Annotated in this window: 107 protein-coding genes, 1 tRNA gene, 1 other RNA gene and 2 pseudogenes (2 of these 111 running past the window's edge); 58 read left to right on the plus strand and 53 right to left on the minus strand. The window is 64.1% G+C overall.

What is annotated here, in order from left to right:
• The 9 genes from ON44_RS25185 to ON44_RS25220 form a co-directional block, all read right to left on the minus strand.
• Positions 1-760, minus strand: the 5' portion of a protein-coding gene (locus ON44_RS25185; protein ID WP_051182424.1) for a class I tRNA ligase family protein. 419 nt of this gene lie to the left of the window's left edge; only the first 760 of its 1,179 coding nucleotides appear in the window; its start codon is at positions 758-760; its stop codon lies off the left edge, out of view.
• A gap of 914 nt (positions 761-1,674) precedes the next feature.
• Positions 1,675-2,619, minus strand: coding sequence for a hypothetical protein (locus ON44_RS50465; protein ID WP_157187313.1), 945 nt, complete (start codon positions 2,617-2,619; stop codon positions 1,675-1,677).
• Positions 2,620-2,646: 27 nt separating this feature from the next.
• Positions 2,647-3,930 (minus strand): hypothetical protein, encoded by a 1,284-nt coding sequence (locus tag ON44_RS25195; protein ID WP_040694390.1) that lies wholly within the window; start codon positions 3,928-3,930, stop codon positions 2,647-2,649.
• 20 nt (positions 3,931-3,950) lie between these two features.
• Positions 3,951-4,949, minus strand: a complete 999-nt coding sequence (locus ON44_RS25200; protein ID WP_040694393.1) for a hypothetical protein — start codon at positions 4,947-4,949, stop codon at positions 3,951-3,953.
• Positions 4,946-5,809, minus strand: coding sequence for a hypothetical protein (locus ON44_RS25205; protein ID WP_040694395.1), 864 nt, complete (start codon positions 5,807-5,809; stop codon positions 4,946-4,948). The genes ON44_RS25200 and ON44_RS25205 overlap by 4 nt, the downstream gene beginning before the upstream one ends.
• Positions 5,793-7,112, minus strand: coding sequence for a hypothetical protein (locus ON44_RS50470; RefSeq protein ID WP_157187314.1), 1,320 nt, complete (start codon positions 7,110-7,112; stop codon positions 5,793-5,795). Before ON44_RS50470 ends, ON44_RS25205 begins: the two co-directional genes overlap by 17 nt.
• Positions 7,113-7,114: 2 nt before the next feature.
• Entirely contained in the window at positions 7,115-7,939 is an 825-nt protein-coding gene (locus tag ON44_RS25210) for a hypothetical protein (RefSeq protein ID WP_040694398.1), read from the minus strand.
• Between the two features lie 7 nt (positions 7,940-7,946).
• Positions 7,947-8,642 (minus strand): hypothetical protein, encoded by a 696-nt coding sequence (locus ON44_RS25215; protein ID WP_040694400.1) that lies wholly within the window; start codon positions 8,640-8,642, stop codon positions 7,947-7,949.
• Between the two features lie 136 nt (positions 8,643-8,778).
• Positions 8,779-9,813 carry a hypothetical protein gene (locus ON44_RS25220; RefSeq protein WP_157187315.1) on the minus strand — a complete coding sequence of 345 codons (1,035 nt, stop codon included), beginning with the start codon at positions 9,811-9,813 and terminating at the stop codon, positions 8,779-8,781.
• A gap of 360 nt (positions 9,814-10,173) precedes the next feature.
• Here ON44_RS25220 and ON44_RS50475 point away from each other — a divergent pair, with 360 nt between their 5' ends.
• The 17 genes and pseudogenes from ON44_RS50475 to ON44_RS54105 form a co-directional block, all read left to right on the plus strand.
• Positions 10,174-10,314 (plus strand): hypothetical protein, encoded by a 141-nt coding sequence (locus ON44_RS50475; protein WP_157187316.1) that lies wholly within the window; start codon positions 10,174-10,176, stop codon positions 10,312-10,314.
• 91 nt (positions 10,315-10,405) lie between these two features.
• Positions 10,406-11,611 (plus strand): OmpA family protein, encoded by a 1,206-nt coding sequence (locus tag ON44_RS47080; RefSeq protein WP_051182425.1) that lies wholly within the window; start codon positions 10,406-10,408, stop codon positions 11,609-11,611.
• A 62-nt stretch (positions 11,612-11,673) separates the two neighbouring features.
• Positions 11,674-13,143 (plus strand): hypothetical protein, encoded by a 1,470-nt coding sequence (locus ON44_RS25230; protein ID WP_157187317.1) that lies wholly within the window; start codon positions 11,674-11,676, stop codon positions 13,141-13,143.
• 2 nt (positions 13,144-13,145) lie between these two features.
• Positions 13,146-13,394 carry a hypothetical protein gene (locus ON44_RS25235; protein ID WP_040694406.1) on the plus strand — a complete coding sequence of 83 codons (249 nt, stop codon included), beginning with the start codon at positions 13,146-13,148 and terminating at the stop codon, positions 13,392-13,394.
• Positions 13,391-13,597, plus strand: coding sequence for a hypothetical protein (locus tag ON44_RS25240; RefSeq protein WP_040694654.1), 207 nt, complete (start codon positions 13,391-13,393; stop codon positions 13,595-13,597). The genes ON44_RS25235 and ON44_RS25240 overlap by 4 nt, the downstream gene beginning before the upstream one ends.
• A gap of 206 nt (positions 13,598-13,803) precedes the next feature.
• The gene (locus ON44_RS50480) at positions 13,804-14,049 is read left to right on the plus strand and encodes a hypothetical protein (RefSeq protein WP_040694410.1); all 246 of its coding nucleotides are present in this window, start codon (positions 13,804-13,806) and stop codon (positions 14,047-14,049) included.
• Positions 14,039-16,225: a type IV secretory system conjugative DNA transfer family protein gene (locus ON44_RS25250; protein ID WP_040694411.1), complete on the plus strand. Its 2,187-nt coding sequence runs from the start codon at positions 14,039-14,041 to the stop codon at positions 16,223-16,225. The genes ON44_RS50480 and ON44_RS25250 overlap by 11 nt, the downstream gene beginning before the upstream one ends.
• Positions 16,222-17,223, plus strand: coding sequence for a replication-relaxation family protein (locus ON44_RS25255; protein ID WP_245567323.1), 1,002 nt, complete (start codon positions 16,222-16,224; stop codon positions 17,221-17,223). Before ON44_RS25250 ends, ON44_RS25255 begins: the two co-directional genes overlap by 4 nt.
• On the plus strand, positions 17,220-17,852 hold the full coding sequence (locus tag ON44_RS25260) for an MT-A70 family methyltransferase (protein ID WP_051182427.1): 633 nt from the start codon (positions 17,220-17,222) through the stop codon (positions 17,850-17,852). The genes ON44_RS25255 and ON44_RS25260 overlap by 4 nt, the downstream gene beginning before the upstream one ends.
• An 86-nt stretch (positions 17,853-17,938) precedes the next feature.
• Positions 17,939-18,370, plus strand: a complete 432-nt coding sequence (locus ON44_RS51685; RefSeq protein ID WP_051182428.1) for a hypothetical protein — start codon at positions 17,939-17,941, stop codon at positions 18,368-18,370.
• Positions 18,371-18,477: 107 nt separating this feature from the next.
• Positions 18,478-19,137 (plus strand): antirestriction protein ArdA, encoded by a 660-nt coding sequence (locus ON44_RS47090; RefSeq protein WP_157187318.1) that lies wholly within the window; start codon positions 18,478-18,480, stop codon positions 19,135-19,137.
• Between the two features lie 104 nt (positions 19,138-19,241).
• Positions 19,242-19,649 (plus strand): helix-turn-helix domain-containing protein, encoded by a 408-nt coding sequence (locus ON44_RS25275; RefSeq protein ID WP_040694414.1) that lies wholly within the window; start codon positions 19,242-19,244, stop codon positions 19,647-19,649.
• Positions 19,650-19,908: 259 nt separating this feature from the next.
• Positions 19,909-20,460, plus strand: a complete 552-nt coding sequence (locus ON44_RS25280) for an ImmA/IrrE family metallo-endopeptidase (protein WP_040694416.1) — start codon at positions 19,909-19,911, stop codon at positions 20,458-20,460.
• Complete coding sequence (locus ON44_RS25285; RefSeq protein ID WP_040694417.1) at positions 20,457-20,882, plus strand: recombinase family protein; 426 nt, start codon at positions 20,457-20,459, stop codon at positions 20,880-20,882. Before ON44_RS25280 ends, ON44_RS25285 begins: the two co-directional genes overlap by 4 nt.
• 155 nt (positions 20,883-21,037) lie before the next feature.
• Positions 21,038-21,319 (plus strand): helix-turn-helix domain-containing protein, encoded by a 282-nt coding sequence (locus ON44_RS48600; RefSeq protein ID WP_040694421.1) that lies wholly within the window; start codon positions 21,038-21,040, stop codon positions 21,317-21,319.
• Complete coding sequence (locus tag ON44_RS25295; RefSeq protein WP_051182430.1) at positions 21,316-22,881, plus strand: site-specific integrase; 1,566 nt, start codon at positions 21,316-21,318, stop codon at positions 22,879-22,881. Before ON44_RS48600 ends, ON44_RS25295 begins: the two co-directional genes overlap by 4 nt.
• Positions 22,841-23,884, plus strand: a pseudogene (locus tag ON44_RS54105) (recombinase family protein); the annotation flags it as partial. The gene ON44_RS25295 and the pseudogene ON44_RS54105, both read left to right, overlap by 41 nt.
• Before the next feature lie 183 nt (positions 23,885-24,067).
• On the opposite strand, the gene ON44_RS47810 reads toward ON44_RS54105, so the two are convergent.
• The 13 genes from ON44_RS47810 to ON44_RS25350 all read right to left on the minus strand — a co-directional run bounded on the left by ON44_RS47810 (position 24,068) and on the right by ON44_RS25350 (position 34,692).
• Entirely contained in the window at positions 24,068-24,418 is a 351-nt protein-coding gene (locus ON44_RS47810; protein ID WP_157187319.1) for a hypothetical protein, read from the minus strand.
• Positions 24,419-24,524: 106 nt separating this feature from the next.
• Positions 24,525-24,896: a transfer-messenger RNA gene (ssrA, locus tag ON44_RS47815) on the minus strand.
• A gap of 260 nt (positions 24,897-25,156) precedes the next feature.
• Positions 25,157-26,020: an EamA family transporter gene (locus tag ON44_RS25305; protein WP_174415134.1), complete on the minus strand. Its 864-nt coding sequence runs from the start codon at positions 26,018-26,020 to the stop codon at positions 25,157-25,159.
• Positions 26,017-26,490 carry an SsrA-binding protein SmpB gene (gene smpB, locus ON44_RS25310; protein ID WP_040694424.1) on the minus strand — a complete coding sequence of 158 codons (474 nt, stop codon included), beginning with the start codon at positions 26,488-26,490 and terminating at the stop codon, positions 26,017-26,019. The genes ON44_RS25305 and smpB overlap by 4 nt, the downstream gene beginning before the upstream one ends.
• A 51-nt stretch (positions 26,491-26,541) precedes the next feature.
• Positions 26,542-26,787 carry a WLR motif membrane protein gene (locus ON44_RS25315; RefSeq protein ID WP_040694427.1) on the minus strand — a complete coding sequence of 82 codons (246 nt, stop codon included), beginning with the start codon at positions 26,785-26,787 and terminating at the stop codon, positions 26,542-26,544.
• A 53-nt stretch (positions 26,788-26,840) separates the two neighbouring features.
• Positions 26,841-27,908 carry a metallophosphoesterase gene (locus ON44_RS25320; protein ID WP_040694432.1) on the minus strand — a complete coding sequence of 356 codons (1,068 nt, stop codon included), beginning with the start codon at positions 27,906-27,908 and terminating at the stop codon, positions 26,841-26,843.
• Positions 27,905-29,827, minus strand: coding sequence for a DNA helicase RecQ (gene recQ, locus ON44_RS25325; protein ID WP_373283204.1), 1,923 nt, complete (start codon positions 29,825-29,827; stop codon positions 27,905-27,907). The genes ON44_RS25320 and recQ overlap by 4 nt, the downstream gene beginning before the upstream one ends.
• Positions 29,828-30,007: 180 nt before the next feature.
• A complete protein-coding gene (ftsX, locus tag ON44_RS25330) occupies positions 30,008-30,913 on the minus strand; it encodes a permease-like cell division protein FtsX (protein WP_040694436.1) in 906 nt (301 codons plus the stop codon).
• Entirely contained in the window at positions 30,913-31,593 is a 681-nt protein-coding gene (ftsE, locus tag ON44_RS25335; protein ID WP_373283207.1) for a cell division ATP-binding protein FtsE, read from the minus strand. Before ftsE ends, ftsX begins: the two co-directional genes overlap by 1 nt.
• 60 nt (positions 31,594-31,653) lie before the next feature.
• On the minus strand, positions 31,654-31,779 hold the full coding sequence (locus tag ON44_RS54470) for a hypothetical protein (RefSeq protein ID WP_433525331.1): 126 nt from the start codon (positions 31,777-31,779) through the stop codon (positions 31,654-31,656).
• A gap of 16 nt (positions 31,780-31,795) precedes the next feature.
• On the minus strand, positions 31,796-32,560 hold the full coding sequence (locus ON44_RS25340) for a mechanosensitive ion channel family protein (protein ID WP_373283208.1): 765 nt from the start codon (positions 32,558-32,560) through the stop codon (positions 31,796-31,798).
• A 93-nt stretch (positions 32,561-32,653) separates the two neighbouring features.
• Positions 32,654-33,769, minus strand: coding sequence for a peptide chain release factor 2 (gene prfB, locus ON44_RS25345; RefSeq protein ID WP_040694674.1), 1,116 nt, complete (start codon positions 33,767-33,769; stop codon positions 32,654-32,656).
• 65 nt (positions 33,770-33,834) lie between these two features.
• Complete coding sequence (locus tag ON44_RS25350) at positions 33,835-34,692, minus strand: helix-turn-helix transcriptional regulator (protein ID WP_040694441.1); 858 nt, start codon at positions 34,690-34,692, stop codon at positions 33,835-33,837.
• Between the two features lie 129 nt (positions 34,693-34,821).
• On the opposite strand from ON44_RS25350, the gene ON44_RS25355 reads away from it, so the two are divergent.
• Positions 34,822-35,409, plus strand: a complete 588-nt coding sequence (locus ON44_RS25355) for an NADPH-dependent FMN reductase (protein WP_040694443.1) — start codon at positions 34,822-34,824, stop codon at positions 35,407-35,409.
• Between the two features lie 112 nt (positions 35,410-35,521).
• Positions 35,522-36,304, plus strand: a complete 783-nt coding sequence (gene hisN, locus ON44_RS25360; protein WP_040694446.1) for a histidinol-phosphatase — start codon at positions 35,522-35,524, stop codon at positions 36,302-36,304.
• A gap of 15 nt (positions 36,305-36,319) precedes the next feature.
• Here the strand turns inward: hisN and ON44_RS25365 are convergent, their stop codons facing one another.
• Both ON44_RS25365 and ON44_RS25370 read right to left on the minus strand, forming a co-directional pair.
• The gene (locus ON44_RS25365; protein ID WP_040694448.1) at positions 36,320-37,285 is read right to left on the minus strand and encodes an SMP-30/gluconolactonase/LRE family protein; all 966 of its coding nucleotides are present in this window, start codon (positions 37,283-37,285) and stop codon (positions 36,320-36,322) included.
• Positions 37,286-37,560: 275 nt separating this feature from the next.
• Complete coding sequence (locus ON44_RS25370; RefSeq protein WP_245567326.1) at positions 37,561-39,045, minus strand: glycosyltransferase family 39 protein; 1,485 nt, start codon at positions 39,043-39,045, stop codon at positions 37,561-37,563.
• Between the two features lie 107 nt (positions 39,046-39,152).
• Here ON44_RS25370 and ON44_RS25375 point away from each other — a divergent pair, with 107 nt between their 5' ends.
• From ON44_RS25375 to ON44_RS25415, 9 genes are all read left to right on the plus strand, one after another.
• Positions 39,153-40,547, plus strand: a complete 1,395-nt coding sequence (locus tag ON44_RS25375; protein ID WP_373283205.1) for an acyl-CoA dehydrogenase family protein — start codon at positions 39,153-39,155, stop codon at positions 40,545-40,547.
• 33 nt (positions 40,548-40,580) lie between these two features.
• Positions 40,581-41,801, plus strand: a complete 1,221-nt coding sequence (locus tag ON44_RS25380; protein WP_040694453.1) for an acyl-CoA dehydrogenase family protein — start codon at positions 40,581-40,583, stop codon at positions 41,799-41,801.
• A 181-nt stretch (positions 41,802-41,982) separates the two neighbouring features.
• On the plus strand, positions 41,983-42,609 hold the full coding sequence (locus ON44_RS25385) for a hypothetical protein (RefSeq protein ID WP_040694455.1): 627 nt from the start codon (positions 41,983-41,985) through the stop codon (positions 42,607-42,609).
• 100 nt (positions 42,610-42,709) lie between these two features.
• The gene (locus ON44_RS25390) at positions 42,710-43,219 is read left to right on the plus strand and encodes an ArsR/SmtB family transcription factor (protein WP_083898135.1); all 510 of its coding nucleotides are present in this window, start codon (positions 42,710-42,712) and stop codon (positions 43,217-43,219) included.
• 181 nt (positions 43,220-43,400) lie between these two features.
• Positions 43,401-45,026: an acyl-CoA synthetase gene (locus ON44_RS25395; protein ID WP_040694458.1), complete on the plus strand. Its 1,626-nt coding sequence runs from the start codon at positions 43,401-43,403 to the stop codon at positions 45,024-45,026.
• A gap of 141 nt (positions 45,027-45,167) precedes the next feature.
• The gene (locus ON44_RS25400) at positions 45,168-46,826 is read left to right on the plus strand and encodes an acyl-CoA synthetase (RefSeq protein ID WP_040694461.1); all 1,659 of its coding nucleotides are present in this window, start codon (positions 45,168-45,170) and stop codon (positions 46,824-46,826) included.
• Positions 46,827-46,959: 133 nt separating this feature from the next.
• The gene (locus ON44_RS25405; RefSeq protein ID WP_051182432.1) at positions 46,960-47,523 is read left to right on the plus strand and encodes a hypothetical protein; all 564 of its coding nucleotides are present in this window, start codon (positions 46,960-46,962) and stop codon (positions 47,521-47,523) included.
• A 293-nt stretch (positions 47,524-47,816) separates the two neighbouring features.
• A complete protein-coding gene (locus ON44_RS25410) occupies positions 47,817-49,268 on the plus strand; it encodes a PepSY-associated TM helix domain-containing protein (protein WP_040694680.1) in 1,452 nt (483 codons plus the stop codon).
• A 216-nt stretch (positions 49,269-49,484) separates the two neighbouring features.
• The gene (locus ON44_RS25415) at positions 49,485-50,186 is read left to right on the plus strand and encodes a DUF8020 domain-containing protein (protein ID WP_040694464.1); all 702 of its coding nucleotides are present in this window, start codon (positions 49,485-49,487) and stop codon (positions 50,184-50,186) included.
• A gap of 111 nt (positions 50,187-50,297) precedes the next feature.
• On the opposite strand, the pseudogene ON44_RS25420 reads toward ON44_RS25415, so the two are convergent.
• Positions 50,298-51,401 (minus strand): annotated as a pseudogene (locus tag ON44_RS25420) (PucR family transcriptional regulator); the annotation flags it as partial.
• Positions 51,402-51,603: 202 nt separating this feature from the next.
• On the opposite strand from ON44_RS25420, the gene ON44_RS25425 reads away from it, so the two are divergent.
• Positions 51,604-52,452, plus strand: a complete 849-nt coding sequence (locus tag ON44_RS25425; protein WP_040694467.1) for an alpha/beta fold hydrolase — start codon at positions 51,604-51,606, stop codon at positions 52,450-52,452.
• A 390-nt stretch (positions 52,453-52,842) separates the two neighbouring features.
• Complete coding sequence (locus tag ON44_RS25430) at positions 52,843-53,517, plus strand: DUF6319 family protein (protein WP_245567336.1); 675 nt, start codon at positions 52,843-52,845, stop codon at positions 53,515-53,517.
• Here ON44_RS25430 and ON44_RS25435 read toward each other — a convergent pair.
• Genes ON44_RS25435 through ON44_RS25445 form a run of 3 tightly spaced genes read right to left on the minus strand, consistent with a single transcriptional unit; the run spans position 53,514 to position 56,298 of the window.
• The gene (locus ON44_RS25435) at positions 53,514-55,085 is read right to left on the minus strand and encodes a GGDEF domain-containing protein (protein WP_083898136.1); all 1,572 of its coding nucleotides are present in this window, start codon (positions 55,083-55,085) and stop codon (positions 53,514-53,516) included. The two genes, ON44_RS25430 and ON44_RS25435, sit on opposite strands and share 4 nt — an antisense overlap.
• A complete protein-coding gene (locus ON44_RS25440) occupies positions 55,085-55,648 on the minus strand; it encodes a polysaccharide deacetylase family protein (RefSeq protein ID WP_245567327.1) in 564 nt (187 codons plus the stop codon). The genes ON44_RS25435 and ON44_RS25440 overlap by 1 nt, the downstream gene beginning before the upstream one ends.
• A 59-nt stretch (positions 55,649-55,707) precedes the next feature.
• A complete protein-coding gene (locus ON44_RS25445; protein WP_245567328.1) occupies positions 55,708-56,298 on the minus strand; it encodes a pyruvoyl-dependent arginine decarboxylase in 591 nt (196 codons plus the stop codon).
• Between the two features lie 194 nt (positions 56,299-56,492).
• Between ON44_RS25445 and galK the strand changes: the two genes are divergently transcribed.
• The 4 genes from galK (at position 56,493) to ON44_RS25465 (ending at position 61,018) form a co-directional block, all read left to right on the plus strand.
• A complete protein-coding gene (galK, locus tag ON44_RS25450; RefSeq protein ID WP_083898138.1) occupies positions 56,493-57,608 on the plus strand; it encodes a galactokinase in 1,116 nt (371 codons plus the stop codon).
• A gap of 139 nt (positions 57,609-57,747) precedes the next feature.
• Complete coding sequence (locus tag ON44_RS25455; RefSeq protein WP_040694699.1) at positions 57,748-59,454, plus strand: sodium:solute symporter family protein; 1,707 nt, start codon at positions 57,748-57,750, stop codon at positions 59,452-59,454.
• Between the two features lie 12 nt (positions 59,455-59,466).
• Positions 59,467-59,718: a hypothetical protein gene (locus ON44_RS25460; RefSeq protein ID WP_040694470.1), complete on the plus strand. Its 252-nt coding sequence runs from the start codon at positions 59,467-59,469 to the stop codon at positions 59,716-59,718.
• Positions 59,719-59,788: 70 nt separating this feature from the next.
• The gene (locus ON44_RS25465) at positions 59,789-61,018 is read left to right on the plus strand and encodes an epoxide hydrolase family protein (protein WP_040694472.1); all 1,230 of its coding nucleotides are present in this window, start codon (positions 59,789-59,791) and stop codon (positions 61,016-61,018) included.
• On the opposite strand, the gene ON44_RS25470 is transcribed toward ON44_RS25465, so the two are convergent.
• Positions 61,015-61,635 carry a TetR/AcrR family transcriptional regulator gene (locus tag ON44_RS25470; RefSeq protein ID WP_040694478.1) on the minus strand — a complete coding sequence of 207 codons (621 nt, stop codon included), beginning with the start codon at positions 61,633-61,635 and terminating at the stop codon, positions 61,015-61,017. The two genes, ON44_RS25465 and ON44_RS25470, sit on opposite strands and share 4 nt — an antisense overlap.
• A gap of 154 nt (positions 61,636-61,789) precedes the next feature.
• On the opposite strand from ON44_RS25470, the gene ON44_RS25475 reads away from it, so the two are divergent.
• From ON44_RS25475 to ON44_RS25505, 7 genes are all read left to right on the plus strand, one after another.
• Positions 61,790-63,157, plus strand: coding sequence for a flavin-containing monooxygenase (locus ON44_RS25475; protein ID WP_245567329.1), 1,368 nt, complete (start codon positions 61,790-61,792; stop codon positions 63,155-63,157).
• Between the two features lie 10 nt (positions 63,158-63,167).
• Entirely contained in the window at positions 63,168-64,307 is a 1,140-nt protein-coding gene (locus tag ON44_RS25480; RefSeq protein WP_040694481.1) for an EstA family serine hydrolase, read from the plus strand.
• Positions 64,307-65,347 carry an NAD(P)-dependent alcohol dehydrogenase gene (locus ON44_RS25485; RefSeq protein ID WP_040694484.1) on the plus strand — a complete coding sequence of 347 codons (1,041 nt, stop codon included), beginning with the start codon at positions 64,307-64,309 and terminating at the stop codon, positions 65,345-65,347. Before ON44_RS25480 ends, ON44_RS25485 begins: the two co-directional genes overlap by 1 nt.
• Before the next feature lie 19 nt (positions 65,348-65,366).
• The gene (casG, locus tag ON44_RS25490; protein WP_040694486.1) at positions 65,367-67,046 is read left to right on the plus strand and encodes a steroid-24-oyl-CoA synthetase; all 1,680 of its coding nucleotides are present in this window, start codon (positions 65,367-65,369) and stop codon (positions 67,044-67,046) included.
• 4 nt (positions 67,047-67,050) lie between these two features.
• Entirely contained in the window at positions 67,051-68,793 is a 1,743-nt protein-coding gene (locus ON44_RS25495; RefSeq protein WP_040694491.1) for an N-acyl-D-amino-acid deacylase family protein, read from the plus strand.
• A gap of 111 nt (positions 68,794-68,904) precedes the next feature.
• Positions 68,905-69,768: an alpha/beta fold hydrolase gene (locus ON44_RS25500; protein ID WP_040694493.1), complete on the plus strand. Its 864-nt coding sequence runs from the start codon at positions 68,905-68,907 to the stop codon at positions 69,766-69,768.
• Positions 69,769-69,844: 76 nt separating this feature from the next.
• The gene (locus ON44_RS25505) at positions 69,845-71,131 is read left to right on the plus strand and encodes a DoxX family protein (protein WP_040694496.1); all 1,287 of its coding nucleotides are present in this window, start codon (positions 69,845-69,847) and stop codon (positions 71,129-71,131) included.
• 12 nt (positions 71,132-71,143) lie between these two features.
• Here the strand turns inward: ON44_RS25505 and ON44_RS25510 are convergent, their stop codons facing one another.
• Entirely contained in the window at positions 71,144-71,605 is a 462-nt protein-coding gene (locus ON44_RS25510) for an STAS domain-containing protein (protein ID WP_083898141.1), read from the minus strand.
• 145 nt (positions 71,606-71,750) lie between these two features.
• Here ON44_RS25510 and ON44_RS25515 point away from each other — a divergent pair, with 145 nt between their 5' ends.
• From ON44_RS25515 to ON44_RS25525, 3 genes are read left to right on the plus strand one after another with little or no spacing between them, the layout of a single operon-like run.
• Positions 71,751-72,854 (plus strand): ABC transporter substrate-binding protein, encoded by a 1,104-nt coding sequence (locus ON44_RS25515; protein ID WP_245567330.1) that lies wholly within the window; start codon positions 71,751-71,753, stop codon positions 72,852-72,854.
• Complete coding sequence (locus tag ON44_RS25520; RefSeq protein ID WP_083898142.1) at positions 72,851-73,900, plus strand: FecCD family ABC transporter permease; 1,050 nt, start codon at positions 72,851-72,853, stop codon at positions 73,898-73,900. Before ON44_RS25515 ends, ON44_RS25520 begins: the two co-directional genes overlap by 4 nt.
• Entirely contained in the window at positions 73,897-74,778 is an 882-nt protein-coding gene (locus ON44_RS25525) for an ABC transporter ATP-binding protein (protein ID WP_083898143.1), read from the plus strand. The genes ON44_RS25520 and ON44_RS25525 overlap by 4 nt, the downstream gene beginning before the upstream one ends.
• Before the next feature lie 229 nt (positions 74,779-75,007).
• On the opposite strand, the gene sigC is transcribed toward ON44_RS25525, so the two are convergent.
• The gene (gene sigC / locus ON44_RS25530) at positions 75,008-75,574 is read right to left on the minus strand and encodes an RNA polymerase sigma factor SigC (protein ID WP_040694502.1); all 567 of its coding nucleotides are present in this window, start codon (positions 75,572-75,574) and stop codon (positions 75,008-75,010) included.
• Between the two features lie 41 nt (positions 75,575-75,615).
• On the opposite strand from sigC, the gene ON44_RS25535 reads away from it, so the two are divergent.
• The gene (locus ON44_RS25535) at positions 75,616-76,383 is read left to right on the plus strand and encodes a zf-HC2 domain-containing protein (RefSeq protein ID WP_157187320.1); all 768 of its coding nucleotides are present in this window, start codon (positions 75,616-75,618) and stop codon (positions 76,381-76,383) included.
• A 16-nt stretch (positions 76,384-76,399) separates the two neighbouring features.
• Positions 76,400-78,709, plus strand: coding sequence for a heavy metal translocating P-type ATPase (locus ON44_RS25540; RefSeq protein WP_245567331.1), 2,310 nt, complete (start codon positions 76,400-76,402; stop codon positions 78,707-78,709).
• 1 nt (position 78,710) lies between these two features.
• Here ON44_RS25540 and ON44_RS25545 read toward each other — a convergent pair whose 3' ends face one another.
• The 3 genes from ON44_RS25545 to ON44_RS25555 all read right to left on the minus strand — a co-directional run bounded on the left by ON44_RS25545 (position 78,711) and on the right by ON44_RS25555 (position 82,074).
• Positions 78,711-80,666, minus strand: coding sequence for a cytochrome c oxidase assembly protein (locus ON44_RS25545; protein WP_245567332.1), 1,956 nt, complete (start codon positions 80,664-80,666; stop codon positions 78,711-78,713).
• A gap of 132 nt (positions 80,667-80,798) precedes the next feature.
• Entirely contained in the window at positions 80,799-81,083 is a 285-nt protein-coding gene (locus ON44_RS25550; protein WP_040694505.1) for a hypothetical protein, read from the minus strand.
• 124 nt (positions 81,084-81,207) lie between these two features.
• Positions 81,208-82,074 carry a cytochrome P450 gene (locus tag ON44_RS25555; RefSeq protein WP_051182435.1) on the minus strand — a complete coding sequence of 289 codons (867 nt, stop codon included), beginning with the start codon at positions 82,072-82,074 and terminating at the stop codon, positions 81,208-81,210.
• A gap of 274 nt (positions 82,075-82,348) precedes the next feature.
• Here ON44_RS25555 and ctaD point away from each other — a divergent pair, with 274 nt between their 5' ends.
• On the plus strand, positions 82,349-84,094 hold the full coding sequence (gene ctaD / locus ON44_RS25560; protein WP_083898145.1) for an aa3-type cytochrome oxidase subunit I: 1,746 nt from the start codon (positions 82,349-82,351) through the stop codon (positions 84,092-84,094).
• A gap of 6 nt (positions 84,095-84,100) precedes the next feature.
• Here the strand turns inward: ctaD and ON44_RS25565 are convergent, their stop codons facing one another.
• The gene (locus tag ON44_RS25565; RefSeq protein ID WP_051182436.1) at positions 84,101-85,384 is read right to left on the minus strand and encodes a glycosyltransferase 87 family protein; all 1,284 of its coding nucleotides are present in this window, start codon (positions 85,382-85,384) and stop codon (positions 84,101-84,103) included.
• Between the two features lie 92 nt (positions 85,385-85,476).
• Here ON44_RS25565 and ON44_RS25570 point away from each other — a divergent pair, with 92 nt between their 5' ends.
• Positions 85,477-86,109, plus strand: a complete 633-nt coding sequence (locus ON44_RS25570; RefSeq protein ID WP_040694510.1) for a TetR/AcrR family transcriptional regulator — start codon at positions 85,477-85,479, stop codon at positions 86,107-86,109.
• 1 nt (position 86,110) lies between these two features.
• On the opposite strand, the gene ON44_RS25575 is transcribed toward ON44_RS25570, so the two are convergent.
• Positions 86,111-87,259, minus strand: coding sequence for an alpha-hydroxy-acid oxidizing protein (locus tag ON44_RS25575; RefSeq protein WP_040694512.1), 1,149 nt, complete (start codon positions 87,257-87,259; stop codon positions 86,111-86,113).
• A gap of 258 nt (positions 87,260-87,517) precedes the next feature.
• Here ON44_RS25575 and ON44_RS25580 point away from each other — a divergent pair, with 258 nt between their 5' ends.
• Together ON44_RS25580 and ON44_RS25585 are read left to right on the plus strand one after the other, a co-directional pair.
• Complete coding sequence (locus ON44_RS25580) at positions 87,518-87,718, plus strand: hypothetical protein (RefSeq protein WP_040694513.1); 201 nt, start codon at positions 87,518-87,520, stop codon at positions 87,716-87,718.
• 64 nt (positions 87,719-87,782) lie between these two features.
• A complete protein-coding gene (locus ON44_RS25585) occupies positions 87,783-88,490 on the plus strand; it encodes an endonuclease/exonuclease/phosphatase family protein (RefSeq protein WP_040694515.1) in 708 nt (235 codons plus the stop codon).
• Between the two features lie 4 nt (positions 88,491-88,494).
• On the opposite strand, the gene ON44_RS25590 is transcribed toward ON44_RS25585, so the two are convergent.
• From ON44_RS25590 to ON44_RS25600, 3 genes are all read right to left on the minus strand, one after another.
• A complete protein-coding gene (locus ON44_RS25590; RefSeq protein WP_040694519.1) occupies positions 88,495-88,869 on the minus strand; it encodes a hypothetical protein in 375 nt (124 codons plus the stop codon).
• Positions 88,870-89,045: 176 nt separating this feature from the next.
• The gene (locus ON44_RS25595) at positions 89,046-89,708 is read right to left on the minus strand and encodes a response regulator (protein ID WP_083898146.1); all 663 of its coding nucleotides are present in this window, start codon (positions 89,706-89,708) and stop codon (positions 89,046-89,048) included.
• Positions 89,705-90,868, minus strand: a complete 1,164-nt coding sequence (locus ON44_RS25600; RefSeq protein WP_245567337.1) for a sensor histidine kinase — start codon at positions 90,866-90,868, stop codon at positions 89,705-89,707. Before ON44_RS25600 ends, ON44_RS25595 begins: the two co-directional genes overlap by 4 nt.
• Positions 90,869-91,083: 215 nt before the next feature.
• Between ON44_RS25600 and ON44_RS25605 the strand changes: the two genes are divergently transcribed.
• A complete protein-coding gene (locus ON44_RS25605) occupies positions 91,084-91,983 on the plus strand; it encodes a sterol desaturase family protein (protein ID WP_040694727.1) in 900 nt (299 codons plus the stop codon).
• Between the two features lie 46 nt (positions 91,984-92,029).
• Here the strand turns inward: ON44_RS25605 and ON44_RS25610 are convergent, their stop codons facing one another.
• Positions 92,030-92,836: a nuclear transport factor 2 family protein gene (locus ON44_RS25610; RefSeq protein ID WP_040694523.1), complete on the minus strand. Its 807-nt coding sequence runs from the start codon at positions 92,834-92,836 to the stop codon at positions 92,030-92,032.
• Between the two features lie 102 nt (positions 92,837-92,938).
• Here ON44_RS25610 and ON44_RS25615 point away from each other — a divergent pair, with 102 nt between their 5' ends.
• On the plus strand, positions 92,939-93,730 hold the full coding sequence (locus ON44_RS25615; RefSeq protein WP_040694526.1) for a phosphatidylethanolamine N-methyltransferase family domain-containing protein: 792 nt from the start codon (positions 92,939-92,941) through the stop codon (positions 93,728-93,730).
• 19 nt (positions 93,731-93,749) lie between these two features.
• Positions 93,750-94,574, plus strand: a complete 825-nt coding sequence (locus tag ON44_RS25620; RefSeq protein WP_040694528.1) for an amidohydrolase family protein — start codon at positions 93,750-93,752, stop codon at positions 94,572-94,574.
• On the opposite strand, the gene ON44_RS25625 is transcribed toward ON44_RS25620, so the two are convergent.
• Positions 94,557-95,075: a DUF2231 domain-containing protein gene (locus ON44_RS25625; RefSeq protein ID WP_051182437.1), complete on the minus strand. Its 519-nt coding sequence runs from the start codon at positions 95,073-95,075 to the stop codon at positions 94,557-94,559. The genes ON44_RS25620 and ON44_RS25625 overlap by 18 nt on opposite strands.
• An 83-nt stretch (positions 95,076-95,158) precedes the next feature.
• Positions 95,159-96,403, minus strand: coding sequence for a PucR family transcriptional regulator (locus ON44_RS25630; RefSeq protein WP_040694530.1), 1,245 nt, complete (start codon positions 96,401-96,403; stop codon positions 95,159-95,161).
• A gap of 325 nt (positions 96,404-96,728) precedes the next feature.
• Between ON44_RS25630 and ON44_RS25635 the strand changes: the two genes are divergently transcribed.
• Together ON44_RS25635 and ON44_RS25640 are read left to right on the plus strand one after the other, a co-directional pair.
• Complete coding sequence (locus ON44_RS25635) at positions 96,729-98,051, plus strand: lipase family protein (RefSeq protein ID WP_040694532.1); 1,323 nt, start codon at positions 96,729-96,731, stop codon at positions 98,049-98,051.
• 121 nt (positions 98,052-98,172) lie between these two features.
• The gene (locus ON44_RS25640) at positions 98,173-98,829 is read left to right on the plus strand and encodes a VC0807 family protein (protein ID WP_051182438.1); all 657 of its coding nucleotides are present in this window, start codon (positions 98,173-98,175) and stop codon (positions 98,827-98,829) included.
• Positions 98,830-98,835: 6 nt separating this feature from the next.
• On the opposite strand, the gene ON44_RS25645 is transcribed toward ON44_RS25640, so the two are convergent.
• Positions 98,836-99,390 (minus strand): PadR family transcriptional regulator, encoded by a 555-nt coding sequence (locus ON44_RS25645; protein ID WP_063721633.1) that lies wholly within the window; start codon positions 99,388-99,390, stop codon positions 98,836-98,838.
• Between the two features lie 87 nt (positions 99,391-99,477).
• On the opposite strand from ON44_RS25645, the gene ON44_RS25650 reads away from it, so the two are divergent.
• A complete protein-coding gene (locus ON44_RS25650) occupies positions 99,478-99,879 on the plus strand; it encodes a nuclear transport factor 2 family protein (RefSeq protein ID WP_040694535.1) in 402 nt (133 codons plus the stop codon).
• On the opposite strand, the gene ON44_RS25655 is transcribed toward ON44_RS25650, so the two are convergent.
• The 8 genes from ON44_RS25655 to ON44_RS25690 all read right to left on the minus strand — a co-directional run bounded on the left by ON44_RS25655 (position 99,873) and on the right by ON44_RS25690 (position 112,170).
• Positions 99,873-101,300 (minus strand): lipase maturation factor family protein, encoded by a 1,428-nt coding sequence (locus ON44_RS25655; protein ID WP_040694538.1) that lies wholly within the window; start codon positions 101,298-101,300, stop codon positions 99,873-99,875. The genes ON44_RS25650 and ON44_RS25655 overlap by 7 nt on opposite strands.
• Before the next feature lie 18 nt (positions 101,301-101,318).
• Positions 101,319-103,664: a glycoside hydrolase family 65 protein gene (locus tag ON44_RS25660; RefSeq protein ID WP_040694540.1), complete on the minus strand. Its 2,346-nt coding sequence runs from the start codon at positions 103,662-103,664 to the stop codon at positions 101,319-101,321.
• Positions 103,661-104,425, minus strand: a complete 765-nt coding sequence (locus tag ON44_RS25665) for an HAD family hydrolase (protein WP_040694542.1) — start codon at positions 104,423-104,425, stop codon at positions 103,661-103,663. The genes ON44_RS25660 and ON44_RS25665 overlap by 4 nt, the downstream gene beginning before the upstream one ends.
• Positions 104,426-104,466: 41 nt before the next feature.
• Positions 104,467-105,336, minus strand: coding sequence for a MurR/RpiR family transcriptional regulator (locus tag ON44_RS25670; RefSeq protein ID WP_040694544.1), 870 nt, complete (start codon positions 105,334-105,336; stop codon positions 104,467-104,469).
• Between the two features lie 224 nt (positions 105,337-105,560).
• The gene (locus ON44_RS25675) at positions 105,561-107,753 is read right to left on the minus strand and encodes a hypothetical protein (protein ID WP_157187321.1); all 2,193 of its coding nucleotides are present in this window, start codon (positions 107,751-107,753) and stop codon (positions 105,561-105,563) included.
• Between the two features lie 615 nt (positions 107,754-108,368).
• Entirely contained in the window at positions 108,369-109,943 is a 1,575-nt protein-coding gene (locus ON44_RS25680) for an FAD-dependent monooxygenase (RefSeq protein ID WP_245567334.1), read from the minus strand.
• A 113-nt stretch (positions 109,944-110,056) separates the two neighbouring features.
• A complete protein-coding gene (locus tag ON44_RS25685) occupies positions 110,057-111,157 on the minus strand; it encodes an NAD(P)H-dependent amine dehydrogenase family protein (protein WP_040694551.1) in 1,101 nt (366 codons plus the stop codon).
• The gene (locus tag ON44_RS25690; protein ID WP_051182439.1) at positions 111,154-112,170 is read right to left on the minus strand and encodes a 3-ketosteroid-9-alpha-monooxygenase, oxygenase component; all 1,017 of its coding nucleotides are present in this window, start codon (positions 112,168-112,170) and stop codon (positions 111,154-111,156) included. The genes ON44_RS25685 and ON44_RS25690 overlap by 4 nt, the downstream gene beginning before the upstream one ends.
• Before the next feature lie 204 nt (positions 112,171-112,374).
• Between ON44_RS25690 and ON44_RS25695 the strand changes: the two genes are divergently transcribed.
• Positions 112,375-112,947 (plus strand): TetR/AcrR family transcriptional regulator, encoded by a 573-nt coding sequence (locus tag ON44_RS25695; protein ID WP_051182452.1) that lies wholly within the window; start codon positions 112,375-112,377, stop codon positions 112,945-112,947.
• A 105-nt stretch (positions 112,948-113,052) separates the two neighbouring features.
• Here ON44_RS25695 and ON44_RS25700 read toward each other — a convergent pair.
• A tRNA-Met gene (locus ON44_RS25700) sits at positions 113,053-113,126 on the minus strand.
• 567 nt (positions 113,127-113,693) lie between these two features.
• Here ON44_RS25700 and ON44_RS25705 point away from each other — a divergent pair.
• On the plus strand, positions 113,694-114,245 hold the full coding sequence (locus ON44_RS25705) for a transglycosylase family protein (protein WP_040694557.1): 552 nt from the start codon (positions 113,694-113,696) through the stop codon (positions 114,243-114,245).
• 110 nt (positions 114,246-114,355) lie between these two features.
• On the opposite strand, the gene ON44_RS25710 is transcribed toward ON44_RS25705, so the two are convergent.
• Positions 114,356-115,343, minus strand: partial view of a UPF0182 family protein gene (locus tag ON44_RS25710; protein WP_040694559.1) — the 3' end only. It continues 2,015 nt past the right edge of the window; only the last 988 of its 3,003 coding nucleotides appear in the window; the start codon falls outside the window, past its right edge; its stop codon occupies positions 114,356-114,358.

Below are 115,343 nucleotides of genomic sequence, written 5' to 3' on the forward strand. Positions count from 1 at the left end.
TGACAAAGGGATCGTGCCCGAGTGCAGTGCTCTGCGCATTTTCGCATTCATGATGAGGAAAGATGAGGTCGGTTCCGCCACCGTGAATGTCGATATCTGCCCCAAGGTATTGGTTTGACATGACAGAACACTCAATATGCCAGCCGGGGCGTCCATAGCCGACTTCCGTGCTCCAAGCGGCGACGTCCGTTTCGTCGACTATGGCTCGCCACAAGAGAAAGTCAAGTGGATTACGCTTCCCCTTGCGTTCGGGGTCTCCGCCACGACTGGACGAGAATGTGTTCTTCAATTTATCAGAGTAACCACTGATGGCACCGAAAGACGTACTCTGCGTGATATCGAAATATATATCGCCTTCGAGTTCGTACGCCACGCCTCTATTCAATAGCTTCTTTACCGCTTCGGCGATTTCGAGGATGTGATCGCTCGGCTTGGGCTCAACAGCCGGGTCTAACAGGTTCAAAGCACGCATCATTGTGGAGAACTCCGCAGCCTGCTGCTTTGCTAGATCAAGATAGTTCATACCCAACTCCCGCGCCTTAACGTACATCGGCTCGTCCACATCAGTGATATTTCTGACGAGATGTACATTTGCGCCAGCCGCCTCTGCGTGCCGTCTCACGAGGTCGTAGGTCAGGAATGTAAAAGCGTGGCCGATGTGCGCTGAATCATAGGGGGTTATTCCACATACGTATATGCGCAAATCTTTTGTGTGGTCAACTTCGGTAAACCCTTTAGCAGCGGTGTCGAAGACTCGCAATTCGATGCCCCTATCCCATCCGGACCATTATTAAACTAGGCACTTCGCCTAAATATACCTGATTACACACCTGACAGTACGAATCCCGGTGTTTCAACCACGCTGATTGGTTTCCTGGTGCCCAGCACGCTTCTCCTCTACCGTCTGTCGGCGACTGTACCCGTCAAACCTCCGATCGACCTGTTGCCCCTGGCGGCTTGCCATGCCTATCCCAGCACGATGGCTAGCGTGAGGATTGCGCGCGAGTAGTCACCATGCGACAGTCCGGATGATCTGCTCGTTCGCGCCATTGCTGGCCGTCTCCCTGCCGAGCCAGAAGTGACAAGGCGACAAGCCGATCGGGTGACAGCGCGAGCACGCTGGCCGGACTAATCGCCGTGTCAGCGATGTGAGCGGCGATGTCGATGGACAGGGTCATTGCAGCTGGCTGCAGCCGGGACGATTGAGGGAAGGCGTCGTCGCGGCAGGATAGCGCTCTCCGGCGCAAAGCCCGCACCATCGGGTACGGCAGAGTGGCGACAGGGCCCCCGCGGACGGCATGTCGTGCGCTACGGTCCGGTCCGCTACCCGCTGGCAGATGCCTATCCACCCTCATTCGACCAGGACGCGGGCGAACGGCCGGTAGCCGGGATGCGATCCGACGCGATGTCCGGGCTGCGGAACGTCACATGACATGCCCTCGAAGTTTGGTAGATATGCCTTGCCACGCGACGCTGTCCGCCTTGGCAGTCCAGCCGATGGCGGGCCAGTCGACCAGCGTGACCGTGGTGATGCCCGAGGGCACAACGCGCAGGTTGCCGGGGACCGCACTGGCGTGATCAAGCGGACCGACGAGATCGAGGCCGGCCCGGTCGGCACGCGCACCGTCCGCATCGTGGCTGGTGACGAACTCGGCGAAGCAGCGAGTACGCTTTTTAGTTTCGCGAGCATTTCATTTCCGAATCGGTCCGGTGTTGCGTATCTATGGGGCAGATCGAAAAATCTCCGCGGAACATGTACGCACCCTGGTAAGGCAGTACATCAGGATTCGAGTCCTGTCTCCTCGCTGTCACCTGGAAGTGCTTGCTTCCGTTGTCTACGGTTACCGACTCCCTTTGTGTGCCCACTATGTAGTCGACTACGATATCGAACTGCACATTATACTTCGTCACCTGCAGTGGCATGACAACACTTTCATGGTCATCATTGTGGACGGTGATGTTGGCTTTGTCGAAATACGGGTCACCTGATATCCAGGTTTGGTTCGGGCCGTGATCAGTAACTTTCCGCGCAATAGGATTAGGGGCGTCTAGGTCGACAATCATCTCAAGAGTGTCGGGATTCCCCTGCCCGCCAAGCAAGAAAATAGTACCTTGCAGGGGATCAGACCGCTTGATATTCACTGGGCGAATATCGAGAACCCGAACCTCCTGATTGCGCTGTCCGGTGAGAATCACTCCGAGTTTGACCGGCGGAACACGTATGCCACCAGCACCATAGAGGTCCCTCGCAAACCCGTCGTCCGCCGCCGCTCCCTGCATGGACAGATATTTCGAAGGTACTTGATACTGGCCCGGCACCACCATGGAAAATCCATCACCATCGCGTTCGTATAGCTTTGCGTCGACCACCAAATCAGGGCCGGTCGGACTGGTGGTGCCGTGACCGCCTGCGACCTTCACAAGCGTCACGACAACAACGAGCACAGCAACTACCGCGAACGCCGCGAATCCACCTATCCATTGCCTTTTTGGACGCTTTTGTTTGGGTCGCTTTGGCCAGTTATGGATTATCTGTTGCCCGTGGGGGCCAACGATCACATTATCGGTCCATCGCACGTCCACGTTAGGCGGTTGCGGTTCTGGCCGTTCATTAGTCATTCGAATCAGTCTCGTTAGTCCTGGTGATTATTGTCGCGTCTGCGGCTCAGTTAAGATCGCAAGTACATTGTCTGCAACTTTTGACTTGGTGCTGTTGTGGACGAGATACAGGGTGCCTACGTCGCAGTAATGCTTATCCGTCCGTTCCTCAATGCTGGGCTTCCCTATGCATGTCGGCGTGTCCAGAGACACGTACGAGTGATCGCCAGTGAACCGGATCATGGTCGCGGCAGGGGCGGTGTCGTGGTGCCACTCCATGGTCGCCGGATCGAGCGTCCACCACGTGTTGATGTCGGCTGACACCTTCTGAGACCGCTGGCGCTCGGTTTCGGTAGCCAGGGTTTTGTCCTCGGCCACGCAGCGCCACGTTGTGACCGGAACGTGGAAGTTGCCGTCGAGGCCCCACCAGGGGATGCCCAGATTGACACCGAAGTCGCTATCGCTTGCCGAGCCGGACGGCTTAACGGGCGGTGGTTCGACCGGGCGCGTGTGCCCGTCCATGGTCAGCAGCGATGCGGTGCCGCGCTGAGCACATGAACCAATGCCCGTTCGCTTGTTGGTCACGAGCAGTACCCGCTGGTGCCCGAGCGGAGCGGTGTCGACATCACCGGAGGTACTGGGCTGATCCACGCGGTAGCCGACATCCCCCGCCGCAGACGCCAGCACCTCCCCGCCGGTCAGACCACCCTTGATCGTCTCTCCTACCAAAAAGGTGGCCCTGACAAGGAAATGAGACCGCGTGCCGAGCTCCAGCTGCTGGGCGTAGAACTTCATCGGATCGCCAACAGGGCTGGGCTGCGATGTACCGAGATCGAAGCGCAGCAGCTGCGTGTTCGGCTCCGGCACAACCTTATTGACGGGAGCGAAAGCCGTATTTGCCGTCGACGACTGCATTCCCTTGCGTAACACCGCGATCTGATTGCCGTCCAGCGCAACAAGATCCTTGCAGCTCTCACAGCGGGTGCTTGATTGTTCGCCGGTCCTCGTGTTGATCGCGATCAGGTCGGCATTAGTGGGCGTCTTGGGATCTGGGAGCGACAGCAGCGCAACGTAATCGCCGGTGCTCGTCCAGACAACTCTGTTCATCTGGGCGAAGGCGGAGTAAGAGAAGATCCGAGGCAGCCTGGCTACGATCCGATCACCGCGCAGCACCACCAGTTCCTCGGGCGTGTAGTAGGCATAGGCGAGCGCCGGACCAGCCGGCGCCGCAAAGGAGTCGTCATCCGACGCCCGGTAGATGATCACTGCCACCGCGGTAACGGTCAGAAGGACGACAGCACCGACGATCGACAGCAGTTTCCACAGCTTCATTGATCCCTCCCGGCCTTCGGTTACTGGTTGGCCTGAGGATCGGCTGGTGACCATGTCCAGTCGGCGTTTTGGGAGTAGAGCACTTCGTAGCCCGAGTAGCGGTAGCCACTCCTTGTTTCGGGTGCCGCTGCCGTCACGTGGAATGGCTCGCCCGCAGGTGCAACGTCGGTATAGACGGTGCCTCGGCTGGTGGTCACGTAGACACGCAGCTGGAACGTGCAGCTGTAGTGCTGGGTGAAGGCGCCGATGGTGAAGGTCTCGGTGTCGCCGGGGCCGAGCTTCACCGTCTGCTTGTCGAAATACCCTGGCCCGGCAAGCCGGTACTTATCCTCGCCATCGTTGAACATCTCCTGCACCACCGGATCGGCAACGTCGAGATTCACGCCAATCTGAGCATTGAGTTCGGTGTTTCCCTGGCTCCAGCCTTGAAAGACTGTCCCGTTGATGGGTGTGCTGCATTGTTTCTGAACAGCCATCCGGGTGATGCTGACTGGCTCGTTGATGATGTTGCGCAGCGTGAAGGTGGTGATGCCGATGCCGACTGGTATCCCGTGGTAGTTCTGGTAGAGGTCGGAGACGTCGGCCTTCTGAAAAGCAGCAGGGTCTTTCTTGTCCTTGTCGGCGAGAACGAAATGCTTGTCCCCGGGAATCGGGTGGAGTTGTGTCACCTGGTCTAGGTGCAGGGGCGACCATTTGTCCGAGGCTGCGATGGCGGCGATCGGTGACAGCGTCGGTGACGGTACAAGCGGTGCCGCGGACGTGCCGGTGGTCGAGCGGCCCGTCGCCGTCACGACGGCAATGGCAATGGTCGCGACAGCGAGCGTCACCACAGTGCCGAGGGCGGCCACAACGGTCTTCTTGGGTAGTGTTTGGTGCCAATGGATCTGGCCGTTGTGGCCGACGATAATATTCTGCGACTTGTCTATCTCGATGGCCGATGGAGTAGGTTGCTTCTGCGTTGGGCTCGTAGGATCGGGGTCGGTGCCACCGGGCGACGGTTCGTCCGTTCGTTTACTCATTTTGCCGCCGGGTAGTCATGGTGGAGCTGCTCGATCTCGGCTGACCTCGTTGCCGGGATCTGATATAGCCGGTCGAGCACGGAGGCGTTCTTCTGTTGGCATGGCAGCTGGCTGGAGTTCGGTGGGCTGCCGATGCTGAAGCGTTCTGCGCCGGTGCCCGACGTGGTCAGCAGGGCCACGTTGCCGACGTCGAAGCGTGAGTCGTCATCGAAAACGAGCGTGATATGCGCGCCGATCACCAGCGAGGTGACTTCGGGCTGCTTGTCTGGACCAAGGGTCAGGGTGAGGCGATCAACCTTGCCGGCTTCGATGATGAACCGCATGCCGTGGCTTTTGGAAAAGGGCCGAGCAGGCGTGTCCGGCGGTGACGGGAACGTGATGTCGTAGTTGGCTGTTACGAGTCCCGGGCCGGAGCCAGTGCAATTGAAGAGCGTTTCCACGTACGTGAACTCAACGTCCGCGCGGACGATGACGGCTGGTGCGTTGCCGGTGTTCTTCAACGTGATATCCACGGGCGTGACGTCAATGGACGTCGCCTGCTGCGGATACCCCAGCAGCTTCCGGTCGGCATCGAGTAAAGCTGGATCCGCGACAGCTAGCCCGGACAGCTCGACTTTCGGACGTGGATCCGGGAGTGCGGGCGCGGCAACCTGAACTGTCTGATGGTCAGGGTCTGGGAACAGCACATACGTTGAGATGCCCACCGCCAACACGGTGACGACCGTGCCGATCACGATCCACGCCAACGTTCGATGATCCCGGAAGAGATTGTTGATGGTGCCATGTTCGCCGACGATGAAGTTGTTGGAGTGCTGAACCTCAACTGTCGACGGCTTGGGCTGGTCAGTTTCCTCGTTCAACGACGAGCCCTCCGTTGTTCGATACGGCATCGGGATCAGTGGCCGTCGACCCGCTGCCTGTGTGTTCGACGTGTGCCGACAACGTCAGTGGATGGAAGGCAAAATAGGAGTAGATTCCGGCCAGTCTGATGGACAGTCTCGTGTTGTCATTGAGCTGGGCGACGGCAGTCCTGCTAATTGATCCCCTGGTGTCAAACTTTCCGCCGACGTCGGTGATCGGTGTGCTTGTGCATTCCCACGCAGGCACGGGTGAGGTTGTCGTGCTGCTGCGCAACGTCGCGGTGATGCGAAAACGTGCCTTCGGGTCCTCAGCGGCAGTTTCGATCACAACCATGGATTGATCTGCGACTGGTCGCTCAGACAGGTTCAATTGAACCTGTAGTTCGTTCCTAGTGTAGATTGCGCACATTCGCTGTATGGAAGGATCACCACCACCGTCGCGGCAGGTTTCTTTTGCTGGTGCTGCGTCTGGCGTCAGGATGGCAGCGTACCGCTCGTGCAGAGCCTCAAGAATTGCCGGGCGCTTGGCTTGTATCCGGTATAGGTCGTCCAAGAGTTTCGAGTTCTGTTCAACGCATCTTTGATCACGCGCTTCGTCTATCTGACGCTGGAACGCCTGAATATTAGTGACGACTGCAACATTGCCCAGGTCAAGGACGTTAGCCGAACCATCATGAATAAGGGCCAAATGCCCAACCAAAACATATGGCTTAGCGAAGGAAATTGTCTGCACGCTAGGCCCGAACGAATAAGTCATCCGATCGGTCGAACCAGCCTTTACCTCGAACCGAATATCCGAAGTGATATTGTACGGCAGAGGCGGAATCGGTGTGGGTACCTTTGCCATGTAGTTGGCTGTCACTCGTACTGGTCCCCCACCCGCCGTGGCGCAATCGTCCAGTTGCGCGGCGTAAAGAATTTCGGCTTTGCCTGCGGTGATCAGAGCTGGAGCGTTACCGTTGTTTTTCAATGTGATGTCAGCTGTTGTCACACCGAGCGATGTTTTTCCGTGTGGCTGAGTAGGGTCTGCCGCATCGAAGGCGTCTGCGTCGATCTCACCGGGCGCGCTGGCTTCCACCGCTGCGGCTTCGAGCACTTGATGTGGCGCATCGGGCCATAGAAGCGTGGTCGACACGGCGACAGCAGCAATGGCAAGTAACGCACCGATGACGATGAGAATCCGTGTGCGCGGGTCGCGCCAGTTGTGGATGGTCTGCCGACCGTGCGGGCCGACGATGACGTTCGTTGCACCCGACACCTCGATGCCTGGCTGCCGATCGGCCGAGTCTGGTTCGTTGCTCACCTTCACCGGCCTTGGATTGAGGCGTACTGATTACGCATGTAGTCGAGTTCATCCGCTCGTACAGCGTTGAACTCGTACAGCTTGTTGACCCGGTCGGCATTTCGCTTTACGCACGGCATGTCGTACCAAAAATTCTTGTCCACAGTCTTAGCTCCCTCCCCAGGTCTGACGACCAAGGCCACGTTGCCAATATCAAGCGGCTTGCTGTCATTGTCGTGGGTCAAAGATATGTGTAGTACGTAGATTGACGGCGTAAGCGTCGAGAGGGATTCGTGTTGGGGTCCGACCGTGATTGAGAACCGATCGGCCGACACCGGCTTGACCTCGAAGCGCATGTCTCGGTCGACACGGAAAGGTGGACCCGATACAGTGGCCGGGAGAAACACACTGTACTGAGCATTGGCGGTGATCGAGTCGCCCTGATGTGGACAGTTTTCCATCTGCTGGCCATATAGAACGTCTATGTGAGCGGTCGTGATCAGAGCAGTATCTTGCCCATGATTCTTCAGCGTGATATCTATGGCGGTCGCATCAACCTGATCATGCTTCTGGAAGATCGATGCATCATAGATGTCCGCGTCGATCTTGCTCGGTTTGGCGACTTCAAGTGCCGCGAGCTGAAGGTCTTCATGGGGCGTGTTCGGCTGAAGTGCATAGACAACCCCAGCACCTGTCAGTAAGGTCACCGCTATGCCGACGGTTATCAGAAGGCGTGTTCGCCTATCGCGCCAGAAATGGTTGATCTGCCTACTGTGTGCGCCGACGGCGACGTTCGTTCCACTGATCTGAGTTATGCGGTGATCTTCACCGGCTGGATCCCCCCTCATCTATACCTCATTTATGAATATGGTTGGTCTGGCTGCCATATGGCCCAACATTGACGTTATACGAGTCTTTGACTGTGACGTTCATCGTCCCCATGCCGGACACCGGCGCGTCATCCAGCTGTTCCGGTGAGGATTCTTCAGCAGAAGGCGCAGAGTCGGCCCCTGTCTCTGATACCACCGAAGTCTCCTCAGGATCTTTTCTCACTTTTCCTTCTTCCTTGAGTAGGATTCTCGCAATTTCATGCTTAATATCTTGCGTCACACTTTGTAGAAGTTTTTCGTTCTGCGGCATTCCGGAGAGATCTCTCACATAATGCGCAAGCTTGGCGAAGAAATGCTTCGGGCTTTCGTACTCGTTCTCGATCTGTTTGCTCAGAGTCATCGGAAGAGGTGGTACCTGGAACATCAGTGCTGCTGCGTCCCGGTACGTCACTGTCGACTTCGGATCGGTCCGAGGGAGCCGCTCAGGCGGGAGTTGCTGTATCGCCAGCGCCAAGGTCTGACTAGTTGCCTCGATACGCCGCTGCTCCTCGCCCCAGGAGCCCGGGAACAGGGTTTCAACGATGCGAGCGAGTACGTCGATCTTGATCGGGCCGTTGCCCTCATGGTTTCCGAACGCCAAGGGAATACTTCGCTTGCGCAAACTTTCAAGCTGATCGAACAGCTTTTCCTGATCGCTCTTGACCACGACCTGCTCACCCATGCGCCAAGTATCGCACCTTGGCTACCTCGACGTTACACAAGCGGAATTCATCCCATCACCAAGTGGTCGCTTCCACGCCTGCCGCCGCTCGTCTGTCCGGGTCTCTTTTTCATGCCGGGAATGTTCATCTACACAATTATGCCGTCACACTGGTGGCGCTATCTTGCCCAGCACTTGCTTGGTCTATGTTCTCTAGTACGTCCACCACATACCCAAGACCTCTATGGAAAATCGCCTCACTATTGAAATTATCTCGAAGCGTCTTGTAGAGCCCCGGCTGCAACGCATTCAGCCGCCGCGCCACTTCACGCAGGCCATCGACATCATGTCGGGCTTTCAGCATGGCAGGCCACAGGTCGGGATCCTTTTCCATTAGCATCTCTAAAGCCATAGCGGCGTGAGAAGACGGACTAGAGTTCAGACTCCCATCAGGGAGCCTGAAAGCATACTTCAGAGACATTGGGAGCTCCTTGTCGTACCCCTCATGGGTAGTCGTCATACTTCCGGACAGATTCAGCACGCCATTTTCCATGCCGATTTCTTCCAGGTACTGCCCACGTGTGTAGTCGGCGAATGCTTCCTCAAGGAAGAGTCCTACTTTTTCCTCACCATAGGACCGAGTAACCTGTCCGCCGCGCGGAACCTCGATATTTGGCAGGGTGCTATTTTCGGGCACGACGGCTCTCGTGATGTGGTGCGCATTGGTACCGTGAGCCTGTTCATGGACAATCAAGCTTTCGGTGATCTCCGGGCCACCGTTGGCCTCCTCAAGAGCTTTGCCGCGAAACACGACCGTAAGATCGAGGGGCGCTATGTACACCCCGCCTCGCTCCATGCTTTCGAACGGACCAATAGTCTCAGTAATATGCTTCGTCAACTCCTCCTGTCGGTCATAAGACCACACGATCAGAGGGGATCTTCGCAGATCACGACTGGCGAAGAAAGAATCTATCCGAGCCATGTTCAGGCCCTCAAGGTCTGAAGGAAATTTTTCGACAATTCCTTGCCGAAGCGCACGAAGATGGTTGTCGACATCTTCTGAAAAAACAACCGGAGCCTCGACGGCTCTCAACACTCCGGAACCGAGCGTATGGAAATATTTAACATCCCGAGTTGAGACGGTTTCGATTGAAGATTTTTCAGATAGTTCTGGTTTATTTCGTTCCGACATATGTTTGTATTAAGTTTTGTCATAACCATTATTAGCATACCTTTGCATATTTTGCAATATGCCGCTCTGGTAAAGTTATGTAGTTTTAAGCAAGCGATTCGTACCGCTCAACTGGACGACATCGGCGCTGCTCGGGTTGAGGCCCGAAGACAACCGCCAAGGGCCAGTCCTGAAATCTGTCAAGGGTTCCAGTTCCGGTTTGAATACCGGTTCTCGGAGTTGTTTTATCGGCGAACATGGTCGAGAACCGTGCGCCGAACCGGCCCTCGAGTCCTGTTTCCTTCATTGCCGTCCTGGGATTCTTTTCATTAGCTTCTCCACCAGGAAAAGCCGACATAAGAACAGGAGAATCCATTGTTGATGGTGCTGACAGTGTGGGCGTTTTTGATGCTCACCTACTTCATCGTCTTCCCGGATGTCGCCTTTCAGATCCACATGAAGCTCGCCAAGCGCTTCAGCCCGGATCCGAAGAAGCGGCACCGGAAGGGAGGCCACCGCTAGTCCTCCAAAGCTCGACCACTTGAGATGCGGGGCCGGAACCACCCGGCCCCGCTCCTTGTTCCTCGACCCTCCATCCAAAGGAGCACACGCTATGTCCCTGAAGAACATCCGGTCGATCTTCGGCCAGCGGGTCGCCCATGAGGCCGCCCGTTACTTCGTCCTCATCCTGGCCTCCGCCATCCTGCTGATCGGTCTCCTGTGCGGCTGCGCCTCGTCGCCCGCATCAGCACAGGCCACGGCCGTCACTATCGTCACGACCGCTACCAGCGCCGAACCCCGTCCGGCGCTGCCGGATTCGCTGGTCGCCGGCCTCACCAGTCTGGCCAAGACCTCGAAGCGGCCGGGCGACGCCACTGTCCGGATCATCAACTCCAGCACCGGTGATGTCGTAACTCGAGACCTGACCCCGGTTCGCCCCGGTGGCCAGGTCCAGCACGCCGACGCCGACGCCGATCGCCAGATCCACACGGCGATCGACCAGTTGGCCACCACCGTCGGGAACGTCCAAGCTCAGCAGCCCGGGATGAACGTGCTGGCGCTGCTGGACCGGGCCAGCCAGTTTCCTGGAGATATCGAGGTGGTGTCCTCGGGCCTCTCGACCAGCGATCCGTTGGACTTCCGGCAGCTCGGCTGGGATGCCAAACCCGACACCGTCATCGACAGCCTGGCGCGGCAAGGGCAACTGGCCAATCTGTCGGGCCGTCACGTGACGTTTCATGGCCTCGGTGTGAGCGCGGGCTCACAACCCACGCTGCCACCTTTCGCTCGCATGGCGGTGGAAACCCTGTGGACGCGGTTGTGCCAGCGAGCGCAGGCCGCCAGCTGCACGGTCGCACATGATGCGATAGCGACTGCGATGCCCGTAGCCAGCTTGCCGGTGCCAGTCGTGGCGATTCCGACCTCGGTGACCGATGGCGGCTGCCCGGTGTGGAGCAGCTTCAGCGATTCGGTGCTGCACTTCGCGCCGGGGAGCGCCACGCTGCCGACGAACGCCGACGATGCCCTCGCACCCATCGTGCAAGCCGCCGCGGGGTGCAACATCCAGTCCATCGACGTCACCGGGCATGTGGCGGATATCGGCAATGGTCGCGACGACGGCGACTTGTCCGGCCAGCGTGCCCGTGCGGTGGCGGATCGCCTTGTTGCGCTGGGGATTCCGCGTAATCAGATCGGCGACGTCGTCGGCCATGGCACCAGCGAGCCGGTCATCCCGAACTTCACCGCAGGTGCGTTCGACGAGTCGAAGGCGCAGCAGAACCGACGTGTCGAACTGACCTTCCATCGCGGTGGCCGGTGATGTCCGGCGATCGCATGGCTCCCCCACAACCTGCATCCCCCAACCAGATTGGAGACACCACTATGACCATTCATTCCCCTGTGCCCACAAACGGAAATAGCAGGCATGTCAATCACGGCGAGGCCCTGCCCGCAAACATCACCACGCCGCCGGCATCCACGACCAGTCCGCCATCGCCGCCGCCGTCCGTACCGAAGCGTGACATCGCCTTGTCGCTCACTACCGGCAAGCCCATTCCTCGTGAGTGGCTGCCACAGGTGGTCGCTCTCGTCGATGAACAGCGGCGCATCGGCGTCACCCGCGATCCGGACACCTTTAGCCAGATGGAAGCCCTCGTCATGAGCAAGGGCATGCTGGCGACCGAGGAAGCCCGCGAGCATGGGGCTGATCAGCTCGGTCAGCTGGTGGACGAGGCCGCCGCGATCAAGGGCGAAATCGGCACCGTGCGCGCCGAACTCGACCGCCTGGACGAGCAGCCCGTCACCGGTATGAACGGCGACACCATTCCGGCCTCCGAGGCATCCAAGCGGATGGCGACGGTCAGCGCCACGATCACCGAGGAGCGCGATGCGGGCAGTGTGAAGCATCGGCGGGTGCCGGTGTGGCTGCACCGGTTCGCGACCTGGGCGGCACTCCTCGATTTCCCGGTACTGCTGTATTTCGTCACGCAGGTGTTCAACGTCGATCTTGCGGGCATTGCGGCGGGCGACAATGCGGCCTGGGGCGAAAGCCTGGTGCCGCTCATCACATCGGTCGTCTTCGCACTGCTCGGCACGGCGGCCGTGGCAATCGGCCTGAAGTCCTTCGGCCGGGATCTCAAGGGCTACAAGGATCGCGACGGCCACATCCAGTTGCCCGAGGGGAAGGCGCGCATCATCCCGCTGATGTTCGTCGGCTTGGCGACGACGCTGGCGATCGGGGCCGGGATCGTGATGGCTTACCGGATCATTTCCGACAGCTTGGCCGCGGGCAACGGCATCATCGGTGCGGCCATCTTGGGTGTGTTCTTCGCCGTCATCGTGATTGTGGTGAACGTGGTGGTCATCGCCACCAAGTTCCGCGACGGCTCACTCCAGACCGACGAAGTCGGCCACCTTGCCGTGCAACTGGAGCCCATCGAACAGCAGCGGGTGCAGTTGCAACGCCAGTGCGACGGTCTCGCTGCACAGCTGCCGCCGCTCAAACTGAAGGCCGAACGGGTCTACGCCGCCACGCTCGCCGAGATGAGCGCGCCGATCAAGGGCGCGGACCAGCTGCGACTGCTGGCCCGCAGCTACCACCAGGGATGTGGCGCGCAGGCAAATTTCATTCCGCAGCAGGGGAATCCGAGCAGCAATCTGCTCGCGCCGCACGTCAGTGTGGACCGCTCGATCCTCGACGAGCTGATGGAACGCCTGGACGAATTGGTGACCATCGACAGCACGCTCACCGCGGGCAAGACGCCCACGTCCGTTCCCAAGAACACGGCGCTAGTACCGATCGCCTCGACAGAGGGTGACGATGAGGCCGACGACCTCGGTGGGGAGTGGTGAGCATGAACTTGCGTAACCACCGCGTCGTGCTCAACGAGCTGCAGCCCAAGGTGCCGCCCGGCGATGACTTCGAAACCTGCAGCGAGCTCGTCAATTTCGTCCTCCGTCGCAGCCTGCGTGTTAGTCGGGATATCCAGCGCCTAGCCGGCCAACGAGCAAATACGGCACCGGCCAGCAGTCTGCTGGCGGTGGAATTCAGCGCCATCGTGGCCAGTGAGGCGATCGAATGGGTACGGCGGTGGCCGCGATGAGCGGGGACGGTCCAACCGGGCTGGTCGAGAAGTTCAAACACGCCTGCGGCAGCATCTTGCTCGGCGTGATCGCGATCTACTTCGCCGTCGCCTTGATCCAGTCCATCTGGCCGACGCTGGCGATCATCTTGGGCATCGCCGGGGTGATCGCAGTGGTCATCGGCGGCGTCGCCATCTACCGGAAATTGCGTGCCGGGTGGTGAGTGAAATTGCGTGCCGCATTCACCAATCCTGACCTCTAACAGGGGTGTTCGTGTCGCTGTAGTGCTTTTTGCAACGATCGTTGAGTTTTGCGCAAGAGCAAAACATATTGGGGACAGCGCTATTGCGCAAAAGCAATAGCCAGACGAATCAGTGCATCTGCACGTAATTCATTGATACCAAACGTAATTCATCGAGGAGGAGAGCTATGTCAAAAACAGGACGCTACAACCCCAGACGGGCGACGAAAGGTCGTAACCAGCCGAACAAGGCGGAGCATCGGATCACCATGCGCAGCGAAAAGCGCACGCCGCCGGATCTGTACAAACTCAGCCGAGCGGTGATTGCGATGGCGCTCGCCGAGGCCGAGGCCGAGAAGTCCGCTGCCGCGCAACCCACCCAGCAGAACAAACCCACCGCTCGTGATGAGGAGGCCAGCCGCGATGACCGATGATCCGATTCCAGATCTGACCGCGGATTCTCTCGTCTGGCAACTCCTCTTCTGGCCCAGCCCGTTTCGTGAAGGAGCAGCAACGTCGCTGCTCCGCCACTGGGCCGCACAGAAACACGCACCCCAGCTCATCCTCGAAGCCCGCTCAACCGTCGATGGCGTGGAATACCTTGTCGGCAGCCAGCTTCGGCACGCCCATGGTATCCGCCGGTCCGTAGAGCAGATGGTGAGCGGATCGGTGGTGACGCCGTTCGACCCGAATGAACGCGGCGACATCGTCACCGCTCGCCGGTTGAAGCTGACCACCACGGACTGGCCACTGGAACCGGTGGATCGGGTGGCATCGAGCCGTTCCATTTTGAGCGCCCTTACCGCCGTGAATGCTGGTGAGCGCCTAGTGATCCAGGTGGTACTCGGGCCGCGCCGTCAGCCGATGCTGCCGACACTCCCCTCTGCCGATGGTCATCAGTCGGTGGCCTCAAAGGTATGGCACGGGGTGCTGCCGGATAAGCGGCCAAATGCCAAGCAGGCCATCGCCCGCAAGCTCGGCCAGCACGGCTTCAGCTCGGTCATCCGCATCGGCGTCGAGGCCAGCACCGCGGACCGCCGCAAATCCCTGCTACTCGGACTTGCGGCGGCTATTGGGACGGTGGAGACGGCGGGCGTGCATCTGAAGTTGGCGAACGAGAAGGCCGGGAATGTCAACGGGCCGAAGGCAACATGGTCGATCTTGACCCCGGCTCAACCGCTCAGCGTGCCGGAACTGAGTCACCTGCTGGCCTGGCCAGTCAGTGACCACGATGAACGCTTTCCCGGACAACCGCCGCTGCATCCGAAGCCAGTGCGGCCAACCCCAGCGCTACTGTCCGGTGAACGCGTCATCGCCGAAGCCAACGCGCCGGGCGTCAGCGGCACCATCGGCTACGACGTGCTCGACGGCATGCGCCACACCTGGGTGATCGGGCCGAACGGCACCGGGAAGTCGACGCTGCTCCTCAACCTGATCGTCCAAGACCTCGAAGCCGGGCGCCCGATCGTCGTAATCGAGCCGAAAGATCTTGTAGCGGACATCCTTTCGCGTATCCCTGAACACCGTAAAGGCGACATCGTGGTGTTCGATCCGCTCGATGAAGCACCGGTCGGCATCAACCCGCTGGCGCACAGCGCTGGTCGGACGCCAGAAGTCATCGCGGATTCGTTGTTCGGCACGATCCATGCCATCCATGGGGACCTCGGTCCGCGCTCGGCTGACATTCTCCGCAATGCCTTGGAGGTGCTGGCCAAACGCGACGATGCCTCCTTGACGATGTTGCCGCTGCTCCTGACCAATCCAGGATTCCGGCGGTCGCTGACCCAGCGGGTCATCCGGGATGATCCGTTCGCGGCCGGGCCGTTCTGGGCCTGGTTCGACTCGCTGTCGCCGGAAGCGGTCGACACGAAGATCGCGCCGCTCTCGAACAAGTTGCGTCCGCTGCTGACCAAACAGCTGAGAGCGGTTCTGGCGCAGCGCAATCCGAAGTTCAACATTCGGCAGGTGCTCAAGGAACACAAGGTGCTGTTGGTGCCGCTCCAGAAGGGCGTTATTGGGCCGGAGGCAGCGACTTTGCTTGGGGCCATCATTCTGGCCGAACTCTGGCAGGGCATCCGTGAACGCGCCGGGACGCCCGAGGAGACCCGGATTCCGGTGCACGTCTACATCGACGAGGTGCAGGACTACTTGCGCCTGCCGACCGACCTCGGGGATGCACTGGCCACCGCGCGTAGTCTCCGGGCTGGCTTCCACCTGGCGCATCAATACCAGAAGCAGTTGCCGCCCGCGATGCTTGATGCCTTCCGAAACAACGCTCGCTCGCGCATCACCTTCCAGCTCCAGTCTGGCGATGCCAAGGACATGGCGGCGGGGCAGACGATGATCGCGCCCGAGGACTTCGGGGCGCTGCCCGCCCACCACATCTACGCCAGCCTGATGCGGGATAACTCGGTGCAGCCGTGGGCCTCCGGCACCACCTTGCCGCCCCCAGCCGAAACGAGCGACCCGGATGAGATCCGGCGCCTGTCGCGGGAGCGCTACGGCCAGCCGCTGGACGAGATCGAAGCCGGGTTCGCCGAATTGCTCGATCAGGTCAATGGCGGCGTAGACAGCACGGCTGGTGGGCGTCGCAGAAGGAGGCAGGCATGACAACGGAAAAATCGCGCGGGAGGAGCGGAAGCGACGGAGGAATGACGTCAGTTGACAGTATTCGTCCCGCTATTCGTGCCGCATCAACCACAAAACTACCTCTGACCCCACCTTTTCCTTCGTTGCGGAAGCCGAATGATGGTGCCCTATCGGGCACCACACCCGCCAAGCGGAAGCCTGTCCGCGACCTGGGCAAGCTGGCCAAACAGCTCAGTGAGCGGGACTGGTCCATCCTGCGATCCGTATCCGAACACCGCTATCTGACCGTGCATCAGATCCATGCACTCCACTTCGGTGATATGCCGCCCGCGAGCGGACTACGGACCGCGCAACGAGTCTTGGCGCGGCTGCGCCGGGATCGCGTCCTGGCCAATCTGAAGCAACGGATCGGCGGCCACCGGGCAGGCAGCAACGCCACCGTTCACTACGTCGACGAGGTCGGCGACCGGCTACTTCGCCAGGAGTCAAACCGCCAGACCCGGAGGCCGTTCCGGGAGCCAACGCAGCGCTTCCTCGACCACCAGCTTGGCGTCGCGGCGGCTCATGTGGCGCTTGTCGAGGCCGACCGCCTTGGGCAGTTGGAACTGCTGCGCTGCGACATCGAGCCAACCACGTGGCGAGCCTATGTCGGCATCGGTGGGGCGCAACTGACGCTGAAGCCCGACCTGTATGCCGAAACCGCCACGCCGCCAGGCAGCGACTACGTCGACGCCGCATTCATCGAGATCGACATGGGCACCGAGAGCATTCCGACGTTGATCAAGAAGTGCCGCGAGTACGAGTCTTACCGTCGGCAAGGTATCGAACAGGAACACAGCGCCGGGGCGTTCCCACGCGTCATCTGGAGCATGAGCGCCGATACCGAGGCCAAGGCCGAACGGCGATGCCAAGCATTGCGCGACGCCATCACCAAGGACCGCGCCCTGCCAGATGACCTGTTCCAGGTCATCGCACCGGGCGAACTCATCCAAGTAATGCAGAAAGGAGGTGAATCATGAAAAAGACCAACGCTATTCGACCGATCGCGCCCCTACACACAGGTAAGCGCTACCGTACGATCTTGGCCGATCCACCGTGGGACGTGCTGCAGCGCGGCCACCGCGGTGCCTCGCAGCACTACGACCTGATGACCGTCGACCAGATCAAAGCCATGCCGATCGCCGACCTGGCCGAGGCCGACGCCCACCTGTGGCTGTGGGTCACCAACGCCACCCTGCGCCACGGCTACGACGTCATGGACGCCTGGGGATTCACCTACCGCTCCCCGCTTACCTGGGTAAAGCCGCGCCTCCAGCTCGGCCACTATCTACGCAATATGACCGAGCACGTCTTGTTCGGCACCAGGGGTCATGCGCCGGTCAACTTCCGGGCACAACCCACCTGGTTTATCGCCCCGGTCCAGGAGCACAGCCACAAGCCGGAAGAGCAGTTCGGAATTATCGAGCGGGTCAGTCCGGGACCGTATCTCGAATTGTTCGCCCGCAGGCGGCAGCCTGGCTGGGACGTCTGGGGCAATGAGATCGACTCTGACATCGAGATTCCGGGCTACCCGGTGCCATCTGCTCAGGAGCGGGCGCGCAACCCCGACAAGCACCATCGCGCCCGTCCTACCGAGACGGCCGCATAGTTCCTGTACCACCGACTCGTCGGTGTCGTGCGGCCGTAATCGTAAGCGTATCAACGTTTGCCGGCCGCTCGCACCGAGGAGGAGCAATGTCCACACCCGAAGGATACGGCGGCAAGGAAGTCACCCTTGCCATCCGTATCGACACGGCCCGGCATGCCCAGCTCACCTGGATCGCCGAACTACGCGGCACCAGCCTCAAGGCTGAATGCTTCAAAGCTGTCGATGCCTACATCGAAGCCGCCAAGCAAGATTCCGAGCTGATGGCCAAGGCCGACGCCGCCCGCGCGGCCATCGAAGCCGAAGCCAAGGCACGCCAGGACGCCATCGCCAACCTGTTCACCGCCACGCCGCCACCTCCGCCCGAACAGGAGGAGGTATCCGAGTCCGAGGCCACCGAAGCCGAGGTCGAGGCCGACGAAGTAGGGGCCACGGCAGGCGAACCGCCACAAGGCAATCGCCGAGGTCGAGGCCGCCGTGGTGGGCAGCAGATGGAAGGCGAAGGGCAGCCGGACAGCTGAGCCAAGCTCAGCATCCCGGCGATACGGCCGGCGGATAGCGAATCGAGGAACAATCCTCTTCGCTATCCGACCGGCCAACTCTCAACCATAACCCGAAGGAGGTGATCATGAATGAACAATTCCCACAACATAATTCGCATAGTGCATACTCGCCTGAGACTCGCTCGACACCGGGCGATATGGAAGCCAACCAGGAGCACGAACCTAGATCGAATCCGCGTATCTACGTCACCAGCGGACTCCCCCTGCGGGCAGAGCTCACTACCGGGACCTGGCTGGACATGGCCCGCAGCCCGGAAGACATACACGCCGAGATGTTCGCCGTCTTCGGCGACGACGAAACCTACGAAGCCGACCGGCTGTACATCTGGGATTACCACGGCTTCGGTGCGTTCGAGGTCACGACCGGAGCGATCGGGCTGGAGGGGGTCGACAGTATCGAGTTGCTGGCGCAGGTGGCGCAAGGGATTGCCGAGCACGGTCCTGCCTATGCCGCGTACGCCAGTGCCCACGAGGACGACCTACGTCGACTGGACCAGTTCGAACGCGCCTACCAGGGGCACTACGAATCACCCGAAGCCTACGCACGAGAGCTCCTGGCGCCATTGCGCCTTGACGACGCGCTCAAACCGCTGCTGCCAGCGTCGATACGAGACTTCGACTGCATCGACTACGACGGGATCGGACAAGGGCTGCTCGCCCAAGACGACATCGTGGTGTTCACCGCCGACGACGGCGGGGTGTGGGTGTTTAACGAATCGGCGTAGCAGCAGTCCGGAAATGTACTTAATCGGGATAATTATCAAAAGTAATTGCTTTTGCGCAAATAAAGAGTTATTCTTTAAAATGAATATAAACGGGAGAAGTGCAAATGACCGCAGTGCGCGCAGGCAAAGCCGGAGAGCTCGCACAATTCATCGCATCACGACGCATCAAAATGGGCATGAGCAGAAATGCTTTGGCGCTCCGCGCAGGACTGAATCCATCCACCGTCACCCGCATCGAGCAAGGGGTCTTCGCCCATCCCACCTTACATTGCCTGCGAGCGCTCGCCGAAGCCCTGGATATCGCACCCGATGACCTATTCGCACTGGCAGGCGGCATGACCACAGCGAAAGCACGGCCCAGCAAGCCCGACATCCACATCACCTACCACGACGTACCGTCTGCTGCCGCCCACGAGATCTACGACGCCGTCGACTTAATTGCCAAACGACATGGTCTCATTCTGAACAGCTCACACGAATTTACCTATAGCAACCATCAACGAGCCGCATAATACCCGAAGGATCTATTAATTCCTCACCGAGCACTAACAAAGATCAGGAAGGAACAGCCACCACACCCGTATTTACCCACCACATGGAATGACCCGCAAACATGCCAAAACGAAAGGAACCAAAACGACAAGACGACAAACCATCCGAAGGAGAACCTTGAACATGTTTTTACCACCTACCTCAACTCGGCTCAGCGTCGCTGAACGCCATCCCTATGCGACGCGACGACCGAAACTCAACCTCACCCAGCTACGGAGCATGACCCCTCGCCAGCCCGTGAAGTTCAGTCGCAGCCTCCAACTGGCCCGTGAGCAAGCCGATCTGCTGATCGAGCATGCCCAGCGCAGTAATTCCGGCATCCTGATGGCCATCACCCGGATGCACAAGGTGCGCATCGACTACGTAGTGGGACAACGACTTCGCGGTGCTAGCTTCTGGGACACCCGAGCAAAACAATGGGTCATCCAGGTCAACTGGGACGACCACTGGAAGAGCCAACTGTTCGCGGTGGCCCACGAATTCAAATACATCCTCGACTACACGCACACCGACGTGCTCTACCAGGGCAGCCACACTATGTCAGCCACCTGTGAAGCCTCATGCGCTGCATACTATTTCGCCCGCTATCTACTCATGCCCGACGACCAACTCATTGAGGCCGTTAACTCCGGCGTTACCGACACCGCCGATCTCGCCGACAGATTCGGCGTCACCGAGGACATCGCCCAAGAGCGCCTCAACGACCTACGGCTGCGGGTTCATCCGAAACCCGGCCTCCGTCTGCTGATGGCCGACAGGAGCCCTGCATGAACCGGCTCGCGACCAGTTCGGCAACCGGCCACGAACCGGTAGCGCCCTTCACCCCTGCGGTGCTGTTTCTGTCCACGGCCACGCGGCCGGAAGGCACGGCCGCGGGCAGTGAACCAATCAAGATCCTGGTCCAGCGCGAAGCAGGTCACCGACTCGCACACCAGCACGGGCTCGGCATCATCAAGGAATTCGTTGAGATCGGCGCACCCGCGACCAGCCTGCGCCGCCGCCCATCACTACGGCGCATGCTGGCCTACCTACAGCAGCACCCAGAGGTCAGGTTCGCTATCTTCCCAGGGCCGCAGCGGTTCTCACGTCAGATCGGCCATTCCGCTCACTTGCACCGGCGATTCAGCGAGCTTGCCGTCGGCGTGATGTTGAGCGAGCACGATCAGCCTGATGGGGCCAGAGGCACCACGTAAACAAAGGCGGCACAAGGATATTCGACCCCAACAGGACAAGAAAGGAGGCGCACATGCACCAAACCAATTCATTATCAACAACCCACCATGGGACTTCGGGACTGCGCGCAGACCTTTCTTCCGAGACCCGAACAATTCTCCGCACGCTCGGCACCGTGGCAATCGCCCTCGCCGACGGCGACACTCCCAACGCCGACGCGCTACGCACCCAGATTGCCAACCTGCCTACCCAGCCTGCTTCCTCGGTCGGCCGTACACCGGATTTGCTGACAATCCCCGAAGCCTGCGCGCGGCTGCGACTGAGCCGATGGGGCCTCTACCAGCTGATCAACAATCGGGAACTGGCAACGGTCAAGATCGGACGTCGACGGTTCGTGCCGCTCACCGAGGTGCAGCGCTTCGTCGATGAGTTGACCGTCGTCGGAGGTCGGTCATGACCGGGCGCAACACCAACGGTGAAGGCAGCGTCTACAAGCGCAAGGACGGCCGTTGGGAAGGTGCCGCCTATCTCGGCACCGTTGGCGGCAAAGTCCGTCGCAAACGGGTCTACGGCAAAACCCGCGCCGAAGCGCATACGAAACTCATGCGCGTCATGGAGGAAGCCCGGCAAGGCATCCTGCCTCCTGACCGGGTCTGGAAGGTGGGTGAATATCTGGACTTCTGGCTCGAACACGAAAAGCGTCGACCACTCACTAGACAACGGCACGAGACAGTCGTACGCCTTCATATCACCCCCTTCCTCGGGAACCATCGGCTCAACAGCCTCACCGTCCGAACAGTGCAAGAGTTTCTGGACAATCTTCTGGCCGAGGGGCGAACGGTCGCCACGATGCATCAAACACGTAAAGCCCTCAGTGCCGCACTCACTTTCGCGATGCGACAAGAAGTGATCATCCGAAATCCGGCGCGCTTGGTCGAGCTCCCGCGATACAAGTCGAAAGAGGCGAAGCACTGGCAACCCGATCAGACAATCGCGTTTCTCGATGCGGCCCGTGACGACCCGCTGTACCCGATTTTCGTACTTCTCGCGCTCTACGGCCTGCGTATCGGTGAGGTGCTGGGCATCCGCTGGCGTGACATAGATTTCGACCACGACGTGCTCCGCATCCGTCAGCAAGTCCAACGGATCGACGGCGAACTACGACAGGTCGAACTCAAGACCGAATCCAGCGAACGAGACGAACCGCTGCTAACACGGGCACGCGAAGCGCTCCTGCACCAACGCGAGCATCAAGAATTAGCCCGAATCGCAGCAGGTGAGAACTGGCATGGCCCCGGCGACGAGAAGGAACTAGCCTTCACCACCCGTAGCGGCCGACCGCTCGAAGCTCGCAATGTCGCACGGTCATTTACGCGGATCTGTGAACAACACGGTCTACACCTCATCACCCTCCACGGAATGCGGCACAGCAACGCCACAGCCCAGAAGATACTCGATGTCCACCCTCGTGACGCACAGGCGATTCTCGGCCACGGCGACATCCGAACCACCGGCGTATACCAGCACGTCGACATCACCAGCAAAAGAAACGCGCTCCAAAAGCTCGAAGAACGTTTGTTCCTGCCCTTGGACATGAGCGTGCGTAGCCGTCAAAACTACCGTCAAACCGCACATCCGAGCACCCGCACCCACACGAAAACTCCACAAAAGGAAACGCCCACCCCTGATGGGGTAGGCGCTTTCTTTGGTAGCAGCGACTGGTTTCGAACCAGTGACCTTAGGCTTATGAGACCGATCGAGGCCACCTTACAAGATCGCCTGACCTCTATAAACAACGCTCTACGAACACGTACGCGTACGTGGAAATTCGGCTGCGTTGCCGTCAACTCTGCCGTCAAAATGGTCGATTCCCACCAGACCGTTGGAACGCTGGTGTTCTCGGAATGGATCTCCCAACCCGCTGTCCTCACCCCCATTGTTATCCCGAATCCCACCCCACCACATATGGAGGCATCCGATGGCCCGCAGAACCCTCCCGCGCAGGAGTCATACCAGTGACAAAGCCGTACTGCTGCTACGCGTCTCGACCAAGAAGCAACTCGACACTGCTATCGACATCGACCCCGACGGTTTGTCTATCGCCACCCAGCGCGACCAGGGGAATGCCAAAGCCGACGCCATGGGCGTGGAAGTGGCCACGGAGTTCATCGAGCCCGGCTACTCGGCCAAGACCATCGACAAACGTCCTGTGTTCCGGGAGCTCCTCAAGTACCTGGCCGAGCACCCCGAAGTCCGCTACGTCATCGTCTATATGCGTTCCCGCGCGTTTCGCAACCGATTCGACGCAGCGATCATCGAAGCCCAACTCAACAAGATGGGTGTTCGTCTGGTCAGCGCCAAGGAGGACTTCGGCGAAGGTCCGCATGCCGTTGCTATGGAAGGCATGCTCGATGTGATGAACCACCTGATGAACACGCTGCAAGGCTTGGACATCCAGGAAAAGATGCGCACCAAGGCCGTCAACGGGGGCACCCTCGGCATCGCTCGTATCGGGTATCTCAACGTTCGAGTTGAATACGAGGGCAAGCTCATCAACACCGTCGCGCAGGACGAACGACGAGCACCACTGGTGTGCAAAGCATTTGAACTGTATGCCACTGGCAGGTACGGGCTGGAACTACTCGAAGCGACCATGACCGACCTGGGGCTGACTGCACGACCAATCGGCAAATGGCCGGAACGGCCAGTGTCCTTCAAGCGTCTCCATCAGATGCTGCAGGACCCGTACTACGCCGGCTGGATCGAGTATGAGGGCGAGCTTTACCCCGGCAGACATGAGCCGATCGTCACCCAGGAGCTGTTCGACCGCGTACAAGACGTCATGGATATGCGCAGTCGTCTGGGCCAACGTGATCGGGTTTTGCAGCACTACCTGAAGGGTGACCTTTTCTGTGATCGGTGCCACGGCGCTGGACGCACATCCCGCGTGATCTACACCGAGGCCAAGAGCCACAACGGCAGCCGGTACAGCTATTTCCTGTGTCGGGGACGGCAAGACGGCCAGTGCGATCTGCCCTATCTCCCGGCTGGACAGGTCGAACAGGCCATCCTCGACCACTACAGCACCTTGCAACTCCCCTGCGGATTCGTCATACAGGTTCGCGAGGTGCTGGAAACGGCACTGGCTGAGGAGCAGTCCGGCTTGCGAGAGATGCACAACAGACTGAAGAAGCAGCTCAAAGAGCTAGACGCCAAAGAAGAACGACTGCTCGATCTCGCTATCGACAACGCCATGCCGCAACCGAAGATCAAGGCCAGGCTCCGCAAGATCCAGAACGAGCGCACCAGCATCGAAACCCGGCTGACCGCCACACACGCGGAATTGGCGGTCGGTGTCGAGGTATTGGTGAACGCACTGGATCTGCTCAGCGATCCGCAGGAGTTGTACGAGAACGGAAGTGATGTGGTCCGGCGCCACCTCAACCAGACGTTCTACCAGTGCTTCTACCTGGACATTGACGGTGTGAAGGCTGACCAGCTCAACGAGCCTTTCGCTGGCCTCCACGAAGTTGGCGGGACTAGACGAACTTTCCACCAGGGGCTAACCCGATCGCCCCGCCCAAGTAGAAGGTCCAGAAACGCGAAAGGTGGTCCTACCCTCTCCGGTGTCCCTAAGGACCCCGGTTCGAGTAAGACCACCCTTGTGGAGCTGCCGGGAATCGAACCCGGGTCCTCCGCCGCGTCTTCAGGGCTTCTCCGTGTGCAGTTCGCTAGGTCTCTACTTGGATCTCCGGGTCTCGCGAACAAGCTCGGATGACGATCCCAGTCGCTGTTGAATGTCCCGTCCGACTCCGCGACCGAGCCGGACGGTAATTCCCTCTAGCTGATGCCAGTACCCGGGTCGAGGGACGAACCCGGACTGACAGAGACGACCTGCTACTTAGGCAGCGAGGGCGTACTCGCGCTGATTGGAATCGGCGCTTAATTGGTTGCAGCGACGCTTACGGTGGTCTCTTGCCTGCACCGACACGCTTCCCCTAAATCTACGTACGCAGTCGAAACCGTTCAGCCCCGTACGTCCCGACGCCTTGTCGGGCTAGTTACTTTAACACTCGGCCATGCCGCGTTCATTCCATTATCCATGCGGCGCGAATCACCCTCACGACCTGCACGTATGCAGTCGGACCGAAGCCAGCCCATCGCTGTTGCCCGGGCCGGACCAAGATCAAGGGGGCGCTGTGGTCACATCGGCAGCGGAATGCTCCACCACGAGTTCGCCTCGACCTTGGTCAGACGGCCGTTGATCGGTGCGCCTGGCGAGGGCAGGCGGTGATCAGGCCGCCGCGATCAATCCGACCGACGCCAATGCCAACACCATCCCGACCTGCTGCTGGTGACCGACCCGTTCCCCGAGCAGCACCATCGCCAGCAGGACGGTCGCGGCCGGATACAGCGAGCCGATCACGCTGACCAGCGATAGCAGCGAACCATGGAAGGCGTACAGCAATGCGGCATTCGCGATGGTGTCGAGCACCGCGATATAGGCCGCCAACCGCAGCGGTTCACCGTACAGCGGACGGAACTCCCGAGCCGATAGAGCGATCAACCAGACCATTGGACTCGCCGCACCGCGCTGGGCCAGCAGCGGCCAGACCCCGGCACTCGCGTGGGTTTCGTGCAGGAAGACGAAGGCAAGTCCGAAGGCAGCACCCGAGCCGATGGTGAGCAGCGCAACTTTCCTCGTGAAGCGCAGCTCACGGCCGCCGGTGATCTCCTCGGTGACGTCATCCGGCGATTCCCGGCTCACCAGGTAGACCGCACCGAGTGCGAACACGATGCCGGCGATGGCAAGTGGACCGGGGCGCTCGCCGATCCCCAGACCGACCAGCACCGGAATTCCAGCGACCAATAAAGCGGTCAACGGGGACACTACCGCCATCGGGCCGCTGGCCAGCGCCGCATAGAACCACCACACCGCGAACCCGCTCGCCACACCGGCCGCCAGCCCCCACAGCATCGACGCGGTGTCCGGGGTTCCGCCGATCAGCGGTAGCAGCACGAGGACGAACAGCGTCGACATCGGGTAGGAGACGATCACGACTCGCAGTGCGGTCACCCGCCGCGACGCCACCCCACCGAAGAAATCACTGACGCCGTAACCAACCGCGGCCACCAGCGCCAACAGAACGGCGGTCAGCGCATGCCCTTGATCCGCCGCCCCAGTTCCCGGGTGACCTCGCGCTCAGCGGTGCGCTTGGCCAGATCCTGTCGCTTGTCGTAGTCCTGCTTACCCTTGGCGAGCGCGAGCTCGACCTTGACCTTGCCATCGGAGAAGTACATCGACAGCGGCACCAACGTCTGGTTGCCCTCACGTGACTTGCCGACGAGCCGCTCGATCTCGCGCTTGTGCAGCAGTAACTTGCGCACCCGGCGCGGGGAGTGGTTGGTCCAGGTTCCGTGGCTGAACTCGGGAATGTGCAGACCCCGCAGCCACACCTCGCCGTTGTCGACGGTCGCGAAGGCGTCCACCAGCGAGGCCTTACCCTCGCGCAGACTCTTGACCTCGGTACCGACCAGCGCGATCCCGGCCTCGTAAGTGTCCAAGATCGTGTAGTTGTGCCGCGCCCGGCGGTTGGTCGCGATGACCTTGCGCCCCTGTTCCTTCATAACGGTCAACTCTAAGTGACTCGGCAATCGAATTATTCCGCGCCTGTTGCGCTAGCCAGACGGCCGGACCGCGAGATACAGCAGCAGTACCGCGATGAAGGCCGCGACCAGCAAGACCGTGGTCATGCGTGGTAGGCCGCGTGGACGCGGCGGTGGCGGCGGACGGTGGCGCAGCCAGACGGATTCCACCGCGGGGTCGTGGGTGCCGCGCCGATACGGCGGCGGATCGCCAGGGTCCGTGGACGGCGAGCCGCCGAGGTCGGACCCGTCGTCGGTGGGGCCATCACCGGATGCCATATCGTGCACGGTAGCCGCCGAACCGGTTCGACGCCGGGCAATTTCATTGCGATTCAGGCAAGTCGGCGCGCGAACGCCGCGCTGGCACCACCGCTCGCGAGATCGACGGTGACCACCGTGAGGTCGACGGTGCTCGCGGTGAGGTCCATCACCATGAAGCCGAGCTCGTGATAGTTCTCGAAGAGGGCGGCGTTGCCGGAGCCGCCGGGATTCAGCTTCGGTTCCGCCGCTACGGTTTTGGCAGCCGCGCCGGAGACGAGCTGGCGTGTGCCCTTCGACCCCGCAGTCGGCTCGAGCACCTGCAGCGAATGATCGTGCCCGGAGAGGATGAAGTGGCATTTTCCGACGACATGGTCCTCGAAGAACTGCTTCGCGTGGATGCCGTTGATCGGTGCTACCGAAAGCCCCTCGTAGCGACCAGCGTCACCGTGCGGACCGTTGTTCACATACGGCTGGTGGGTGCAGGCGATCTTCCACTCTGCGGGTGATTCGGCGATGGCGCGGTCGAGCCAGGCGCGCTGCTCGTTCATGAACTGGCCGTCGACCGCCCAGTACGGGTCGAGGATCGGCGGGATGTAGGCGGCGAGCGGATTGACATCCAGCACAAAGAATTCGACCACCGGCTGCTGCTCGGGTATCCGCACCGAGTAGTACCGGCTCGGCATCCACCAGCGCGGCGAATTCGCGTGGTACTCGACCTCGCTGTTGCCGCGCAACAGCCAGCCACCGTCGCCACCGAGGACCGAGCTGTTGTCGTGATTGCCGAGCACCATGAGCCACGGGAAATCCAGTCCCGCATTGGGGTTTTCGAATTTGTCCGCGAACTGGGCATCAACGGCGCTGTTCGGACCGCTCTCGTAGATATTGTCACCGAGGCCGAGAGCGAGCGAAAACGGTTGGCGGCGATGGTAATCCCGCATTGCGTCGGCGACGGCCCACTGGGTGCGGGTACCGGTACCCGCATCACCGGTGACGAGCACCCGCACGTTGTGGTCGGTCGGGAAGTCGAATTTGGTGATACCGCTCGCGACCGGAACCGCATCGGCGGGCGATAGACCGACCAGCGATACACCTGCCGCTGCGGTGGCCGCACCCGCCAGAAACCCGCGCCGCCCGATCATGCGTTGCTCACTTCTCCGGCCAGGACGGCGAGTACTCCTTCGCCGTACTTGGCCAGTTTGTTCTCACCGACACCGCCGACCGTCCCGAGTTCGGACAGGCTCGTCGGCTTGCGTGCGGCGATCTCCCGCAGCGTCGCGTCGTGGAAGACGACGTAGGCGGGCACGCCCTGCTCCTTGGCCGTCGTGGCCCGCCATTCACGCAGCTTCTCGAACAGTGGCACGTCTGTGGAAGACAGGTCGGCAGCCGGGGATTTGCCCTTCGCCGCCTTGGGTGTCCTCGCTGGTTTGACCGCACGCTCCGGTTCACGGCGCAATAGCACTTCCCGGCCGTCGAACAGCACCTCGTTGCTGGCCTCGGTGAGGATCAGCACGCCGTAGTCGCCGTGCACAGCGAGTAGTCCCTGTGCGAGCAATTGCCTTATGACACCGCGCCATTCGACATCGCGCAGATCGGTGCCGATGCCGAAGACCTTCAGCTCGTGATGATCATGTTGCAGCATTTTGGGATTCGATTTGCCGAGCAGGATATCGACGATATGGCCCGCGCCGAAGCTCTGACCGCGTTCACGTTTCAACCGCAGCACGGTGGAGAGCACCTTTTGCGCGGGGACGGTGCCGTCCCAGGTTTCCGGCGCGATCAGGCAGGTGTCGCAATTGCCGCACGACTGCCCGGACTGTCCGAAGTAGGCCAGTAGCTGAGTTCGCCTGCAGGACACCGTTTCACACAGCGCGAGCATCGCGTCCAGATGCAGCTGCAGTTGCCTCCGGTGGGCGGCGTCGCCGTCGGAGGAGTCGATCATCTTGCGCTGCTGCACCACATCGGCGAGTCCGTAGACCATCCACGCGGTCGACGGCAGCCCGTCGCGGCCCGCTCGACCGGTCTCCTGGTAGTAGCCCTCAACGGACTTGGGCAGATCGAGATGGGCGACGAAGCGCACGTCGGGCTTATCGATGCCCATACCGAAGGCGATCGTCGCGACCACGACAAGGCCGTCCTCGCGCAGGAACCGCGCCTGGTTGGTCGCGCGGGTGCGCGAGTCCAGGCCCGCGTGATACGGAACCGCCTCGACGCCGTTCTCGGTGAGGAAGGCCGCGGTCTTCTCCACCGAGTTGCGCGACAGGCAGTAGACGATGCCGGCGTCTCCGGCGTGCTCGGTCTTTATGAAGTCCAGCAGCTGCCGATCCGGCCGGTTCTTGGGTTCGATCCGGTACTGGATATTGGGCCGGTCGAAGCTGGCGACGAAACGGCGAGCCGCGCCGAGGTCGAGGCGCTCGATGATCTCGTCGCGGGTCTTCGCCGTCGCGGTCGCGGTGAGCGCGATCCGCGGCACATCGGGCCAGCGCTCGTGCAGCATCGACAGGCCCAAATAGTCGGGTCGGAAGTCATGGCCCCACTGGGATACGCAATGCGCCTCGTCGATGGCGAACAGCGCCACCTTGCCGCGATCCAGCAGGGCGGCGGTCGACTCCAGGCGCAGCCGCTCGGGCGCGAGATACAGCAGATCCAATTCCCCCGCGACGAACTGCGCCTCGACCATCCGCCGCTCGTCCGGGAACTGCGTCGAGTTCAGGAATCCGGCGCGCACGCCGAGCGCGCTGAGCGCGTCCACCTGATCCTGCATCAAGGCGATCAGCGGTGACACCACCACGCCGACGCCGGGACGCACCAGTGCGGGCACCTGATAGCACAGCGACTTACCGCCGCCCGTCGGCATGAGCACCAGCGCGTCTCCGCCGCCGACCAGGTGCTCGACGATCTCCCGCTGATCACCGCGGAAGCTGTCGTAGCCGAATACCCTGCGTAGAACCTCTTGTGCCGCACCGGATTCGGCGACCGGGGCACCGTCGGTCATTCTCCCGTAGCGACTGCTTGCAGGTCGCTCGAAAGGGCCAGCCGCGAAAGCATCGGGGGATTCCACGCGGCCCATCCTACGAGCGCCGTCGGACATCGGAACCCCTACATCGGCGCGGATCCCAGGTGACAGGCCGAGTTGTCCACATGTGGACAACCAATTCCGATCGCCGGACAGCGGCGTCGACGCACACCGACGGCCTCACAAGGTGCATGGTGCGCGAGGCCGTCATCAGCTTTGTGGGAGTCAGTCCCGAACGTAGTAGCGCAGCGTGCCGTAGGCGGTTATCGCGGCGAATACGATGCCGAGTGGTGCGATGGTCAGGGACACCAGTGCGATGTCCTCACCTGTGATGTGTGGGAAGACGTTGCTGTTGAAGAGCGCACCGAGTCCACGGTTCACCACCAACGGTTGCGCGAGGAACAACCCGACAACCGCCAGAATCGATCCGGCCAAGGCCGCGACCACCGCTTCCAGGAGGAACGGCAACTGCGTGTACCAGCGCGTCGCACCGACCATCCGCATGATGCCGACCTCCTCGCGTCGACTGAACGCCGCGATCTGCACCATATTCGCGATCAACAGCAGTGCGGCCAATGCCTGCAATGCCGCCAACGCGAATGCCGCATTCCGCAGGCCGTCGAACACCCCGACCAAGCGGTCCACGGTGTCCTTGTCGTTGAGTACGCTCTGGATCCCGTCCTTACCGTTGAATGTCTGGTAGATCCGCGGGTACTGATCGGCATCGGTCATCTTCACGCGCAAGGACGCGGGCAGACGGGTGTCCTTGATCATGTCCAGCATCTCGGGCTGGTCCTTGAAGGTCACCTCGGTGGCTTCCTTCATCGCCTCGTCGCTGTTGATGAACTGGACCGAGACCACACCGTCGGTCTTCTTCAGATCCGACATCAGCTGCTGACACGGATTCAGTGAACAATCCCGATCGTTCGCCGAGACCAGATCGGAGAGGTAGAGCCGGATCTCGACCCGGTCCATGAAGTAGTTCTGGGTCTTATCCGCGATTCGCAGCGCGAGCAGACCGCCGCCGAGCATGGTCAGCGATACCGCGGTGGTCAGGATCATCGCGATGGTCATGGTGACATTGCGACGCAGGCCGGTGAAGACCTCGTTGAGCAGGAATCCAGCGCGCATTACCGGCCCACCCCGTAGACGCCGATCGCGTCGTCGCGGATCAGCCGGCCCCGGTCCAACTCCACCACTCGCTTACGCATCGCGTCGACGATGTGATTGTCGTGTGTGGCCATCACCACGGTCGTGCCGATGCGGTTGATCCGCTCCAGCAGCAGCATGATGTCGCCGCTGGTGTCGGGATCGAGGTTGCCGGTCGGCTCGTCGGCGAGCAGGACCAGCGGACGGTTCACAAAGGCCCTGGCGATCGCGACACGCTGCTGCTCACCACCGGACAATTCGTGCGGCAGCCGATCGGCCTTGCCGCCGAGCCCGACCATATCCAGCACCTCGGGCACGGTCCGGTCGATGAACTGGCGCCGCTTGCCGATCACCTCCAGCGCGAACGCCACATTCTGGGCCACGGTCTTCTGCTGCAGCAGCCGGAAGTCCTGGAATACGCAACCCATGCGCTGACGCAACTTCGGCACCTTCCGCCCGGGCAGCCGGTCGACCCGGAAGTCGGCGACCCGGATCTCGCCCGCGGTCGGGGCCTCTTCCTTGAGCAGCAGTCGCATGAAGGTCGACTTACCCGAACCGGACGGGCCGATGATGAAGACGAATTCGCCCTTACCCACATCGACGGTGACGTTGTCCAGCGCGGGTCGCGTCGACGTCAGATACGACTTGGTCACGTTCCGCATAGCGATCACGGCTAGCCAGTGTAACCAGCAACCGTCGTGCAGCCACCAGCTACATCATGGTCAATGACCAGGCGTAGCCGTATTCAGCACTGCGGGAACGGTGTTGAGTTTCTCGGGCGATGTCACGATCGGTTGATCGGGCTTGACGAACAGGTACAACACGAACGTGGCGACCCATGATGCCATCAGGATCGCCGTGGATCTACGTGGTCTCACTGATTCCCTCCCGGCGCAATGCCGCGGCGACTCGCACCCGCAACTCGCGACCGACCTCGAACTGCTTGCCCGGCAACGTTCGGGCAACCATTCGAATATTCATTTGGTCCACTGTCAGGTCTTCGACGCCCATCACGGTGGGCTCGTCGAGCAGCAGCGGCTTCAATCTGCGGTCCTCGTACGCCTTTGTACCGACCTCGTGCAGGATCTCGTTGATCCTGGTGATATCGACGCTGGCCGCAACCGGAACGTCGATCGCGGCACGCGCCCAATCCTTCGAGAGATTGGTCACTTTGACGATCTGGCCGTTGGGTACGGTGATCACCTCACCATCGGCATTGCGCAGTGTGGTGATCCGCAGCGTGACGTCCTCGACCGTACCCTCGGCCTGCTCCGCGGATCCAGTGACAGCGATGCGAACCACATCACCAAATCCGTACTGCCGCTCGGTAATCAGGAAAAATCCGGCAAGAATGTCTTGCACGATCCGCTGTGCGCCGAAGCCGAGTGCGGCGCCGAGCACGGCCGCGGGTGCGACCAGACCGGTGACCGCGAAACCCATCCGCCGCAGCACTTCCATGCCGACCAGGACATAGACGACGGTCAGCACCACCCAGGTGACCACCTGGGCCAGCGCATGGCGATGTTTGGCGGCCTCGGACCGGACGAGCGCGTCGCTGCTGCGGAATCCGGCGTCGATCTTGCGGGTGATCCGATCCCGGATAAAGGTGGCGAAACGGCTGAACAGCATCACGCCGAGGAGCAGCAGGACGATCTCTAGACCGGCGGACCGCAGCCAGGTGGTGAAGTCGGTGGACGTGGAGAAAGCCTGGGGTACGTCCAACTAGCTCGCCTGCTCTCGCATTCGCCAACGAATTCCGGATTCGATGAAACCATCGATATCGCCGTCGAGCACGGCAGTCGGATTGTTGACTTCGTAGTTGGTGCGCAGATCCTTGACCATCTGGTACGGATGCAGCACGTAGGAGCGCATCTGGTTACCCCACGACGCGCCCTCGTTGGTTTTGAGCGCATCCATCTCGGCGCGCTCCTCCTGCCGCTTGCGTTCCAGCAGTTTGGCCTGCAGCACCCGCATGGCCGAAATCTTGTTCTGCAGCTGGGATTTCTCGTTCTGACAGGTGACGACGATGCCGGTCGGGATATGGGTGAGGCGCACCGCGGAGTCGGTGGTGTTGACGCTCTGGCCGCCGGGACCCGACGACCGGTAGACGTCCACGCGGACCTCGCCCTCGGGAATTTCGATGTGGTCGGTGGTCTCGACCACCGGTAGCACCTCGACCTCGGCGAAGGAGGTCTGGCGGCGGCCCTGATTGTCGAACGGGCTGATCCGGACCAAGCGGTGCGTGCCCATTTCCACCGAGAGGGTGCCGTAGGCATACGGCGACTTCACCGCGAAAGTGGCGCTCTTGATGCCCGCCTCTTCGGCGTAGGAGGTGTCGTAGACCTCGACAGAGTACTTGTGCCGGTCCGCCCAGCGGATGTACATGCGCATCAGCATTTCGGCCCAGTCGGCGGCATCCACACCACCCGCGCCGGAGCGGATATTGACCAGCGCCTCACGCTTGTCGTACTCGCCGGAGAGCAGGGTGCGAACCTCCATGGCCTCCACATCGCTGTGCAGCGTGGCCCGCTCGGAATCGGCGTCGGCGAGCGCGGCCACCCTGGCCTCGCCCTCCTCTTCCTCGGCCAATTCGTATAGAACGGACAGATCGTCGAGGCGCTGGCGCAGTTCCTCGACCCGGCGCAACTCGCTCTGCGCGTGCGACAGCTCACTGGTGACCTGCTGCGCGTGCTCCTGGTTGTTCCACAGATCGGGATCGGCGGCCTGGTGCTCGAGCTCATCGATCCGTCGACGCAGTTCCTCGACATCGAGGACCGACTCGACGGTCTTGAGCGTGGCGTCGAGTTCGGCGAGGTCAGCGGAGACGTCAGGATGCACGATGCTCAAGCCTACTGGGCGCGGTGAAGACGGTGGAACACGCGGTGGTGTGGGGGTGGCCGTCCTCAGCCGGAGACGGCACGCAGCCCGCCTGGGCGACGGCCGGCGAGGGCGTCCAGGGCGGCCGCGGTGGCTTCGTCGGCGGGGAGATAGACGATGAGCTGCTGGTCGTCGTCGGCGGAGAGCTCAAGGGTTTCGTAGGTGAGGCGCAGGTTGCCCGCCGCGGGGTGGGTGAGGCGGGTGGTTCCGGTGGCGGCGGCGAGGCTGGGCACGGATTCCACGCGGCGGGTGAACTCGGCACCGGCGGCGATAGTCAGTTCGTCGGCGAGAGCGGCGATATGCGGGTCGCTGCGGAACGGGCCTTGTTTCAGTGCGGCGACCAGTTCGTCTGCGATGTGGTCCCAGTCGGGATAGGCGGTGCGGGCGCGCGTGTCGGTGAAGGCGAACAGGGCGAGATTGGCGCGGTGTTCGTGGTCGAGCAGTCCGATCGGCGCCATCAGGCGCTCGAATCCCTCGGTCCAGGCGAGCACCTCGCGCAGTCGGTTGACAACCAGCGCGGGCGCGGGTTCCAGGCGATCGAGGATGGCGCGGACCGCGGGCCGCACCTCGCGCGGCGGTTGCGCACCGCCCATGCAGTTGAAACCCGGATCGGCGCCCTTGGTGAGACGGTGCAGGTGAATGCGTTCGCTCGGCGTCAAGGCGAGGGCGTCGGCGAGTGCGGACAGCACCGGCGGTGAGGGTCGGCGGTCGCGTCCCTGCTCGAGGCGTGTGATGTATTCGACGCTCACACCCGCCAGGGTTGCCAGTTCGGCGCGCCGCAGGCCGGGGGTTCGGCGGCGCGGTCCGGTGGGCAGGCCGACCTGGGCCGGTGTCACCGCCTCACGGCGGGTGCGCAGAAAGAGACCCAACTCGTTGTCGCTCACTCCTCGACGGTACAAGCGCGGTCGGCGCCGAGGGTGTCCCTGCTACTACCACTCTTCGCACGGTCTTCCTGGCGGCGATGCCAGGCAGCAGATTGGGACTCGAACAATTCCTGATCGAAGGAGAACACCATGTCCTTGAAGCTCGCGGTGATCATCGGCAGCGTCCGGGAGGGACGCTTCGCGCCGACCGTGGCCAACTGGTTCGTCGAGGAGGCCGCCCGGCACGGACAGTTCGAGATCGACCTGATCGATCTGGCCGAGGCCGATCTGCCATTGGCGCTGCCCGCGGTTTCCCCGGCGATGGACCCCAATCCGGAACGCCCGGCCGGGATGACCGACCTCAGCAGGCGGCTCGGTGAAGCGGATGCATTCGTCATCCTCACTCCGGATTACAACCGCAGCTACCCGGCCGCGCTGAAGGCCGCCATCGACTGGCACTTCACCCAATGGGACAGCAAGGCAATCGGTTTCGTCGGCTACAGCGGCGCGAGCGGCGGCCTGCTCGCCATCGAACACCTGCGCCAGGTCTTCAACGAACTCAATGCCCACACCGTCCGCAACTACGTCAGCTTCCCTCGCTACTACCTGCTCTTCGATGCCGAAGGCAAACTCCTCGACCCGGCCGAACCCGCCGCAGCCGCGCAGTCCATGCTCGACCAACTCCACTGGTGGGCAAGTGCCCTCGCCGCCGCCCGCTCCGTCCCCGCCGCCGCATAGCGGGGACCTCGTGGCTGCCTCGCACAAGGTCCGTCCTATGCGAGGTGGGCACTGCTTATGCGACAGCGGGGATGCGTCTGGCGGGGCGGGGGAAGGGCGATAGGGTTCGGGAGTGGCTGACTACTCCTCCGATCTCGAACTTGCGATGCGATTGGCCGATGAGGCCGATGGGATTACCCGGGCGCGGTTCGGAGCGTTGGATTTGCGGGTCGACGCGAAGCCGGATCTGACGCCGGTGTCGGATGCGGATCTGGCGGTGGAGAAAGCGATACGACAGGTGCTCGGGCAGCAGCGGCCCGGGGATTCGGTGCTCGGTGAGGAGTTCGGCGGTGACGTCGAGTTCAGTGGGCGGCAGTGGGTGATCGATCCGATCGATGGCACCAAGAACTTCGTGCGCCGGGTGCCGATTTGGGCGACGCTGATCTCGCTGCTCGAGGACGGCGTTCCGGTGGTCGGCGTGGTGAGCGCGCCCGCATTGGCGCGCCGGTGGTGGGCGGCGGCCGGATCCGGTGCCTGGGCCAGCGTCGATTCCGATGCGCCGAAACCGATTTCGGTCTCCGCGGTCGGTGAGCTCGGCTCGGCCAGCCTGGCCTTCTCCAGCCTGTCGGGCTGGCGCGAACGCGGTCTGCGGGAGAAGTTCCTCGACCTCACCGACGCGGTATGGCGGGTCCGCGGCTACGGCGACTTCTTCACCTACTGCCTGCTCGCCGAGGGCGCGGTAGATATCGCCACCGAACCCGAAGTCTCCCTGTGGGACCTGGCCGCCCTCGACATCCTCGTCCGCGAAGCAGGCGGCCGCTTCACCTCCCTCGCCGGCACCCCCGGCCCCCACGGCGGCGACGCCATAGCCACCAACTCTTTACTCCACGACGCTGTCCTGACAACGTTGAACTGAGCTTCGCGAAGCCTTCTATCGTCTCGAATCGGCCGGAGTCAGGTCGATGCCCGCGGGCGGACGTAGTCGACGCAAGGTTCCATCCATGCTCGTGACGAACAGTGCCCATCCGTCACCGTCGCGAGCGATCCGCACGGAGGTCGCGCCGTCCGGCGGGTTACGCACCGGGCCGGGTTTGATCAGGCCGGTGATGATCGTGCAGCCCGCGCCGGTGGCCGGATCGATCTGGTAGACGGCGCCTTGGATGTGGTCGGCGACGAAAAGCTGACCCGCGCGCGTCGCTTCCATATCGTCGAGCAGCGCAACCAGATCGGGAGCACCGGCGACGACCGTCGCATTGTCGGGATCGTCGAGCGGGACGCGGAAGATACGCAGGGTCATATTGTCGGTGTAGATCGACTTCCCATCGGGAGCGAGCGCCAGTCCATTCGTCCAGGGCAGGTTGGACCAGGTCTTCGTGTACTCCCCCGTCGAGGGCCGATACCGCGAAATGCCGGTCGGCGGGCCGTTGATGCCGATGGTGGCGAATACCAGGTCGCCGTCCGGCAATTCGAGCAGCCCGTTCGGACCGTTCAGCTCGGTGAGCAGAATCGTCACCGCACCGGTATCGATGTCATAGCGTTGCAAGGTGCCCGGCGCCTCCGCCAGACCATCGCCGGTGACGAAGTAGACCGATCGTCCGACAACCCGCACACCCGCAGGGTGATCCAGACCGGTTACCAGTTTCGCGAACTTGCCCGCGGCATCGATATGAGCCAGGTACCCGTCGACGATTCCGGTGACATAGAAACCACCAGACCCGTCGGTATCGAGATTCTCCAGATTGCCGACCCCGCTGACGATCGTCGAAACGTCCCACCCATCCGCACACGATCCGGACGGCGTCTGCGCCCCGGCCGTCGCCGCGGACATGACGCCCGCCGTAATCGCCGCGGTCAGCAGCGTTGCCCTCAGTCGCCGACTCCGCGGCCGTCTTGCCATGCGGCACAACCTAACAGCCGCGCTGGAATGTTGCCCGGGGCGGACAGCCCGCCCCGGGCGACTCGACTCACGGAACGAACAACATCGCGATCATATTGACGACCCCGGAGACGAACTGATCGACAATGCGAAGAACCATGGCATCTCCTTACTCGTACAGCGGGATTCAGCCTCGACGAAAGGGCACGGCCGAGCACTGCGGACGGCACCTATGTAGATAGGCGTCGATCGTTCTTCGTTGCGGTCGGGCTCGTGGATGGCCGCAACCGGACCGCTCAGCTCAGATGTTTCGCCGCAGGCCACATTTCGGACATGGGTGCTCGCGGATTGCGGCAGATGAACAGCGGTTGGCCCTGTTCGTCGTTGTCGATGCCGAGACCGTTGTCGATGTGACCGGCGGGTTCGACTTCGGCGAAGAACCCGGTCAGATGGTCACGATCGAGGCCGACGACGATCACGGCGGAGGCTGTGTCGCTGGGCGGGCCCCACCACCAGTAGGAGTTGTGGCCGCTGTGTGGAGTCGGTAATCCGTACTCGCCGCCGAAGCGTTCGATCGCGCCCGCCTCCCCATAGTTGTCGGTAAGGATGGCGACGTCGGGTCCGAGCGTGGCGCGCACCTCGGCGATTCGGCGCACGAACTGCGGCCAGCCGATGGTCTCGCCCGCGTCGTAGTTGATCGCGAGCACCGGCGAGTCCTTCAGTGCCGCGACGGGCAACACCGGCAGGAACAGCACCGCGGAGACAATCGCATTCACCGCGATGACCGAGCCCACTGCCGCCCAACGGATTCGCCGATTCCCCAGCCGAGCGGCGACCGGTACCGCACCGGCGGCCAACAGAATCGGATACATCCCGCCCAGGTAGTACGCCTTCCCGCCGCTGACCAGGAAAACCACGAACAGCGCCGCATACGCGACCGAAAACGCGCGCCGACGCGGATCTCGCCACAGTTGCCATAGCCCGATAGCCCACATCGGCACCAGCAATGGGCCCATCAGCCCGAATTGCGACAACACGAACAGCACCGGCGAATCCGACGTTCCGGAGGACCCGCCCGCGATCGCCCGACTCATCTCCCACTGCGGCCAGCCATTGCGCCACTGCCACAACAGATATGGCAGCCAGATCACGATCGCCAACCCGACGGCCATCGGAAAGTACTTGGTGGCGAATATCTTTCTCGGGCCGACGAGCACCAGCGCAAGCACCAGCGCCACCACCGGAAAGATCAGCAGCGCCTTGTTCTGCAACCCGACCCCGACGACCAGCCCGACGCCGAGCCAGCACCGCGGCCCCAACCCACCGACACCCACGCGCCCATCTGGCCCACCTCGCAGCAGCCCCAGCACCAGCAGGCAAACCAGAACGCACGCCGCCATATCGAACGACGCGGTACTCAGCAGATGACCGATCCCCATCACCATCGCCGCACTCGCGACGGCAACCGACGCCAACACCTGTGCCCCGCGCCCACCGCCGAGCTCGCGCGCCATCAACCCCGCGGCAACGACAACGAATGTCGCCGCCGCGATCGACGGAAGTCGTAGTAGCAGTAACGAGTCGGCATCGATTGCAGACATCGCGCGGGCCAGTAGCGGAGTCAATGGCGGCTGATCCGGATAGCCCCAATCCGGATGCCTGCCCGCCGCAAGAAAGTACAGCTCGTCCCGGTGATAGCCGTAGCGCGTGGCATATGCGGTGAGTAGTGCGGCAAACAGCACAGCGACGACGGACAGCGGTCGTCCGACGACTTTGGGCACTTGTCCAGCCTGACACAGTTCAGCGGCGTATGCTGCACCTCGACGCACTTCTTACTCTGGAGTAAGATAGCTGGGACAAGACCTCACCCACCCACCCGAGAAAACAGGTGATGATGAGCACTCGAGACAGCGCAACGAAGCGACGTCCAGACACGTCCGCGGTCGGCCTGAACCACCCCAAACGGGACTGGATGGGCGCGGCAATGCGGGTGATGACGACCATTACCGGGTCGGAGCTCGCCGAGAAGTACAACCTGCGCAAGCCGATCGAGCGGGTCACCTACGAAGGCACCAAGACCGGTTTCCGCACCCTCGGTGCCGCCACTCGCGCCTTCGCCAAGGTCGCCGGTGGTGGTGCGCCGAAACGCTTGGCGGACAACGAGTCCAAGAACAAAGACTTCTTCGACCTGACCCCGAGCGACGAGCAGCAGATGATCGTCGAGACGGTGAAGGAATTCGCCGCCGAGATCCTGCGCCCGGCCGCCTACGAGGCCGATAACGCCGCCAAGGCCCCGCGCGACCTGCTCGAGCGCGCCGCCGAACTCGGCATCACCCTGATCAATGTGCCCGAGGAGCTGGAAGGCGCGGCCGCCGAGCGCGGCGCGGTCACCAACTCGCTGGTCGCCGAGGCGCTCGCACACGGTGATATGGGTCTGGCCCTGCCGATTCTCGCGCCGAGCGGTGTCGCGGTCGCCCTGTCCCAGTGGGGCACCGACGCGCAGCAGCAGACCTACCTGCCCGCCTTCACCGGCGAGAATGTGCCGCAGGCCTCGGTCGTGATCAACGAGCCGCGCGCGCTGTTCGACCCGTTCGCCCTGCAGACCAAGGCCACCCGCTCCCCCAGCGGCTACCGCCTCAACGGTGTGAAGAGCCTGGTCCCGGCCGCCGGTGATGCCGAACTATTCATCGTGGCCGCCGAGCTCGACGGCCGCCCCGCCCTGTTCATCGTGCCGTCGGACAGCCAGGGTCTGGTCGTGGAGGCCGATCCGAGCATGGGTCTGCGTGCCGCCGGTCTCGGTCGCCTGCTGCTCAACGACGTCGCGGTCGGCACCGACGCCATCCTCGGCGACGGCGATGCCAAGACCCGCGCCGAGGAATACGCCGACGCGGTGCGCCTGGCCCGCCTCGGCTGGGCCTCGCTGGCCATCGGTACCGGACAGGCCGTGCTCGATTACGTGATTCCGTATGTGAACGAGCGCGAGGCATTCGGCGAGCCGATCTCGCACCGCCAAGCGGTCGCGTTCATGGTCGCGAACATGGCAATCGAACTGGATGGCCTGCGCCTGGTGACCCTGCGGGGTGCGTCCCGCGCGGAGCAGGGGCTTTCCTACGCCCGCGAGGCGGCACTGGCGCGCAAGCTCGCCACCGACAAGGGCATGCAGATCGGTCTCGACGGCGTGCAGCTGCTCGGCGGCCACGGCTTCACCAAGGAACACCCGGTCGAGCGCTGGTACCGCGATCTGCGGGCCATCGGCGTCGCCGAAGGTGTCGTGCTCGTCTGACCGGCTGGTTCCTTACTTCCAGGAGACATCACCATGATCAATCTCGAACTCCCCAAGAAGCTGCGGGCCAGCGCCAACCAGGCCCATCAGGTCGCCCAGGAAATCTTCCGGCCGATCTCGCGCAAGTACGACCTCGGTGAACACGACTACCCGGTCGAGCTGGACACCATGGCCGCCATGGTCGAGGGACTCGCCGACTCCGGCACCCAGAAGATCGGCGGCGCGGCCGGTGGCCGTTCCGACGGGGACGAGCACGCCACCGAGCTGCTCGGAAACACCAACGGCGGCAATATGTCCGCGCTGCTGAACGCGCTGGAGACCTCGTGGGGCGACGTCGGCCTGATGCTGTCGATTCCCTACCAGGGGCTGGGCAATGCGGCCATCGCGGCCGTCGCCACCGATGAACAGCTGAAGCGGTTCGGCAAGGTGTGGGCCTCGATGGCCATCACCGAACCGTCCTTCGGCTCCGATTCGGCCGCCGTCACCACCACCGCCGTACTCGACGGCGACGAGTGGGTGCTCAACGGCGAGAAGATCTTCGTGACCGCGGGTCAGCGCTCCACCCACATCGTGGTGTGGGCCTCGGTGGACCGCAGCCTCGGCCGCGCGGCGATCAAGTCGTTCGTCGTGCCGCGCGACGCTCCCGGTCTTTCGGTGGCCCGGCTCGAGCACAAGCTCGGCATCAAGGCCTCCGATACCGCGGTACTGCTGTTGCAGGACTGCCGGATTCCGAAGGACAACATTCTCGGCAGCCCGGAAGTCAACGTGGAGAAGGGTTTTGCCGGGGTCATGCAGACCTTCGACAACACCCGTCCCCTCGTGGCCGCGATGGCGGTCGGTGTCGCTCGGGCGGCGCTGGAGGAGTTGCGCGCCATCCTGAAGGATGCGGGCATCGAACCGTCCTACGACATCCCGGCCAATAACCAGCCCGCGGCCGCCGCCGAATTCCTGCGGATGGAGGCCGATTACGAGGCCGCGTACCTGCTGTCGCTGCGCGCGGCGTGGATGGCGGACAACAAGAAGCCGAACTCCTTGGAAGCCTCGATGTCCAAGGCCAAGGCCGGCCGGACAGGCACCGACGTCACCCTCAAGGCCGTCGAACTCGCGGGCACCATCGGATACTCCCAGCGCACGCTGCTCGAAAAGTGGGGCCGTGACTCGAAGATCCTCGACATCTTCGAAGGCACCCAGCAGATCCAGCAGCTCATCGTCGCCCGCCGCATCCTCGGCAAGACCAGCGCCGAGCTGAAGTGATGCCGAACTAGCAAGTGCTACAAGGGAAACCGGTGCGAGTGACGCGCACCGGTTTTCCTATTCAGAGCGGGTTCGAGGCACCCGCCGTAACCGGTGAAGTAACGCACGGTATCTTGGCGAGCTGAGATTCAGCGGACGAATTCCATCGAGCAGTACCAAGAACCCCAACAGGAGACTGGTTATGCACAGGCTGGGTTTGATACGTCGCTTCACCGCCGCATTCGCGGCAACCACCGCATTCGTCGCCGTATTCGCGGGTCATGCCGCGGCCGGGCCGGCGACGATCGACTGGAATACGGCCACGCAGCAATTGCGGAAGGCCGCCATCGGCAATCCCGGCGCCGAACAGGCAGTGGACCGGCTGCTGGCATCCGGGCAGGTCGCCACCCAGGTGGCAGTGCCCGCACAGCCGTTCCAGATCCCGGCTCAATCCGATATCGGACGCGGTGACGGGCCGGGCATCTACGGGTCCGGCATCGCCCTCGGATACGACGGGCTCCGATTCGGATTCTTCGGCGGACCGGGCACGATCGCACCGGATCAGACCGGGGCCAAGTTGCAGATCCTGTGGATCAATCTGTCCAACGGCCGCAGCGGCACCGAGGTGCTCTCCGAGCACAACGACGCCACGGTCGACACCACGATCCGCACGCGTCCGGTCGACACCGGTGCCGGCCTCATCGTCGGCGCGGTCTACGGCACCCTGTGGCACCGCTGGCCCGTCCCGGTCAGCGACGCCAACCCGGACGGTTTCCAGTACAAACTCGCAACCATCTCGGTCCCGTCCTTCGGATCGATCTACAACTGACCATCCGGCACGCGAGCCCGGCACGGATTTCCGTGCCGGGTTTTTGCATCACATCAGCCAGCCATTGCCAGCAATTGCGTAACTCCGTAAATTTGCGCTCGTGAGCGTGGAGGACCGACTAGCGAAGCTCGAACGCCGACTCGCGGCCATGGACCTCATCAAGGATGGCAGCGGGCAAGCGAGTGGATCCGCCCCGCAGGGAGGGTGGGCACTGCGCCGGCTTCATGAGGAGTTCGCGAGTGCGGACCAGCGCAATGGCGGGGTGATGTTCGCCGGTTCGGGCTCACTACCCAGCACGGAAGAGTTCGACTGGCAGGTCCAGTTCAGCACCGATGACATCGTCGGCTACGACTGGGACGATGCCGCGGAATGCCTCGCCGCCCTTGGTAGTCCGGTCCGCCTGCGCATTCTTCGGGAGATACTTCGGGGCAGCAGAACCGCCGCCGAACTCACAGACCTCGGTGAGGTGGGTACCTCCGGCGAGATCTACCACCACCTCCGTCAACTAGCAGCTACCGGCTGGCTGCACACCGTGGGCCGCGGCTACTTCGAAGTCCCCCCGAATCGGGTCGTTCCCTTGCTGGTCGCGCTGGCTACCGCGCGGAGATGACCGAGCGGTGGCGAGCGCTTCTCGCGTTTGCCGCCACGGTTTCGACGGGACCATTCTGTCCAGCCCGCATGGCGGCGAGTGTGATGTGAGTCATAGCGCTGATACGGTTGGTGAGACAGAACTGTGGTTCGAGATCGCTTGGGCGAGTGCCGACGCGAGTTGCTGATAGAGGTGGTCGACGATGAAGTTGGCGCATGCGCTGGAGGTTGTGAAGGCATTCGGGGTGCTGCGGGCGCGCGGGGTCAGCGATCCGAAGAAGCCGCTGGAAACCTTGCGGACGGTGAAGGAATCGCAGGTCTACGGGCCGCAGGCGACCTTGATCCGGCATTCGGCCCGCATCGTGCCCAATGCCCCAGGGCTGGTTGACGAACGCGGCGAACTGACCTACCGGCAACTCGATGAGCAGTCGACCGCGATCGCTCGCGGGCTGCGACAGGCGAATCTGACCGAGGGGTCCGTGGTCGGTGTGCTGGCCCGCGACCATCGCGGTCTCATCCTTGCCATGGCCGCAGCGGGCAAGCTCGGCGTGCGGGTCGCGCTGATGAATACCGGCTTCGCCAAACCGCAGTTCGCCGAGGTCTGCGAGCGTGAGAAGGTCAAGGCCGTCCTGCATGACAGCGAGTTCCTCGGCCTGCTCGACGCGCTGCCGCCGAATCTGCCGCGCTACCTCACCTGGGTCGATGAGGGCACCGAATTGCCCGAGGGCGCGCAGACTCTCGACGACCTCGTCGCCGCCAACTCGACCGCGGACCTGCCCGCACCGTCCAAGCCGGGTGGGTTCGTCATCCTCACCAGCGGCACCACCGGCCTGCCGAAGGGCGCACCGCGCAGCAAGGTGACCCCGCTGGCCACCGCGCAGATGGTGGACCGAATCCCGTTCCCGGTCAGGGGAACTCAGGTCATCGTGTCGCCGATCTTCCACAGCACCGGCCTCGGCACCTACCTGGTGGCCTCCGCGATGAGCAATAAAGTGGTGGTGCGCCGCCGTTTCGACGCCGAGGCCACGCTGAAGATGGTGGCCGACCACAAGGCCGAAATGCTGGTCGCGGTGCCGACCATGCTGCACCGGATGTCCGAATTGGCTCCGGAGGTCCGCGCCAAATACGACACCACCTCGCTGAAATGCATTCTGCTCGCGGGTTCGGCGCTGTCGCCGGAGTTGTGCGCCAAGGCCACGCAGATCTTCGGACCCGTCCTGTACAACCTGTACGGCTCGACCGAATGCGCCGTCGCCACCGTCGCGAACCCGGACGATCTGGCCATCGCACCCGGCACCGTCGGCCGGGCGCCGATCACCTGCGAGGTCCGGCTCTACGACGATAACGACAAGCGGGTCAACGCGATCAATACCACCGCGCGCATCTTCATCCGCAGCGGTGCGCCGTTCGAGGGCTACACCGACGGCAGGCATAAGCAGATCATCGACGGCTATATGTCCAGCGGCGATGTCGGCCACTTCGACGAGCACGGCCTGCTGATGGTGGACGGCCGCGATGACGACATGATCGTCTCCGGCGGCGAGAACGTCTTCCCGCAGGAAGTCGAGAACCTGCTGCTGGAGCGGCCGGATGTATTCGATGCGGCCGTGGTCGGCGTCGACGACGCGGAATTCGGCAAGCGCCTGCGCGCCTTCGTGGTCCCCGAGGCCGGTCACTCTCCCGACGGCGAGGAGATCAAGGCCTACGTCAAGGAGAATCTGGCCCGCTACAAGGTGCCGCGTGAGGTGATCTTCCTCGACGATCTGCCCCGCAACCCCACCGGCAAGCTGCTGCGCCGGGTCCTCGTGGAGTACGAAGTCAACGCTTAGACCTTGGCCGCAGGGGACAACTGAGATACATGACACAGCGAGTCACAGATGCTTGCTATTGTTAGCGGCAGCACTGGATCTCGAAGTTGCGGTCCACACCACCCCCGGTCCCGGTGGGTGGACCGCGGAAGGCGTTGACGAATGTCCCTATCCCTGCCTGCGCTGAACGATTCCGTCCGGAAAGCGGGCGATCTCGCCCAGGGCGTGAATGTCATGGTCAAGCGGCGCTTGTTCAATCCGCTCCGACCCGATCACGCGGCACGGTCCGCGTTCAATGTGCTCAAATTCGGCCCGTTCGCCGGTGTCGTCATGCACGCGGCGCAGACCAGACCGGATGCGGCGGCCATCGTCGACGAGCGCGGCGAGGTGAGCTTCGGCGAACTCAACGAGCAGTCCAGCGCCCTGGCTCGCGGGCTGGAAGCACAGGGAATCAAGCCTGGTGACGTCGTCGCGCTGCTGGCGCGCGACCATCGCGGCATGGTGCTGAGCCTGCTCGCGACCGGCAAACTCGGCGTGCGCACGGTGCTGATGAATACCGGCTTCGCGAAACCGCAGTTCGCCGATGTGGCCGCGCGCGAGAGCGTCAAGGCCGTACTGCACGACAGCGAATTTTTCGACCTGATGAGCGCGATCCCGGCCGAGATCCCCCGGGTGCTCACCTGGGTGGACGAGAAGGACGATGTCGACCCGTCGGTGCCGACCATCGAATCGCTGGTCAAGGCCCGCTCGACCGCGCCGCTGCCCGCGCCCGCGAAACCCGGCGGCATGGTTATCCTGACCAGCGGCACCACCGGCACGCCGAAGGGCGCGCCGCGCGACCGGGTCAGCCCGTTCGCCTCGGCCCAGTTCGTCGACCGGGTGCCGTTGCCCAATAACGGGACCATGATCATGGCCGCGCCGATCTTCCACGGCACCGGACTTTCCCAGTTCACCCTGGGCCTTGCCCTCGGCAACCGGGTGATCTTCCAGCAGCGCCGGTTCGATCCGGAGAAGACGCTCGCGAATATCCAGCAGTACCAAGCGGATTCGCTGGTCGTGGTGCCGACCATGCTGCAGCGCATCCTCGATCTCGGCGACGAGGTGCTGGCCAAGTACGACCCGCGCACCATCAAGGTGATCTTCGCGGCGGGTTCGGCCATCGCACCCGATGTGGTCACCCGCACCCTCGACTACTTCGGCGACAGCCTCTACAACCTGTACGGCTCCACGGAATGCGCGGTCATGACTGTCGCGACCCCGGAGGATCTGCGCAAGGCCCCGACCACCGCGGGCAAGGCGCCGGTCGGCATCCGGATCGTGCTGCTGGACGAGAACCGCAAGCCGATCACCGAGCCGAATGTCACCGGCACCATCTTCGTGGACAACGGTTTCGCCTTTACCGGCTACACCGACGGCCGCACCAAGGAGATCGTGGACGGCATGATGTCCAGCGGTGACGTCGGGCATTTCGATGCCGACGGTCTGCTCTACATCGACGGCCGCGACGACGACATGATCGTCTCCGGCGGCGAGAACGTCTTCCCGCTCGAGGTAGAGAACCTGATCGCGGGCCGCGACGATATCTTCGAGGCCGCGGTGGTCGGCGTGGACGATCGCGAATTCGGAAAGCGGTTGCGCGCCTTCGTCGTTCCCGGTCCGGAGTCCAAGCGCGATGCACAGGAGATCAAGGATTACGTCAAGGCGAATCTGGCGCGATACAAGGTGCCGCGCGAAGTGATCTTCCTCGATGAGCTGCCGCGTAATGCGACCGGTAAGTTGCTGCGCAAGCCGTTGATCGAGATGGAAATCGACGCGGACTGATTCAAGGCTGAGCCGCACACCTGCGAATTCACCAGGTGTGCGGCTTTTGCTTTTCTTCCAGCTGGAAACTCGATACATCCCGGCTGCCACTCGGGTGGGAATCGGTGGGTAATTCGTCGGTTATCATCAGCGCGTGAGTATCGAGTTCGGCCCGGCCGCTGCGGGGCATCGCAGCGCCGTCGCGCGGATGCGCGGCGCATGTGCCGGTTCGATCTCCGGTGCGATATCCGTTGCGGCACACGGGTGGGCCTCCGATGGAATGCCGCCGAGCAGTACCACGCTCGCGCTCCTCGCCGCCGCATCCGCGGTTGTCGGTGCACTGGTCGCCGGGCTCGCACCGCTGCGCGATACCTCGATCGGGCTGATCTCGGTGCTCGTCGCAGGTCAGCTGCTCGGGCACGTCACCATGGGCTGGAATTCGGGGCATTTGCATCACGGCGATGCCCAGCTCACGCCAGGTATGGTCGCCGCGCATCTCGTCGCGGCCGTGCTCGCGGCGGTGGTGATCCGAGGTGCGGAGGCCGCATATCGGATCGCTTGTGCGGTGCTTTCGCGGGTGCTGCCGATGCGTTATCACCCGCCCGCGATACCCGGGCCGGTGCCGCTGCGCCTCACGCATCGCGATCGTGTTGTTCTGCGCATATTCGCCGCGGAATCGCTGCGCACGCGCGGTCCGCCGCCGGCGCTCGGTCGCTGATATTCCTTACCCGGTGCACGGGCTCTGCTCGTGCGTCGTCGTTGCCGCGCAACACCTTTGCGAGAGTGCGATTTCACATAAGCAGGTGAAATCGATTCCCTGGATTGATGGTTCGCCGGTCAGCATTGCTGCCCAGCTCGGACTCGCCTGGTTGTTGCGCGGCACTTACGCCCGGCGAACGCCGGGATCCGCTGTCCGTCACGAATTTCGACGTTCGCCGCGATGACGGCGTCCAGCCGATTCCGACGACCGACGACCTTCCGGGTTCTCCCGAACTCCAGAAACGAATAACTATGAGCATTACGGACACCAGTCCGCCGGATTCCGAACCATCGGCTCCGGCAAAGGAAACGAGCACAAGGCCGCGCAACGGCCTCTATCCACTCGCGATGCGGTTGCATTTCTATGCGGGCATCTTCGTCGCACCGTTCATCCTGATCGCCGCGGTCACCGGAGCGCTCTACGCCATCTCCCCGACCCTGGAATCGATTACCTCGCACGACCTGTTGAAGGTCGAGGCGAACGGCGAGACGCGGCCGCTGTCCGAACAGGTCACCGCGGCCGTCGCCACCCAGCCGAATCTGAAGCTGGTCGCGGTGGCGCCGGCCCCCGAGGCCGACGACACCACCCGCGTGCTGTTCGACGACCCGTCGCTCGGCGAGTCCGAACGGCGTGCGGTATTCGTGAATCCGTATACCGCGCAGCCGGTCGGCAGCGATGTGGTCTACGGCAGTTCGGGTGCGCTTCCGATGCGCACTTGGATCGATAGGCTGCATCGGGATCTGCACCTGGGCGAACCGGGACGCATCTACAGCGAACTCGCCGCCTCCTGGCTGTGGGTCGTGGCGCTGGCCGGTCTGGTGCTGTGGATCCGTCGGGTGCGCGGACGCCGCAATCGCAACTCCGCCGCCTGGCTGCTGGCACCGGACAATTCCCAAAAGGGTCGCGGTCGTTCGATGAATTGGCATGGGGCCGTTGGTGTTTGGATCATGCCGGTGATCCTGCTGCTGTCGGCGACCGGGATGACCTGGTCGACCTATGCGGGTGAGAACATCACCGAACTGCGCGAACAGCTCAGCTGGACCACACCTGCCGTGAGCACCGCACTGCCGGGTGCGGCCACGCAGGAACACGCCGGAGGCGAGCACCACGGCGGCGGCCATACGCCCGCGCCGGTCGATGTCCCGACCCGGATCGCGCAGCTCGACGGGGTTTATGCGGCGGCCCGCGCCAATGGGATCACCCAGGGTTCCGAGATCGCCATTCCGGCCAAGCCCGGCGGTGCATTCGCGGTGAAGGAGCGGCGCATGCCCGGCACCTATACCGTCGATGCGGTCGCCGTCGACGGCGCGACCGGCACGGTCACCGACGAACTCGCCTACGCCGACTGGCCGATCATGGCCAAGCTCACCAACTGGGGCATCCAATTCCACATGGGCCTGATGTTCGGGCTGCTCAACCAGTTGCTGCTGCTCGCGGTGATGATCGGGCTGATCGTCGTACTGGTTCTCGGCTACCTGATGTGGTGGAAGCGGCGGCCGACCCGCGGTGCTTCGCGGTTCGCCATCGGACGCCCACCACGTCGCGGTGCATTGCGCCGGACCTCGCCGTGGCTCGTGGTGCCCATCGTGGCGGCCGCACTGGTTGTCGGCTGGTTCGTGCCGCTGGTCGGGCTGAGCCTGGTGGCCTTCCTAGCCGTCGACATCATCGTCGGCTTGGTCATGGGCAAGCGCGCCACCGCCTAGTGCCGCGGGATGTTCCCGCACACCGAATTCACGTGCCGCGCACATCATCACGCCGCCATGTCATGCGCGGCGCGGACGAAAGCGCGCGGTACGCACCAATTGAAATTGAAACTGCCGGGGCGTGAGGGGCTCCGGCAGTTACCAATTCGACCTACCGCACGTCAGAGGTACGGCCGTTGTATCGCCATGCCTCGAACAGACAGGATTCACCATCTCATGAAGATCAATAAGTTCGCCCTGGCCGCCGCGTTCATGACGACCGCGGTGGGGATTGCCGCCGGTGCGAGCTCCGCCGAACCGACCGAGGCCACCGACTCGATCAACTTCACCGCCCAGGCCACCGACACCCAGTCGATCATCACCACCGACTCCGGTTCGCTGAGCGTCGAGGACGGCGCGCTGAAGATCAAGGCCGCCAACGGAACAACCGTCGCGGGCACGCCGCTCACCTTCCGGGTCGACGAATTCGAATTCCCGGTCGCGGCCGAAATCGCCGATAACACAGCAACTCTCACGCCGCAGCTCGACATAGCGCGCGCGACCTACAAACCGGTCGCACTGCCCTACGAGGACAAGGCGCCCTGGAAGACCGAATACGATCGCGAACAGGCCGCCTGGTCCCGCATGACCAGCACCATCGGCATGGGCGCCACGCTCGGCACCCTGGTCGGCGGTATCGGCGGCGGCGCCGTCGGCTGCGTACTCGGTGGTATCGCCGGTGCAACCGTCGCCTCGGCCACCATCGTCGGCCTATTCGGTCCGTTCATCCCCGCCGCCGCCATCGGCTGCCTGGGCGGCATCGTCGCGGTCGGTGCACTCGGTGTACTCGCCGGCCAGATCCTGGTGACCGCACCGGTCGCGATCGGTGCCTCGATCCAGTACCTCACCACGGTGAATTCCCCATTCCAAGGGAAGTGACCAACGCTCGACCGATCAGCGCGGACCGTCGGCACCATTGAGGACGGGTAATGCCTGTAGTGCCGCACCGAGATCGAGTACGGCCTGCGGATCGACCAAGGAACGACCGGTCAACTCCTCGATCCGGCGGAGCCGATAGCGGACCGTATTGGCGTGCACGTACAGGCGGCGGCCGGTTTCGGCGGCCGAACCGCCTGCGGCGAACCAATACTCGAGGGTTTCCAGCAGCCGGGTCCGCTCCTCGCGCGGCAGCGTGAGGAGCGGACCCAACCGCACCCGAACCATCCGATCCGCCTCGACCGGCGCCGCCGCCACGAGCATGGCCAGCGGATTGTCATCGAACTGGGCGATACCGGAGGAGCGTCCCCGCAACCCCGCCAGCGCCAAGCGCGCGAAATGCAGGGCCTGCGGGGTTTCCGGCAGCGCGTCGTACGGCGGGCTCACACCGACCCTGACACCGCGCCGGCGCAGGTGTTTCAGGACCGCGGCCTGCTTATTCGCGGGAAAGGACAGTACACCGATCTGCTGGTCGGGCAGCAGCCGCCAAGCCGACGGAATCCGCGAAACCCGAAGGGCCGCTTCGATCCCCGGGAGCGCCTCGCGGCCGGGCGATGGCACGTCGGCGGCAACGACGACGTAGCGTCCGGTGGGCGGCAGGCCCAGCGTCCGGCTCGCCTCGCCCAGGGTGGCCGGGTCGGCGATCACTCCCGTGAACAGGGCCTCCACCAGAACCGACCGCTCATGCTCGCGTTGCAGCATCAGTTCCGAGGTCGTCTCGCGATAGGCCGCAGCCACGGCTACCGAATATTCACCCGCCACCCGCCACACCTCGGCTGCCGACGAAACCAGCATGGCGTCGGCCACCTCGGAGTGGCGACGGGCCTCGTCGACCAGTTCCGACCACAGGAATTCGAATCCGATGCGGAAGGCGTGCAATGTCTCCGCCAGCGGCACGCCCTGCTGCGCGCGGATACGCCCCGTCTCGCGGGGTGGACCGGTATCGATCGGCGCATCGGAGGTGAAGTGCCGCACCATCAATCGCATATTCCGAGTGGCCGATAGCTGGATCGTCTCGAACGGGATCAGCGCCTCGTTGCCGTAGGACTCGATCTCCGCGCGGAACCGCTCGGCAAGGCGCAGCCCGATGTCGTCGATGCGCTCCAGGAGCGCCTCAGCCACCTCGATGATCGGCAATGGTGGCATCGAACGGTCCATAACCGCAGCTTACCGATGGTGCAATTATCGCCACGAACAATCCGGCGATGGCAGCCTTGTCGCTGTACCCATGGGTTACCGCGACCGCCGATGCGACGATTTCGGCGTGATCGAACCGACGTTTGCGCGGGGTCGGCCATGACCGATCCGACGGCCGGTCGAGTCACCACACCACCGATCGCAGTACGCCAGGAGCCAGCAGATGTTCACCTATCCGAGCGCGGACGGCACCACCATCTATGTGCACACCTGGGCTCCGGCCCGACCGCAGGTGCGTGGAATCATTCAGATCGCGCACGGCATGGGTGAGCACGCCGCCCGGTACGCGCATCTGGCCGAACGGCTCGTCGCCGCAGGGTATGTCGTCTACGCCGCCGACCAACGCGGCCACGGGCACAGCATCGCCGGTACGCCGGGTGATCTCGGACCCGACGGCTGGAATATGTTCGTCGCCGATATGGTCGCGCTGACGAAGATCCTGCGCGACCGGCATCCCGCGGTGCCGCTGGTGTTGATAGCGCACAGCCTCGGCGCCATGGCCGCGCAACAGTATCTACTCGACGAGGCCGAATTACTCGATGGCGTAGCACTTTCCGGCGCGACGGCGGTCGACGAGCTGTTCGAGAACATCGCGGCCGCGGGCGGCGATCTGCTCGGCTTGTTCAATGCCGAGTTCCGACCACTGCGCACCGACGCCGACTGGATCAGTCGCGACGAAGCCCAGGTCGATGCCTATGTCGCCGACCCGTGGTGCGGTTTCGCCATCGACGAGACCAGTATGGCCACCCTCGCCGCCAACGGAGTCGCGCTCCTGGCCAAGCCGACCCCGGTCCCCGCCGATCTCCCGTTCTACATCATGGTCGGCGAGCGAGACCCGCTCAACGACGGCCTGAAGCTGAGTAACCTTGCGGTGCAACGCTATCGGGATGCCGGTGCCACCGACATCACTTATCGCAGCTACCCCGACGCGCGGCACGAAATCCTCAACGAACTCAACCGCGAAGAAGTCGAAGACGATCTGATCGCCTGGATAGAGCGCGTCACGAGCTGACACACCGATACGAGCGGCGAGGTTGTCTTTGCCGACTCAGCCCCTCCAGGTCACCCGAGGACGCGAGCTGACGCAATGCCTGCCGCAGTAATGGCCGACGCAGATCGTCACGCTCGTGAGGATCGTCGAGCACGAGTGCCGGTGACCATCCGAATACGCGCGGCAGTACCGTTGCTGCACGTTCGCTGGGATACGGAAACTTGGCTGATCCCGGGCGGATTCGGTGGTGGCTGTGAATCTGTCGGTGGCGTGCGGCATCATCTGTGCACGCAGCCATCCACGAATACCGCTCGGAGTGCCACCATGCCGTCCCCACGAACAAAACCACAGCCGTTGTCGGACACTGAGATTCAGCAGATCGCCACGGACATCGCCGGCGGCCGCCCGCCGATGGTGTGGTTCACCGCGGCCGCGGTGGGCGTGCCGGAGGGACGGTCCGGCAAGGTGGTCGAGATCGGTGATCGATCCGAGAGCGACTTCCTGCGGGTCAAGCCGACCGGATCGAAGGATGTACTGTCCTTTTCTCCGACCGAAGTCACGTTGACCAAACCGCCGCGGGATAAGGCGGCAACCACAAGCTCTGCCCAGCCGAAGTCGACAACCAGGAAGGAATCCACTGTGACCCAGCCGTCGACCTTGACGAGCACCGCGACACCGGCCCCCCGGCCGGCCCCGAGCCCAACCCCGCCCGCCCCGACCCCGAAACCCGTTGCCTCCGCGGCGGAACCGGCCAAATCCGCGACACCCGCAGGCACCGCGAAGCCCGCGGCGAAGGCGACCGCCGCGCGGAGCAAGGCGAAGGCGCCGGAGGTCACCGTGACGCTTACCGGTACCGCGGATGGCGAATGGTCGGTCGATGTGGTCAGCGGCAAGAAGAAGTCCGTGCGCGGTCTGCCGGTGACCAGCTCCGCGGTGGCGCAGGCGGCCAAGGTGCTGCATCCGGAGGTGGCCGAGGTGGTTGCCGGAATCCTGGAGGCGGCGCGGGTCGTTCAGGAGTCCAAGGTGCAGCAGTTACAGGCCGAGTTAGAGGAAGCGCGGCGACTGCTCGACGAGCTCTCGGACTAGACCGCGGTGCTGGCGGATTTTCCGTTGGCGTTATGGGAGCGGCCGCTCGGGCGCCAGATCCGGCGTCCCGAGTCGGCGGTGTTGTGCCGCGGTTCCGGACCGTGGCGCAGATCGTCGTGGAAGGCGTAGCCGAGCGAGTACTCCTTCGCGTGGTACATCGCCGAATCCGCGTCCCGGATGAGGTCGTAGATGGTGTCGTCGGAGCTGCGTGGGCTGCTGCACGCCAAGCCGACACTCGCGGTGATCGGAATTTCGCCCGCGCTCAGCTCGAACGGCCGAACGAAGGCGCCGAGTAGTCGCTCCGCGAGCATGGCGGCCTCCTGTCGATCCAGCGGTGCGAGCACAACGAATTCGTCGCCGCCGTAGCGGGCCACCACATCGTCGCGCCGAATGATGTGCCGGATCCGGGATGCCGCGTTCGCGATCAGCTCGTCGCCGACCGCGTGGCCGTAGCTGTCATTGACCAGCTTGAAGCCGTCGAGATCGATGAACAGCAGACACAGCGGCTGCTCGATCCAGTGCTCCCGATTGCGATTCAGCGCGCGCAGCAGCGCGGACCGGTTCAGCAGGCCGGTGAGCATATCGTGATCGGCCTGGTACTGCGCACGCCGTTCACTGCGCGCACTGCGGACAATCGCGCGCTCGCTGCGCACCAACACACCGATGAGCAGCAGCGCGCACAGCGACGAGACCACCACCCGATCGAGGGTGTCCAGACTGGATCCGACCACCGGAATCAGCGAGGCCACGATCAACGCGACGGCGATGAAACTGGCCCGCTGCCGCGAGTGGTGCGGGTGGATGTGCCGGGGCGCACCGAGACTCGCCATGGTCGGATGCAGCGCGGCGACACCGACGATCGGATAGGCCACCAGCAGCGGCACCAGCAGCAACTCGTGCATGACGGGTGCGCGACCGACGGCGTCGAGGCTGTACCCGAAATCGCCGATCAGCACGGCGATCAACCCGACGTGCAACAGGCGCAGCGAGGTCTCCGAACGGGTCGCGGTCGCCATCGAATGCGCGACCAGGGTCAGCAGCAGGGCGTCGAGCACCGGATAGGTCGCGGCCACCACAGTGTTCGCGGTGGTGTCGTGCGACTGCAGGATCGGTGAGATCAGAAAGGTCCACGAGGCCAGCAGTGCGCCGAGTCCGATGAGCGCCGAGTCGAGCAGCAGATCGTAGTTGGGCCGGGCCTGGCGCGGGCGCAACCACAGGGCCGCGGCCACCCCGGTACCGAAATAGCCTGCGAGAGTGAACAGGTCGTCGACCGGATGCAGCGCGTGACCGTCTACCTCGCGGATGGCCGTACCCACCGCGAACAGCACGGCCGAGGCCGAGAGCAGATACCAGGGCACCGGCCGCTCGGGACGATATCGCCGCAGGCCGATACAGATCATGGTGAGCGCGCCGAGCACCACGGCCGCCATGGTAAGCAGCGACAACGGCCGGAGGTCGATGCAGAGCAGCACCGCGATACCGACTGCTGTCAGCGCGAGAAGAACTGTGCACCACCGCATTTCGAGGCGGTGCCGAACGATGGTCGGCTGCTCTTCGCGGACGGTCATCAGCCCCCCTTGGTCGCTCCATCCCCAGTGAACCGCGCCGCGTAGTAGGTCTGCGAATCCTCCACCGCGACTTCGACGTTCGCCTCCTGCTCATCGAGCACCGCTCGAATGCTGTCGGCGAAGGAAAACCGAGTGTTGTTGTACGAGCAGATGTCCCAACCGACCGCCGCGCGCTCAGCCACCAATACCTGGACAACTGATTTGATCATGGCATGAAACGCCGCCCCTTGTCGGGCACTTGGCGCAACAAGGGTGAAACCCGCGTAATAGATCGCATCGCGCGCCGCATGTTCGGGATAACGGGCGGCGAAATACTCCGGACTGATCCACGGGACGGTCTCGAGATGTTTGGTCAAAGTCGTCACGCCGATGGGTTCGCCGGTCGCGGTGCGCGCGACATGTTTGGCAACGCGCGGGTCGATCATCTCCTCGCGGAATTCGGATCGATGCAGCACCTGCCTGGCAATGGCCTTGGTGCGCAAGGGGCCGAAGGCCTCCTCGTACAGCCGGTGGAACATGTCGATCCGGTCGTCCGGAATGGTCGATTCGATAGTGACCTTCAATTCAGGCCGCCCACCCGCCGGCCGACCACCAGCCCCCCTGGAATCGCTGCGCAATGCTGTCATTGTCGACCCCACGGTGTCGTGTGGTACGCCGCGAGCACCAGCGCGCAGGTCGGCGTGCCATCGGAGCGGGCCTCGGTGGTGCAGAGTTGAATCGGGCCGAAACGTTCCGGCCGGTTGCGGGTCATATCGGTCAAACTCGCGCGAATCAGCGTCGCGACCTGCGCGGCCGTCTCCGCCTCGTGCTCGACGAAAAGCCCGGCGCCGGAACCATCGTCGCGCAGCACCCAGCCGATGCCCGCGCCCGCGCGCTCGCCCACCGCATTCGCATGCTGCGCGGCGTAGACACAGTAGAGCCGATCACCCCAGGGAATCGGCTTGCGGACGCGACCGTTTCGGACCAGAACGGCGCGCGGTGGAATGACCGATGACAGGCGGATCAAGTTGGCATCACCTACTCCCAGGTCACGCAGTGCCGCATCGAAGGCCGACATAGTCGTCGGGCCGACCCCCGTCGCCGCGCCGATCTCGATCGTCAGTGGAGCTCCGGAGTCACGCTGATCGCCGCGTTCCGGCCTGCCCATGGGCGGGAGTAGTCGATCGATCCACTGCAGCCCGAGTAGGCCGCCGCGTGGGGTTGTCTGAATCATAATGCCCTCCCGTAACCATCGGCCGGATTATTTAGGCCGGTATTGCGTCAAAACCGACTGTGCGTCAAGACGATCGATCACGCATCCACGAGGGGTGAAAGACATGCTCCGGCGGCGTGTCTCGTAGGGTGTGGTGCCCAAGGTTGCTGGGATGACATGCGTGGGCACTGGCAACGCGACGAAGTGAGGAATTCGTGCCGAAGTGGGTGGCGCCGGGGCGGGTCAACATCATCGGTGAACACACCGATTACAACGATGGTTTCGTGCTGCCCATCGCATTGCCGCTGGTAGTCGAGTGTCGGGCGGAAGCGCGAACCGACGGCGGGGTCCGGGTGGTCTCGCGACAGCGACCGGGTGAGACGGTGCTGGTCGCGGTGAGCGAGCTTGCCGCCGAACGGGATCGGGTGCCCGGATGGTCGCGGTATCCGCTGGGCGTTGTGTCCGAATTCGCCCGGCGCGGATATGCGCATGACGGCATCGGCCTGGAGTTGGACGGTGCGGTGCCGATCGGCGCCGGGTTGTCCTCCTCGGCGGCGCTGTCGTGTGCGGTGGCGGTCGCGCTGCGAGATCTGTTCGCGCCCACCGTCACCGATCGGGAGTTGATCGACCTGGCCCGCGCGGCCGAGAACGACTACGCCGGGGTCCCGACCGGACTGCTCGATCAGTCGGCATCGATTCTGTGCACGGCGGGGCATGCGTTGTTCCTGGATGTGCGGCGATTGGTCACGCACGACGGTGTCGCGCACGAACAGATTCCGTTCGATCTCGATCGGTTCGGGCTGGAGCTGTTGGTGATCGACACCGGACAGCCGCACGCGCTGATCGACGGTGGTTACGCGCGCCGGCGCGCCCAATGCGAGGCGGCCGCCGCGGCACTCGACGTACCCGCGCTGCGCGATATCGAATCGGCGGCGGCTGTGCACCGCATCGGCGATGCGGTGCTGCGGCGACGGGCACGACATGTGGTGACCGAGAATGCACGAGTGCTCACGATTGCCGAAAAGTTGCGGGGTGGTGCGGATCCGCGCGAGATCGGGCCGATCCTGACCGCGGCGCACGAGTCGCTGCGCGATGATTTCGAGGTTTCGACACCGGCACTGGATGCCGCGGTATCCGCCGCACTCGACGCCGGGGCACACGGCGCGCGCATGGTCGGCGGCGGGTTCGGCGGCAGTGTGATCGCGCTGGTCGATCGAGACAACACCGACTCGGTCACGGACGCGGTGCGAGATCGGTTCGCGCGATCGGGTTTCGAGGCACCGCGCACCTTCGTGGTCGTACCCGGTGCGGGTGCGCACCGCATCGTTTGAGCAACCGTCCAACTTTTGTGCGTGAATGTACCGCGCGCGTACGGCACAATCACGCACAGTAGAACGCGAGACGCCCGGTTTCATCGCCTGGAGGGACGACGCTGTGCCGCTTGCCGATTCGACCGTTTTCACATCGGCGCTGGATGCCGTCTCGGTTCAAGCCGAGACAACACTGCGCCTGGACGCGCAGCCCGTCGACTATGCGCTGGTAGCGCTGTATTTCGTCTTCGTAATCGGCATCGGACTACTGGCCAGGCAGCGGATCTCGTCGAGTATCGACTTCTTCCTGTCCGGACGATCGCTGCCCGCCTGGGTGACCGGTCTCGCCTTCATCTCCGCCAATCTGGGCGCGGTCGAGATCATGGGCATGTCGGCCAATGGCGCCGAATACGGCTTTCCCACCTTCCACTACTTCTGGATCGGCGCGGTGCCGGCCATGCTGTTCCTCGGCGTGGTGATGATGCCGTTCTACTACGGCTCCAAGGTGCGCAGTGTGCCGGAATTCATGCGGCGGCGCTTCGGCACCGGCGCACATCTGGTGAACGCGTTGAGCTTCGCGATCGCGCAGGTGCTCATTGCCGGGGTGAATCTGTATCTGCTCGGTTCGATTCTGAATGTGCTGCTCGGCTGGCCGCTGTGGGTATCGGTGATCGTCGCCGCCGCGATCGTGCTCTCCTACATCACCCTCGGCGGATTGTCGGCGGCGATCTACAACGAGGTGTTGCAGTTCTTCGTGATCGTCGCCGCGCTGTTGCCGCTGACGCTGGTCGGTCTGCACAAGGCCGGTGGCTGGGATGGGCTGCGGGACAAGGTGACCGCATCCCCCGGCGGTGGCGCGCAGATGGAATCCTGGCCGGGCAATGCGCTCAGCGGTTTTTCCGATAACTTCCTTTCGGTGGTCGGCATCGTCTTCGGCCTCGGATTCGTGCTCTCGTTCGGCTACTGGACCACCAACTTCGTCGAGGTGCAGCGCGCACTGGCGACGCATTCCATTTCGGCCGCGCGGCGCACCCCGATCATCGGCGCGTATCCGAAGATGTTCATTCCGTTGATCGTGGTGATTCCCGGCATGATCAGCGCCGTGCTGGTACCGCAGATGAGCGAGTACAAGGCGGCGGTGACGGCCGATCCGAACTACACCGGTGATGTCACCTATAACCAGGCGCTGCTGTATCTGATGAAGGATGTGCTGCCGAACGGGCTGCTCGGCGTCGGGCTCGCCGGATTGCTCGCGGCATTCATGGCGGGTATGGCAGCCAATATCTCCGCGTTCAATACGGTGTTCAGCTATGACCTGTGGCAGCAGTATGTGCGGCGGGATCGGCCGGACGGGTATTACCTGAGCGTCGGTCGGCTCGCCACGGTCGGCGCGACCGTCGCGGCGATCGGAACCGCGTTCATCGCAGGCAATTTCAGCAATATGATGGACTATCTGCAGACGCTGTTCAGCTTCTTCAACGCACCGCTTTTCGCGACCTTCATTCTCGGTATGTTCTGGAAGCGGATGACGCCGACGGCGGGCTGGATGGGGCTGGTCTGCGGAACCGCCTCGGCCATTGTGGTTTTCATCCTGCACAAGACCGATGTCTTCGAATTGTCCGGTCAGGGTTCGAGTTTCGTCGCGGCCGGTGTGGCGTTCGTCGTGGATATCGTGGTCAGCGTGGCGGTCACCCAGGTGACGCAGTCGAAGCCGGATGCCGAACTGGTCGGGCTGGTGTATTCGGAGACGCCGAAGGAGCTCCGGCACGATCCCGACGAGGCCAGTCTGCCGTGGTATCAGCGGCCGGTGCTGCTCGCGGGGATCGCGCTGGTGCTGGTCATCGCACTGAATATCATTGTCGGATAAGGAGGCCGGTCGATGCTTTTCGATATCCGCACCATTGTCGGCGCGCTGCTGGGCAGTTATGCCGTCGTTTTGGTCGTGACGGGGCTCGTGCACAACACCGCGGCCGAGGAGGCCAAGACCGGCGGAGTGAATGTGAATCTCTGGGCCGGCCTCGGTATGGGAGCGGTGGCGCTTGCCTTCCTGGCCTGGGTGTTGTTGCGGCCGGTCGCGGTGCCGACCAAGGATGTGCCTGCCAGCGAGGAGGATTCGCCTCCCGAGGCATGACTCAGGGCTCGCGATTCGCCAGTGCTACGGTCGGGCATCCGAGATTCGCGAAGCGATTGTAGGGAGATCTTTGAGCCACGCCGACCCGTTTCCGCTCGAGCCGACACCGATTCACGTACCCGATGCGGTGCTCGCCGATCTGCGGCAGCGGCTCGCGCTGACGCGCTGGCCCGAGGATGTGGGCAATGACGACCGCTACTACGGCGTAGACCGCGGTTACCTGCAAGAACTCGTCGAATACTGGCAGCACGAATACGACTGGCGCAGGGCCGAAGCCGCGATCAACGCCTATGACAACTACCTCGTCGACGTCGATGGCGTTCCGGTGCATTTCCTGCGCAAACCCGGTGTCGGCCCGAATCCGATACCGCTGATCCTCACCCACGGCTGGCCGTGGACGTTCTGGCACTGGTCCAAGGTCATCGATCCGCTCGCCGATCCCGGTGCGTACGGTGGCGATCCCGCCGACGCCTTCGATGTGATCGTGCCGTCTTTCCCCGGTTTCGGCTTCTCCAGTCCGCTGTCCAAGCATCCGGATATGAACTTCTGGAAGGTCGCCGACCTCTGGCACACCCTCATGACCGAAACCCTCGGCTATCCGAAATACGCCGCAGCGGGGTGCGATGTCGGCGCGTTGGTCACCGGTCAGCTCGGCCACAAATACGCCGATGAGCTGTACGCCATCCACATCGGTTCGGGCCAGAAGCTGACGCTGTTCGAGGGTGACCGAGGCTGGGACATCACCGGCGGGCGTCCGATTCCGGACGGCCTGCCCAAGGATGTCTACGACCGAATCATCGAGCTGGAGCGCCGTTTCGGCGTCCACCTCGCGGCGCACGTCCTCGAACCGAGCACCTTGGCCTTCGGCCTCTCCGATTCACCCGCGGGCATGCTCGCCTGGATACTCCAGCGCTGGATGGCATGGAGCGACGACGGCGGCGATATCGAAACCGTCTTCACCAAGGACGATCTGCTCACCCACGCGATGATCTACTGGGCCAACAACTCCATCGGCACCTCGATCCGCACTTACGCCAATAACAACCGCTACCCCTGGACCCCGTCCCACGACCGCAACCCCGTCATCGAGGCCCCCACCGGTATCACTTTCGTCGGCTACGAGAATCCACCCGGCGTCACCACCGCCGGCCGCGTCGAGCACTTCCGCGCCGGCGACCGCGGCCCCTGGTACAACCACGTCAATCTCACCGCCCACGACCAAGGCGGCCACTTCATCCCCTGGGAAATCCCGGACCTCTGGACTCGGGACCTCCGCCGCACCTTCCGCGGCCGCCGCTAGGCGGGGGCTTGTAAAGCCGGGAACCAGATGTCGGTGAGGACTTCGGCGGCCTGGTCGGCGGAGACATCGATGGTGCCCTGCATGGCCCAGCGGGTGAAGAAGCGTTCCAGTTGGGCGACAAGGAGTTCGACGCGTAGGCGCGCCTCGTCGTGACGGTCTTCGGGCCAACGGGCGAGGTAGGAGGTCATGGCATTGGGCAGAGCCAGGATGCCGCGGCGGGCGATTTCGCGGAATTCCGGTTCCAGTGCGGTGGCCTCGTCCCAGGCGGGCAGCAGGTCCTTGTATTCGTGGAACCAGGCGATGGCGCGGGTCACCCAGTCCACGAATTCCGCGCGGGAGCCGGTGTCGAGTACCCGGTCCAAATCCTCGTAGAAGTGCAGTGCGGTCGGCGCGGTGCTCTGTTCGGCAATAGCGCGCAGTATCTCGAGCTTGCTGCTGAAGTGCAGGTAGAAGGTGGCGCGGCTGCAGCCGACGGCGGCGGCGATGTCGTCGACCCGGACCGCCGCATAACCCCGTTCGGTGAACAGCGCCTTGGCGCCGTCCATCAGTCTGGCGCGGGTCTGCAGCTTCTGTTCGTCGCGCAGGCTCAGTCCGGGCGGGTTCGACTTGGTCGGCATGGTAGACATCCTGTCATTCACTAGACACTGCGTCTAGTCAGTGCTAATTTGTTGCCTACGTCACTCCACGTGCCGCAGGCGGCGCGGGATGGTTCGCCGCACCGGATCCGGTGCCGCCCACGTGACGGCAATCCTTCGGACGAGGACTACGGAATTGACTCACAGCAATCTGCCCCGGGTATGCGTCATCGGCGCGGGCCCCTCCGGAATCACCGCCGCAAAACGCCTGCAGGACTTCGACATTCCCTTCGAGGTCTTCGAGGCGAGCGATGAGGTCGGCGGCAATTGGTATTTCAAGAATCCCAATGGGATGTCTGCCTGCTACCAGTCGCTGCATATCGACACCAGCAAGTTCCGGCTCGCCTTCGAGGACTATCCGGCGCCCGCGGAGTGGCCGGACTTCCCGCACCATTCGCAACTGTTCCAGTACTTCAAGGATTACGTCGACCATTTCGGCTTCCGCGACAAGATCCTGTTCGATACCAAGGTCACCGCGGCCGAGCGGCAGGACGACGGCAGCTGGCTGGTCACCGCGAGCGATGGCCGCACCCGGGCCTACGACGTGCTGATCGTCTGCAATGGCCACCACTGGGATCCGCGCGTTCCGGACTATCCGGGCGAATTCGACGGCGTGCTGATCCACAGTCACGCCTACAACGATCCGTTCGATCCGGTGGATATGCGCGGTAAGAAGGTCGTGGTGGTCGGCATGGGCAATTCCGGTCTGGATATCGCCTCGGAACTGTCACAGCGCTTCGTCGCCGAGAAGCTCACCGTTTCCGCGCGCCGCGGGGTCTGGGTGCTGCCGAAGTATGTGAACGGCAAGGTCGGCGACAAACAGAGTGTGCCGCCGTGGATTCCGCGCAAGGTCAGCCTGAAGCTCAAGCAGCGCTTCGTGCGCAAGTTCCGCGGCGATATGGAGTTCTACGGACTGCCGAAACCGGATCACAAACCGTTCGAGGCACATCCGTCGGCGAGTGAAGAGTTCCTGCATCGCGCGGGCTGCGGCGATATCGCCTTCAAACCGGCCATTACCGCGCTCGAGGGGCCGCAGGTGCGCTTCGCCGACGGCAGCACCGAGGAGGTGGACGTCATCGTCTGCGCCACCGGCTATCACATCAGCTTCCCGTTCTTCTCGGATCCGACGCTGGTGCCGGACGAGCAGAACCGCATCCCGCTGTTCAAGCAGATGATGAAGCCGGGTGTGGACAATCTGTTCTACCTCGGCCTGGCCCAACCGCTGCCGACGCTGGTGAATTTCGCCGAACAGCAGAGCAAGTTGGTCGCGGCCTATCTGACGGGCAAGTACCTGCCGCCGTCGGAGGCGGCGATGAATGCCGAGATCGAGGGGGCCGAACAGCGCCGCAGCGGACGGTATTACAACTCGCCCCGGCATACGATTCAGGTCGAGTTCGAGCCCTATGTGCGCGATATGAACCGGGAAATGGCAAGGGGGGCAAAGCGAGCCGCCGCCGCTGGCAATGCGTTGCCGGTGCCCGCCAGAGCACTCGAGAACGCGTGAGGGCCACCCGATGACGACATCAGGATTCTGTGCCGACGAATTCGCCGGTGTGCGAAAGGAATTGGCTGACCAGATCGCCTCGGGTGCGGAACTCGGGGCATCGATCTGCGTGACCGTCGACGGCGAACCGGTCGTCGATATCTGGGGTGGGCACCGCGATCTCGAGCAGACCGTGCCGTGGACCGAGGACACCCTGGTCAACGTCTTCTCCATCAGCAAGACCATGACCGCGCTGTCGGCGCTGCTGCTGGTGGACCGCGGCGAGCTGGATGTGCAGCAGAAGGTCGCGCACTATTGGCCGGAATTCGCCGCGAATGGCAAGGGCGATATCGAGGTTCGCCATCTGCTCGGCCACACCTCCGGAGTCTCGGGTTGGGAGCGGCCGATCGAGCTGGCCGATATCTACGATGCCGAGGCGGCGAGCGCGCGGCTCGCGACCCAGCCGCCGTGGTGGGAGCCGGGCACCGCATCGGGCTATCACGCGCTGAACTACGGGCATCTGGTCGGCGAGGTGATCCGTCGAATTACGGGCCGCACTCTTGGCCACTTCTTCGCCGAAGAACTCGCCGGACCGCTCGGTGCCGATTTCCATATCGGCACCGCACCCGAAAATCATCACCGCATCGCACCACTCGTCCCGCCGCCGCTGCTGGAATTCGATATGGCCGCGCTCGATCAAGACAGCATCCTGGTCAAGACGCTCACCAGTCCTCTGCTCGATATTCCGGAGGCCAATAGTGCCGCATGGCGGCAGGCCGAGATCGGCGCGGTGAACGGGCACGGCAATGCGCACTCGGTGGCGGCGGTGCAGTCGCTGGTCGCCTGCGGTGGCGAGCTGCGTGGCCGAAGGTTGTTGTCGGAGAAGACAATCGATTTGATCTTCGAACAGCAGTCCGACGGTGCGGATCTGGCGCTGCTGCTGCCGCTGCGCTTCGGTCTCGGTTACGGACTCCCCCAATCGCAGACCGCGCCGGAGGTACCCGACGGGAAGGTCTGCTGGTGGGCCGGATTCGGCGGCGCCATCGTGGTCAACGATCTCGATCATCGAGTCACCTTCGCCTACACCATGAACAAGATGGCACCGGGACTCATCGGCTCCGATCGTGCGAATGCCTATCTGCGCGCGGTATTTTCGGTGGTGCGCGGATGATGCGAGCATTGCAGCTCACCGAACCCGGTGTGCTCGAACTGCGCAAGGTCGCGGTGCCCGCGATCGGGCCGACGGATCTGCTGCTGCGCGTCGGTGCGGCGGGTATCTGCCATTCCGATCTGCATGTGCTGCATATTCCGTTCAAAATGCGCGAAGATCCGCTGACGCTCGGGCATGAGATCGCGGGCACCATCGAGGCGGTCGGCGGCGATGTCGACGGTCGGGCGGTCGGTGAGCGGGGGATCGTCTACCTGTGCTGGTCCTGTGGTGTCTGCCGAGAGTGTGTGAGCGGCAATGAGAATGTCTGTCTCGCCGCCGGACGTACCGCCATGCCGCCGTGTCCGGGGCTCGGCCCGGACGGTGGCATGGCCGAGTACATCCGCATTCCCGCAAGCGCTTTCGTACCCATCGGGGACCTGGATTTCCTGCAGGCGGCACCGCTGGCCGATGCGGCCCTGTCCAGCTATCACGCCATCGACGGCGCGCGAGAGCAGTTGTACCCCGGTTCGGTCGCGGTGGTCATCGGCATCGGCGGACTCGGCCATGTCGCGGTACAGGTCCTCACCGCGATCAGCGCCACGCGGGTGATCGCCGTTGATGTGAACGAGGACAAACTCGCTCTGGCCGCCCGCTGCGGTGCGGCCGAGGGCCTGCTCGCCGGTGCCGATACCGCGCGCGAAATCCTGGACCGCACCGGCGGCCGCGGGGCCGACGCGGTCTTCGACTTCGTCGGTGTCGATGCGACCGCCAGGCTGGCGGTGGAATCGGTTGCCCCCAATGGCGCGTACCGGATGATCGGACTCGGTGGCGGCGCACCGGAAATCACCGCTGGACCGGCCGGCGGTCCCGGCTGGCCGTGGGGCGCTTCGATCCGAAAGTCATACGGCGGCACCAAATCCGACCTGATCAACTCCGTTGCCCTGGCCCAGTCCGGCCGCCTCACCGTTGAAATCGAACGCTTCGATCTGGCGGACGGCCGCGCAGCCCTCGACCGACTGGAGCGCGGGCTCATCACCGGCCGCGCCGTTTTGGTGCCCTGAACCTATAAGGAAGCCTTCCATGACAAAGCCTTTCGATCCACAGGCATTGGCCGCACAGGCCGTGGCGCGGCTGACCGGCCCCGGCGGGCCATTCGAGATGACAGTCGAAGATGTACTCGGCGCGCCGATTCCGGTGATCAAGGACCGGGTCCACTCTTTGCGCGAAGTGCTCGCGGGTTCGATCGCACTGGGTGATCGCGACTACCTGGTCACCGAGGATCGGCGAATGTCCTATGCCGAGCACGCTGCCGCGGTCGGCGCGTTGGCTCGTGCGCTGCGGGACCGATACGGCGTCCAAAAGGGCGATCGGATCGGCATTCTCGCGGCCAACACCCCCGAATGGGTCGTGGCGTTCTGGGCCGCACAGACGCTCGGTGCGATCGCGGTCGGCTACAACGCCTGGTGGATGCCGCGCGAAATCGCCTACGGCCTGGAACACACCAGCCCCGCGGTCCTGATCGTCGATGCGAAACGCGCGGGACAGGTGGCGCAGCTGGACGTCCGGGTCCCCGTGCTCACCATGGAGCACGACCTGCCCGCGCTGATCGCCGAATTCCGCGACGGCGAGCTACCAGCTACTCCGGTGGACGAGGACGACCCCGCGGTCATCCTCTACACCAGCGGCACCAGCGGCCGCCCCAAGGGTGCGGTGCATTCGCATCGAAACCTGGTGGCGGTCATCGACTATCACCGTTTCAACGACGCACTCGCCGCCGCCTTCCAGGGCCGCGTCGACGACGGCAGTCCGAAGGGGCGCCGCTTCCTGCTCACCTCCCCGCTGTTCCACATCGCCAGCCTGCACAACCTGGTGCTGCCGCGCATGGTGACCGGCGATACCGCCGTCATCTACCAGGGCGCGTTCGATGCCGAGCGGATACTGCGGCTGATCGAACGGGAGCGGATCAGCAACTGGGGTGCGATGCCGACCATGGCGAGTCGCCTGCTCGAAGTGGATCTGTCGAAGTACGATCTGACCTCGCTGGCCGCCTTCTCGCTCAACTCGGCGCCGTCCTCGGCCGCACTGCAACAGCAACTGCGCGAACAACTTCCGGTTGCCAAGACCGCGCTGGTGACCAGCTACGGCATGACCGAGTGCAGTACCGCGGCGACCATTGCCGCACCGGCCGAACTCGCTGCCTTCCCGGATACCGTCGGCCGCCCGGTGATCGGGGTCGACCTGCAGATCCGCGATGCGCTCGGCGAACCCGTCGGCGAGGGCGTCGAGGGTGAGATCTGGGTGCGCAGCCCCTATGTGATGCTCGGCTATTGGGCAGACGAGGCCGCAACCGCAGCTGCGATCACCTCCGAGCGCTGGTTGCGCACCGGCGATATCGGTGTCCTGGAGCAGGGCCGACTCCGATTGTCCGGCAGGCGTTCTGATCTCATCCTGCGCGGTGGCGAGAATGTCTACCCGACCGAGGTCGAGCAGTGCCTGGACGAACATCCCGCGGTGCGCGAATCAGCCGTCGTCGGGCTGCCCGATGAGGATCTCGGCCAGGTGGTCGCGGCACTGGTTGTCGTCGAGAATGCTTCCACCACAACGGAACAGGAACTGGCCGAATTTGCGAAGCAGCGCATCGCGTACTACAAGGTGCCCGCAAAGTGGCGAATCACCACAACGCCCCTGACCCGCAATGCGACCGGCAAGGTCGTGCGCGCCGGGATCGCCGAGACCCTATCCGACTCCGCAGCGGAGTGAAGTCATGTACGACACGATTATCAAAGGCGGACGGTGGTTCGACGGCACCGGCTCACCGTCGGCCATCCGCCATCTCGGAATTCGGGAAGGTTCGATAGCCACAGTTTCGGCCGAACCGCTCGACGAGGCCGACTGCCCGCAGGTCATCGATGCCGCCGGGAAATGGGTGATACCCGGCATGATCGATATCCACACCCACTACGACGTCGAGGTGCTACAGAGTCCGGCGCTGGCCGAATCCATCCGGCACGGCATCACCACCGTGCTGCTCGGGTCGTGCTCGCTGTCGACGGTGCACGTCGATGCCTCGGACGCCGGTGATCTGTTCGGCCGGGTGGAGGCCATTCCGCGCAAACACGTGATCGCGGCAATGACCGAAATCAAGTCCTGGACTTCGGCGCACGAATATGTCGAGGCGCTGGAGGCGCTCCCGCTCGGACCGAACCTGGCCGCCTTCATCGGACATTCCGATATCCGGGCCGCCGAGATGGGACTGGATCGCGCCACCCGCAAGGAGATTCGGCCGACAGATGCCGAATTGGCCGCCATGGCAGCGAAACTCGATGAGGCGTTGGATGCGGGTTTCGTCGGCATGTCCTCCCAACAGTTGCTCTTCGACAAGCTCGACGGTGAGGTCTGCCGATCACGCACCCTGCCCTCGACCTATGCGACCACCCGAGAACGTCGCAGGCTGAATGCCATCCTGCGGCGTCGCGGCCGCGCACTACAGGGCGGTCCGGATGTGGCCCGGCCGCAAAGTCTCGTCGCGATGGCGGCGAGCAGCCTCGGCATCTTCCGCAAACCGCTCAAGGTCAGCCTGCTGTCCGCGGCCGATATCAAGGCGATTCCCGCTGTCGCCCAGATCTTTCCGTTGATTGCGCGGGTGATCGATCGGCTGGGCGGCGACTTCCGCTGGCAGCATCTGCCTGTGCCGTTCGAGGTCTACTCCGACGGTATCGATCTGCCGGTTTTCGAGGAATTCGGCTCGGGCGCGGCGGCACTGCACCTGTCCAACCAGTTGGAGCAGCGCCGGGAGCTACTGCGCGACGAAGGTTATCGACGCCGGTTCCGCAAGGATTACGACAAGAAGTTCGGGCCGCGGGTGTGGCATCGCGATTTCTTCGACGCCGAAATCGTGGAATGCCCGGACGCTGCGGTGATCGGCAAGACCTTCGGTCAGGTCGGGCAGGATCGCGGTGGCCTGCATCCGGTGGACGCATTCCTGGACCTGGTCGTCGAATACGGTGGCAAAGTGCGTTGGCGCACAACCATTTCCAATCATCGGCCGCAGGTGCTCGACAAATTTGCCGCCGATCCCGGTGTGCAACTCGGCTTCTCGGATGCGGGCGCGCATCTGCGGAATATGGCCTTCTACAACTTCGGACTGCGGTTCCTGCGCAGGGTGTACGACGCCGAGCGCGCCGGCCGGCCATTCCTGTCCCTCGAACGTGCGGTGCATCGCATCACCGGTGAACTCGCTGACTGGTACGGCATCGACGCGGGCCACCTGCGTCCCGGCGACCGCGCCGATCTGGTCGTGATCGATCCTGCCCAGCTGGACGAGACCGTCGAGGCGTACGCCGAAGCCCCGATCGCCGTATTCGACAACCTGTCGCGCATGGTCAACCGCAATGACGCGACGGTGGTCGCGGTGCTCGTCGGCGGGGAGTATGTCTTCGGCGGGGGCGTGGCGGAACCGGTCCTCGGTGTCCGCCGCACGGGTCGCTTCCTCCGGGCGGGCGCCTGACGTGGCCGTACCGACCGCCCGCTGGACAATTCGCTTCGCGGCCGGATACCCGCTACCTTGAGCGTTAGTGGCGAACACAGGTGTTCGCCTATCCACTCGCAAGGAGGCGACGTGGCGATCTTCACGCATCGCGGTCGGGATGTTGTCTATGACCGCATCGGCAGCGGCGCACCGGTCATCCTGCTGCACAATGCGGGCGCCCAGCGCCACATCTGGGACGACCAGGTCGGCGAATTGCGGCACGAGCACGAGGTATTCGCGCTGGATCTGCCCGGTTACGGCGAATCCGACCAACCCGCGGACGGCTATCGCCTCGCCGATTACGTGAGCATGCTCGAGACCTTCCTGGCCGAACAGGAACTCACCGATGTCGTGCTGATCGGCAACTGCCTGGGGGCCGCCACCTCACTGCGCTACACGATGACGCATCCGGACAACGTGCGCGCTGTGGTGCTGTGCAACCCCCTGACCTGGAACACCATGCGCGCCGGACGCCAGTCCGGACTGGCCTGGGTCGATGCCAGACTCCCGCTGGCGCCGGTGGCCCGCAGGGTGGCGCTGCCGGATGCGGTGATCTCCCGGATCGTCGCCGACCAACTCGGCGCGAACGGGCGGCGGCGCGATCTACACCACTCGCCGCGTCTCATGGCGCATTGGGGCGATAAGGGCCGGTTGCAGGCGCTGCACGGCCTGGTGCAGGACTTCCCGACCTATGCCGACCTCGATGTTTTCACCCCCGGCCCCGGATTCCCGCCGATCTGCACCATCTGGGGCGAGCAGAACCGCATCCTGTCGGCCCGCGCCGGCGCCCGACTCGACGACACACTGCATCCGCACACCCGAATTCGGCTCACGGAATGCGGTCACCTGCCTATGGTGGAGGATCCAGAGACCGTAACGAACATCATCACCACCTTTCTGTCCAGTCCGGAGGTACGGCCGTTCGGCGTGACGGAACACCCGGTCAAACCTTGATTCCGGGTGTTGATCTTGTTGTTTGACGGCGCCGAACGCGGTTACCCGAACCTCAGCCATCGAGGAAAGGGACGTTATGTTGCTACGCCGATTTGCCCGACCACTGCTGGCGAGCGCGTTCGTCGCCGATGGGGTCGACGCGCTGGTCCACCCCGAGCCGCGCACCCAAGCGGCATCGGCCCTGGTCCAGCAGGGACAGCAGTCGCTGCCCGACAATATCGCCGCGAAATTGCCATCGGATCCGGGGACGTTCGTGCGGATCAATGCGCTCACCCAGGTCTCGGCCGGTGTGCTGCTTGCCCTCGGTAAGTTTCCGCGCCTGGCCTCGCTCACACTGGCCGCGACGGTGATTCCCGCGACGGTCACCGAACAGGATTTCTGGGCGGAGAAGGATCCCGAACGCAAGGCGGCCAAGCGCAAAGCCTTCCTCAAGGATGTGAGTCTGCTCGGCGGTCTGATGATCGCCAGCGCGGATACCGAGGGCAGGCCGTCACTCGGCTGGCGGGGGCGACGTGCCGCGAGCAATGCCACCGCGGCGGTTTCGGCCGCATTGCCGTTCACCGCAACGGATTCGGCCACCGGCGACGCATTGCGCCGCCGTGCGCACGATGCCGCGGTGCGGGCTCGCGAACTCGGCGATGTCGCGCAGGAGCGGGGGTCCGATATCGCGGAGACGGTCAAGGAACACGGTCCGGAATGGGCCGAGCTGGCCAAGGAACGCGGTACGAAGTGGGCCGAGAAGGCGGCGGAACTCGCGGAGCTCGCCAAGGAGCGCGGGCCGGAAATCGCTGCGGCGGCGCGGGAGCGCAGTGTGCACCTCGCGGAGCTCGCCAAGGAACGCGGCCCGGAACTCACTTCGACCGCACGCGAACGCGGCACCGAACTCACGGGCAAAGCACAGAAACGTAGCGCACGGTGGGCCGAGAAGGCCCAGCACCGCGGCATCGAGCTCACGGAGCTCGCCAAGGAACGCGGGCCCGGAATCGCCTCGACCGCACGGGAACGCGGCGCGCACCTCGCCGAAATAGCCCAGCACCGCGGCACCGAGATCGCGGAAATAGCCCAGCACCGCGGTGCCGAGATCGCCGAAATGGCCCAGCACCGCGCCGCCGAGATCGCCGAACTCGCCAGGGAACGCGGGCCGGAACTCGCCTCGACCGCACGCGTACGCCGTGCCGAACTCTCGAAAAAGGCGCAGAAGCGCGGCGCACGGTTGGCCAAGAAGGCGGAGCGCCGTGCGAAGAAGGCACAGCCGCGGGTCGACAGGGCCCTGCGCCGTCTCGACAAGGCTGAGGAGCGGGCGGCACTGGCACAGGAACGGATCGCGAACGCGCGTGCCCGCGTGGAGGCGCGGTTCCGCTGAATCACGCGGACCCTACACCGGGGCGGCACATCCCGGTGTGGGGTCCGCGAGCGCCGCGGCCAAGGAGCCGACGCGGCGGAAGTTCGTGGCGAGTCCGGTGAGCTCGATGGCCCGATCGACACAGCGCACCGTGGTGATCAAAACCATTCGGCGGTCGGCCTTTTCGGCCGCCGCCTGAGCCTCGATCAGGGTCGCCAGTCCGGCGGCGGCGAAGAAGGTGACCGGGGACAGGTCGACGACCATGATCGAGCCCCGAGAACCGAAGGCGCGCAATAGTTTGTCCCGTAGTCGCGGCGCGGTCCACAGATCGACCTCGCCCGCGACGACCACCAGCGTGACATCGCCACGCGGATGGCTCACTGTGAATTGGATGATTCGAGCTCCGGGCACGGTCGAAATATCGACGCGCTCACCGTGTCCCGTTTTGTCACGGTCAGCGGGTCTACCTGCCGGATAAGCGAAATGGGTCGACATGCGCTGGCTCCTGCGGTCCGGTCGGACCCTGTCACACAAGTCAAGCAGGGTCGGCCGGGTCTGTACAGGGATCCTGCGCGTCACACGGTAACGGATGCGAAAAATTTCCGGGAACCAAGGCGCGGCACCGTACGACTAAGTATTCATGCAGTACACAGCACTGCGGATGCGCTCCACCGAAACCGGCGAGCGCACCGGGATGCCCATGAAACGTGCAGCGGTGCTGGCCATGGCCGCTGGCACCATCGCTGTCACCGGATGTTCGACCACAGTCACCGAATCCGCGACCACCGCACCTGCCGCCGCGACCGATGGCGTCACGAAATATCCCGTCACCGTGGAGAACTGCGGTAAGAGCTACACCTTCACCGAGACACCGAAGCGGGTCGTGGTGATGAACGGCGGTTCGATCGGCGAGGTTTCGTCGCTGGTCGCGCTCGGTGTCGCGGACCGTGTCGTCGCCAATGCCCAGTCTTACGGCTCCTCCGATGTGTCCGGTCGCGCCGATGCCATCGCGGCCCTGCCGACCGGCGGTATCACGCCGAACAACCTGCAGGACATCCCCCGCGAGGCCATGCTCGCCCAGCATGCCGATCTCGTCATCTCCACCGGAGGTGGCGGGTTCTCCGCCGATCAGGGTTTCGCCACCCGCGCCGAGCTGTCCAGTGCGGGTGCCAATACCTATGTGCCCCGGGCCAATTGCGGTGTGACCGGCGCGCTCACCGGCACGCCTACCATCGAGGACAGCTACGCCATGCTGCGTGATTTCGGCACGATCTTCGATGTATCCGGCCGTGCCGAAAGGCTCATCGAAGACACCGAGCGCAAGGTCGCCGAGACGTCCGCACGGGTGGCCGGACAGCCCAAGAAGAATGTGTTGCTCATCTTCCCGGGGATGGGTATGGGCGATGGGGGCGACTTTTCGGCCATTGCGGCGGGCGGCATCTGGAACGACATTATCGACAAGGCCGATGCGGTGAATCCGTTCAACCGCACGGACGGGACCACTTTCGTGACGATCAGCAAGGAACAGCTGGCCGTCACCCCGATCGACGGGCTCATCGTGGTCGACTACCGCAATCCCGATATCGATGGCGCGGCCAAGCGGATCCTGGAGCAGTTCCCGCAGTGGAACGCGAGCAAGCACACCAACTACACGGTGCTCTCGGATTCGATCTACCTCGGTCCGAGCAATGCCATCGCGGTCGACAAGATCGCCAGACTCGTACACCCCGAACAGTTCTCATGACGAGTACGCTTCGACGGCCACGGTCATCGGCGACGACACCCCTGCCCATCGCGATTGCCGTCTCGCTGGCAATTCTGTTCGTTGTCATGCTGGTGTCCATCGGCGCGGGATCGGTCACGGTCTCGATCGCCGATACCTGCCGAGTCATCCTCGCCCACTTATCCAACAGGTCACCGGATGTCGGGTTCACCGTCGACCAGATCGTCTGGAACTATCGCCTGCCCCGGGTCATCCTCGCCGCACTCTGCGGCTGCGGCCTGGCGATTTCGGGCGTAATTCTGCAAGCGCTGGTGAATAATTCCCTCGCCGACCCGTATGTGCTCGGTTTGTCCTCCGGCGCCTCGCTCGGTGCGGTGACCGTAATCGTCACCGCGGGTGCGGCACTCGGCGGTATCGGCGTTTCGGCCGCCGCTTTCATCGGCGCAATCGGCACAGCCGCAGTGGTTTTCGCGCTCGGACAGCGGCGCGGCAGCCTGGCTCCGACCCGCCTGGTGCTGGCCGGTGTCGCCGTCGGATACCTATTGCTGGCGGCGACGAACTACCTCCAGCTGCGTGCCACCCCGAACGAGCTTCGCGCGGTGATGTTCTGGACCATGGGCAGTGTCTCCGGCGCGAGTTGGTCCCGACTCGGACCGGTGACGCTGGTAATCCTCGTGGTCGTGACCGTCGTGCTGGCCTTCGGCCGTCGCCTCAATGTGCTCGGCACCGGCGATGAACAGGCGACCGCGCTCGGCGTCGACGTTCGCACCACCCGGATCATCCTGCTGGTCCTGGCCTCCCTGTTGACCGGCGTGCTGATCGCGGTGGCAGGCGGAATCGGCTTCGTAGGCTTGATGATTCCGCATCTGATACGTCTGGCCTTCGGCATGGACCACCGTCGGGTACTCCCCCTTGCCGCTCTGCTCGGCGCGGCATACCTGGTCCTGGTCGACCTGCTGTCGCGAACCATCGACGCCCCCAACGAACTTCCGCTCGGCATCTTCACCGCCGCCTTCGGCGCGCCGTTCTTCCTCTGGCTACTCCGGCGCGAAGGAGGCCCCGCATGACCGGGCACCCCGCCCATACACCGGGCACCCCGCGCACTGGGTGCCCGGTGGAGACACAGGGTGCCGGAATAGCCGAGTTGTCGGTGGTGGGGGTGACGATCGCATTCGGGGGCGCGCAGGTGCTGGATGGGGTGACGTTGCAGGCGCCGCCAGGGGCGTTCGTCGGGGTGGTGGGGCCGAATGGGAGCGGTAAGACGACGCTGTTGCGCACCATCTATCGCTCGCTGCGGCCGGAGCAGGGCATGGTGCTGATCGACGGCACCGATATCAGTGCGATGTCGGTGCGTACGGCGGCGCGCACCACGGCTGCGGTGCTCCAGAATGGGTCGGGCGCACCGGAATTGACGGTTGCCGAGCTGATCGGGCTCGGTCGTAATCCGCATCATGCGCTGTTCAGCCGGGATACCGCCGCCGATCATGCGGCGGTCGCGGATGCCATGGCGCGCACCGGTGTCACCGACTACGCCGAACGTCCGATCGGCTCGCTATCGGGTGGTGAGCGTCAGCGAGTGCTGCTGGCCAGGGCACTCGCACAGCAACCGCGCCTGCTCGTCCTCGACGAACTGACCAACCATCTCGACGTGCGCGCCCGATTCGAACTGCTCGATCTGGTCCGCTCGACCGGCATCACGACGCTGGCCGTGCTGCATGAATTGGATCTGGCGGTGCGCTGCTGCGATCAGCTGGTCGTGCTCGACCACGGCAAGGTCGTCGCGGCGGGTGCGGTGCTCGAGGTCATGACCCCCGAGCTGCTGCGGAACGTCTTCGGTGTCAATGCCACTGCCGAGCTACACGATGACGGCGTTGTCCGATTACGCTACGCCGCAGAGCCTTTGGCCGCTCGCCAAGCAGCCACTCCCGGTATGGATTCGTACTGACCGGAAGCCCGAAGTCAGCCGTTCCCACTTTACCGGCAATCCGATTGCGCTACGCCGCAAAGCCTTTAGCCGCCGGCTGCACAGCCGCTCCCCGCTGGAGATTCATAGTCAGCGGAAGCCGGAAGTCAGCCGTTCGCGCGGCCGCCTACCGACGACCGATTGCATCACAGCCTTCGGCAGCCCGCGAAACAGCCACTTCCCGTCGAGGTTTCGCACCCAGCGGAGGCCGTCAGCCGTTCGCGCGGCGCTTACCGCCGAAGCGCGTTGCGGCGACGAGGTCTTCGCGCGCGCGTGCCACCCGAGAACGCACCGTGCCCACCGGACACCCACACACCGCCGCCGCCTCGGCATACGACAACCCGAGCACCTGCGTCAGCACCAATGCCTCGCGCCGCTCCACGGACAAGTCCTCGAGCATCAGCTCGAGCTCTACGATGTCGGCGAGCCCATCGTGCCGACCCACCTGACGGTCGGCCGCCGCCACCCAATCGACACCCTGCGCGATACGCGGCCGGGCCACAGCCATCCGCACCTGATCGACGACGACGCGGCGCGCGATGGACAGCAACCAGGTTCGAGCGCTGGAACGACCCTCGAAGCGCTTGATGCTGCCCAGCGCGCGCAGATAGGTCTCCTGCGTCAGATCGTCGGCACGCGACAGCTCGGTGAGATGGGCCAACAACCGCCAGACATCCTTCTGGGTGGCCCGGATAAAGGCTTCCAGGGCTCGTCGATCCCCACGCGCCGCCGCGAGTGCCAGCTGAGTCGTCTCGTCATCCTCGGCGGGAGTCGGCATGGGGTCGACAATAACCCGTGCGCGACCGCGGGAACTTTGTGGTGCCGGCAGCCGACAAACTGGACGTGGAGTGCAAGGTATGCCGGACCGCGCTGTCGGCCCGGATCGATGGCGAACGCGAAACCGTGCCCGCGGTACGCGTCGACGAACACCTGGAACAGTGCGCGGAGTGCTGTTCCTGGTACGCGGCCGCCGTGGAAACCTCGCGCCTGCTGCGCGGTGGTTCGGGATACGCACCCGACCTCACCGACGCCATTTTCGCCGCCGCCGATTTGGAGCGACCACGCACATCACGGTGGCGGACATCACTTTCCGGGGTCGGCTTATCCGAGTCGACCAGGCTGCTGCTCGGCCTGCTCGGTGTCGCGCAGTGCGCGCTGGCGATCGGTCAGTTCGCCGGATTCGACTTCGGTATGACCCACCATCACGGCGCCGAAATGACCCGGCACCTGATGAACGAGTCGACGGCATGGAGCCTGGCGATCGGCATCGGATTCATCTACTGCGCACTGCGGCCCTACGCCACCTCCGGTGTGCTCCCGGTGCTCGGTGTGCTGGTGACAGCGCTCACCGCCTTTGTCATCGGTGATCTGTATTCGGGTGTCGTGCCGGTTTCCCGGGTGCTCTCGCACGGCATTCTGGTCGCCGCGCTGGTGCTGGTCGTGGTGGTGCATCGCACCCGACGACCGGAAACCTCACCGCCGGCCCGGACCAGCAATCCCGCGCGCACCGAACTCGTTCTGCCGCCCGGCGCGCGATTCGGCCGCCGCGCCGACCATCTCCGCTCGACCCGAGATCCTGCCGCCTGAGACCGAACGGAATCGAATGAACACAGCATTGCGCAGCGATTCGATGACGAGTGGCGGTCGGGCGGCGGGTGGGCCCGATCTCGCCACCCGTCCCGAGGCTGCGACCACCCGCATTTCGCTCGCGGTATCCGGAATGACCTGTGCCGCATGCGCGAACCGAGTGGAGCGCAAGCTCAACAAGGTCGACGGCGTACTCGCCTCGGTGAACTACGCGACCGGCGTCGCCACCATCGATGCGGCCGAGGACATTTCAGCCGATCAGCTCTGCGCCGAGGTGGTCGCGGCCGGCTATGGCGCAGAGCCGAGAACCGATAGCACCGGCCCCATATCGTCCGCCCCCGAGGAAGCGGCGGTCCGGGATCTGTTCCGCCGCTTGGTCCTCGCGCTACTGCTGTTCTTCCCCCTCGCCGATCTGTCGGTGATGTTCGCAATGGTCCCGGCCACCAGGATCACCGGCTGGCAGATCATCCTGACCGTGCTGGCGCTGCCCGTTGTGGTGTGGGCGGCCGCGCCATTCCATCGAAAGGCCTTGGCGGGCGCGAAGAATTTCACCGCCAGCATGGACACCCTGGTATCCGTCGGCGTGACGACCGCGACGCTGTGGTCGCTGGACACCATGTTCCTGCACGCGGACCGGACCGACATCCCGGACGGCGTTTGGGACGCGTTCTGGTCCGGCGATTCGATCTATCTCGAAGCCGCCGCGGGCGTCACCACATTCGTACTCGCCGGACGGTATTTCGAGGCCAAGGCCAAGCGTTCGGCGGGCAGTGCATTGCGGGCGCTCGCCGCGCTCGGCGCCCGCGAGGTCACGGTGCTGACTCGCGGCAATCGCGAAATGCGGGTCCCCATCGGCGAACTCGTCGAGGGACAGCGATTCGTGGTGCGTCCCGGTGAGACCATCGCCACCGACGGCCTCGTGGTTTCCGGCGAGTCGAGCGTAGATGCCAGCGCCATGACCGGAGAATCCATTCCGGTCGAGGTGACCGAGGGGATGGCGGTGATCGGCGGCACCACCGCACTCACCGGTCGGCTGATCGTGGAGGCGGCCGCGGTGGGCACGGATACGAAGCTCTCCGGCATGATCCGATTGGTCGAGCAGGCGCAGACCGGGAAGGCGCGCATGCAACGCGTGGCCGACCGGGTCTCTTCGGTCTTCGTGCCGTTCGTCTTCGCCGTGGCGGCAGGCACTTTCGCAACCTGGTGGCTGCTCGGTTCCGGTGTGGACCGGGCTGCCACGCCCGCCCTTGCGGTGCTCGTGGTCGCGTGTCCGTGCGCGCTGGGGCTGGCGATTCCGACGGCGCTGATGGTGGCCTCCGGGCGCGGTGCGCAACTGGGCATCTTCATCAAGGGACATCAGGCGCTCGAGGCCACTCGCGATGTGGACACGGTGGTGCTGGACAAGACCGGCACCGTCACCAATGGCGTGATGAGCGTCGTCGGGGTGACCGTGACGGATTCAGTGACCGAGGACGAGATATTGCGATTGGCGGGGGCGGTAGAGGCGGCCTCTGAACACGCCGTCGCCGCAGCCATCACCCGGCACGCGAATGCGGTGCTCGACGAACTGCCGGAGGTCGAATCCTTCACAGCGCTACCGGGTTTGGGTGCGCTCGGTCTGGTGGCGGGTCGCGAGGTAATGGTCGGCCGCCTGCGCCTGCTGAACGATCGCGGTATCGCTGTACCGCAGACACTGAGTCGTGCTGTGCACCGTGCGGAACGCGCGGGACGCACCGTGGTGCTCGTGGTGATCGACGGTGCGGCCCGCGCGATGATCGCGGTCGCCGATACCGTGAAGGACACCGCCGCCGATGCCATCGCCCGACTGCATGCACTCGGTCTGCGCGTCATGATGTTCACCGGTGACAACGCCTACGCCGCCCAATCGGTCGCGGATGAGATCGGCATCGATGAGGTTGTCGCCGAACTGCTTCCGGAAGGCAAGGTCGAATTGATCGCCCGCATGCAGGAGCAGGGGCGCCGGATCGTCATGGTCGGCGACGGCATCAATGACGGCGCCGCGCTGGCCACCGCCGACCTCGGGATGGCCATCGGGGCGGGTACCGATGTCGCGATCGCGGCCGCCGATGTCATTTTGGTCCGCGACGATCTCGCGGCCGTTGCCGATGCCATCGAACTCGCGCACGCCACCCTGCGCACCATCAAGGGAAATCTGGTGTGGGCCTTCGGTTACAACGTGGTCGCCATCCCGGTGGCCGTACTCGGCCTGCTGAATCCGTTGATCGCCGGTGCGGCCATGGCGTTCTCGTCGTTCTTCGTGGTCTCGAACAGCCTGCGGCTGCGGCGGGTTCGGTTCGCGCGCTGAATCAGCGACGCGACTGCGCCAACTTCTCCAACATCGCGTTGTAGGCGGCGAGTTCGGAGTCTCCGTACTCGTCGTCCCTGCGATCGGTGCGCACCGCGGTGCGGCGATCCTGGGCCACCCACTGCGTGAGCAGCGCACCGACCACGAGCAGGATCGGGATTTCGCCGGAGACCCAGGCAATTCCACCGCCGACCCGCTGATCAGCCATCAGGTCCATATGCCAGGGCAACTGGAGTTGTTCGTAGAAGCGCGCGCCGATGACGGTATTCATCGACATCACCGCGACGCCGAAGAAGGCGTGAAAAGGCATGATGGCGAACAACATACCGAGCCGACCGAGATGCGGCAGGCGGCGCGGACCCGGGTCGATGCCGATGATGGCCCAGTAGAACAGATAGCCGATGATCAGGAAGTGCACGTTCATCAGAACGTGCCCCCAGTGGAAGCGGATCAGGTTCTGGAACAGCGGCGTGAAGTACAGGCCGTAGAGCGAGAGCACGAATGCCGTGATCGCGGTGCCGGGGTGGGCCAGCACTGCGGTCGGGCGGGAGTGCAGAATCCACAGAACCCATTCGCGCACACCGGGAACCGCGCCCTTGGGTGCGGCGGGGACCGAGCGCAGCAGCAGGGTCACCGGCGCGCCGAGCACCAGCAGCACCGGTACGAACATATTGAGCACCATATGCGTGATCATGTGCATGCTGAACATGGCGTAGCCATAGGTGCCGATGCCCGACGATGTCGAAATCAGCAGGGCCGCACAGCCGCTCGTCCACGACAGCGTGCGCCATGGCGACCAGACATCGCCGCGCTGCCGCAGCCGCAGCACCCCGGCGGCGTACAACGCGATACCGGCGAGAGCGGCGGTACCGAGGACGATATCGAAGCGCCAGATGGTCATCAGCCGCCAGAGGTCGGCCTGCCCCGGCAGATCGAAACCGAGGAACACCTCCTGCGCGGTGAACGAGCGATCGGCGAAGGCCGGAGCCGGTTGGACGGCCATCGACACCAGGGCGGCCGTCGCCACTACGGACAGCGCGCCGGTTCCTGAGATCAGGGTGCTCGAATCATGTTCGGCGGCAATCCTTCTCAACATGATCGCGATGACGACGAACGACCCGGCGACCACCAGGGCGAGCCGACCGTAGCCGGTGCTGAACAGCGCCGACCATGGCAGCAGGATGGCACCGAGCACCAACCCGCTGGGCGTTGCCGCGGCGAGACACAACGACCCGATGAGCACGTATCGCCGAACCGCGGTCGCTACCCGGAAACCGTTCCGCCGCACCTGCGCCGCCACACACCACGCCAGCCCCGGCAGCACCGAGACCGCCAGTTGGAAGATGATCATCGCGCCGGTGCCGAAGTCGTGATTCGGCCCCTCCCCCGCATTGCCGACCATTGCGGGCGGTAGCACCGCGATCAGTGCCAGCACGGTCGGCACCACCAGTCCGGTCCACGCCAACGTCAGCCGCGTCACCAGCGCGACGACACCGGCCAGCACCGCGACCACGATCCAGGCCTTCGGCTTCTCGCTCGCATCGATCAGCACGCCGATCGCACCCCGCTCGAGCGCGGAACTCATCGACAGCCCACCCACATTCGCCGCACTCACCGGGATCAGGACCAGCGCCGAGACGAACCACATCAGACTCGCCCGCTCCGCCACCCGGACCCCGGCATACCCGTCCACGTCGACCCGACCGCGCGCGGTGACAACGGTGCAGCAGAGTGTGTAAATCATCGCGCCGAGGGTGAGCGCGCCCGCCAGCGCGGCGACCACCCGCAGCACGACATAGAGCAGGACATCCAGCAACCCGGGATAGGCGATACCCGCCGACCGGTAGGGCATATCGCCGACCGCGAGCACCGAAAGCAGCACGAGCGCACCGGCGACGAGCACCGCGATCAGCCAGAAGAGGCGGTCGGGCGAGCGCTTGACCTGCACGTATTCCACCAATCCTCGATAAAGGAGAGCTGCGAAGGGCAATGGATGTGCCAGCCCTCGCACACAGGTCGGTCGCGGCCCGATGCTAGTTCCCGGGCCGCGACCGGTGCGACGCACCTCACATGGTGAATCCGGCAGCCGTCACAGCCGGACGGCGACGGGGTACATAGTGCCGAAGGTGTCCGAGAGCGCACCGCAACCGGCGCAACGGAATCGCACGCCCATGGCGAAGAAACCGTGGATGCGGAAATAGCAGGTGTCGCACATGAGGTCGACGCCGCTGCGCTGGCAGCAGGGGCGTTTGCGGATATGCCATTCGGCGCGATGTCGACAGGGCACGTTGTCGAAGCGGAAGGTGCAGCCGGGCAGTGCGTTGAGCGATTCGATGACATCTTCGAAAAACGTTGGGGCCGTTGCGGTATCCATCGGCAATGCCCTCCCTGCGGCTCGATCCGAATGCGGTGACCATGCGCGTCCCCACACTCCGAACAATCGTTAGCCAAGCGTTAGCCGTTACTCGTGATATGCGGCACACCAACGTTGGCGGCGTTCAAAACGACACCGGATCTTGTCTGCGTGCGGAGCCGAGCGCAACCGGAATATGCTGGTAGCCACGCAAATTCGCCAATCCGCGGTGCGGCGCGTCACCCACGATCCGCAGATCCGGGAACCGCTCGTACAGAGTCCGCAGGGCGATCGCGCCCTCCATCCGGGCAAGGCTGGCGCCGAGGCAGGCGTGCACACCGCTGCTGAACGACAGGTGGTCCTTGGCATTCGGGCGGTCGATATCGAAGGTGTTCGGATCCGCGAATACCGCCGGATCCCGATTGGCGGAGCCGAGCAGCTGCGAGACCATCTCCCCTTCGGCGATCCGCACGCCCGCGATCTCGGTGTCACACAGGGCCGTTCGACTCGTCATCTGCACCGGACTGTCGAAGCGCAGCATCTCCTCGATCGCACCGGGCCAGCGTTCCGGATCGGCACGCAGCAGGTCGAGTTGGTCCGGATGCTGATGCAGCAGCATCGTCCCATTGCCGATCAGATTGACGGTCGTCTCGAAACCAGCGCCCGCGACAAGCGTTGCGGTGGCCATGAGTTCGGGCGCGCTCAGCTGACCGCCGATGGCGAGATCACTCAAAATATTGTCACCCGGATCGCTGCGCAGCCGCTCGATGTGCCCGACCAGGAAGTCCTGACTGCTCCGCAGCGCGGCCACCGCTCGACGGAACACCGACCACGAAACCCCGATATCCAGCAGCGGTGCGCCCGCGTGCCCGACCTCGAGCATGAATTCGCGTTTCTCGGCGGGCACGCCCAGGATTTCGGTAATGATCGCGATCGGCAGCCGGACGGCGAAATCCCCGATCAGATCGGCCCGATCACGTCCGGCCAGACCGTCGAGCAGTTCGTCGGTCACCTCGACGATCCGGTCGTGCAGCCGGTCGACCGCGCGCGGGGTGAAGGCCTGCGCGACGGTTTTGCGGTATCTGGTGTGCTCCGGCGGGTCCCCAATTGACGTATTTTCACGCTACGGCGCGCGTCACCGGCGCACATCCCACCGTGGTCGCAGCCGGACTCATACCGTGGCAGCAGACATGACGGCGGCAATGGGGCAAAGCGCGCATGTCGGAGATCGAAAAGGCGCATAATCCGGACAAGGCTGCTCAGCGATCGGAAGGTGGCGACGGCCCGTGAGTACCACTACTCAACTCGAGGTAGTCCGGCCCTATCCGCAGCGGGTCGGGCCGAAGGGCTCCTATTTCTGGAAAATGATCACGACCACCGATCCGAAGGTGCTCGGGGTCATGTATCTGACCACCGCGATGACCTTCTTCTTCATCGGTGGTCTCATCGCGCTGCTGATGCGCGGCGAGCTGGCACGCCCAGGTATGCAGTTCCTGTCGACCGAGCAGTTCAACCAGCTGTTCACCATGCACGGCACGATCATGCTGCTGTTCTATGCGACGCCGATCCTGTTCGGCTTCGCCAACTGCGTGCTGCCGCTGCAGATCGGTGCGCCGGATGTGGCGTTCCCCCGACTCAATGCCTTCAGCTACTGGCTGTACCTGTTCGGCGCGACCATCGCCACGGCGGGCTTCGTCACGCCCGGCGGCGCCGCCGACTTCGGCTGGACCGGCTACACGCCGCTGAGCACCATCGAGCACGCGCCAACAGCCGGCGCGGATCTGTGGATCATGGGCTTGGCGATCTCGGGTCTGGGCACCATTCTCGGCGGCGTCAATATGATCACCACGGTGATCTGCCTGCGCTGTCCGGGCATGACCATGTTCCGGATGCCGATCTTCACCTGGAATATCCTGGTCACCAGCATCCTGATCCTGCTCGCCTTCCCGATTCTGACCGCCGCGCTGATGGCGCTGGCCTTCGACCGTCACCTCGGCGGGCATATCTACGATCCGGCCACCGGCGGCGTCCTGCTGTGGCAGCACCTGTTCTGGTTCTTCGGCCATCCCGAGGTGTATATCGTCGCGCTGCCGTTCTTCGGCATCGTCACCGAGATCTTCCCGGTCTTCAGCCGCAAGCCGCTATTCGGTTACACCACACTGGTTTACGCGACGCTGTCCATCGGCGCGCTGTCGATCGCGGTGTGGGCGCACCACATGTACGCCACCGGCGCCGTGCTGCTGCCGTACTTCTCGTTCATGACCTTCCTGATCGCCGTCCCGACCGGTGTGAAGTTCTTCAACTGGATCGGCACCATGTGGCGCGGCCAGCTGACCTTCGAGACGCCGATGCTGTTCTCGGTCGGCTTCCTGGTGACGTTCCTGTTCGGTGGTCTGTCCGGTGTCATCCTTGCCAGCCCGCCGCTGGACTTCCACGTCACCGACTCGTACTTCGTCGTCGCGCACTTCCACTACGTGCTCTTCGGCACCATCGTGTTCGCCACGTTCGCGGGCATCTATTTCTGGTTCCCGAAGATGACCGGCCGACTGCTCGACGAACGCCTCGGCAAGTGGCACTTCTGGACCACACTCGTCGGCTTCCACCTGACCTTCCTGGTGCAGCACTGGCTGGGTGCCGAAGGTATGCCGCGCCGCTACGCCGACTACCTGCCCGGCGACGGATTCACCGCGCTCAATACGGTTTCCACCATCGGCGCATTCGTCCTCGGTGCGTCGATGCTGCCGTTCATCTGGAACGTGTTCAAGAGCTACCGCTACGGCGAAGTGGTCACCGTCGATGATCCGTGGGGTTACGGCAACTCGCTGGAGTGGGCCACCACCTGCCCGCCGCCGCGGCACAACTTCTACGAGCTGCCGCGCATCCGTTCCGAGCGACCGGCATTCGAGCTGCACTATCCGCATATGGTCGACCGCATGCGCAGCGAATTGCACGTCGGCTGGGGCTCGGGCGCCAAACACGCCGCGGCGGTCTCGGAACAGCACACGGCGGAGGCTCCCGCGTCGGAGTCCTGACGCTGGTTACCGCGCGGCAGCTTCCTGTAGGTCAGCTGCCGACCGTCGCAGGTGAACAGCGGCGGCGGCGAACAACGCGAGCGTGAGCCAGATGTATCCGTTGTGGACGAGTGTCGTGAGGTGACTTCCCACGGGATAGTCGTAAATGCTGCTCATCGTCGGGTCGAAGAAGGCGATCACACCACCCGATGCGATTGCCACTGCGATGAGCAGGCCGATCGACGCGACCACACCGCGCCTGCGCAAGGCGAGATCAGCCAGATAGACCAGCAGCGGTGCGAGCCAGACCCAGTGATGGACCCAGCTGTACGGAGACACCGCGGTGGTGGTGAGTCCGACCAGTACCACCGCGGGCAGTTCGTTGCCGGTCAGCGACAGCCGCCGTGCCAGGTACAGGCAGGCCGCCGCGATGGCGAAAGCGCCTGCCAGCCAGAGCAATTGGTGCACACCCTCGACGCCGATGGTCCGCGCTAGCAGGCCGCGCAGAGATTCGTTGCGTGGATTCTCCGGCACACCGACGCGCTTGGGGTCGGCGAATGCACCGCTCCAGAAGGTCAGCGAATCCTTGGGCATGGCCGCGAGACCGATCAGAACGGTCGCCACGAACGCACCGATGGCCGTCCCAGCGGCCCGATACCTGCGGGTGACCAGCAGATAGACCACGAAGAAGGCGGGGGTGAGTTTGATGCCCGCCGCAATCCCGGTCAGCACGCCCTTCCAGCGCGACGTATCCGGCAGTGCCATATCGGCGATGACCAGCAACAGCAGGAAGATATTGATCTGACCGAAGGCCATGGTCTCGCGCACCGGCTCGCACCACATCAGCAGTCCGGCGATCGGCACGCCCAGCAGCACCAGCCGCAGGTCGCGCCGATAGCCGAGCATCGACAGTGCCGCCCACACCGACGCCGTCAGCATGGCGAAGTTGCCGAACGCACCGACATAGGTAAAGACATCACCGTGCAGATTGACCAGCGGCACGAACAGTAGCGCGGCGAACGGTGTGTAGACGAACTCCCATACGCCGCGGGTGTGGCCCAGCAGGGGCGTGTCGTAGATGGAGGCGCCGTCGACCACCCGGTGCCCGGCGATCTGATAGACGCCCAGATCCATCAGATGCATCATCACCTGCATCGTTTCGCGCACCTGGTGGATGTAGTACACACCGGCGACCATCCCGAGGACCGAGATCACCCAGAACGCGGTTGTGGGGATGGTGCGGCGTTCGGGCTCGGTCGGTGCCGCGGTCGGCGCCGCCGCATTCTCGATCGTCGATACAGGCACGCTCATCTCCCAGCGATCGGGGTCCGGACTCGCCGCCCCACGGTAGTGGCACACCGCGTGCGGCGCACACCGCTCAGTAGGACCGGTACTGTCCTCGGATGACTGCTGGCGGCTCATCGCGGATGTACGACGGACGGCCCGTCGCCGACCGCCGTGCGCAGCGGCGAGAGCAGTTTCTGGCCGCCGCGGTCACGGTATTCGGGGAGAGCGGCTACCAGAACAGTTCGATTACCGCGCTGTGCCGGGCGGCCGGACTGGCGCGCAGCCAGTTCTATGAGCATTTCGAGAACCGCGAGGATCTGTTGATCGCGGTGTACGACCGGATCCAGACCGAGGCCAGGCAGGCGGTCACCGCCGCGACGGATGCGGCGGCGGCATCGGGTGATGCGGTCGGTCTGGCGCAGGCGGCGGTGCGGGCCTATGCGGAGTCGATCGGTCGTGACCCGCGCGTGGCCCGGATCGCGCATGTGGAGGTCGTCGGGGTCGGTGACCGCGTCGAGCAGCGCAGGATGGAGCAGCGGGCGCTGTGGATGGACTTCTTCGCGGACCAGATGCGGCGAGCGCTCGGACCCGATTTCGTGCCACCCGGTGGGTTTCACACCGCCGTGACCGGATACTTCGGCGCACTGCTCGCGCTGGTACACCAGTGGAGCACCGATGACGCGCAGACCGACCTCGCCGGCATCACCGAGGTACTGACCCGATTCCTGATCAGCCTGATGACACCGTGATTCAGCGCCTCGGCCGGATATTCTCGCGCACCGCCGCGATATCCGGATAGCCGTTGACCGCCATGAGCAGATCGGCCTCCGCCAGGATCATCCGCAGCACGTGCACCAGACCCGAAACCCCGCCCAGCGCAAGGCCGTACACGTACGGGCGGCCGATGCCGACCATCGTCGCACCCAGGCCGAGCGCCTTGATCACATCGCTGCCCGACCGCACACCGGAATCGAACAGCACCGGCACCCGGTCGGCGACGGCTTCGACCACCCCGGGCAGCGTCTCCAGCGAGCTGAGACCGCCATTGGCTTGGCGCCCACCGTGATTCGAGCAGAAGATGCCGTCGACGCCCGCATCGATCGCGCGGCGCGCGTCATCGGGATGGGAGATGCCCTTGAGGACGATCGGCAGTTCGGTCAGCGATCGAAGCCACTCGAGATCGTCCCAGGTGAGCGAATTTCCGAAGGTCTGCACCCAGTTCAGCACGATGGACTGCGGATCGTCCGAGCCGACCATCTTCTGGAAGACGGGATCGGAGGTGTAGTTCTTCAGCACGTGCCCGCGCAGCTGCGGGAAGTTCCCGGTGGACAGATCGCGTGGCCGCCAGCCCGGAACCCAGGTGTCCAAGGTGATTGTGATGCCGCGATATCCGGCGGCCTCGGCCCGGCTCACCAGACTCGCGGCCAGGTCTCGATTCTTCGGCGTGTACAGCTGGAAGAAGCTCGGCGTCGCACCGGCGTGGCCGATGACCTCCTCCAGCGGATCCTCCATGAGCGTCGAGAAGACCGCGGGCACACCGGATTTCGCCGCCGCCTCGGCAACCGCGATATCGCCGTGCTTATCGCCGACCAAGCCGATCACGCCGACCGGGGACATGAAGATCGGGCTGGGGAAGGTGAGTCCCCAGGCCTGCACCGACAGGTCGCGCTGCGTCGCACCGACGAGCATCCGCGGGACCACACCCCAGTCCTCGAACGCCTCGACATTGCGCCGCTGGGTCAGCTCGTCACCGGCTCCGCCCGCGATATAGGAGTACAGCGTTGCGGACAGTGCGGCCGAGGCCTTCGCCTCGAGCGTCGCGAAGTCCATCGGGAACTCCGGGGCATGCCCGCCGAGGGCCGCGAAGTAGATCTCGTTCTGATAGTCCGCGAACGCCACTGTTCTGCCCTTCGGTAGGGGTCGATCGGAGGGGTAGCCTCCGCTTGCCGGAATATTAGACGCTAATGTCCATGATCAACCGCGAAACATTCGACCACGGCACAGCGAAGGGGTCTGTGCGATGTGTGTCACAGTGGCGGGGTGTTCGAACCGTATGACCTGCGCATCGAGGTCCGATGGCCGTACCTGCTGTAGCGCGAGTAACCGCTGGAGCGACGGGTAATCCGGGAGCAGCTGACAGATTGTGAGAACCGCGCCGTGAATCTCGACTACCTCGATAGACCTGGTGACCACGACCTTCTGGTGGCTGGTCAGATCAAGAGCCCGCCACTACGGCGCCTGGTGCAGCTGGCACTCGGACTATCCACCGAGTCCATGGACCTGCTCACGGCACTCACCGACCGATTACGAACCGCGGAGGGCGCGCTGGCCGACCCGGCGACCAGCGGCGAATTCTAGATCCCGCCGCGGACTGACTGTCCACGTCAGGCTTACATAGCCTCGAGCACTAGCATCGCGAGCTGTGATCACAGTGGCGAGTTGGAATGTCCTGCACCGCGTGCACGCGGAGAATTGGGACCCCGATATCGCGACCCGCTGGCCCGATGAGGCGGCGCGCATCGCCGCGGTGACCGCCTGGATCGCCGAACGACCCGAACAAGTCATCGCGCTACAGGAGGTCAGCGGCGACCAACTGGCAAGTCTGCGATCAGCATTGTCCGACAAGGACATCCACACATTGCGGTACCCACGCATCCCACGGCCGCGCAATGGAACCACCCCGCTGCAAGATCCCACCGAACATCTCGTCCTCGTCCTCGACGAACCGGGCCGAGAAATCGTGGCCGAATCCTTCGAAAACGATCCCGGCAAGGGCGCACTCGCCGTCGAAACTGCCGGCATGGTCATCGTGGCAACCCACGTGACCGGCGATCCGCGCCGCGCCGGCCAGCTGACCCGATTGGCCGAACTCGCCGCACCGGATCGGGCGACGGTACTACTCGGCGACTTCAATATCGACAGCACTACTGTGGCCTCCGCACTCGGCCCCGACTTCACCATGGCCGACCTGCCACCCGCCTCCGCACCAACCCGTCCGCGCATATCGGGCACCAAATCGCAGTTCATCGACCATGTGATCGTGCGCGGCACGACCGTGCGGGATGCCACGGTCCTGGCCGTCGACGGCCGCTCCGACCACAATTTCGTCCGCGCGACCATCACCGGATAGCGAGCTATCGTCCTCCGGCGCGCCACAGCCAGCGCCAGCGCGGCAGCTCCGTGATCACCGTTAGCACCGCCAGCACACTGACGAGGACGGCGAGCCACACCGGCCAGGCCACCCAGGCGGCGACGACCGCCGCAACCAGTTGCAGCACCACCAGTGCAATCGTGCCCCAGCCGGGCACGGCTACCAGCACCTGCTTCTTGTCACCGGGCGTGGCGAACACAGTGGGCAGCCCGATCAGTACAACTACCGACAGCACCGCCAGCACAACCGAATGTCCGGCCAGCGCCCATGGCGTCGCGATCCAGGCGATGAGTTCGGTCGTAAAACGCAGTACCGCCGCGATTCGGCCCTGACCTGTGAGATTCGGCGATTCGGACACGGTTGTAAGCGTGTCATGCGATCGGTCCGGACGCAGGGTGAAGCCCCGGGCCGAAGGGGAATGGTCCGGGGCTTCACTGGAGATTATCGCGCGAACCGGTGCGCGAGTTAACCGCGCGCAATGGCGTGTCACGCAAGTCGAGCGGCGGCAGCGGTGCCTGCGCGGAAGCACGCCCACTAGCCGCCGTGCGGGGGGACGAGGCCGTGCTTGTGTGCGTAGACGACAGCGTGAATGCGGTCGCGCACACCGAGTTTCGCGAGTACCCGGGATACGTGTGTTTTGACCGTCTCTTCGCCGACGCCGAGTGCCGCGGCGATCTCGGCATTGCTGCGCGCATCGGCCAAGAGCAGCAACACTTCTCGCTCGCGCACGGTGAGTTGTTCCACCTCGGGCCGGGTGTCGGGCGGGGCGAGCGTGCCCGCGAACCGGGATATCAACCGTCGGGTCATCGACGGATCGATCAGGGCGTCACCACGGGCCGCGATCCGGATGGCGGCCACCAATTCCTCCGGTGGCAGGCTTTTCAAGAAGAACCCGCTGGCTCCCGCCTGCAGTGCGCGGTAGAGGTTGGCATCGCTGTCGTAGGTGGTGAGTACGAGGACACGGGTGCCGCCCGCCGCGACAATCGCCGCGGTGGCCGCGAGTCCGTCCAGCTTCGGCATGCGCACATCCAGAATCGCGACGTCCGGGCGCAGCCGGGCGGTTTCGGTGATGGCGCTGCGGCCGTCGCCGACCTCGGCGACGCATTCGAGATCGGTCTGACTGTCCACGACCGCACGCAGTCCGGAGCGGAACATGCTGTGGTCGTCGGCGATCAATACGCGGACCGGTGCGTTCACGAACCTCCGATCGGCAGGGAAACCCTGGTGTGCCAATGGTTTTGCGCGCCGTCCGGACCGAATCGCACTTCGCCGCCGAATAATTCGGCACGTTGGCGAATACCGCTGAGGCCACGATGCTCCGCTGTATCGCCCACTGCGGCGGTGTCGGCGAGCGGATTGATCGACTCCAGCACCACCCGGTTCGGCTGATAGTCCACGATCAGCTGTGCGTGCGCGCCGTCACCGTGGCGCAGCGCATTGGTCAGCATCTCCTGCACGATGCGATACAGCGTCAGGTTCAGCGAATCCGGGAGCTCGACGGCCGCACCGCGCACGGTGAATTCAACAGCCAGACCGGCCGCGCGCACCCGCTCCAGCAGATCCTCGATATCGGCGAGTCCGGGCTGTCGCTGGCCGTCCTCCTCGCGCCCGTGTAGCAGATCGAGCTGGCGGCGCAGGTCGACCATGGCCGCGCGGCTACTCGATTCCACCGCGGTCAGCGATCGAGTGGCGGCGGCATTCCCGGTGTCGGCCATGGCGATTCGGGCCGCACCGGCGTGGATGCCGATGGCGCTGACGTGATGGGAGATCACATCGTGCAGATCCCTGGCAATGGCGGCGCGTTCCTCGGCGACGGCGCGGGCGAGTGCGGTCCGCTGCTCCTGTTCGCGCAATTTGGCCTGCTGCTCGAGATCGGCGATGTACGCGCCCCGCGCTGCCGTATACCGGCCGACCAGCCACGGCACCACGCCGACCGATACCGTCGACGCCAGCAGCAGCCGCCAATCGTGCGCGGTATTGCTGCTGATCAGCAGATGCGCGCTCGCGAAGCCCGCGGACATCGTGCATACGGTCAGCACCGATTTCGGACCGACCATCCAGGCGCCCGCCCGATATCCCGCCACCAGGAATCCGACATCGGCGAAGCGTGCGGCGAAGCCGTGCCGGTGCAGCATCAGGGCCTCGGCCAGTCGCAGCGCCACCTGGATCAAGGCCACGGCACCGGCGGTGCGCGGCGGCGCGGCCAGTGCCAGATCGGCCGCGACGATGGCGATCAGCACCGCGGTGGCCTGCCACGGGGCCACCGAGAAAATGCCGTTCAACGTCAACATCGCGGCATCGATCGCCGCGGCCACCCCCGCGACCACCAGCGATTGGCGGGCCAGCGATCTGCTCACATCCAACAGTTCGCACCACCTTCGCACAGTCCGGGTCGAGCCGTCCGCGGGCGATCCTACCCAGCGTTCGCCCGTATTCCTCGGACCGAACTCTGCCCGGGCGCCAGCCGCGGCACATCCCCCGCCCGGGGGATCGCGAATCCCTCGTCAGCGCGATGTTTGCCCAGGCCAGCGCCCGTAACGTGGCGGTGAAGCAGCAGAGCGGAGGAGCCATCGTGATCGGTGCGCAGCTATTCATCTACGCCATACCGGCGTTCGCCGTACTCATGTTCGTGGAGTGGATCGACTATCGCCGCGATCCGGATCGCCCGGCCAACGGCCACTCCGGACGCGATATGGCCTCCAATATCACCACCTACCTGCTCGGCCGATTCCTGAAGCCGGTGCTGCAGTATCTGATTCCGTTCTCGGCGGTGGTAGTCGCGGCCGCGATCACTCCGCTGCACCTGTCGCCGACCACATGGTGGGTGTGGGTGCTCGGCCTGGTGGTCACCGACTTCTGCTATTACTGGGCCCACCGCGCCGACCATCGGGTCCGGCTGCTGTGGACCGCGCACAGCGTCCACCACTCCAGTCAGTACTTCAATCTGTCCACCGCCATCCGCCTGCCGTGGGTGCATCCGGCGGCCACCATCGTGCGCGGATTCGCTTGGGTACCAGCGGCTTTGATCGGCATGCCCGCGTGGATGATCTTCCTGCTGCAGACCATCGGGCTGCTCTATCAGTTCCCGATCCACACCCAGCGCATCCGGACCCTGCCGCGCCCGATCGAGTTCCTGTTCAACACCCCGGCTCATCACCGCATCCACCACGGTTCGAATCAGCCGTATATCGATAAGAACTACGGCGGAGTCTTCATCATCTGGGACCGGCTCTTCGGCAGCTTCGCCGCGGAGAGCGAACCCATCCGCTACGGCCTCACCAAGAACATCGGCACCGATAATCCGCTGAAGGTGAACTATCACGAGCTCGGTGCGCTGATCAGCGATGTGCGCCATGCGAATACCTGGCGTGGGCGGCTCGGTTACATCTTCGGCCCGCCCGGTTGGTCCGAAGCGGCACAGGCCGACGAGGTCGTACCCGAACCAGCGCGCGAGGGATCGATCGCCGCATAGCTTCGTCATGATGGCCGCGGCGGCTTACCGTCGCCGCGGACCACCGCTAGATCGAATGAATGAATATGCGGATGGCGGTGATTCGTCGACTGTCGGGGGCGAAGTCGATGAAGGCGACACCCTGGGCCGATTCCAGTCGGACGCTGGCACTCACCGTTCGGCCCGCGGCGATCAGCTTGTCCCACTGCATATTCCGAGCCCGATTGGTGAACTCCTCCAGCGAAATCCTGGTTCCGGCTGGGAGTTCGATAATCGTGCGCTCGCTGAGCAGGCGACGAACCCGCGAGATATCCGTGGCTGCCGCGGCCGAGAACACCTGGGCCGCAGCACGTTTGCCCGATCGGCCGATACCGCGCAGTGCCTGCATCATGCCGAGCATGCCGTCGAAGCCTTGATTCGCGATCAGCTGCGGACCCAATTTCAGTGCCGCGCCGAGTCCGGGCAGTCCGGTGCGCAGTAACTGCACGATCATGGCGGCCAGCTCCCAATGAGCGGCCAGCCGGGTGATCTTCCAGACGCCGTCTTCCTCGACGAGGTCGTAGCGCAGGTGCATGGGCACCGCGACGGTGGCGCCGGTCGACATGGTGGTACGGATCAGCAGGTCGCGGACCACTGTGGACAGGCCGACGAAGTCGTGGTCGACCCGGAAGGCGATGGTGTTGGGGCCGATGAAGGTGTCGTAGAACCGTTCGATCGCCGCGCGGCCGATATGCGGGCGGGAACCGACCGGATCATTGACGGTGGCATCGGCGGTGAACAGGTCGACCCAGGCCGCCTTGTCGTGCGCCGTCACCGCACGCGGTGACGCCTGCACGGCCGCGATCAGGTCCTTGGCTGTGGAATCCAGCGGCATCACAATTCCTCCTAGCTACTGCGTCACATGGTAGAACATGTTCTAATTTCGGCGCCGAGGGTTCGGTAAGAAGTGTCGGCGCCCTGCTCGACAAGGACGCCTATGGACTGGTACACCGGCAACACCGCCTACGACACCGTGCTGACGATCGGCTTCGCGTTCGCGGCATTCGTGCTGATCGGCGGCCTTTTCGCACAGAGTCCCTACGGCCGTTTCGGCACCACCGGGATGGGCTTCAACCTCAATCCGAAGCTCGGCTGGTGGTTGATGGAGATTCCCGCGACGGTGGTCTTCGCGGTGTTCTATCTAACCGGCCCCGATCGCTTCGAGCCGACCGCGCTGATGCTCGCGGCCATCTGGCTGCTGCACTACGGCAATCGCGGCTGGTTCTTCCCGCTGTCGATCCGACAGGTCCCGGGCAAGCGCAGCAGCTTCAATGTGTCGGTGATCGCCGCGGGCATGTTCGTCACAGCGCTGCACGGCTACCTCAACGGCGCCCTCTTCAGCCACGACTACCTGCACCAATACGGCACCGACTGGCTGATCGATCCGCGCTTCCTGACCGGTCTGGTCATCTACCTCGGCGGCTTCGCACTGCTGGTCAGCTCCGAATCGATCGTGCGCAATCTGCGCGATAAGGACAATCCGGGTGCGACCGAATACCGCATCCCGCGCGGCGCGGGCTTCCGCTTCGTCAGCAGCCCCGCTTATCTCGCCGAGCTGATCGCCTGGGCCGGGTTCGCCCTGCTCACCTGGTCCCTGGCGGGTGTGGTGATCTTCTTGATCACCGCGGGGAATCTGGTGCCGCGCGCCTTTGCCACGCACAAGTGGTATCGCGAGAAGTTCGCCGACTATCCGGCCGATCGAAAGGCTTTGATTCCCTTCGTTATCTAAAGGGTCATACAGTGACGTGATGGCCATCATCGATGCGTGGGCCCAGCATCCGACGGTACGGCTGCTCCAGCACGAAATGCTGGACTCGCTGCGCCGCTGGACCGGTGACACCATCCCGGACCAGCCGCCGCCCGTCTCCATGACGCTCGCCGCCATGGACGCAGGCGGCGTCGATACCGCATTGACCAGCGCCTGGTACGGGCCGGAGGGCGTGTTGATCTCCAACGACGAGGTGGCCGGATTCGTCGCGGAATCCGGTGGACGCTTGGTCGGCGTCGCATCAGTGGACCTACGCAAACCGATGGTCGCGGTGCGCGAACTCCGTCGTGCGGTCACCGAGCTCGGGATGAAGGCGCTGCGGATCGTGCCGTGGCTGTGGGGCCTGCCGCCGAACGACCGGCGCTACTACCCGCTCTACGCCGAATGCGTCGATCTGGGAATTCCGTTCTGTACACAGGTCGGGCACACCGGCCCGCTGCGCACCTCCGAAACCGGCCGCCCGATCCCATATCTCGACGATGTCGCACTGGAGTTCCCCGAACTTGTCATCGTCGGCGGGCACATCGGCTATCCGTGGACCACCGAAATGATCGCGATGGCAACGAAATACCCGAACGTGTACATCGACACCTCCGCCTACACGGTGCGCAGATACCCACCCGAGCTGGTGGCCTACCTGAAGTCCCACGGCCGCGGCAAGGTCCTCTTCGGCACCAACTACCCGATGATCCCGCCACAGCGCGCCCTGGCAGGCCTCGACGACCTCGCCCTCGACGACGAATGCCGCGACCTGTTCCTCTCCGGCAACGCCACCCGCGTCTTCGGCTTAGCCGAGCCCGACTAACACTTCACGCATCCAATCGCTTTCAACGTGGCCTTGATCGAGACGAGCTCGAGCACCCCACACCGCATGCGAACCGGAGTCTCCGACCCGGTAGACCTGTGCGGTCGCCGCGGCGCCTGCGGCGATTGCCAATACCGCGGCCAGGACGGTGACCACACGACCCACTGGGCGTCCGCGCTCGTCGCGCAGGTGGATGATGATCAGCAGGGCGGTGACGAGCAGTAGTGGCACCACGAAGTAGATCATCGTGTTGCCGAGGTCGGCGTGCTTATCGATGGCGGGGGATCCGCCGAGCTTGCGCTGGAGCCACTCCCCTGCCTCGGTCGTCACCGGGGTGAGGGCTACGGTGATCGCGGCCAGGGTCGTGACCAGCCAGATCAGTCGACGACGGGCTGTGGGCCACACCGCGGACAGGATTAGCAGCACCGCGGTCAGCGGTACGAAGACCACGATGAGGTGCACCAGCAGTACGTGGGCGGGTAACCCGTTGATCGTCGACATGAGGCACTCCTGGAGTTCGTGACCGCGGCGGCGCTTGCGGCCCAAGTATCTCCATCACCTCACGGTTCAGCGCGGTACGCGGTTCATCCCTCCCCGTCGACAACCTCCGCCGCCTCGCCCACCGGATAGAAACGGTGCACCGTGAGCGCCGCCGCGAGCAGCCGCGAGCCATTGGGTTCGCTCGGATCGATGCCGGTGAGTTCGGCGATGCGCTTGAGTCGGTAGCTGAAGGTATTGGGGTGCACATGCACTTCGGCGGCGGCCGCCTTCCGATCTGACCCGTACCGCAGATGCGCCTCCAGCGCCTCGAACAGGTGCGAGCGCAACAGCAGCGGGGCAATGCGGTCGGCCAGTCGGTCCCGAGCCGGGCCCGGCCGGGTCAGCTGATATTCGAGCAGCAGATCATCCAGGTCGTACAGTCCGCTCGGCCGGTTGAGCAACCGAGCCAGTTCGGCCAGATCGGTCGCCTCCTGCACCGCATGCGGCAGCAGATCCCGTTCGACCGCGCGACGTTCGGCCAGGAAGACATCGACGCCGAACTGTTCGGTGAGTTCGGCGCACAGCCGCTCATACTCCTTGGATTCGGATCCGCTCGGCAACAGCGCGATTCCGGTCGTGCCGTCGAACGTGCTCAAGGCCTTGGTTCCGGCGATGCCGTCCAATGCCCGCTGCAGCACCCGGATTCGGCGACGGGTGAGCAGATCGGCGACCACGATCGGGTGGTCGTCCGGGCGGATATGGATGGCGAGCACCGTATAGCGTTCCGCGAGAACGACATCCGCCCGCGCCGCCAGTTCCTCCGCGGGCTGGCCACGCAACAGGGCCGAACACAGCGCCCGGCGCGCCTCGCGTTCGGCGTGGTAGATCGACTGCTCCACATCGGTATACGCCTCAACCACGGCGACATTGATATCCCGCAGCAGATCGAGCAGCCGTGCGCCGAAGGCGATCAGATCGTTCATATCCTCCGGCGTGGCCACCGCCGCCGCCTCCTGCAGGATCACCTGACCGGAGCCGTGCACGGCATGCATCAACAGCCCCAACGGAATTCGGTCCTCGGCGTGCCGCTCGGCCACCGGACCGACGAATTCGATCACCTCGGCCCCGGTGAACACCCGCTGCTCCTGGGTCGCGCGCAGGAAAGCCTGGCCGCATCCGGCGATCGCGGGCAGCACCTCGCCGGTGAAATGCCCGTCCGGCAGGTCCGCGGCCGGTGGCGTGGAGCCCAGGCCGGCCTCGAGCATGCGTTCGGCGATTTCGGGTAACCGACGGACCAGTCGGGCGATTATCGGCGCGTCTCCGGACAGCTGGGGCAGAACAACGGACATGACTTGCACGTTACCCAACGATGCCATTTATCGATAAATCTCGTAACCGCTCGGCTTTGTCTCCGAACACAAGATTTTCGCGGATTATTCTCGTCCGCGTGCAGTGACAGCAGCTCGCGCATGACGCTGCTCACCTGCGCGTTCCCATGTCCTACCGGGTGACGACGGTCACCGTCAACACCGCGATTCGGAGAAAAACACTCGACTCAATTGTGTTTCGGGACAATTATTTTCCCACCCCCGCATTGCTACGTTTAGTATCGGTATTCCGGCGTCATTTCAAATAAAACACCATGCCGGTGCACCCTCGAAAGGATGTACAGGAATGAGCGTGCACGCCGACGCCGGAAGGGAATCGGCGCACCCGATTGCCGAAATCTTTCGTTCCGGTCGGCCGCTACAGCCGGAGCTGGATCAGTTCTATCGGCCGCCCGCCGGATTCGCACGCTTCGCCCCCGGCACCATCCTGCGGACACGCAAGGTCGAGCTGGCGCTGTTCGGCCGTGTACCACTGAGGTTTTCGGCCTGGCAGCTGCTGTACCGCACCAGCAACTTCCACGGCACCGCGGAGGCGGCGGTGACCACGGTACTGCTGCCGTGGGGCGCCGACCCGCGCGAGCCGCGGCCGCTGGTCTCGTTCCAGTGCGCCATCGACGGCGTCAGCTCGAAATGTCTGCCTTCGTACGCACTGCGGCACGGCGCGCGGGCACTCGGCTCGATTCCGCAGATCGAACTACCCGTCATCACCTACGCACTGGCCCGTGGCTGGGCGATCTCGGTGCCCGATCACGGCGGGCTGGCCGGACATTTCGGCGTGCCACGCGAACCCGGCTACCGATCCCTCGACGCCATCCGGGCGAGCCTGCGCTTCGCACCGCTCGGCCTGAGCGAGGTGACTCCCGTTGCGCTGTGGGGTTATTCGGGCGGCGGCCTCGCTACGGCGTGGGCCGCGGAACTGGCCGCCGAATACGCACCGGAACTCGATATCGTCGGCGCGGTCGCCGGCTCACCGGTCGGCGATCCAGGTTCGGCCTTCGCGCGGTTGAACGGCACCTTCTTCGCCGGTTTCGCAACGGTGTGCGTGGCCGGACTGCGCCGCGCCTACGCGGATCTGGATCGCATCCTGCGCACCCATGTGAAGACCGAATTCCTCGATCTGCTCACCGATGCCGAATCGCGGACCACACTGCATCTGCTGTTCCGCTTGATGGGCAAAAACGTCGACGACTACAGCCACCGCACCTTCGCCGACCTGCTCGCCGAACCCGGCCTGCAACGGATCATGGCCGATATCCGTCCCGGTGTGCAGGCGCCCGCCATGCCCCTGCTGGTCATCCAGGGCGTCAATGACGAACTCATCGCCGTCGACGATATCGACCAGCACGTTGCCCGCTACACGGTCCGCGGCGCGCATGTGCGCTATCTGCGCGACCGCCTCAGCCTGCATATGCCGCTGTTGTTCATCGGCGCGCCGGTCACCATGAACTGGCTGGCGGATCGATTCGACCATCGTCCGTTGCCCGCGGCGGGCACGAAAACGGTGTGGTCGGTGGCCTTCACGAAGCGAGAGGCACTGGGCCACTTGCGTTTCGCCGTACTCTTCGTGCGCATGCTCGCAGGCAGACCGATCCGGCAGTTCCATCGGTAGGCAGCGGGCATGACAGTTGTCATGCCGGACCCGTGATGGTTGGCAGATTTGTCGCCGAGCGCCGATCCGTAACGTCATTTCGCGTAGTGCACAGCCGAATCACCAGCCAGGAGCACCCGCAATGACGACCACCGCACAGCCCGCGGCTGAGCCGACCGCCGCACCGCCGCGCTTCAGCCCGATCCGCGTACTGGCCCCGATCGCCCGTGATGTCGCGGTGCCCATCGGCGCGTACTTCCTGCTGACCGGACTCGGCTACAGCGACTTCACCGGCCTGCTCGCAGGCACCCTGTTCTCGGGTGCGGTGCTGATCATCGAGACGATCCGAACGCGGCGCCTCGAGCCGTTCGCCGCGATCATGCTCGGCGTCTTCGCCTTCGGTCTGATCGGTTCACTCATCAGCGGCGATCCCCGCATGATGATCGTCAAGGATTCCGCGGGCACCGCGATCGTCGGTATCGCCTTCCTGATCAGCACCGTGGTCGGCAAACCGCTGACCTACCTGTCCGCGCGCAAGGCACTCGCGGCCACCGGACCGGCCGAACTCGCCGAATTCGAGGCGTCCTACCAGGCGAACCCGGCCAAGCGCCGCGGCTTCAACACCTTGGCCACGGCCTGGGGCGTCGGCCTCGTCGCCGAAGCCACGGTCCGCGTCCTGCTGGCCTACCAACTCCCCATCCACACCATGGCCTGGCTCTCGCCGGTCCTGTCGGCCATCTTCTTCGCCCCGCTGATCGCCCTCAGCGTCCGCTTCGTCAAGCGCGCCCGCCGCGCCTGATTCCCGCTACTTCCGCCGCCGGTCCCGATATTCGGGGTCGGCGGCGAGGTCTTCCCAGAACTCGACATAGGCCTGTTCGTGCAGGATGCCGAGCCGCAGGATGCGCGCGCGGGAGACCACGCGCACCTTGTCGCTCGGGTCGATATCGGCGTACAGCGATCGATACAGCTCGAGGAGGCGACGATGCTCCGCGGCCTCGCTGTTCGCCAGGGCGACCACATCGCCCGGCGCGCCCAGATCCGCGAAGAAGAGTTTGAGCTGTGCCGGATCCCGGGTCTCGGCGGGCGGGCTCTGTGGATCGGCGAGCCAACGCTTCAGTTCGGCCCGGCCCTTATCCGTCAGATGGAAAAGTCGACGCCGCCGCCCGCCCTGCTCGGCCTCCTCGTCGAGCAACCCCTGCTCGGCCAGGCGCACGGGAATCCGATAGAGCTGCGCATGCGGCACCGGCCAGAAGTAGTCGACACTCTCCTCGAGCTTGGCCTTCAACTCATAGGGCGTCAGCGGTCCGTGGCGGGCGATGAGCCCGAGCACGATGTGGTCCTGCGGTCCGAGATCCGCCATGGCTCCTCCATCCCATTGACACCGTCTCAATGAGACTATATGTTACTGCCATCGAGACCATATCAATGAGACTATTGAGGAGTACTGATGCGTGACTTCGGCATCACCCTGTTCGACGAATGGACCGCGATGTGGAACGGCGACCTGGCGCTCGCGGACAAGATCATGGCCCCCGAATTCACCCTCCGCTACGCCCAGCCGGGCGCCGGCGACTACGACGATATCCACGACCGGCAAACCTTCGCCGCCAAGATCGCCGGATTCCGCGACGAGCGTCCCGGAATCCGATTCGTGCCCCAGGGTGAGCCCGTCGTCGAAATGGATGACACCCGAACGGGATTCGTGGCACGCCCTTATGGCGCGGCGCGCACCGGACCGGATGGCGAACAGATCGACGTGAGCGGCACCGACATCCTGCGCATCGCCGCCGGGCTGATCACCGAGGTCTGGTCGGCATCCGGCGGCCCCGGCGGCCGCAGCTACTACTGACTCAGCGCCATCGGCGGGAGGTACTCACCGACCAGGGTGCGCCGCCACAGCATGTGCTCCTGCTGGAGTTCGGCGCGAGTCGCGAAGCGGTACAGATAGATTCGCGCTCGCACATACGTCGGTGGCGAGTCGGGGAAGGGGCAGCTGCGCAATAGTCGCAGTGTCGCAGGGTCATTGCGCAGCAGTCGTTCGACGAAGGCGAGCAACCAGCTGCGGGCGTAGGACGGGGAGATCGCGGCGAACCACATCAGCCAGTCCAGCCTGAGGTGGTATGGCGCCCATTGCCGTGGCCATCGGCGCGGATCCCCCGGCTTACCCTTGAACTCGTACTCCCGCCACAGTGTCTGGTCGGTGAGCTCCTCCTCGTCGGTGCCCTCGAACACCACCTCCTCGCGGGTGCGGCCGATACTGCCGAACGCGCCATAGGTATTGACCAGGTGCAGGGGGTTGAAGGACGCGTTCATTCGCTGCTGGCGCGAAAGCAGATTGCGGGCGGGCCAGTAGCTCAGCAACACCACCACGGCGGTGCACGCGAGCACCAGGCCGGCGAACCACGGCGGCGCCGCGGGCATCGACGGCGGATCCGGTACGGGCAGTATCGCTTTCGCCGAGGACATATCGATCACGGTGGTGGCCAATACGATCGTCACCCAGTTCAACCAGGCGAAGTTGCCGGAAAGCACCAGCCATAGCTGCGTGACGATGATGAATGCGGCGGCCACGCTCGCCACCGGCTGCGGCGCGAAAAGTCCCCAGGGCACAACGAGTTGGGCGAAATGGTTGGCCGCCACCTCCACGCGATGCAGCGGTTTGGGCAGGCGGTGGAAGAACCAGCTCAGCGGGCCGGGCATCGGCTGGGTCTCGTGGTGGTAGTACAGACAGGTCAGATCCCGCCAGCAGGAATCGCCACGCATCTTGATCAGACCGGCGCCGAACTCCACCCGGAACAGCAGCCACCGCGCCAACCACAACACCAGCACCGGCGGCGCGACCCGATCATTGCCGAGGAAGATCGCCAAGAATCCGGCCTCCAGCAGCAGCGACTCCCACCCGAACGCATACCACGCCTGCCCCACATTGACGATCGACAGGTACAGCGCCCACAGCACCGCCCACATCAGCATCGCCGCCCACAGCGGCACCACATTCAACGCACCCGCCACCACCGCGGCCGATAGCGCGGCGCCCGACCACGCGACCACGGCGAAGAACCGGTCCGAATAGTGGAAATGAAAGATGCTGGGCGCCCGGCGAAATTCGACCCGCCGGACGAATCGGGGCACCGGCAACATTCCCTTCGCACCGATGAGTGCCCGGAACTGCCGCGCCGCCGCGACGAAGGCGATCAGATAGATGACGGCCAGACCGTGCTGGAAAACCAGTCTGCCCAACCAGTACTCGGATTCGGTGAACGATGGCATGCCCGCTCCTTCGTACCGCTACCCTCGCCGAAACGGCGCCCGCCCCTCGGGTAGCAATGGCTCGGGTCGATCGGATTGCCGCGGAATCGGCAGCGTCACCGCGACATTGCCGAGCGTCGCAAAGCGACCGTGATGACGCAGGACGAACGAATCTCCGGACAGCAGTCGATAAGTCGCGGAATCGCCGGTGATCTCGACGGCTATGCCACTGCCGCGCCAGATAATCCGGAAGGCCAGGCGCTCGATATTCGCGGGAAGTCGTGGTGCGAAACTCAATTCACCACCGTGGTCACGCATGCCGCCGAAACCGAAGACGCAGCAGAGCCATGCTCCGGCAAGTGAGGCCATATGCAGGCCGTTGGCGACATTGTGATGCAGATCATGCAGGTCGGTCAGTGCGGCTTCGGCGAAATAGTCGAAGGCGAGCGAGAGGTGGCCGACCTCGGCGGCCATAACGGACTGGCCGGCGGCCGACAGCGAAGAGTCGCGGACGGTCAATGTCTCGTAGTAATCGAAGTTGCGTGCCTTCTGCTCGGGGGTGAAAGCGTTGGGACACAAGTACATTGCCAAGCTCAGGTCGGCCTGTTTGACGACCTGCTTGCGATACAGATCGAAGTACGGGTAATGCAGCATCAGCGGATACTTCTCCGGCGGAGTCGCGGTGAAGTCCCAGCGGGCATGTTCGGTGAAGCCCTCGGATTGTTCGTGCACACCGAGTTCCTCGTTATAGGGCAGGTACATACATTTGGCGCGGTCGCGCCAGCCGCGGATCTCGTCCGCGTCGACCTCCAACTGCTCGGCGATATCCGGTTGGCGCACACAGGCTTCGGCCGCTTCGTCTAGGTTCCGCTGCGCCATCAGATTCGTATAGATGTTGTTGTCGGCGAGTGCGGAGTATTCGTCGGGACCCGTCACGCCGTCGATCCTGAAGTTCCCCGCCGTGTCATAATGACCCTGGCTCACCCACGAGCGCGCGGTCTCCACCAAAAGCTCGACACCGCAGCCTCTTTCGAAGTGCTCATCGCCGGTCGCGGCGAGATATCGGACCACCGCATCGGCGATATCGGCATTGACGTGCACCGCCGCCGTACCGGTCGGCCAGTAGCCGGAACCCTCGTCGCCGTTGATGGAGCGCCACGGGAACATCGCTCCGGTGTGGCCGAGTTCGCGTGCGCGCCGCCGGGCCCGGTCAAGGGTGGCGTGCCGCCAACGCAGTGCGTCGCCCGCCGCCACCGGCATCGTGTAGGTCAATACCGGCAGTACGAAAGTCTCTGTGTCCCAGAATGAATGGCCGTCATAGCCCGGCCCGGTCAGTCCCTTGGACGGTATCGCGCGCGACTCACCGCGTGCACCGGCCTGTAGTACGTGGAACAGCGCGAATCGTACGGCCTGCTGGAGTTCCGGATCCCCGTCGATCTCGATATCAGCGGTGGACCAGAAGTTGTCCAGGTACTCACGCTGCCGGGCCAGCAACGTATCCCAGCCGGTCTCCAGGCCGGCCGCCAATGCCGCGTCCACCTGTGCACGCAGCGCCGGTACCGAGCGTCGACTCGACCATCCGTAGCCGAGATACTTCGTCAACCGCAAGCGCCGGCCCTTCGCGACATCGACCGCGATCGTCAAGCGCGCCAGATCCTCCTCGGCGTGCACACTGCAGCGTGGGGTCGCGTCGACCTCGAGTTCGTGGTCCATGGCCGCGGCCATGTGCAGCTCGGAGCGCCGGGTGTGGTGCACGAGCACCGCGGCGAAGTCACGTGCCGCACAGAAGTCAGCCACCAGCGGACGGTCCAGCGCAACGGCGAGCCGAGGATCGTTGTGCGAAGTCGGAACCGGTTCATTGGCAAGCAGATCCGATTGGATGACCAGCTCGAGATCGCCGTCGAGCGGTTCGACCTCGTAGCGGATCGCGGCCAGGGCACGTTCGGTGAACGACACCAGCCGCTCCGAGCGGATGCGCACGCACCGACCGGTCGGCGAGGTCCAGACCGTGGTACGCCGCAGCGTGCCGGACCGGAAGTCCAGCACCCGTTCGTGTTCGACGGCCTGGCCATAGCGCATATCCATCGGCTCGTCCTCGACGAGCAACCGGATGATCTTCCCGTCGGTCACATTGACGACGGTCTGGCCTTCCTCCGGATAGCCATAGCCTGCTTCGGCATAAGGCAATTGGCGTTTCTCGTAGAACCCGTTGAGGTAGGTCCCCGGCTTGCCGACCGGCTCCCCCTCCTCCAGCGTGCCGCGCAGCCCGAGATGCCCGTTGGCGAGCGCGAAAATCGACTCGGTTCGGTGCAATGCCTCGAGATCCAGTCCACACCAACGCAAGTGCCATGGCGCGATCTCGAAGCCACGGCAGTCGGTAGTCATTGCGATGGCCCGAGCTCGGCCAGATCGGTGACGACCACATCCGCACCCGCCCGACGCAATGCCTCGGCCTGCGTGCCATCACGCACTCGATCGACGCCGACCACATATCCGAAGTCCGCGGCCCGACCGGCCGTCACCCCGGCGATGGCATCCTCGAATGCCGCGGCCTGTTCCGGCTTGGCGTCCAGCGCCTCCGCGGCCGCGAGAAATGCGTCCGGCGCGGGTTTGCCGCGCAGGCCGCGGCCGGCGATCTCGACTCCGTCGATACACACATCGACGAACCGGGTCAGATCCGCGACCGCCAACACCTCATGGGCATTCGCCGAAGCGGTAACCACCCCCGTCCGCAACCCGGCCTCGCGTGCCCCGTTCAGATAGGCCAGCGACCCCGGATAGACGTGCACCCCGTCGCGTTCGAGGAACGACAGGAGCAGCCGATTCTTCCGATTACCGAGCCCGCGCACGGTCGGCTCCCCCTCCGCCGCATCGGGTTCCCCCTCCGGCAGCGTGATCCCGCGCGACTTCAGGAACTCCCGGATACCGTCCGCCCGCGAGCGGCCGTCCACATAGCCCAGATAGTCCGCATCGGTGAACGGATGGAACGGGCCGGGGCTGCGACCTGCCAGAAACTCGTCGAAGACCGCCTTCCACGCCCGCCGGTGCACCGCCGCGGTATCGGTCAACACACCGTCGAGGTCGAACAGCGCCACCGAGGTCGTTTCGGGCAATCCGAGCCCCCGGACATCATGGCTGGGCGTCATACCGCAGCGGTACCCGAGCAGGGCACCGGCAAACGGCGCGACTAGTCGAGCAATTGATCGTCGAGGATGTCGGTATCGGTGCCGAGGGATCCCACCCGCATCGCGACGGCGGTGACCAAGGCGTGCACCAGGGCGGTGAAGGCGGTCAGGGAGCGCAGGACGGTGAGCGAGCCGGTCCCGACGTAGAAGGTCACATCGGCGATGCGGGCCAGCGGGGAGGATGCGTCATCGGTGAGAGCGATGGTGATGGCGCCGCGGCGGCGTGCCGATTCGACCGCACGCACGGTGTCGCTGCTGTAGCGCCGGATCGATACCGCGACGAGTGCGTCGCCGGGTTCGATATCACGTAGTTCGTCGGTCAGCACCCGGGCGGTCGCGCCGAGCTGGCGGACTCGATGGCGCACCAGCTGCAGCTGGTAGGTGGCGGCATAGGCGATCGCGAGACAGCGCCGCAGCCCGATGACGTGCACGGACGAGGCGTGCGCCAGCGTCTCGACCGCCCGATCCCAGTCGCCGCGATCGATCCGCGCGAAGGTACGGGACATATTGTTGGTGTCGTATTCGGTTATCGCGGTGAAGAACTCGTCGTTCGAGCTCGGCGGTGGCGCGTCGGCGGGTCTACGCACCAGATACGCCTCGGCGGCGAGTTGTCTGCGGCAGAGTTCGACCAGGCCCGGATAGCCGGGCAGGCCCAGCATGGTCGCGAATCGCACCAGCGAGGAACGGTGCACGCCCGCGAGTTCGGCACTCTGGCCGATGCTGCGGAATGCGGTTCCCTCCGGATCGTCCAATACCAGCCTGGCTATGCGCTGTTGGCCGTCGGCCAGTTCGGGAAGGCGCTGCTGCAGGAGGGCGCGCAGTTCCTGATAGGTGGTGGGAGCGCTGTCCCGCACGGTGAGCCTCACGATCATTCGGGGTACTCGAACGATAGGCCGTCACCATAACTGACGGCCCGTCTGGTTCTAGTGCCCCCGGGCAATCACGTTCAACCCACAGGTTTCTACCAGTTTTCGGGGCTATGCGAATGGGTCTCCTTGCTGTGAGGTCAGGTTCCGCATCCGGAGCCCGGACCACGGATCGTTGACCAGTCCATCGGTGCGGCCGTCGAAATTGTGCGCATGCTCGACCGTCACGCCTACGAAGACCATGGGTTGGGTCCGCCATTCGGAACGAAGCTGTTGAAGTTGGCCAGTTGCCGGGTCGACCGCTGCAACGCCTGAAGAAGAATCGGGTCGTTCTGCTGCTGGTAATAGTTCGTGGCCGCTTGCTGGTGCTGGAGCGCCAGTTGCCGTCCGATGTGTTGGCGAGTATCGCGCCCGGCGTTGCGCCATTCGTCCGGGGTGATGGTTCTGAGCTGATGTTCATTGCTGTTCATGACCCGCTGGACGAACTGGTGATCTACGGCGTTCGGGTTCATCGGTGCAGTGGAGTGCCGCACGAAGTTGTCCGCGGCCACCACGGCCTGCCCCGCGAATGCCGGCAGCGCGGCGACGCCTTGGTGGTTCTCCACCGCGTACCCCGCGGCGAGCGCCTTCTGTAAGGGCGCGAAGCCGTTCGGGTTGTAGTCCTTCATGCTGGCCTTCTGGACGGCCAACGCGCGCTGGGCATCGATCACCTGCTGATCGGTCGCACCCATCGCCAGCAGAATAGGAGCGACCATAGAGTCCGGGACCTTGCTGTCGCCCAGACCGTCCAGAACATTTCCGACACCGAGAGCGGACCTGATTCCGCCCGCTATTCCGTCCAACCGCCCGGCGGCCTTGACCCGCCAGTTCCCGCGGGCAGCGTGGCTGTACTCCTGCAATTGCCGCACCATCGGCGAGACGGCGATGTTGTTGAGATCCATCCACTTCTTCCTGCGCGACAGCGGGTTCAACGGGGCCACCGTGGCCCCGAGGAGCCACGCGGTCGCGGGCGACGCATTGATCGTGTTCAGCATGCCCATCCCGGACATCAGACCGCCGTGCAGCGAACCGCCGGCCCGAGCATCACCCATGCCGAGTGCCGATCCCCCGCCACCTCCACCGCCGGGGCGCGCTCCGGACCCCTGCACGGCGAGCGCGAACCGGTTGGCGATCCAGTCATTGCCCCGGCTGAGGCTGCGGCTCAGCCGTTTCAGCTGGGAGACGGCGACGATCTCGACGGTGCCCGCGATCACGATCACCGCCATGGTCTGACCCTTCGCCTGTGCGAACAGATTGCCCATGAACAACACGTAGATGCCGAGGAAGATGGTGTAGGCGGTCATTCGGCCCGCCGCGACAATGCCGTCGACGAGATTGCGGACCAGAAAGGTCTGCGTCGGTCCGTAGACGAATCCGCCTGCGGCGAAACCGAATATCGACATGAACCCGTGATAGATCGCGTCCAGTGCGGCCTTGATGACCCTGATGCCGAGCACCACCGCGAAGACCAACAGGATGCCGCCGCAGATCAACAGCATCAGACCGGTACCGACCTGCCCCATCGTCGGATTCTGGGCCTTGGCGTAGGCGGCTGAATCACCGCAGCTCTGCATACCCTTGCGCACCCGATCGTCGTCGCCCGCGATCATCCCCGCGGACCACGCCGACCGGCAGGCCGGTTGCTCGTCGACCACATGCCCGAAATTCCACACCTGCACCGGGCGGCGGGCGAAGTTGTCCGCCAGATCGCGCTGCATGGTCGCCACCAGTTGGTTCGGATTCGGGCTGTTGTTGCCGTTGAGCCCGGCCGCCACCGAAATTCCCAAATCCCTACCCTTGGCAAGCAATCCGTCCGAGGACAGCACATCGCCGAGCGGCTCGGCCAGGAATACCGGACCGAGCACCGCGACACCGAGCATCGTGACGATCTGCAGCACCGCCTTGGCGTGATAGCCACGCAACCAGAACCAGGCGACGCAGAACGCTCCGATCGTAGCGGCGGTGATCAGCAGCATCGGTGTCGCGATCTGACCGGTCAGCCGGTCCGCGACGCCGGTCAATGCCGAGCCGAACATATTGAGCCACTGGAAGCTCAGCGCATTACCGATCAACCAGATCGCGGTCGTCACGATGGCGATATAGCCGATGAATTCGAAGCCCAGGATCGCCCAGAGGATCGTCGAGCCCGGGTTCAGCACCCCGCCGTTGTCGGTCGCGAAGGCATAGTTCGCCAGCGGCACCCCGGACGAATCGCGGATATGCATCCAGCTGAGGCCGTCGATTTCGGAGACACTGCTGCCGGTCGCCGCGGACAGGTACTGCGCATTGGCCACCGCGCCGACGAGTCCGGGAAAGACAAATAGGACGAAGATGACGGCCAGCACCCAGCCGAGGCGTCTACGCCAACGAATTGCAGGGGACATGACGGGGCGCGGACAGCACCCTTTCGGATCCTCGGATCCCCACCACGGCCGGACCGGCCGCCTCTTCGACCGTCTGGCCATACCCCTCAGCATGACGCAACTATTGTTGCGTAGCAACACTTTTAAGAAACCATTTGTTCACCTAACGTCCACTTGCTGCGGTTTTCCGTGGAGCCCCTCGGACTTGACCGCAGGGGGACCCGCCCACCACGGGGTCGCTCGCATGCGCAGATCGCGAGGGTGCAGTGCTGCTCCCCGCGGCGGGACGTACGCGATGGCTCGGCCGAAATGTGCTGTGCCGCCAGGCAATACCTCCTTCGAACGGATTCGAGGGGACTACCCGATTCGACCGGCTCCAGCGATGATGGCGTGCCGTGGCGCTCGGGCAGCCGGATTCAGTTGGGCGAGTGTGGTATTCAGCCGATTATCGCGACTGCGGTGATCGACCCGGCCGTGCGGATCGTGGCAGGTGCTCAGGGTGTCGCGGGCAGACCCATCGACGTCACCGGTGCCAGGATCTCGACGCGGGCCGACGCGACGTAGTTATTGCGCTGCTCCCGGGGCGCGTCGGCACTGCTCCCGCTGGCGGGAAAGAGCGGGAGCAGTGCCGCCCGCTCAGCCGGGCTGATCGACCGGCGTTTTCAGGGGTGCGCCGAACCAGTCGGAGAGCGCGGCGCGCAGCGCGGGCTCGGCGGTGTCGATCGGCTCGTCGATGGTTGCCGCCCAGGCGACGTAAGCGTCCGGGCGGATCAGCAGAGCGTCGGCCGGCCGGTGATCGGTTTCGGCGATGTGGATTTCGACGCGATGCTGCCAGTCTCGGGCGATCTCGCGAAGCTCCGGCCGGTCGGCGAGGACGAGCAGGATCGGTCGTGCGGTGTGCATGAGTTCCGCGACACTGGTCGCGCCTCGGTCGCCGTACAGGGTGAGGTCGGGTGCGAAGGTCCCGGTCAACGGGTGCTCGTTGGGATTGGGCAGCGGGTAGCGGATGTCCGTGCCCGCGATCAGGGCGCCCACGCGTCGCAATGGCTGCTCGTCGAGAAGCAGTTCCTGGAAGACCTTTCGAAGTGCTTCGGCGGCCGGATCCTGTCCGCGCCGCAGTGCCACCTGGGCCCGAGTATGTAGCAGCGTCCGCGCGCCGGCGAGGTGGCGTTCGTCGTGATAGGTGTCCAGCAGACCGTCCGGCGCCCAGCCCTCGATATCGGCGGCCAGTTTCCAGGCCAGGTTGACCGTATCGAGCATGCCCGCATTGATCGCCACACCCGTGGCGGGGAACAGGTGGGCCGCATCTCCGGCCAGCAGGATCCGCCCGGCGCGGTACCGTTCGGCCAGCCGATCCTTGAAGGTGAAGCGCGACAGCCGAATCGGTTCTCCGAGTGGTAGATCCGCGCCGAGCACCCGGCGGACGCTGTCCTGGAACTCGGTCAGGGTCATCGGTTCATCGTCGTCGTATTCGGTGGACTCGTCTTCGGTGGTGAAGAGCCCGAGCAGTTCGGGAGTGGTCGACCCGTTCGCGAACGTGCCGCGGTCGGTTTGCGTGAATCCCGCACGGATCCTGCCGAAACCCGGGACATCGAGGTCGCCGCTGTCGAGCACGGTCACCGAATCGTGCACGGTGACCTGGACCAGCCGATTGACCTCCGGATATGTGGTGCCGGGGAATGCGATGCCCGCCATATCGCGGATCCGGCTGCGCCCGCCGTCGCAGCCCACCAGGTACCGGGCGGTCACTCGGTACGGTCCGTCCGGCCCGTGCACGTCCGCGGTCACCGTGGCGTCGTCCTGGCTCACCCCGACCACCTCGTGTCCGCGGTGGATGTCGACGCCCAGTTCAGTGACCCGTTCGGCGAGCACACGCTCCAGCCGATGCTGTGCGAGCGGCAGCGCGTGCAGCGGGGGATCCGGCAGGCGCGTCAAGTCCACGTGCACACCGCCGAACGGGAAGCGCGGAGCCGGAATGGGGTCGGTGTTGGCTGCTTCACAGCGTTCCAACAGGCCGCGGTAGCGCAGCAGTTCCAGGATCCGCCCGCCGATACCGCCGGCCTTCGGGATGTCTCGGGGCTGCGCCTTCCGCTCCAACACCAGCGGTCGCACGCCGCTCAGACGCAGCTCGGCGGCCAGCATCAACCCGGTCGGGCCCGCACCCACGATGATCACATCGGTGTCGGTCACATGCATTCGGTTACTTCCCATCTCACGCAGGTTCTGGCCTCGGCCAGCGATTCTGCAGCACGACCGGGGTCTTGCCGCAATCCCCCGGATGCGTTATATGTTGAGAAGGGAAATGAGAGGGTGCGCCCCTTTTCCTAGTCGCGGGGATTTTTGAACCGACCGGCGAATCCGCGCAGCGGGAGGTCCGCACTGGTCAGCAGTCCCGGCGGGGCGGCGACAACGGACGCGATCGCGTTGAGTGCGGGCAATCCGGTGACGGTCATGCCGATCGATGCGAAGTTGTCCGGGTTGGAGAGGTCGACGCCGGGCTTCGGGAGAATCATGTGCTTGTTGTAAATGCACGGATCGCCCTTGATCCGAGTTATGTAGCAGCCCTTGATATTCCAGCTCGGGTCGGTGCAGGGGGTCATCTGCCACTCCAGATGAGTCTCGATCCTCGGAACGCCGTCGACCATGCCCTGGTACTTGATGTGATTACCCCCGAGCGACCCCTTCGGGAGCCGGTACCAGCCCAGGTCGACATCCTTGGTGCAGGCGCCGAGTTCATAGGTGAACTTCACCTCGTCGAGTTCCAGACCGAAGCAGTCGGCCATCATCAGCACGCTGTCGGCGAAGACGCTGGTGTATTTCTCCAGCTTGCCGGGAATGCTCGGGTCGTCGACAGGTGACCCGTAGCCGACCTCGATCCAGGTCTCCTTCGAGTGGTGGCACGACACGTCGACGGACTCGAGGGTGGTGATGTTCTCGATCTCGGCGACGTCGGCGGAACACACCACACCGAGGATCTGGTTCAGGCCCGGATTCATGCCGGTGCCGTAGAAGGTCGAGCCACCCTTCGCGCACGCCGCGCTCAGGAGCGAGGTCACCGTCTTACCCGACGGATGCGGGTGGTTGGTGTCGCGATGCCAACCGGTGATCCAGTCCGCGGTGGTGACGATGTCGATGCCCGCTTCGAGCACCTTGACATAGAGGTCCTCGTCAGGGAATACGCCGTGGAAGGTGAGCACATCGGGTGCGGCGGCGATGATCTCGTCGACCGAGCCGGTTGCGAGGACGCCGTTCGGTGCCAGACCGGCGATCTCGCCGGCGTCGCGGCCGATCTTCTCCGGTGTGTAGCAATGCAATCCGATGAGTTCGAGATCCGGATGGTTGCCGATTCGTTTGATCATCTCGGTTCCGACATTGCCGGTGGCGACTTGGAACACCCGGATCGGCGCTTTGGTTGGTGCGTTCATTGATGCCTGCTTTTCTGGATGGGTTGATCGTGCGTCGGGATCGGGTAGAACTGCTCGGCCCAGGTACGGATGGCGGTGAAGCCCTCGTACTCACTTCCGGACAGTGCCGGTGGATCCGAGTAGCGCTGGTGCTGCCAGATATTGACGTCCTGGGTGAACTGGCGAATGACCTCTTGGGCGAACGCCTGGGCTGTCTGTTCGGCCTTCGCCGGATCAGAGCTGGGCCGACGGCCGATGTACACGCCGAAACGAACATCGCAGGTGCTGTCGTCGACCGGGGTGACCGCCGTAATGGTCCGGTTGTCCACCATGCCCCAACTCTTGGTCACCGCGACGCCGAGTCCGCCGTTGATCGCCTCGACGCCACTGTTGACATCCTCGATGGACTGCCCGGCATCGCCTTCGAAGGTGATGGTGAAGTCGACGTAGGACACCGGTTCGTCGAAGTCGTGCCGGGTGAATACCGGCACGATCGGCGTCTGGTGCACGAACTTGAAATGTGCGAAGTCGACACCGTTTTCGAGCACATACTGCGGATGAAGTTCCAGTCGCTCGCGGAACAGAGTGGCCTGCGGGTAGTAGTCGGCCGAGCTGCTGTCGTCGCCGAATCCGGTGAATACGTCGGGCACTTCGAAGAAGGGCGGGCGACCGTCGACGTCGTGCCAGATGTAGACCGATTCGTTGCGCTCGACGACCGGGTGGGTGCGGATGCGCCTACCCCGGTTGGGATGTTTCTCATACGGAATGCAGACGTTGCGGCCCTCGTGGTTCCACTGCCAGCCATGAAAGGGGCATTCGATGACATCGCCCTCGACATGACCGCCGAATCCGAGATGAGCGCCCAAGTGCTCGCAGTAGGCATCCATCACCGTCAGCAGGCCCGACTGCGCCCGCCATGCCACCAACTCCCGGCCGAAGTACGTCATCCGGTGGACCGCGCCGACGCCGATCTCGGCCGACCACGCGACTTGGAACCATCCCGTTGGCTTCATCGATAGCGGCGGTTTCGCCATCTCGTGTCCTCTCCCGGCAGCGCCAAATCACAGTGCCCGCTGTGAAACTATCACAGTGGGTACTGTGAAACTATGAAAAGCGGCTCGGCGGGCAGAGATTCGAATGCGACTCGGCGCACTCCACCAACTAACATCTGGAAAGTGACCGACCGGGATGTCTATGAGCGACGCACGAATCGCCGTGGCGATGCCACCCGGGAAAACATGCTGAAAGCGGCGGTGAAATCGCTGGCCACCGGCGATCCGGGGGCCGTGTCGGCCAGCAAGATCGCCCGCGAGATCGGCGCCACTTGGGGCGCGGTCAAATATCAGTTCGGCGATAACGACGGACTCTGGGCCGCCGTGCTGCACTACACGGCCGAGCGGCGAGCCGACATGCTCACCTTCACCGACACCGCGGCCCCGCTTCGCCAGCGCGTCGCCGGCATCATCGACACCCTCTACGCGGGACTCACCTCCCCCGATTCCCGGGCGATCGAGAACCTACGTGCCGCATTACCGCGCGACCACACCGAACTCGAACAGCTCTACCCCCGCACCGCCGCCGAACTCGCATCCTGGGGCCAGGGTTGGCTAGAGACCTGCCAAAACGCCTTCGCAGACCTCGGGGTGGACCCTTCGCGCGTAGAGGAGATCGCAGCGCTCATCCCGGGCGCCATGCGCGGCATCAACTCCGAACGCCAACTCGGCACCTACTCCGACCTCGACAAGGCCCGGCGTGGACTAACCAACGCCATCGTCGCCTACCTCGAAGATTCGGGCCGATCGACGGTTTGATCGATCACCCGAGCCGGATCGGGGGCCTGGCCACGGTTCCCGATGCGCGCCCGAGCATCAACGAAAAAAGGCCCGGAACATTTCTGTTCCGGGCCGTTTCCCTAGTAGCGGGGACAGGATTTGAACCTGCGACCTCTGGGTTATGAGCCCAGCGAGCTACCGAGCTGCTCCACCCCGCGTCGGTAAACACAACATTACACACGTCTACGCACGGAAGGCAAATCGCTTATCTTCCAGGGGGTTTGCCCTGGTCAGCGGGCTGGATGCGGGGTGGCGACGGGTGGGGTGAGGTTACACACAGACGGCCCGAGGGGGCGATAACGGGCATCTGCCGAATCCGGCCACCGAACCCGACCAAGGGCGGCGGCGAAAGTCGCCCAGAACGCAACAGGCGGGTTGACCAAATGGCTTCAAACGTGATCCGGGCCACTATTTCGTAGTGATCCCGAACACATAACGGTGCTATAACATACCGTCCAGAATCCATTCTTATGGCATTTGCGACCTGCGCAAACACCGGTATACCCGTTATCCGCATCATGCAATGGGGAAGTTATCAAGATGTGATCTGCCGAGATTTCTTCGTTACCGTCGAGCCACGGCCCGGATCAAACGTGATGGGCTCGAACTCGAACCGCCGAACACCGGCGACCCTGTCCCGCGGTTCGAGGATCCCCGACACACCTGGGGGCAGGGACTCGGCTTTCGCATTACCGGGGGCGGTGGGCGCAGGGAGGGAATACAACATGTCGAAGCACCGAAAGCTCAGCACCCGCGCCCTCGGCTATGCCGCTGTCACCGGCGCAATCGTTGCCGTCCCGTTCGGTCTTTCCACCGGCACCGCAACCGCCGCCCCGACCCATAATTGGGATGGCGTCGCGCAGTGCGAAAGCGGTGGCAACTGGGGTATCAACACCGGAAACGGCTACTACGGCGGTCTGCAGTTCTCGCAGAGCACCTGGGCGGCCAACGGTGGCGCCGGTTCCGCCAATAGCGCCAGCAAGGAAGAGCAGATCCGGGTGGCCGAGAATGTGCTCGCCACCCAGGGTGCGGGCGCCTGGCCGGTCTGCGGTCAGTACCTGCGTGCCGGTGAGTCCGAGCCGAGCGCCCCGGCCGTCGTCGAGCCGGAGCCCGCCGCCCCCGTCGAAGCCGCCCCTGCCCCGGCCACCAATGTCAAGGCCGCGATCGAGCAGGCCAAGTCCGCGGGCTACCAGCTGGCCAAGCAGAACGGCCTCGAGGGCCAGTACCAGCAGCTGCTGGACCAGAACGGTGTACTGATCGACTCGTTCGGTCGCTGACGTAAGAATCCGACGTCACTCGGCAACGGCGCCGAGATCGACGTCGGCTCGACGTCGATGAGAACGGCCCCGCCACCCGAAACGGGTGACGGGGCCGTTCTCATCGGGGATCAGCGACCGGCGTCCTGATACGCCTTCACCGCAGCGTCCAGTTCCTCCAGCGCCTTGCCGAAGTCCTGGAAGTTCCCGGACTTCATGGCATTTCGCACAGTTTCGATCTTCTTGCTCAGCTCCGCGGCCGCGGCATCCTTGGCAGCGGATCCGGTCGCCGGCGGCGGCGTGGTGCCCTGTGTCGGCGGTGTCGTGCCCTGCGTCGGCGGCGTGGTGCCGTGGTCCGACGGCGGGGTGGTGCCCGGTTTCGGCCTGCTCGCCGGATCACCGCCGAACGGCGTGGCCAGCGAACCCGTCCCCGGCAGCACCTGATTCAGCGCATCGGCCAGGGTGGAGGCGAAGCCGACCTTCACACTGCCCGCCACATCGCGATAGCTCACCAGTACCCGCAGCAGCTGGGGGAAGGTGGAGCTGCCCGCCCCGGTATTTCGCTCGTTGTAGAACGGCTCCACATAAAGAATTCCGCCGTCGGCGATCGGCAAGGTCAGCAGATTGCCGTATCTGATCTTGTTCGAGTTCGACAGCAGTGTTTTCTGACTGGAGACTTCGGGGGCCGTCGTCATACTGTTCTGCGTTTGCTGCGGACCCTGCGTCTGTGTATCGGTCGGCAATTGCAAGATCGTGAATTTGCCGTAGCCGTCCGGATCCGAGCGCACCGAAATATAGGCAGACAGGAACTGCCGGTTGTAGCCGACCATGGCGCTGGTCAGATTGAATACCGGCTTATTGTTCGCCGACGCATCACCCAGCAGCACGTAATACGGCGGCTGATTGAACGTGCCGCCCTCGGTAGTCGGATCGCTCGGCACCGACCAGAAAGCGTTGTTGGTGAAGAACTCTCGCGGATTGTCCACGTGGTACTTGGTCAGCATTTCGCGCTGCACCTTGAACAGATCCTCGGGATAGCGGAAGTGCGCGCGCAGTTCCGGTGAGATCTCGCTCTCCGGCTTGACCGCGCCAGGGAACACACCGCGCCAGGCCTTCAGC

Origin of the sequence: Nocardia vinacea NBRC 16497 (genome assembly GCF_000308835.1) — a bacterium.
GTDB classification, from domain to species: Bacteria; Actinomycetota; Actinomycetes; order Mycobacteriales; family Mycobacteriaceae; genus Nocardia; species Nocardia vinacea.

Excerpts from the sequence above, each read along its gene's own strand:
- ON44_RS25675 (WP_157187321.1), bottom strand. The coding sequence starts at position 107,753 with ATGTCCCCTGCAATTCGTTGGCGTAGACGCCTCGGCTGGGTGCTGGCC.
- ON44_RS25365 (WP_040694448.1), bottom strand. The coding sequence starts at position 37,285 with ATGGCAAGACGGCCGCGGAGTCGGCGACTGAGGGCAACGCTGCTGACC.
- ON44_RS25565 (WP_051182436.1), bottom strand. The coding sequence starts at position 85,384 with ATGAGCGTGCCTGTATCGACGATCGAGAATGCGGCGGCGCCGACCGCG.
- ON44_RS47080 (WP_051182425.1), top strand. The coding sequence starts at position 10,406 with ATGTCCCTGAAGAACATCCGGTCGATCTTCGGCCAGCGGGTCGCCCAT.
- ON44_RS25665 (WP_040694542.1), bottom strand. The coding sequence starts at position 104,425 with ATGACGCCCAGCCATGATGTCCGGGGGCTCGGATTGCCCGAAACGACC.
- ON44_RS25695 (WP_051182452.1), top strand. The coding sequence starts at position 112,375 with ATGCTGAAAGCGGCGGTGAAATCGCTGGCCACCGGCGATCCGGGGGCC.
- ON44_RS50480 (WP_040694410.1), top strand. The coding sequence starts at position 13,804 with ATGTCAAAAACAGGACGCTACAACCCCAGACGGGCGACGAAAGGTCGT.
- ON44_RS25285 (WP_040694417.1), top strand. The coding sequence starts at position 20,457 with ATGAACCGGCTCGCGACCAGTTCGGCAACCGGCCACGAACCGGTAGCG.
- ON44_RS25525 (WP_083898143.1), top strand. The coding sequence starts at position 73,897 with ATGACCGGGCACCCCGCCCATACACCGGGCACCCCGCGCACTGGGTGC.
- ON44_RS25445 (WP_245567328.1), bottom strand. The coding sequence starts at position 56,298 with ATGATTCAGACAACCCCACGCGGCGGCCTACTCGGGCTGCAGTGGATC.
- ON44_RS25650 (WP_040694535.1), top strand. The coding sequence starts at position 99,478 with ATGCGTGACTTCGGCATCACCCTGTTCGACGAATGGACCGCGATGTGG.
- ON44_RS25660 (WP_040694540.1), bottom strand. The coding sequence starts at position 103,664 with ATGACTACCGACTGCCGTGGCTTCGAGATCGCGCCATGGCACTTGCGT.
- ON44_RS25520 (WP_083898142.1), top strand. The coding sequence starts at position 72,851 with ATGACGAGTACGCTTCGACGGCCACGGTCATCGGCGACGACACCCCTG.
- ON44_RS25635 (WP_040694532.1), top strand. The coding sequence starts at position 96,729 with ATGAGCGTGCACGCCGACGCCGGAAGGGAATCGGCGCACCCGATTGCC.
- ON44_RS51685 (WP_051182428.1), top strand. The coding sequence starts at position 17,939 with ATGTCCACACCCGAAGGATACGGCGGCAAGGAAGTCACCCTTGCCATC.
- ON44_RS25435 (WP_083898136.1), bottom strand. The coding sequence starts at position 55,085 with ATGACCGTCCGCGAAGAGCAGCCGACCATCGTTCGGCACCGCCTCGAA.
- ON44_RS25460 (WP_040694470.1), top strand. The coding sequence starts at position 59,467 with ATGCTTTTCGATATCCGCACCATTGTCGGCGCGCTGCTGGGCAGTTAT.
- ON44_RS25685 (WP_040694551.1), bottom strand. The coding sequence starts at position 111,157 with ATGAACGCACCAACCAAAGCGCCGATCCGGGTGTTCCAAGTCGCCACC.
- ON44_RS47090 (WP_157187318.1), top strand. The coding sequence starts at position 18,478 with ATGAATGAACAATTCCCACAACATAATTCGCATAGTGCATACTCGCCT.
- ON44_RS25470 (WP_040694478.1), bottom strand. The coding sequence starts at position 61,635 with ATGCCGACCAAGTCGAACCCGCCCGGACTGAGCCTGCGCGACGAACAG.
- ON44_RS25425 (WP_040694467.1), top strand. The coding sequence starts at position 51,604 with ATGTTCACCTATCCGAGCGCGGACGGCACCACCATCTATGTGCACACC.
- ON44_RS25215 (WP_040694400.1), bottom strand. The coding sequence starts at position 8,642 with ATGGGTGAGCAGGTCGTGGTCAAGAGCGATCAGGAAAAGCTGTTCGAT.
- casG (WP_040694486.1), top strand. The coding sequence starts at position 65,367 with ATGACAAAGCCTTTCGATCCACAGGCATTGGCCGCACAGGCCGTGGCG.
- ON44_RS25195 (WP_040694390.1), bottom strand. The coding sequence starts at position 3,930 with ATGAAGCTGTGGAAACTGCTGTCGATCGTCGGTGCTGTCGTCCTTCTG.
- ON44_RS50465 (WP_157187313.1), bottom strand. The coding sequence starts at position 2,619 with ATGACTAATGAACGGCCAGAACCGCAACCGCCTAACGTGGACGTGCGA.
- ON44_RS50475 (WP_157187316.1), top strand. The coding sequence starts at position 10,174 with ATGGTGCTGACAGTGTGGGCGTTTTTGATGCTCACCTACTTCATCGTC.
- ON44_RS25690 (WP_051182439.1), bottom strand. The coding sequence starts at position 112,170 with ATGGCGAAACCGCCGCTATCGATGAAGCCAACGGGATGGTTCCAAGTC.
- ON44_RS25610 (WP_040694523.1), bottom strand. The coding sequence starts at position 92,836 with ATGCCGCTGGATTCCACAGCCAAGGACCTGATCGCGGCCGTGCAGGCG.
- ON44_RS25320 (WP_040694432.1), bottom strand. The coding sequence starts at position 27,908 with ATGATCGGGCGGCGCGGGTTTCTGGCGGGTGCGGCCACCGCAGCGGCA.
- ON44_RS25540 (WP_245567331.1), top strand. The coding sequence starts at position 76,400 with ATGAACACAGCATTGCGCAGCGATTCGATGACGAGTGGCGGTCGGGCG.
- ON44_RS25705 (WP_040694557.1), top strand. The coding sequence starts at position 113,694 with ATGTCGAAGCACCGAAAGCTCAGCACCCGCGCCCTCGGCTATGCCGCT.
- ON44_RS25615 (WP_040694526.1), top strand. The coding sequence starts at position 92,939 with ATGGACTGGTACACCGGCAACACCGCCTACGACACCGTGCTGACGATC.
- ON44_RS25280 (WP_040694416.1), top strand. The coding sequence starts at position 19,909 with ATGACCCCTCGCCAGCCCGTGAAGTTCAGTCGCAGCCTCCAACTGGCC.
- ON44_RS25260 (WP_051182427.1), top strand. The coding sequence starts at position 17,220 with ATGAAAAAGACCAACGCTATTCGACCGATCGCGCCCCTACACACAGGT.
- ON44_RS25630 (WP_040694530.1), bottom strand. The coding sequence starts at position 96,403 with ATGTCCGTTGTTCTGCCCCAGCTGTCCGGAGACGCGCCGATAATCGCC.
- ON44_RS25485 (WP_040694484.1), top strand. The coding sequence starts at position 64,307 with ATGCGAGCATTGCAGCTCACCGAACCCGGTGTGCTCGAACTGCGCAAG.
- ON44_RS25235 (WP_040694406.1), top strand. The coding sequence starts at position 13,146 with ATGAACTTGCGTAACCACCGCGTCGTGCTCAACGAGCTGCAGCCCAAG.
- ON44_RS25210 (WP_040694398.1), bottom strand. The coding sequence starts at position 7,939 with ATGAGGGGGGATCCAGCCGGTGAAGATCACCGCATAACTCAGATCAGT.
- ON44_RS25515 (WP_245567330.1), top strand. The coding sequence starts at position 71,751 with ATGCAGTACACAGCACTGCGGATGCGCTCCACCGAAACCGGCGAGCGC.
- smpB (WP_040694424.1), bottom strand. The coding sequence starts at position 26,490 with ATGAAGGAACAGGGGCGCAAGGTCATCGCGACCAACCGCCGGGCGCGG.
- ON44_RS25295 (WP_051182430.1), top strand. The coding sequence starts at position 21,316 with ATGACCGGGCGCAACACCAACGGTGAAGGCAGCGTCTACAAGCGCAAG.
- ON44_RS25230 (WP_157187317.1), top strand. The coding sequence starts at position 11,674 with ATGACCATTCATTCCCCTGTGCCCACAAACGGAAATAGCAGGCATGTC.
- ON44_RS25200 (WP_040694393.1), bottom strand. The coding sequence starts at position 4,949 with ATGAGTAAACGAACGGACGAACCGTCGCCCGGTGGCACCGACCCCGAT.
- ON44_RS25400 (WP_040694461.1), top strand. The coding sequence starts at position 45,168 with ATGTCCCTATCCCTGCCTGCGCTGAACGATTCCGTCCGGAAAGCGGGC.
- ON44_RS25505 (WP_040694496.1), top strand. The coding sequence starts at position 69,845 with ATGTTGCTACGCCGATTTGCCCGACCACTGCTGGCGAGCGCGTTCGTC.
- ON44_RS25550 (WP_040694505.1), bottom strand. The coding sequence starts at position 81,083 with ATGGATACCGCAACGGCCCCAACGTTTTTCGAAGATGTCATCGAATCG.
- ON44_RS25410 (WP_040694680.1), top strand. The coding sequence starts at position 47,817 with ATGAGCATTACGGACACCAGTCCGCCGGATTCCGAACCATCGGCTCCG.
- ON44_RS25240 (WP_040694654.1), top strand. The coding sequence starts at position 13,391 with ATGAGCGGGGACGGTCCAACCGGGCTGGTCGAGAAGTTCAAACACGCC.
- sigC (WP_040694502.1), bottom strand. The coding sequence starts at position 75,574 with ATGCCGACTCCCGCCGAGGATGACGAGACGACTCAGCTGGCACTCGCG.
- ON44_RS25680 (WP_245567334.1), bottom strand. The coding sequence starts at position 109,943 with ATGGGAAGTAACCGAATGCATGTGACCGACACCGATGTGATCATCGTG.
- ON44_RS25250 (WP_040694411.1), top strand. The coding sequence starts at position 14,039 with ATGACCGATGATCCGATTCCAGATCTGACCGCGGATTCTCTCGTCTGG.
- ON44_RS25395 (WP_040694458.1), top strand. The coding sequence starts at position 43,401 with ATGAAGTTGGCGCATGCGCTGGAGGTTGTGAAGGCATTCGGGGTGCTG.
- ON44_RS25670 (WP_040694544.1), bottom strand. The coding sequence starts at position 105,336 with ATGATCGTGAGGCTCACCGTGCGGGACAGCGCTCCCACCACCTATCAG.
- ON44_RS25640 (WP_051182438.1), top strand. The coding sequence starts at position 98,173 with ATGACGACCACCGCACAGCCCGCGGCTGAGCCGACCGCCGCACCGCCG.
- ON44_RS25315 (WP_040694427.1), bottom strand. The coding sequence starts at position 26,787 with ATGGCATCCGGTGATGGCCCCACCGACGACGGGTCCGACCTCGGCGGC.
- ON44_RS25480 (WP_040694481.1), top strand. The coding sequence starts at position 63,168 with ATGACGACATCAGGATTCTGTGCCGACGAATTCGCCGGTGTGCGAAAG.
- ON44_RS25355 (WP_040694443.1), top strand. The coding sequence starts at position 34,822 with ATGTCCTTGAAGCTCGCGGTGATCATCGGCAGCGTCCGGGAGGGACGC.
- ON44_RS25255 (WP_245567323.1), top strand. The coding sequence starts at position 16,222 with ATGACAACGGAAAAATCGCGCGGGAGGAGCGGAAGCGACGGAGGAATG.
- ON44_RS25415 (WP_040694464.1), top strand. The coding sequence starts at position 49,485 with ATGAAGATCAATAAGTTCGCCCTGGCCGCCGCGTTCATGACGACCGCG.
- ON44_RS54470 (WP_433525331.1), bottom strand. The coding sequence starts at position 31,779 with ATGGCATCATGGGTCGCCACGTTCGTGTTGTACCTGTTCGTCAAGCCC.
- ON44_RS25625 (WP_051182437.1), bottom strand. The coding sequence starts at position 95,075 with ATGTCGACGATCAACGGGTTACCCGCCCACGTACTGCTGGTGCACCTC.
- ON44_RS25655 (WP_040694538.1), bottom strand. The coding sequence starts at position 101,300 with ATGCCATCGTTCACCGAATCCGAGTACTGGTTGGGCAGACTGGTTTTC.
- ON44_RS25620 (WP_040694528.1), top strand. The coding sequence starts at position 93,750 with ATGGCCATCATCGATGCGTGGGCCCAGCATCCGACGGTACGGCTGCTC.
- ftsE (WP_373283207.1), bottom strand. The coding sequence starts at position 31,593 with ATGCGGAACGTGACCAAGTCGTATCTGACGTCGACGCGACCCGCGCTG.
- ON44_RS25385 (WP_040694455.1), top strand. The coding sequence starts at position 41,983 with ATGCACAGGCTGGGTTTGATACGTCGCTTCACCGCCGCATTCGCGGCA.
- ON44_RS25275 (WP_040694414.1), top strand. The coding sequence starts at position 19,242 with ATGACCGCAGTGCGCGCAGGCAAAGCCGGAGAGCTCGCACAATTCATC.
- ON44_RS25430 (WP_245567336.1), top strand. The coding sequence starts at position 52,843 with ATGGTGTGGTTCACCGCGGCCGCGGTGGGCGTGCCGGAGGGACGGTCC.
- ON44_RS25495 (WP_040694491.1), top strand. The coding sequence starts at position 67,051 with ATGTACGACACGATTATCAAAGGCGGACGGTGGTTCGACGGCACCGGC.
- ON44_RS25340 (WP_373283208.1), bottom strand. The coding sequence starts at position 32,560 with ATGCTGTTCAGCCGTTTCGCCACCTTTATCCGGGATCGGATCACCCGC.
- ON44_RS25645 (WP_063721633.1), bottom strand. The coding sequence starts at position 99,390 with ATGGCGGATCTCGGACCGCAGGACCACATCGTGCTCGGGCTCATCGCC.
- ON44_RS25570 (WP_040694510.1), top strand. The coding sequence starts at position 85,477 with ATGACTGCTGGCGGCTCATCGCGGATGTACGACGGACGGCCCGTCGCC.
- ON44_RS25220 (WP_157187315.1), bottom strand. The coding sequence starts at position 9,813 with ATGTCGGAACGAAATAAACCAGAACTATCTGAAAAATCTTCAATCGAA.
- ON44_RS25380 (WP_040694453.1), top strand. The coding sequence starts at position 40,581 with ATGATCAATCTCGAACTCCCCAAGAAGCTGCGGGCCAGCGCCAACCAG.
- ftsX (WP_040694436.1), bottom strand. The coding sequence starts at position 30,913 with ATGCGCGCTGGATTCCTGCTCAACGAGGTCTTCACCGGCCTGCGTCGC.
- ON44_RS25510 (WP_083898141.1), bottom strand. The coding sequence starts at position 71,605 with ATGTCGACCCATTTCGCTTATCCGGCAGGTAGACCCGCTGACCGTGAC.